Raw genomic sequence first — 93,207 nt, 5'->3', positions numbered from 1 at the left:
GGCAGCGTCGCCCGTCCGCTTCGGCCGGCTCCCGTGGCCGCCGATGGCACGCTGATCCCGCGCGAGCAAGGCATGGCGCCGGCCTATGCGACGTCCCTGCGCTCGGGCGACCTCGTGCGCGCGTCGCCGATGGCGGCCTACGAGCCCACCCCTCCGCGCACCCGTATGGCGGCCCTGCCGCAGGGCCTGCCGGAGGACGCCGCCGGGATCGGCCGTGCGCTCGACGGACGCTATCGGCGCCAGATCGTTCCCTATGCGGGCGGCCAGAAGCCCGGGACCGTGGTGATCGATACCACCTCGCGCTTCCTCTATCTGGTGCAGCCCGGCGGTCAGGCGATCCGGTACGGCATCGGCGTCGGGCGTCCCGGCTTCACCTGGGCCGGCATCAAGACCATCACGCAGAAGCGCGAGTGGCCCGACTGGACGCCGCCGCCCGAGATGCTGCGCCGGCGCCCCGACCTGCCCCGCCACATGGAGGGCGGGCCCGCCAACCCGCTGGGTGCGCGTGCGCTCTATCTCGGCTCCTCGCTCTACCGCATCCACGGCACCAACGAGCCGCACACGATCGGGCAATCCGTGTCGTCGGGCTGTATCCGCATGATGAACGAGGACGTGATCGACCTCTACGAGCGGGTTCCGGTCGGCGCCACCGTCATCGTCAGCTAGAGCATTTTCCGACGAAGTGGATGCCGGTTCGTCGCAGACAATGCGACAGACCCGAAAGAGCGAGAGCAGAAGCCGTTCCACCGTGAACGGATCCTGCTCTAAGATGCGAAACCCCCGCCGCGTCGCCGCAGCGGGGGTTCTGGACGTTCGGTCAGGGTTCCGGCGTCAGACCCAATCGTCCCCGCCGCCCGAATCCCCGTCCCCGTCATCGAACGAGGCGTCCTGGAAGTCGGCGCCGCCGCCGAGCGGAGCGCCGAAATCCTCGCCGCCCGCATTCTGCGCGCCAGCCGCGCCGCCGAGGTCGGCCGCGCCCAGGCTGCCGAGCTGCGAATGCCCGCCGCTGAAGGCATTCGCCAGCGCGCTGCCGAGCAGCATGCCGCCCGCGGCGCCCGCCGCCATCGGCAGGGCCGAAGCCAGAAAGCCGCTCCGCTGAGGCGCGGGCTGGCCGCCCCACGGGCCGCCCTGCTGGGGCGCGTAGCCCGGCTGCCCGTATCCGGGCTGTCCGTAGCCGCCCTGCTGCGGATAGCCGCCGGGCCCGTAGCCGGGCGGTTGCTGCCCGTAGCCGGGCTGACCGCCCCACGCGCTCTGCCGCGGCGGCTCCTGTCGCGATCCGCCGCCGAAGATGCTGGAGAAGAAGCCGCCGCCCGACCCCTGTCCGGCGCCCTGACCCTGCTGCAGCTCGGCGCGAGCCTGTTCGAGTTGCTGGTTGAGGCTCTTGATCGCCTCTTCCTGGACATAGATCAGCTGCGCCATCGCGTAGGGTGCGTAGGGCTGCGCCCGGAGCTTGTCGGCGATGAAGCGCTCCGCGTCGGCATCGCGGGGCTGCTGCGCGGCCTGCTCGAGACGCTGGAAAATGCCGTTGATGACGTCGCGTTCTTCGCTGTTCATGGAGTCGTACTCCTCTCGGCACCGGGCGGCGAACCTCCCGGCGACCTCCAGATGGGAGGGGCATTGCTGTTTGTCACGGGGGCCGATAGCCAAACCTCGACGTTTTGCCGCCCCGATTGCATTACGTTTTGGTCACGTTCGATCATCCCGCCGCGCGGGCAAAGCCATGCTCCACTCACCCTGACAGTTCGCGAGAATTGAAATGGTTCCGCGCGCCGGGCGCGGGCGTGGAGCGCCGAGGTGCCTATCTGGCCCCGGATTCGCCTGTTAAGGACGGCGCGCGCGGCACGCGTGACGGGCTTGCCGCCGGGAGGACGATGATGGATCGACAGACGGTCAGCGGGTTGAAGGTGGCGCGGGTGCTCCACGATTTCGTGGTCCGCGAGGCGCTGCCGGGCACGGGCGTATCGCCGGAGGTCTTTTGGGGCGGGCTCGCCGCCATCCTGCGCGATCTCACGCCGAAGAACCGCGCGCTGCTCGCCAAGCGCGACGCCCTGCAGGACCGCATCGACGCGTGGCACCGTGAGCGGGTCGGCCGGCCGATCGACGCCGCCGAATATGAGCGCTTCCTGCGCGAGATCGGCTACCTGCTGCCCGATCCCGGCCCCGTGAAGGCCCGGACCGAGAATGTGGACGACGAGATCGCCACAATTGCGGGTCCGCAGCTCGTGGTGCCGGTCTCGAACGCCCGCTACGCGCTCAACGCCGCCAATGCCCGCTGGGGATCGCTCTACGACGCCTTCTACGGCACGGACGCGATTTCCGAGGAGGGCGGCGCGACGCGCGGCCCGGGCTACAACCGCACCCGCGGCGCCCGCGTCGTCACCCGCGCCCGCGCCTTTCTCGACCGCACCGTTCCGCTCGCCGGCGGGCGCCACGCAGACGTGGTGACCTACGCGGTCGAGAATGGCGGCCTCGTCGGCAACATGAATACCGGCGAGACCATCCCCCTGGCGCGGCCCGAGGCCTTCGTGGGCTATCGCGGCCGGGCCAGCATGCCCTCGGCCCTGCTTCTGCGCCACAACGGCCTGCATATCGAGATCGTCCTCGACCGCACGCACCGGATCGGCCGCTTCGACGCCTCGGGCGTCGCCGACATCCTGATCGAATCGGCGATCTCGACCATCATGGACCTGGAGGATTCGGTCGCCGCGGTGGATGCCGACGACAAGGTCGAGGTCTATCGCAACTGGCTCGGCCTGATGAACGGCACCCTCTCGGCGCGGTTCGAGAAGGACGGGCGCGTGATGGAGCGCCGCCTCAATCCCGACCGCCACTACACCGCGCCGAACGGCGGCGAAGTGACGGTGCCCGGCCGCAGCCTGATGCTGGTGCGCAATGTCGGCCACCACATGGTCACGGACGCGGTCCTCGACGCCGAGGGCAACGAGGTGCCGGAGGGCATCCTCGACGCCGCCGTGACGGCGATGATCGCGATCCACGACCTGCGCAACGAGTCGGGCTTACGCAACAGCCGCAAGGGCTCCGTCTACATCGTCAAGCCGAAGATGCATGGCCCCGAGGAGGTCGCCTTCGCGGTCGAGCTCTTCGGCCGGGTCGAGGCGATGCTCGGGCTCGAGCGCAACACGCTCAAGATGGGCATCATGGACGAGGAGCGCCGCACCACGGTGAACCTCGCCGCCTGCATCAAGGCCGCCGACGAGCGGGTGGTGTTCATCAACACCGGCTTCCTCGACCGCACCGGCGACGAGATCCACACCGCGATGGAGGCGGGTCCGGTCATCCGCAAGAACGACATGAAGGCGACGCCCTGGATCAAGGGCTATGAGGAGAACAACGTCGATGTCGGCCTCGCCTGCGGCCTGCTCGGCCGGGCGCAGATCGGCAAGGGCATGTGGGCGGCACCCGACGCCATGGCCGACATGCTGATGCAGAAGGGCGCGCACCCGAAGGCCGGTGCCAGCACGGCCTGGGTTCCCTCGCCGACGGCCGCCACCCTGCACGCGCTGCACTATCACGAGACGGACGTGCACGCCCGCCAGGAGGAGCTGGCGCGCCGGCCCCGCTCGGCCCTGGCCGAGATCCTGCAGATCCCGCTCGCGCGCTCGAACTTCGCGCCCGACGACGTGCAGCAGGAGATCGACAACAACGCCCAGAGCATCCTCGGCTACGTGGTGCGCTGGATCGACCAGGGCGTCGGCTGTTCCAAGGTGCCGGATATCCACGATGTCGGCCTGATGGAGGATCGGGCGACCCTGCGCATCTCCTCGCAGCACATCGCCAACTGGCTCCACCACGGCGTCGTCAGCGAGGAGCAGGTCGTGGAGACGCTCAAGCGCATGGCGAAGGTGGTGGACCGGCAGAATGCCGGCGATCCGCTCTATCGGCCGATGGCTCCCGCCTTCGACGGCCCGGCCTTCCGGGCTGCCTGCGACCTCGTCTTCAAGGGCCGCGTCCAGCCGAACGGCTACACCGAATGGATTCTGCACGCCCGGCGCCGCGAGGCCAAGGCCGCCGGAGCGCCGACCGAAAAGGCCCGCGAGGGCGCGACGGCCTAGGGTAGGGCAGGGCCGGGGCTCAGGCTGCCGGCCCGCCGCCCTCGAGGCCGGCGCCGAGCCAGGGCTGCCCGTTCACCATGCCGATTCGCCAGCCGGACCCGTCCGGGCTGTCGTAATGGTCGAGGCGGGTGAGCGAGCAGTTCTCGATCGCGAAGGCGAGGCCCCCCTGCGGGGGCAGCGCGAGCGCGAGGGCGATCGCCGCCCGGATCGTGCCGCCATGCGCCACCGCGACGATGTCGCGGCCACGATGCTCGTCGGTGAGATCCGCGATGGCCGCATGGACCCGGCCGCACATCTCCGCGAAGCTCTCGCCGTTCGGCGGGCGCTCCTCGGCGGGGGCGAACCAGTAGCTCTCCGCCATCGGCTGACGCTCGGCGAAGAAGCGGGCACGGTCCTGCCCCTGCCAGTCGCCGAGATTCTGCTCGGCGAGCGCCGGCAGGGCCGTCAGGGCCGGGGCCGCCCCGTCGACCGAGAAGTCGCCGGCCTGCCACAGGGCCTCGGCGGTCTGGCGGGTGCGCCCGAGATGGCTCGACACCCAGATGGCGCCCCGCGGCAGCACTGGGGCCAGTCCCGCGAAGACATGCGCGTCCCCGCAGTCGCAGGGAATGTCGGAGCCGCCGTAGATGCGGCCGCCGTCGCCCCGCACGGGGGCGTGGCGCACCCACCACCAGCGGGTGCGGACGAAGGAATGGGAGGTGGATCGGCTCATGGCCCGACCTATAGCGGGAATTGCCGGGACGGCGAACTCTCCATACCGTTCTTTCGAAGATGCGGAGCGAGGCCATGGATGAAGGGCAGGGCGGGACGATCTTTGGAGCGGAGATTCCGTTCGCGCGGCTCTGCGGGGTCGAAGCCCTGCGCTTCGAGAACGGGCGCACGCATCTGCGCCTGGTTCTGGGGCCCGAGCACGCCAACAATCTGGGCATCGCCCATGGCGGCGTGCTCTGCACGCTTCTCGACATCGCCATGGGCACGGTGGCGCGGCTCACCGCCGGGCGGCCCGTGGTGACGCTCGACATGCAGACGCGCTTCCTGTCGCCGGGGCGTGGCGTGCTCCTGGCCGAGGGGCGGGTCGTGCGCGCTGGCCAATCGATCCTGTTCTGCGATGCGGAGGTTCGTGGCGAGGCCGGAACGCTGGTGGCGAGCGCGAGCGGCGTGTTCAAGCCGACCGGGCTGCGGGAGCCGGCGTCGCGCCGGCCGGGCGAGTCATGAGCATCGACGCGGTGGGCGGCCGGCGCGTCAGGTTCGACTTCCGTGCCTCATCGGACATCCGGTTGCTTGCTGCGCCATGCGGATGGCAGCTTCGCTCAGGTGGGACAGTTCTCCGCCCCTTCCCGGATTCTCCGCTCTTCCGGCTCCCTCTTGCATGTTTGACGGGCCGACCAGCGCACCAAGCTGTGAGGTGCGTCGCGGCCGGTGGCCACCGGCCGCGACGCGGGCGGCCGGGATCGATCTCCCTCTAGGATTGGCACCGTGGGAAAGCAGGATCCGGCCGCCCTCTGGCTCTTGTCCTGAACAGATGCTGGGGAGCAAGTCCCGTATGCAAGGCAAGGAAGTGTCCAAACAAGAGACCGCGGGCAAGTCTAGCGTGGGGATCGACGTCAGCAAGAGCTGGCTCGACGTCCACGTCCTCCCCTCCGGCCAAGCCCAGCGGTTCGCCAATACCGAGGTCGGCATCCGGCAGCTCAAGCGCTGGCTTGGGCGCTTTGCTCTGGGGCTGGTCGTGGTCGAGGCCACCGGCAAGTGGCACCGCCAGACCCGCCGCAGCCTGCATGCCTCGGGCCTGCCGGTCGCCGTCGTCGATCCGTTTCGGGTGCGCATGTTCGCCAAGGCGCAAGGCATCTGGGCCAAGACCGATCGGCTCGATGCCCGCGTGCTGGCGCAGTTTGCCGCGGTGATGGCCCCCCGCAGCGCCCGCCGGCCTCGGACGCGCTCGAAGCGCTCCAGGAACTGGTCGCGGCCCGCGACAGCGCCGTGGCCGAACAAACCGCCCTCAAGAACCAGCTGGCCGCGGCCGCAAGCCCGTTCCTGATCCGCCAGCTCCAGGACCGTCTGGCCAGGATCGCCGCGGACATCGAGGCCCTTGCCGGCGAGATCCGCCGGCTCATCGCGGCCGATCCCGGACTGGCCCGGCGGCATGCCATCCTGGTCTCGATCCCCTCGATCGGGGACACGATCGCGGCCACCCTGGTGGCCAGCCTGGCCGAGCTGGGCACCTGCAGCAGCCGGCAGATCGGCCTGCTGGCGGGCCTGGCGCCGGTCGCCGACGATTCCGGCGCGCGCCAGGGCGTGCGGGTCATCTGGGGCGGCCGCCCGCCCGTGCGCCGCGTCCTCTACCTCGCGGCGCTCTCGGCCGCCCGCCACAACGCCGGCCTGAAAGCCTTCCACGAACGCCTGATCGCCAACGGCAAGAAGCCAAAGTGCGCCATCATCGCCGTGGCCCGCAAGCTCGCCGTGCTGGCCAACAGCCTCATCGCTCAGGACCGCCTCTGGACGCCAAATCAGCCCCAACAGGCTTGACGCCAAACACAGATGCTTTCCCGGACGACTGCAGCGATAGCGGAAGGAGATCCGGGAACCAGCACAGTGAGTTGCCGCGCCGCCTTGGTGATCCGGTCGCCGGACCGAGCGTCCGGAGACGGATCAGGCCGCCGCGAGCACCCGACCGTCATGCCCCGTGATGGCAACAGCGCGCAAAGTCCCGGGCGCGACGCCATCCGGCAGCCGGACGGGCAGGAACCCTTCGGTGCGGCCGATGCCGCCGCGCTCGGCCAGCACCGCCCGCACCTGCCCGACCTCCCGGTCGAGGCGGCGGCCGAGCGCCGCTTCCCCGGCCGCGCGCAGGCGCGCGGCCCGGTCGCGGATGATCTCTGCGGGAAGCTGCGGCATCCGGGCGGCCGGGGTTTCGGGCCGGGGGGAGTAGGGGAAGACGTGGAGATGCGCGAGCCCGCATTCCTCCACGAGCGCGACCGAGCGGCCGAACTGCGCTTCGGTCTCGGTCGGAAAGCCGGCGATCAGGTCGGCGCCGAACACGATCTCCGGCCGCAGGCGCCGCACGGTCTCGCAGAAGGCGATGGCATCTGCGCGCGCGTGACGGCGCTTCATCCGCTTGAGGATGAGATCGTCGCCTGCCTGCAGCGAGAGGTGCAGATGCGGCATCAGTCGCCTCTCGCTCGCGAGGGCGTCGAGAAGATCCGCATCTGCCTCGACCGAATCGATGGAGGAGAGCCGCAGGCGGTCGAGGTCCGGCAGGGCGCGCAGGATCGCCTTCACCAGCCCGCCGAGGCTCGGGGCTTCCGGCAGGTCCCGCCCGTAGGCGGTGAGGTCGACGCCGGTGAGAACCACCTCCCGGGCGCCGTCCTCGACGAGCGCGCGCGCCTGTGCGATGGCCTCCTGCACCGGCAGAGAGCGCGAAGGGCCCCGCCCGAACGGAATTACGCAGAAGGTGCAGCGGTGATCGCAGCCGTTCTGCACCGGAAGGACGGCGCGGGTGCGACCGGGCATCCGGGGCGTCGGCGCCGCGGCAGCCTCCCGCACGGCCATGATGTCCTCGACGCGGACCCGCCCTCCGGCGCGATCCGCCCAGGCGGCCGGGCTGAGCTTGGCATGGTTGCCGATGATGGCGGCGACCTCGGGCATGGCCGCATAGGCCGCGGTCTCGACCTGTGCGCCGCAGCCCGTCACCACGATCCGCGCGCCGGGCGTGCGGCGCGCGGCGCCGCGAATCGCCTTGCGTGCCTGCCGCGTCGCCTCCGCGGTGACCGCGCAGGTGTTGACGACGACGAGATCCTCCCCGGGCCGTCCGGTCTCGGCCGCCCGGCGCAGGACCTCGCCCTCGGCCGTGTTGAGCCGGCAGCCGAAGCTCAGCACCTCGACGGGCATCAGGCGGCCCCGGCGAACAGGGACGGCGCGAGCGTGCCCTCCCATTCGAGTTCGGTCGGGCCGGTCATGCGGACGTGGTCGTCCTCGCCCCAGTCGATGACGAGATCGCCGCCCGGCAGCGTCACCACGGCACGGCGCCCGGTGAGGCGCAGGCGGGCGGCGGCCACCAGCGCCGCACAGGCCGCCGAGCCGCAGGCCCGGGTGAGTCCGGCGCCGCGCTCCCAGACCCGCAGGACGATGTGCTCGGGGCCCCGCACCTGCGCGACCGAGATGTTGGCGCGCTCCGGGAAGATCGGATGGGCTTCGAGCAGCGGGCCGATGCGGGCGAGATCGTAGCTCGCCGGGTCGCGGTCGACGAAGAACACCGCGTGCGGGTTGCCCATGCTGACGACCCCGGGCGAATGCAGGATCGGATCGTCGATCGGGCCGATCTGCAGCTCGATCCGCCGCGTGTCCGGAAAAGGCTCCGCAAGCGGGATCTCGTCCCAGCGCAGCCGCGGCGGCCCCATATCGACGGTGAAGTCGGTGGCCGAGACGCGCGTGACGGCGAGAAGCCCCGCCCGGCTCTGAAGGGTCAGGCGCTCGGCCGGGCGCCCCATCACGGGGTCCTCCAGCATCGCCCAGGCGACGCAGCGCGTGCCGTTGCCGCAGGCGCCGGATTCCGAGCCGTCCGTGTTGTAGATGCGCAACGCCGCGTCGGTCCCGGCCGTGACGGGATCGTGCAGCACCATCAACTGGTCGAAGCGCGAGCGCGGATCGGCCGCGATCGCCCGCGCCTCCTGCGGCTGCACGATGTGGGGCGTGCCGCGCAGGTCGAGCACCACGATCTCGTTGCCGAGGCCGTTCATCTTCAGGAACCGGCGATGCGCGAGAGGGGACATGGCAGGGGCTTCGGCAGATTTCGGTTCAGGTCGGCTGCTATATGGCGCCAAAAGGCCGTGCATGCGAGCACCGGCCTCGCGGGGGCGCCGAAACCGCATTACGGTCGGGCGCGTTCGCGAGCGCCGCGATTCGTGGGCCCGAACCTGATCCCGACCGGAGCGCCTCGCCCGTGACTGTTTCCCGTCTCCCGCTGACCGCGCTCGGCCTCGTCCTCGCCCTTGCGGCTGGGCCCGGCGCGCCGCGTGCCCAGCAGCCGCCCGCGCAGGCCAATCCGCTGCCGACGACCACCGATCCGGGACAGGGCTCCCGGCCCGGCGAGGCCCCGCAGCCGCCGCTGCCCGAGAAGGCGGTGCCGCCCGCTCCGCCGCCCGCCGGGGCGCGCCAGACCCTCGTCCAGGCACCGGGCGACCCCTCCGACGTCGACGAGGTCACGCTGCCGGCCAAGCCCGTGGCGATCGTCTCGGGCAATGCCAAGTGGGATGCGGCGGTGCCGACCCTGCGCGACAGCTTCGCCCGCATCGAGTCCGACCTCGCCAAGGCGGGCATCAAGGCGGTCGGGCGGCCGGTCGCGGTCTTCACCCGCACGGATGACGACGGCTTCCAGTACGAGGCGATGATCCCGATCGAGCAGGTGCCCGATCCGAAGCCGGCCGGCCTTCCGGCCGAGCTGCGCTTCGGCAGCACGCCGAGCGGCAAGGCTCTGCGCTTCGTGCACAAGGGCGCCTACGACGAGATCGACCAGACCTACGAGACCGTGACCGCCTATCTCGACGCCAAGGGCATCATCGTCCAGGACGCCTTCGTGGAGGAATATCTGACGGACCTGAAGAGCGCGTCCGATACCGGGCTGGAGGTCAACATCTACGCGCTGCCGAAATAGGGCATTGCCCGCTCTCCCTTTCCCGGATGACTGCAGCGGCAGCGGAAGGAGATCCGGGACCCATATGTGGACGGCCCGTTCTCGCAAGCGGACAATCCCGGTCCGGCTCTGCCGTTGCATCCATATGTTCGGCCTTCGGGTGCGGCTCTGCCGACCGCGGCCCAGGTGGTGGTGCGCGACACGCCGCCCAATCAGCACAGTGACCTCGAACGGCCCTTGGATCCCCCGGAGTGAGGCATGTCACGACAGCCGAGCTGACCAACCATCTCCCGCTTGCAAGCTCATGGGCGCCTCACCGGCCCCCGGTTCCCTCCTGATCGCGCCACCGGCCCGGTCAGGCCCGGGCCGGCTCCGCCCCTCCCATCGGCGGGCCGGCCCGGGCCGGGTCGTAGCTCGCCCCGCTCACCAACAGCCGCCAGGCGATCCGCGCCAGCTTGTTGGCCAGCGCCACCGCCACCAGCCGCCGCGCCTTGCGCGCCACCAGCCGCGTCAGCCAGCCCGCCAGCCCCGCGCTCTCCGGCTTGAGCTGGCGCAGCACCGCCATCGCGCCGGCCACCAGCACGCTGCGCAGTTGCTCGTCGCCCGCCCGCGTGATCCCGCCCAGCCGCGGCTTGCCCGCGGTCGCGTGATCCTTGGGCGTCAGCCCCAGCCAGGCCGCAAAGTCCCGCCCGCTGCGGAACGCCTGGGGGGCCGGCGTCTTCAGCACCAGCAGCGCCGCGCCCACCGGACCGATCCCCGGCACGGCGCTCAGCCGCCGGCAGCTGGCGTTGCCCCGCTGCCACACTTTGAGCTGGCGGTCGGCCTCCTGCACCCGGGCCTCGATCTCCTGGTACTCGGCCCACAGCGCCGCAAACAGCGGGCGGGCCAGAGCCGGCACGCGCGGGTCCTCGGCCAGGCGCGCGACCAGTTCCGCGAGACGGGCCAGCCCCTGAGGCGCCGCCAGCCCGAACTCGGCCGCATACCCGCGCAGGCTGTTGCTGACCTGGGTGCGCCGCTTGAGCCATTGCTCGCGCAGGCCCGTGAGCATCAGCGCCGCCTGCTGCTCGGCGGTCTTGACCGGCACGAAGCGCATCTGCGGCCGGCTGACCGCCTCGCACAGGCCCGCCGCATCGGCCGCGTCGGTCTTGGAGCCGGGCACGTAGGGCTTGACGTGCTGGGGCGCGATCAGGCGCACCGTGTGGCCCAGCCCGGCCAGGGTGCGGGCCCAGTGATGCGAGGCCCCGCAGGCTTCCAGCGCCACCAGGCAGGGCGGCTGCTGGGCGAAGAAGGCCAGCATCTTGCTGCGCGACAGCTTCAGCTTCAGCACCGGCCGCTCGGCCGCATCGACCCCGTGCAGCTGGAAAACAGACTTGGACGTATCCAGCCCAATGCGGATAATCTCGCTCATGGACGGCCTCCTCGGATGAGATCCTGACGACCTCATTCTGGCACACACTGATGCCGTGGGGGGCCGTCCACACCATCAGCATAAGAACTCACCGCGAAGCGGCTCAGCCTTTCAAGAACGCTGTTGGACAGCGGTCGCTGCGCGAAGTCTTGTGCGGATTCCCGGGTCGCATTCCGCTGTCGCTGCATGCGCCCGGGAAAGGGAAGCGGAGAGGCAGGGATGGGCAGCCGGCCCTCACTTCGCGGCCGCGCGCACCTTCTCCAGGAAGCCCGCATAGTTCTCGGGTGTGAGGATCCCGACAAGCTTGTCGCGGATGCGACCGTCCGGGCCGATCACGAAGGTTTCCGGCACGCCGTAGACGCCGAAATCGATGCCCGTCCGCCCGCTCTCGTCCATGCCGACCGCGCGGAAGGGGTTGCCGTGCCGCCCGAGGAAGCGGCGGCCGTTCTCCGGCGCGTCCTTGTAGTCGATGCCGACGAGGTTCACGCCGTCCTGAGAGAGGCGCATCAGCATCGGATGCTCGGCTTGGCAGGGCGTGCACCACGAGGCCCAGACGTTGAGGACCGTGACCTTGCCCTTGAGATCGTCGCTCGACAGGCCCGGCACCGGCTGCCCGTCGGCGGTCAGGCCCGTCAGCGCCGGCAGGCTGAAGGCCGGGACCGGCTTGCCGATCAGGGCGGACGGCACCGCGGAGGGATCGTAGCCAGTGGTCAGGAGCCGGCCGAGGAAGAGGCCCGCGAGCGCCGCGAAGACGAGAAGCGGGAGCAGGAACAGCAGCCCCCGCCGGGGCGAGGCGCCCTCGCTCTCCTCTGTCGCGCTCACGCGCCTCTCCCGCCCTGAAGCCGGTCGAGGGCGCGCCGCTGGGCGCGATGATCGAGGATCGCGTGCAGGATCATCGCTCCGACGACGAGAGCCGTGAAGCCGTAGGCTCCGATGATGAAAGTGGCGTGCGGTCCGAAATCCACGGGATGTCCGTTCGTGGCGTGAGGGGGTCAGGCCGCCTGGGGCGCCGGCAGGCCGTCGAGGCGCTCGGCCTCCAGGATCGCGAGCGTGCGCACCCGCCGGCGCAGGATCTCGGTGCGCATCGCGGCGAGATGCAGCGCGATGCCGAGCACCGAGAAGGCGGCGATCATCACCAGCAGCGGGTAGAGCATGGTGGGATGAATGGTCGGGCCGCCCATCCGCAGGATCGAGGCCGGCTGGTGCAGCGTCGACCACCAGTTCACCGAGAACTTGATGATCGGCAGGTTCACGGCGCCGACCAGGGTGAGGATGGCGACGGCGCGGGCCGCCCGGCCCGGATCCTCGATCGTCCGCCACAGGGCGAGGAGCCCGCAATAGATCAGGAGCAGCACCAGCATCGAGGTCAGGCGCGCGTCCCACACCCAGTAGGTGCCCCACATCGGCTTGCCCCAGAGCGAGCCGGTGACGAGGCAGATCAGCGTGAAGGCGGCGCCCACGGGCGCGGCGGCGCGCTGCGCCACGTCGGCCAGGGGGTGGCGCCAGACGAGCGTGCCCAGGGCCGACACCGCCATGGCACCGTAGAAGAACACCCCCAGCCACGCCGCCGGGACGTGGATGAACATGATCCGCACCGTCTCGCCCTGCTGATAATCCGCGGGCGCGACGAAGACGGAGAGATAGAGGCCGGCGGCCAGAAGCAGGGCCGCGAGCCCGGAGATCCAGGGCAGGGCGGCGCCCGACCAGCGCAGGAAGTGGCTCGGCTGGGCCAGCCGGGTGAAGAGGCCTTGTGCCATGGCGGCGGTCTACCCCGCGGCCGATGGGTCCGGCAATGCGGACGATGGGCGCAGCGCCGGAACGCAGGCGGCCGCGCTTCGTTAAGGTGCGGGTTCAAGGTCAAGGTTCGCCGACATGCTGAAATGGGCCCTCATCTTCTTCGTGATCTCGCTCGTCGCGGGCGCGCTCGGCTTCACCAACGTGGCGGCGGGCGCCCGCGGCATCGCCCGCCTGCTGTTCGGCCTCTTCCTCGCCATCGCGGTCGTGATCGTGATCTTCGCCTTCGCGGTCGGGCAGGCGGTGTTCTGAGCCTCCGGATCACTCGCTCCAGCGCAGGGCTGCCGCGGCGCCGAGCGTCCCCACGACGCCGGCGACGAGGCTGAGCGCGCCCAGGATCCCGAGCGGCGTCGCGAAGGGCACGGTGCCGCCGGTGGCGGAATCCGCCGCCGAGACCCCGAAGATCAGGGTCGGGATCATCAGGGGCAGCACCACCACGGCGAGGATCAGCCCGCCGCGGCGGATCGACGCCGTGAGCGCTGCGCCGACCGCTCCGATGAAGGTGAGCGCGGGCGTGCCGACGAGGAGCGTCAGGCTCGTCGCCGCCATCGCGCTCGGCGTGAGGGCGACGAGGAGCCCGAAGAGCGGGGCGGCGAGCGCGAGCGGCAGGCCCGTGGTCAGCCAATGGGCGAGGGCCTTGGCCAGGACCACGAGTTCGAGCGGCACGGGGGCCCCGGTGAGGAGGTCGAGGGAGCCGTCCTCCTCGTCGGCCTGGAACAGGCGGTCGAGCCCGATCAGGGTGGCGAGCACGGCGGCGAGCCAGAGGATCGCCGGGCCGATCCGCGACAGGAGGTTGAGGTCGGGCCCGAGGGCGAAAGGCACCAGCACCACGATCATCAGGAAGAAGACGAGCGAGAGCGCGCCCGAGCCGCCGATGCGGCCGGCCAGCCGCAGGTCGCGCAGGAGCACCGCCAGGAAGGGACGGATCATCGGGCGGTCTCGGCGAAGGGGTCGGTGTGCGCCGCTGCGGCGGGACGGAAAGCCTCGATCGACAGTTCCCGGGCCGTCGTGAGGCCGAGCGCCTGGTGGGTCGCGGCGACCACGAGCCCGCCCTCGGCCAGGTGATCGCGCATCAATCCGGCGAGGACGGCCTGCGAGGCGGCGTCGAGGGCGGCGGTCGGCTCGTCGAGGAGCCAGAGCGGGCGGCGGCAGACGAGGAGCCGCGCGAGCGCGACCCGTCGCCGCTGGCCGGCCGACAGATAAGCGACCGGCAGGCCCGCCGCATGGGCGAGGCCCATCCGGGCGAGCGCCTCCCGGGGCGCGAGCGTCGCGGCGCCGAGGAGATCGCGGGCGAAGGCGAGGTTCTCCTCCGCGGTGAGCGCGCTCTTCAGCCCGTCGCGGTGACCGACGCCGTGCAGGCATTCGGGAATGGTGCGCTCGCCGACATCCTCCGCCCGCAGCGATCCGGCCTCCGGCGACAGGCGGCCGGACAGGATGGCGAGCAGCGAGGATTTGCCGGCTCCGTTGCGGCCGGTGACGATCAGCGCCTCGCCCGGATCCAGGGTGAAGGAGAGGCCGGAGAAGATGCGCCGTCCCGAGCGGCGGCAGGCGAGCCCCTTGGCGATCAGGCGCATGGCAAGGACATCCCGGCGCGGGCCATGTGAGGCGCAGTGGACCCCTGAGGCGCGGGGAACCCCTCTCCCGTGCGGGAGAGGGGCAGGGGTGAGGGTCCCGGACCCTTCCGCAGTATGGCTGAAACGGCAGTGCTGGCAGCGGGACGGTTCAGGATACTTGCTGAACCACCTGGGCCCTCACGCGCGATCTTCGATCGCCTGCCCCTCTCCCGCACGGGAGAGGGGTTCCCGCGCTTCCCGCGGTTCCCGCGCCCAACTCCACCAGACCGTCTCACGTCCACCCCTCGTTTCCCCACGCCGCACCCGTAGCGGGCAGTTTCGAAGTGTTCTATACGCATCCCTGGCTGCGCCGCGCGACCTTAGAGGCGTCCAAACCGTCTCTCGCGCAATCCAGTCCGGGCACCCCCGGGGCGGCGCGCGCACCGTGGCATTCGCGGACCTGTCTCCAGGATGCCGCACGGGAAGCGGAGTTGTGCCCGCATACGGGGCCGGCGCCGCTCGCGCATCCGGCCGAACACTGTAGTCTGGCGCAAGCTCATGCCTGCGCCGTGTTCGACAACCCCTCGCGAGGACCACGCCGTGGCATCCATCGACAGCTTCAAGTCCCGTCAGACCCTGCAGGTCGGCTCGAAGAGCTACACCTATTACTCGATCGCCGAGGCCGAGAAGAACGGCCTTCCGGATGCCAGCCGGCTGCCCTTCTCGATGAAGGTGCTGCTGGAGAACCTCTTGCGCTTCGAGGACGACCGCTCGGTCAAGAAGGCCGATATCGAGGCCGTGACCGCCTGGCTCGGTAATCGCGGCGAGGTCGAAACCGAGATCGCGTTCCGGCCCTCGCGCGTGCTGATGCAGGACTTCACCGGCGTGCCGGCGGTGGTCGACCTCGCGGCGATGCGCGACGCCATGGTGGCGCTCGGCGGCGACCCGAAGAAGATCAACCCGCTCGTGCCGGTCGACCTCGTCATCGACCACTCGGTCATCGTCGACGAGTTCGGCACACCGAAGGCGCTGGCCGACAACGTCGCGCTCGAATACCAGCGCAATGGCGAGCGCTATACCTTCCTGAAATGGGGCCAGGCGGCGTTCGACAATTTTTCGGTGGTGCCGCCCGGCACCGGCATCTGCCATCAGGTCAACCTCGAATACCTCGCCCAGACGGTGTGGACCAAGGCGTTCGAGAACGGGCAGGAACTCGCCTATCCGGACAGTCTGGTCGGCACCGACTCGCACACCACGATGGTGAACGGCCTTGCGGTGCTCGGCTGGGGCGTCGGCGGCATCGAGGCCGAGGCGGCCATGCTCGGCCAGCCCCTGTCGATGCTGATCCCGGAGGTGGTCGGCTTCAAGCTCTCGGGCAAGCTGCCGGAGGGCACCACCGCCACCGACCTCGTGCTCACCGTCACGCAGATGCTGCGCAAGAAGGGCGTGGTCGGCAAGTTCGTGGAGTTCTACGGCCCGGGCCTCGACGACATGGCCGTCGCCGACCGCGCCACGATCTCCAACATGGCGCCCGAATACGGCGCCACCTGCGGCTTCTTCCCGGTCGATACCCGGACCCTCGACTACCTGCGCGTCACCGGCCGCTCCGACGAGCGCATCGCGCTGGTCGAGGCCTACGCCAAGGCGCAGGGGATGTGGCGGGACGCGGCGACCCCGGACCCGGTCTTCACCGACACGCTCGAACTCGACCTCGGCGACGTGAAGCCCTCCCTCGCCGGGCCGAAGCGCCCGCAGGACCGCGTCCTCCTCGATTCCGCCAAGCCGGGCTTTGCCGCCTCGATGGAGACCGAGTTCCGCAAGGCCGCCGACCTCGCCAAGCGCTATCCGGTCGAGGGCGCGAATTTCGACCTCGGTCACGGCGACGTGGTGATCGCGGCAATCACCTCCTGCACCAACACCTCGAACCCGAGCGTGATGATCGGCGCGGGGCTGCTCGCCCGCAACGCGATCGCCAAGGGCCTTCGCTCGAAGCCCTGGGTGAAGACCTCGCTCGCGCCCGGCTCGCAGGTGGTCGCGGAGTACCTGGAGAAGGCCGGCCTGCAGAAGAGCCTCGACGCGCTCGGCTTCAACCTCGTCGGCTTCGGCTGCACCACCTGCATCGGCAATTCCGGCCCGCTGCCGGCGCCGATCTCGAAGGCCATCAACGACAACGACATCGTTGCGGCGGCGGTGCTCTCAGGCAACCGCAACTTCGAGGGCCGGGTGAACCCGGACGTGCGGGCGAACTATCTCGCCTCGCCGCCCCTGGTGGTCGCCTACGCGCTCGCCGGCTCGCTGCAGGTCGACCTGACCAGGGACCCGATCGGCACCGGTTCGGACGGGCAGCCCGTCTACCTGAAGGACATCTGGCCCTCCTCGGCCGAGGTGAACGCCTTCATCGAGCAGACCATCACGTCGAGCCTGTTCAAGTCGCGCTACGCCGACGTCTTCGGCGGCGACGCCAACTGGAAGGCGGTCGAGGTCACGCCGGCCCAGACCTTCTCGTGGAACTCAGGCTCGACCTACGTGCAGAACCCGCCCTATTTCGTGGGCATGCAGAAGACCCCGGCGCCGGTCACCGACATCGTCGGCGCGCGCATCCTCGGCCTCTTCCTCGACTCGATCACCACCGACCACATCTCGCCCGCCGGCAACATCCGGGCGGCCTCGCCGGCCGGCAAGTACCTGCAGGAGCATCAGGTCCGCGTGCAGGACTTCAACCAGTACGGCACGCGGCGCGGCAATCACGAGGTCATGATGCGAGGCACCTTCGCCAATATCCGCATCAAGAACCAGATGGTCCGCGATGAATCCGGCAATGTGGTGGAGGGCGGCTGGACCCTCTACCAGCCGGGGGGCGAGAAGATGTTCATCTACGATGCGGCAATGCGCTACCAGGCCGAGGGCACGCCGCTCGTGGTCTTCGCCGGCAAGGAATACGGCACGGGCTCCTCGCGCGACTGGGCGGCCAAGGGCACGAAGTTGCTCGGTGTGCGCGCGGTCATTGCGGAGAGCTTCGAGCGCATCCACCGCTCGAATCTCGTCGGCATGGGCGTAGTGCCGCTGGTCTTCCAGGGCGACACGACCTGGGATTCGCTCGGCCTCAAGGGCGACGAGACCGTCACCATCCGGGGCCTCGCGGGCGACCTGAAGCCGCGCCAGACGCTCACCGCCGAGATCACGGCGGCGGACGGCACGACGAAGCAGGTGCCGCTCACCTGCCGGATCGATACCCTCGACGAGCTGGAGTATTTCCGCAACGGCGGCATCCTGCCCTACGTGCTGCGCCAGCTCGCCGCGTGACTGCGGCCGGGTGAAGCCCGGCACCGACACCTCGAACAGGGCCCTTTCGCCACGAGAAGGGGCCCTTTTTCATGCCGCGACGATTGTCGGAAACGGCTCATCGTGATCGGGAGAGAACCGCCATGACCTCGGACGACAAGATCAACGGCCTCACCGTGCTGTCGGCGAACCACGGCGAGATGATCGCCCGGCTCTCGGAGGCGCAGGCCGATGTCGCGGCCAAGCAGGTGGCGTTGCAGATGGCGATCGGGTTCCTGGCACGGATCCTGCGCTCGATCGATTCCGATCACTACCGGCATGAGCTCGCCGGCTATCTCGGCATGCTGGAGGATGCGCTGACGCGCGACGACCCGGATTCCGACCTTGCCCGGCGGGTTCTCGAAACCGTGCGGGCGACCCTGGAGACCGGGGAGGGAGACGAGGACTAAAAGCCCCCGGGAGTGGCCTCATGTCAGCCGCGGTTTCATCCATCAAGGTCGCCTCGGCCAGTGGTGAAATCATGCCGATCGGTCCAGGAGTGACCAAAGTGGAGTGACCATGCGTCACGCATGAGCGGATTCCATGTCGCGCCGGTGCCGTTCGGGACGCGTGCCCGTTCCTCCCCCGTTCATGTGCCGCGGCTACGCTTGCCGTGTCCTGCGAGGCTCCGCACGCATGCGCTCGATCCTGACCGCGCCATCCATCGGACGATGGCTGCCCGTCCTGGCTCTGGCCGCCGGACTGTCCGCGGCGCCAGCCGGCGCCGCGACGCTGGAGGCGACCTACCGCGTCACGCTCGCCGGATTGTCCGTCGGGAAAGCCGCCCTGCGGATGGAGATCACCGACAGGCGGCGTTACGAGCTGCATCTCGATGCCGCCCTGAACGGGTTGGCGCGCATGCTCTGGGGCGGCCAAGGATCGGCCCAGTCCCGGGGCGTGCTCGACGGGGCGGCCGTCCGCCCGCGGGCCTTTCAGCTCGATGCCCTCTACGGCGGCACGCCGATCAGCGAGCGGATCATGCTCGATGACGGCCGGATCACCTCCGTCAGCATGTCCCCCGACGCGCGGGTGCGACCGGACCGGGTGCCGCCGCGTCCGGGCGACGACCGCAACGTGGTCGATCCGCTCTCGGCCCTGATCGGCCCGCAGCTCAGCCCTCCGGGCGCGCCGACCCCGCGCGACTGCGAGCGCACCCTGCCGGTGCATGACGGTACGGCGCGCTTCGACATTCCCCTCGGCGAGGGGGAGGCGCAGACCTTTGGCGGCACGGGCTATGCGGGACCCGTGGTGCTGTGCCGGGCGCGCTACGTTCCCCTCTCGGGCCATCGGCCGAAGCGTTGGGTCGTGCAGTACATGCGCGAGAACCGCGACCTGCGGGTCTGGCTCGCTCCGGTCGGGCATTCCCGCGTCCTCGCTCCCGTACGGATCGAGGTCGGCACCACCTTCGGCACCGCCATGGCCGAGGTGACCCGCTGGCGGATCGAGGAAGCCGCCTCCCGCTGACGCAGGTGCTGCGGGCCCCGCCCAAGATCTCGGACCGAAGAAGCGCGCGTCCCTGGCCCGACCCGTGTCCTGCGCCCGCCCGAGCGCCTGCGCCGCCTGAAGAGGCCTAAAATCTCCGAAATATGCGCGCGGCATCTGCATGGCGGCCGTCGTTCGGCCGTGCAGGGCCGTCTTCGTCAACCACGCTCCGATTGTCCCGCTTCTGTTCTTGATCGATCCGGATCCAGGAGGCCGCCTCCAACGTCAACACGGCGGCGGCGGCTCCGCTGGCCCGGCGCAGCCTCATCCGGTGCGGTTCTTCGAACGAAAACTCGGAACCAATCTCATCCTCTTGTCGTTGCGGGCACGTTTCAAATCGATCCGGAGCAGGGCTGCTGCCTCGCTGACAGGAGGATACGCAGATGAACAAGCTCGTTCGTGGAACCTTGACTGCCAGTATTCTGGTTCTTGGCGCCGCAACGGCCTTCGCGCAAGGTGGCCCGGGCGGCGGTGCCGGCGCAGGCGGCGGCGGCGCTGGCGGCGCGGGTGTCGGCGGGGGAGCCGGCGGCGGCGCCGGTGGTGGCGGGGGCGCCGGCGCCCCCGGAACGGGGGGCGGTGGCGGAGCCGGCGGTGCGCGCGGGGCGCAGGGCGGCCCGGGCGGTGCGGGCGGCGCCACCACGGGGAGCGAACGCGGCACGGCGCAGCAGCCGGGCGGCACTGCCGGCCGGGCGGGCGAGGCGCCGGGGCGCGCAGGCGGCACGGCGGACCAGGGCACCCAGCGCGGAGGGGCCGAGCGCACGGGTGAGCGCGGCGAGCGCGGCGCCGAACGCGGCGAGCACAGAGGCGAACGCACGGAACGCGGCGAGCGCACAGGTGCGATCAGCGAGGCGCGCGGCGCCTCCTCGCGCCTCGACACGCACCAGCGCACCGAGTTCCGCCAGACCATCGTGAAGTCCGGCGTCCGGCCGATGCACGGGGTCAATTTCTCGCTGTCGGTGGGCACGGCGGTGCCGCGCTCGGTGACCCTGCATGCGTTGCCGCCCACGATCGTCTCGCTGGTGCCGGCCTATCGCGGCCTGCGCTACGTGCTGGTCGACGACGAGATCGTCATCATCGATCCGGACACCTACGAGATCGTCGACGTGATCCGCGGCTGATCGGTCGGTCGAGAGACCCTCTTCCGCCCGGGAGAGGGTCTTTTCGTGACGACCCCGTTCGGCCGGGGACGTCGCTTAAGCGACGTCGAGGCCCAGATCGATGATCGGCGCGCTGTGCGTGATCCAGCCCGTGGAGATCAGGTCCACCCCCGAGGCCGCGACGGCACCGACCGAGTCGCGCGTGATCCGTCCCGATGCCTCGCTGATCGCCCGCCCGTCGATCATCGCGACCGCACGGCGCAACTCGTCGGGCGTCATGTTGTCGAGGAGCACCGCATCGGCGCCCAAAGCCAGGGCCTCTTCGAGCTGGGCCAGGGTATCGACCTCCACCTCGATCCTGACCAGATGCCCCACGCCCGCGCGGGCACGGCGGATGGCCGGGCCGACGCCGCCCGCCACCGCCAGATGGTTGTCCTTGATCAGCACCGCATCGTCGAGGCCGAAGCGGTGGTTCGATCCGCCGCCGGCCCGCACCGCATGCTTCTCCAGGGTCCGCAGACCCGGCGTCGTCTTGCGCGTGCAGACGATGCGCGCGCGCCCGTGCGGGCGGGCGGCCTCGACGAGGGACGCGGTGGCGGTGGCGATGCCCGAGAGCCGGCAGAGCAGGTTGAGCGCCACCCGCTCGGCGGAGAGGATGGCCCGGGCCGGCCCGTCGAGGGTGATCACCGCCTCGCCGGGCGCGACCGCGCTGCCGTCCGGCCGCGCGACCGACACCGACACCGCAGGGTCGAGGAGCGCGAAGGCGAGCGCGGCCGCGTCCGTGCCCGCGACCACGCCAGTCTGGCGGGCGACGATGGCGCCGGAGAACCGGGCCTCGGCCGGGACGATGCTGTCGGTGGTGAGATCGCCCGCCCGGCCGAGATCTTCGCAGAGCGCCGCCCGCACGATCGGCTCGACGAGCAGGCGGGGCAGGGGGCTGAGGGGGAGAGCGTCGGTCATGGGACCTCCAGAGGGGCAAGCGAGGCGGAGAGGCGGCGCGCCTGCGCCAGGGTGATCTCGGCGTGGCGGGGCTCCTGCTGCCCCGGATGATCTTCCCGCCAATGGGCGCCGCGGCTCTCGCGGCGGGACAGGGCGGAGGCCGCGACGAGGAGGCCGATTGCGGCTTCGGGCGAGCCGGCCTCCGCAAGGGCGCCGAGGCGGGCGACCGCCCGGGCCAGCCCGGCCTCATTGCGCACCAGCCCGACCTCGGCCTCCATGATCCGGCGGATCTCCGGCAGGGCGGCGGGCCGGGGCACCGGCGCGTCCTCGGCGGCGGCGCGGCCGGCACTGGAGGACAGGCCCCGGATGTCCGCCGCGATGAAGGCCGCGAAGGCCATCGCTTCGAGCAGCGAATTGCTGGCGAGCCGGTTCGCCCCGTGCAGCCCGGTCGAGGCCACCTCGCCGCAGGCCCACAGGCCGGGCAGGGAGGTCCGTCCGCTTCCATCCACCCGGATGCCGCCCATGTGGTAATGGGCGGCGGGGCTCACCGGGATCGGCGTCGCGGCCGGATCGATTCCGGCCTTGCGGCAGAGGGCCGCCACGGTCGGGAAGCGGCGCGCGACGTCGAGGCGGCGCGCGTCGAGGAAGACGGCCTCGCCGCGGCTCGTCCGGGAGAAAATCGCCCGGGCGACGACATCCCGCGGCGCGAGCTCGGCCCCGGCAATGCCGGCCATCACCCGCTCTCCCGCCGCGTTCACCAGGATGGCGCCCTCACCGCGCAGGGCCTCGGTCGCCAGCGGCAGGGGGCCGGCATCCCCGGTCGCGATCGCGGTCGGATGGAACTGCACGAACTCGACGTCCCGCAGCACCGCGCCGGCCCGCGCCGCGAGCGCAAGGCCGGAGCCGAGCGCGCCCGCCGGATTGGTGGTGGCGCGATAGAGCCCGCCGAGGCCGCCCGTCGCCAGCACGACCGCGCGCCCCGGGAGATCGACGCTCGCCCCGTTCACGCAGGCGCGCAGGCCCGCGACGCGGCCGTTCGCATCCTGCGCCAGCGCCGTCGCCTGCCCGACCACGACGGAGATCGAGGGGCTCGCGGCGGACGCGCGGGCGAGGGTCTGCAGCACCGCCCGGCCGGTGGCGTCGCCCCCCGCCTTCACGATGCGGCGGCGGCCATGCGCGGCTTCGAGGCCGAGCGCGAGCGCCCCGTCCGGCCCGCGGTCGAAGGCAAGGCCAAGGGCGGAGAGCCAGGCGACGAGACCGGGACCGGCCTCGGCGACCCGCTGCGCGACATCCGGATCGGTCAGGCCCGCGCCGGCCGCCCGCGTGTCGGCGGCGTGGAGGGCGGGGTCGTCGTCCGGGCCGATCGCCGCCGCGATGCCGCCCTGCGCCCAGGCGGTCGCCGTTCCTTCGCCAAGCGGGGCGCCCGTCAGCAGCGTGACCGGGAGCGGCGCCAGCCGCAGGGCCGTGGCGAGGCCGGCCACGCCGGCCCCGACCACGAGGGTGCGGTCCGCGCTCACGGCCGCACCGCCAGCATCCGTTCGACCGCCCGGCGCGCGGGGGCGATCAGGTCGGAGGGCACCGTGACCTCGTGGGTCATGGTTTCGAGCGCCCGCCGGATCTTGGACAGCGAGATGCGCTTCATATGCGGGCAGAGATTGCAGGGCTTGACGAATGCCACCTCCGGATTGCGGACCGCGAGATTGTCGGCCATTGAGCATTCGGTGATCATCACCACCTGCGCCGGGCGGCGGGTCTCGACGAAATCCTGCATCGCCGCCGTCGATCCGGCGAAATCCGCTTCGGCCACCACCTCGGGCGGGCATTCGGGGTGGGCCAGCACCGTCACGCCCGGATAGGCTTCGCGCACCTCGCGGATGTCTGCGGGCGAGAAGCGCTCGTGCACCTCGCAATGGCCGGCCCAGGACAGAATCTCGACCTGCGGCAGCTCGGCCTGCACGTTGCGGGCGAGGTACTCGTCCGGGATCATCAGCACGCGCGGTACGCCGAGGGACTCGACCACTGCCTTCGCGTTGCCGGAGGTGCAGCAGAGATCGGACTCGGCCTTCACCGCCGCCGAGGTGTTGACGTAGGTGACGATCGGCACGCCCGGATGGCTGCGGCGGAGCGCCCGCACATCCGCCGCCGTGATCGAATCCGCAAGGGAGCAGCCGGCCGCCTGATCGGGAATCAGCACGGTTTTCTCCGGGTTCAGCAGCTTCGCGGTCTCGGCCATGAAGTGCACGCCCGCGAGCACGATCACGTCCGCGTCGGTGCGCGCGGCCTCGCGGGCGAGCGCGAGGCTGTCGCCGACGATGTCCGCCACCGTGTGGAAGATCTCGGGCGCCTGATAATTGTGGGCGAGCACCACGGCATTGCGCTGCCGCTTCAGCATCTGGATCGCCGCCACGTCCTCGGCGAGGGCCGGCCATTCGATCGCCGGAACATGGCCCTTCACCCGGGCATAGAGATCCGGCAGGGGCAGCGCCTCCTGCACCGCTTGGGTCACCGCAGCCATTCTCGTCTCCACCCTTTATGCTCAAAATGAGCATTTATCCGGCTAGGGTAATCTGCGTCGGCGTTCCTGTCCAGATATGCTGGGATTGAGCATAAGCCCGAGGGCGCACCGCCTCGGGCCGGCCTGATCCGGTTTCCGGATGGTTGGTTCGGAGATCGCGTCACCAAGCCTGCGCGGCACCTGAAGCCGACATCCGCATGGTGCAGCAAGTAACCGGAAGCCGGATGAGGGCTTTCGTCCAGCCGGATTCGCCTCCGGCGAACACAGCGCTCTTCGGCTTCGATTGAGACCGTATCAGTTCACCACCGGCCCGGGCTGACCCTGACGGATGAAACCGCGGCTGAATGAGCGCTCCCGTTCATGGCAGCGAACTCCGGCCCTCATGCTGCGGCTGCACCGCAGCATGAGGAGCGGGGCGGCTTCCACTACGCCAGTTTCTATTTAGCCCAGGCGAGGATGTCCGCCTGACGCGTCCAGCAACGATCAAGGATCGTCTCGCCCGGCCTGCTGTCGCCCGCTCTCCCTCTCCTGGGCGCATGCAGCGGCAGCGGAATGCGACCCGGGATCCAGCACAAGACGTCGCGCAGCGCCCGCTTGTCACCCGCGGCGCTGGAAGTCGGAGCCGCTTCGCGGCAATTCACCGTGCTGGATCGTGGATCTCCTTCCGCTGACGCTGCAGTCGTGCAGGCCCGAACGGGCCCGGAAAGAGGGAGCGGAAAGGGGCGGAGGCCGGATCACCGCGCCCCCTTAAGCGAAGCCGAGATCCGCAGGGCGAAGCCAGCAACTGGGATCGGATCAGAGGCGACGCCCGGGCGGCAGGCGCACTCCGGGCGCCGGGCGTTCGAGCAACACCTCGCGGCGGAAGCGCATCAGCCGGGCGGGGCGCCCGCCGGTCTCGGCGCTGATCGCATCGGTCTCCTCGACCAGGCCCTGCTGGGCGACGAGGCGGCGGAAATTTTGCTTGTGCAGGAGCACGCCCGAGAGCGCCTCGACCACCCGCTGGAGCTGGCCGAGGGTGAAGGTCGGCGGCATCAGCTCGAACACGACCGGCCGGTACTTGATCTTGCCCCGCAGGCGGCCGAGGGCGGTCGCGAGCATGCGGCGATGGTCGAGCGCCATGGGCTGGCCCGCGAGGGGATCCGGCGCGCCCGCCTCCGGCACGAGCCCGGCCTCGAACAGGAGTTCGTAGCGCTCCAGCACGCGCTCCTCGTTCCAGCCGCCGCCCGCGACGCCGAAGGTGAGGCCGATCCGGTCGAGCCGGCGGCGGCGCTCGCCCGAATCGGGCGCGGCGCGCGCCCAGGCATCGAGCCGGGCCGCGATGGCGTCGAGGGAACCCGGGCGTCCGGTCCGCCAGTCCTCGTAGGGGAAGTAGCGGTACCAGTTCTGCCAGGCCGAATCGGCGGTGGGGCGCGCTTCCCGCGCCAGGGCCAGATAGGCGACGGAGAGCGCGTGCTGCCCGTCGCCGCCGGGGCGGCGGTTGCGGTCGCCGAAGGTGTAGAGCTGCTCGACATAGCCGAGCGTCTGTCCGGTCTGGCGCTCGACCCAGGCGCGCAGGCCCCGCTCCAGGGTGGGATGGGCCGGCTCCAAGGGGCCGGAGGGGAGGCCCTCGCCGCGGCCGGGCGGCTGGTCCGGGACCGGCACCGTGAGGACGCGCGGCTCGTCCTGCGTCGCCGCGAGGATCACGGCGGCAAGGCCGACCGAAGGCGCCGACGAGACCGTCATCGGCTCCAGCCGCGCCCGCTCCGCCTCCGCCATCCTGCACGCTCCTTCGGGTCCGCACGAGGCCTTATCACGCGGCCGCCACCCGTCGCCATGGCGGCTGTCGGACGAACCGCTTGTCTTCCAAACTCTTAAACCTGCCGAACGGGCGCCCCGGCGCCAGCCGGCCGGCCTTCACGGGTGCGGATGCGCAGCGCCCGATCACGCCGTTGCGCGGACGCGGGCCATCATCCGGGATAAGGAGCGGAGGCTCGGAAAGGCCGGCTGCTCAGCCGACGGCAACAGGGCGAAGCGAGCGGATGCCGGATCACTCCTCGCCCTGCCGGTACGGGGTGCTGGCCTCGTACTCGCACAGGGCCTGCCGCACATAGCCGGCCTCGCGGCGGAGATAGTCGGCGATGGCCGCGCGCAGCCCCGGATCGGCGATGTCGTGGGCGGAATGCGTCACCACCGGCCGGTAGCCGCGCGCGAGCTTGTGCTCGCCCTGCGCGCCGGCTTCCACGCGGGCCAAGCCGCGGGCGATGGCGAAGTCGATCGCCTGATAATAGCAGACCTCGAAATGCAGGAAGGGATGGTCCTCGATGCAGCCCCAGTTGCGCCCGTAGAGCGCCGTGTCGCCGATCAGGTTGAGCGCCCCCGCCACATAGCGGCCCTGCCGCCGCGCCATCACCAGAAGCACGCGCTCCGGCATGCGCTCGCCGAGGAGCGAGAAGAAGCGCCGGTTGAGATAGGGCCGGCCCCATTTGCGCGAGCCGGTATCCATGTAGAAGCGGAAGAAGGCGTCCCAATGCGCCTCCGTCAGGTCGGAGCCGGTCACCCATTCCACCGTGACGCCGCTCGCGAGCGCGTCGCGCCGCTCCCGCTTCACGGCCTTGCGCTTGCGGGAGGCCAGCGCGCCGAGGAACGCCTCGAAGCTCCCGTAGCCCTGGTTGTCCCAATGGAATTGCTGGTCGACGCGCTGCAGGAAGCCGAGCCGGCCGGCCGCCGCCCATTGCGCCTCCGGCATGAAGGTGACGTGGATCGAGGAGGCCTTGGTCTCCCGGCGCAGGGCCCGAAGACCGGCGATGAGCGCCGCAATGGCCTCCTCGGCGGGCTCGCCGGGCGCGAGGAGGAGGCGCGGCCCCGTCACCGGCGTGAACGGCACGCTGACCTGGAGCTTCGGGTAGTAATCGCCCCCGGCCCGGGCATAGGCGTCGGCCCAGCCGTGGTCGAAGACGTATTCGCCCCGCGAATGGGACTTCAGGTAGCAGGGGGCCACGCCGACGAGGCGGCCGGCGCGCTCGACCGCCAGGTGGAGCGGCAGCCAGCCGGCGCGGCCGGAGACGCAGCCCGCCTCCTCCAGCGCCGACAGGAAGGCATGCGTGACGAAGGGATTATGGCTCTCGCCGGTGCCCGCGAGCGATTCCCGAGAGAGGGCGCAGCGGTCCCACTCCGCCGCCGGGATCTCGGCGATCCGCGGCACGACGCGCACCGTCAGGGCGTCCGGCGAGGCCGGGCCGCTTGCCGCTTGTCCGCCGCTCTCCATTGCACCGCACCTAAGCCGCTCGCCCGCTTCCGGCAAGACGCTGCGACCCCGGAGCCGATCGGCCGGCACCGCGTTGGTGCCTGCCACAAGGAGGTGCCTTTGAACCCGACCGCCGAAGCCTGGGATGCCCGCGTCGACCGTCTGACCGAGCGGCTGCCGGAGCGCGGGCAGCGCTGGCTCGCATGGCTGCGCGCGCCCTCGCGGCGCTGGATCCGCATCCCGGCGGCCTTCCTGCTGGTCCTCGGCGGCTTCCTGTCGATCCTGCCGGTTCTCGGCCTGTGGATGCTGCCGCTCGGCCTCGCGCTCCTGAGCGAGGATTGGCCGGTCCTCAAGGTGCCCCTCGAGCACGCCGCCCGCGGGATCGAACGCCTCTGGCGGAAGGTTTTTCCCGATCGCACAGCGTGACCGTATTGCAACGCCGCGCCGCAGACAGGCTTTGCGCCGCGCCAGACAGCCATCGTTCAGACTTGATCCACTACTATGTGACGATTCTCACAGAACCGGACGCCGGCTTGCCGGATGCTGGCACCAGGTTCGAAAGCGGATCGAGTCATGACCCACCTGTATTTTCACTGCGGTCACTCCGGCGAGCTGCTCCTCGACTACCGCGGGGCGGATGTGACCGACCTCAAGGAGGCCCGGGACCGCGCTCTTGCGGTCGCTCGCTCCGTCATGGAGACGGCTTACGGCCACCAGGATTTTTCGGACTGGTTCGTCTGCGTTGGCGACGAGGACGATGAGGAACTGATGCGCGTGCCCTTTACCTCGGCACTGCCCACGCTTCACTGACACGCCACCTGCGCCGCGCACCGGCCTGGACGGCGCGGCGGATCGCACCACCTCCCCGTACAAGGGCCGTGCGCCCCGGCGGCGAGAGGTCTTCGTGCAGCACCCGCGAATGTCCTGCCCGCGAATGTCTTGGACCCGGGCGGGAGGGCACCCGTGACCGGGGCCATCTCTCTCGGCCGGCTCCTCGCCGAACTGGGCACGCTGCGAGCGGTCGATGCGTCCGGCCGCATGCGGCGCGTGCTGCGCCAGCAGGAGGATGCGGGCCTCGCCTTCGCGTTCCGGGCCCGGCAGGCCGCCATCCTGGTGGTGTCGCTCTGGCTCCTCTTCCTCGTTCCGACGCCGCGCGACCTCTATTATCTCGCCTTCGCGGCCCTGTTCTTCGGCCTCGGCTGGATCCCGTTCCGGCTGCGCCGCCACCGGCGCGCGCTCGCGATCAAGCTCGGCTTCATCCTGCTCGACGCCGTGCTGGTCACGCTCGTCGTGGTGCTGCCGCCGCCCGCCGAGCTCGGCGTCGACTGGCCGATCCAGACCCGCCTGCGCGCGGTGGAATACCTCTACCTCCTGCTGCTGCTCGGCGAGGCGAGCCTGTCCTATTCGCCGCTCGCGGTCGTCTGGACCGGATTCTCGATCATGGGGGCGTGGTCGGTCGCCGTCGTGGCGGTCTATTGTCGGCCCGACACGGTGCGCTACCGCGACGTCGTCGCGCAGCTCGGCCCGCTCTCGGACGAGATGGCGCTCAAGACGGTGTTCGATCCGCGCTATGTCGGGCTCACCCCTTGGTGGACCCAGATGGTGCTGACGGCCCTGCTCACCAGTCTCCTGGCCTGTGCGGTGGCGCGGGCCCGGGCGACGCTGCTGGCGCGGGTGCGGGGCGAGGTGGCGCGCGCGGATCTCGCCCGGTACGTGTCACCGGACGTGGCCGATGCGCTCACCGCCACGGCGCATTCCGGCTTCGGTGCGCCGCGCGAGCGGGTGGTCGCGGTGCTCTTTGCCGACCTCGTGGGCTTCACCACGCTGGCGGAGCGGCTCCAGCCGGAGACGGTCCTGGCGCTGCTCAAGGCGTTCCGCGAGCGGAGCTGCCGCATCGTCTTCGCGCATGGCGGCACCCTCGACAAGTTCCTGGGCGACGGCTTCATGGCGACCTTCGGCTGCCTTGAGGACGAACCGGACGCGCCGCATACGGCGCTCGCCTGCGCGCTGGCGCTGCAGGAGGAGATGGCGCGCTGGAATGCCGAGCGCGAGGCGGCGGGCCAGCCCTGCGTCGCCCTCTCGATCGGCCTGCATTGCGGGCCGGTCGTCGTCGGGACGATCGGTGCGCAGCAGCGCGTCGAGTTCACCGTGGTGGGCGATGTCGTGAACGTGGCGAGCCGGCTTCAGCAGGCGACCCGCGACCTCGGCGGCGGCATCGTGGCCTCGGAAGGATGCCTCGCGGCAGCCATCGATGCCGGCCTCGCCCTCGACGGCTTCGGCGACAGCCGCGAACTCACCCTGCGCGGGCGCAGCCAGCCGATCCGGGTTCGGGTCTGGACCGGGCATCCGCCGACGGTTCCCCGGCCGGCGTGATCGGGGCCGTGGTGGCGTGCGGCCGGTACCCGTCCCGTGCTAGGGTGGCGACGAACAGGCCGGGGGAGATGCCGCCATGGCGGCGGGCACGATGTCGAGGGTCGGGGGGGGCGACGGATCAGGGGCCGGCTTCCGCTACGCCGCCATCGCGCCCATCACCGACTTCCAGCGCGTCCTCGACGAGTCCGTCTACCGGCCGGTGCCGGATGCATGGTGGGTCGCCATGACGGATGTGGTCGAGTCGACCGCCGCCATCGCGGCCGGCCGCTACAAGGCGGTCAACTTCGCCGGGGCCGCCGCCATCGCGGCTTTGCGCAACGCCCTCCGGGGCCGCGACATTCCCTTCGTGTTCGGCGGCGACGGGGCGAGCCTCCTTCTCGCGCCGGACGAGGTCGAGACCGCCCGCGCGGCGCTCGCCGCCACCGTGGCCTGGGTCCGGGCCGAGATGGGCCTGACCCTCCGGGCCGCTCTGGTCCCGGTCTCGGCGATCCGGGAGGCCGGTTGCGATCTGCAGGTGGCCCGCTACGCCCCGTCGCCGCACGTGGCCTACGCGATGATGACCGGCGGGGGACTGGCCTTCGCGGAGCGCGCCCTGAAACGGGGGCTCTACGCGGTGCCGCCGGCGGACGGGGCCCGCCCGGACCTGACCGGCCTCTCCTGCCGCTTCTCGCCGGCCCGCGCCCGCCACGGGATGGTCCTCTCGGTCATCGTCGTCGGGGCAGAGGGGGCCGATCCGGGCGCCACGCGGGCCGTGATTGCGGAGGTGCTCCGGCTCGTCGCCGCGGCCCCCGCCATGGGACGCCCGCTGCCCGAGGGCGGGCCGCCCCTGCGCTGGCCGCCGGAGGGCCTTGCCCACGAGGTGCGGGCGGGCGGGGCGCCGCGGGGCCTGCGCCGGATCGCGCTCCTGCTGCGCACCCTGGCCGCGCTTCTCATCTTCCGCCTGCACGTCCCGGTCGGCCGCTTCTCGCCCGACCGCTACCTGTGCGAACTCGTCGCTAATGCGGATTTCCAGAAATACGACGATGGCCTGCGCATGACGCTCGACTGCGACGCGGCGACGGCGGACGCGATCGAAGCGCGGCTCAGGGCGGCCGAGGCGGCCGGGCTCGTCCGCTACGGCCTCCACCGGCAGGCGGCGGCGCTCACGACCTGCATCACGCCGGTGCCGAGCGAGAGCAACCACGTGCATTTCATCGACGGGGAGGATGGCGGCTACACCCGCGCGGCGCGGATGCTGAAGGCCAAGGCCGCCGCGTAGACCGGACGCCGCCGGGGCGCCCCGGTTGCGCCGGGGGAGGGCGCGCATGGATATCGTGGACGGGGCGACACATCCGGAGATCCCGTTCCTTGCCCCGCTCGACCTCGCGACGGCCGCCGCCGTGCGCGAGCGGCTCGAACCGATCGCGGTCGCGGGCGGGCAGATCCTGTTCGAGCAGGATGCTCCCGCCGATGCGCTCTACGCGCTCGTCTCCGGCGCGATCGGGATTTCGGCCCGCGACCCGGCGAGCGGCGAGATGCGCCCCGTCGCCCGGGTGCGCCCGCCGGAAACCGTGGGCGAGATGGCCCTCCTCTCCGGCGAGCCGCGCTCGGCCACCGCGACGGTGCTGCGCGATTCCTACCTCCTGCGCCTGTCGAAGTCGGCCTTCGACGATCTCGTGGAGTGCCATCCGGCGACCATGCTGTATTTCGCCCGGCTCCTGGCGGCCAGGCTGCGCAGCGTCTCCTCGCAGCAGCCGCTCGCCACCGCGCCGATGACCTTCGCGGTGATCGGCGTGACCGAGGGCGTCGAGGCCGCGGGCTTTGCCAGCGCCTTCGCGGCGGCGCTGCCCGGCCGCTCCACCGCGCTCGCCACCTGGCCCGAGGAGGCGGACGAGACCTGGTTCCACGCCCTCGAGACCGCGCATGATCAGGTCGTCTACGCGGCCGAGGCGCCGGGCTCCGGCTGGGCGAATCTCTGCCTGCGCCGGGCCGATCACGTCCTGCTGCTCGCCGCACCGCGCCATCCGCCGCGGGGAGCGCTCGCCGGCCGCATCGTCATGCCGGTGCCGGGCTGGACGCGACAGGATCTCGTCGTCCTCAACGCGCAGGGCGCGACGCGCCCAGGCCCGCTCGATCCGGCCGTGACGGCCCTGCCGGTCGCCCTGCGGCTCCAGGCGCGCGCGGGCAACGCGCAGGATCTGGCCCGGATCGCGCGGCTCGCCGGCGGGCGCGCGCGCGGCCTCGTGCTCGGCGGCGGGGGCGCGCGCGGCTTCGCGCATCTCGGGGTGATGCGTGCGCTGGCGGAGGCCGGGCTCGCCGTCGACCTCGTTGCCGGCACCAGCATGGGCGCCGTCACGGGTGCGAGCCTCGCGATGGGATGGGACCTGGAGGAGATCGTGGCCCATACGGTCGCGGCCTTTGTCGAGAGCTCGCCCCTCAACGACTACACGCTGCCGATCACCGCGCTCACCCGCGGCGCCAAGGTCGACCGCAGGCTCGCGCTGCATTTCGGCGATGCCCGGATCGAGGATCTCTGGCTGCCCTTCTTCTGCGTGTCGTCGAACCTGACCACCGGCGCGGCGATGGTCCATCGCGAGGGTCCGCTCGTCCCGGCCCTGCGCGCCAGCATCGCGATCCCGGGGCTGCTGCCGCCGGTGCTCGATGCCGAGGGGGTGCTCGTCGATGGCGGGGTCATGAACAACCTGCCGGCCGACCTGATGGCGGCGCTGGGCCGCGGCACGGTGCTCGCCGTGGACGTCGCGAGCGATCTCGCCCTCGACACCATGCCCCGGCGCAGCCTGCGCTCGCGGGTGCTGCGCCGGGCGCTGGGCGTGCCCTTCGCGATGCCGAGCATCGCCCAGATCCTGCTGCGCGCGGCCACGGTGTCGAGCGACGCCTCGGCCGCCATGGCCCGGGACCGGGCGACCGCGGTGCTGCGTCCGCCCCTCGCCGGCATCGACCTGCGGGCGTGGCGCAGCTACGCGGCGGTGGCCGAGATCGGCTACCGCGACGCCCGCGCGCGGCTGGCGGAAGGGGCGCTCGACGCCTGGGCCGCCGGGATGGCGGCCGTCCGGTAGCATGTCATCCGATATCCGGTTGCTGGCATCGTCCTGCGGAGGTCAAAGACGTCGCGAAGCGCCCGTTCGGCAGCAGCGCTGCTGAAAGGCGGAGCCGCTGCGCGGCAAGCTCTCGTGCTGGGTCCCGGGTCGCATTCCGCTGTCGCTGCATGCGCCCGGGACAGGGGGCGGGGGACGGGACGCCGACCACGAATCCATGCACGTCAGGCGACCCCCTCGATGGCGAGCCGCAGATGCTGCGGCCCGCGCAAGGAAGCGCCGGGCCGGTAGGGCGGAGGATCCTCGATCAGACGGGGGTTGCGCAGCCGTTGCGCCAGGGCGACGAGCGCCGCCTCGGCCTCCATGCGTGCGAGCGGCGCGCCGACGCAGAAATGCAGGCTGCCGCCGAAGCCGAAATGCTGGTTGTCCTCGCGATCGGGGTCGAAGCGGTCGGGGTCGGGAAACCGGGCCGGATCGCGGCTGCCAGAGGCGAAGAGCAGCACGATGGGGGCGCCTTGCGGGATCGTCACCCCCTCCATGCGGATGTCGGCCAGCGCCTTGCGGGTGCGGAAATGGACCGGCGGCTCGTAGCGCAGAAGCTCCTCGATCAGCCGGGGCGCGATCTCCGGATCCGCCCGCAGCCGCTCCAGATGCTCGGGGAAGCGCAGGAGCGTCAGCATGCCGTTGGTGATCAGGTTCACCGTGGTCTCGTGGCCCGCGATGAGGAGGAGGATCGCCGTCGCGATCAGGTCGTAGTCGCCCATCCGGCCGACCTTCGGGTCCTCGTAGGTCGCGAGCCCGGTCAGGAGGTCGTCCTGCGGATGCCGCCGCTTCTCCCTGATGAGATCCTGCATGTAGGCGGCGATCACGTCGAAGGTCTCGATGTTGCGGCCCTTGGTCTCTTCGTCCTCGCGGGCATCGGGCTCGAGGGCGGTCGCGAGCTGCGTCGCCCAGCCGTGGAAGCGCGGCTCGTCCTCGTGCGGTACGCCCAGGAGTTCGCAGATCACCATGACGGGGAGCGGATAGGAGAAGTGGTCCACGAGGTCGATCGTGCGGGCATCGCGGCAGCGGTCGAGCAGGTCGGCGACGAGGGCATCGACCCGCCCGTGCATCGTCCGCAGCCGCTCGGGCGTGAACTGGCGCGTCACGTGGCGGCGCAGCACGTCGTGGTCGGGCGGGTCGCGGAAGATGAAGGGCCGGTGCTTGGTCCGCACGTAGTCCTTGATCGGGTTGACGATCCAGTCCTTGAAGGGATTGCCGGTGCGCGGATGAGAGATGGGCGGCAGATCCTCGGAGCTGAGGCGGGGGTCGAAGACGAGGGCGCGCAAAGCCGCGTGGGTCGTCACCACGTAGCTGCCGTCGTGCTGGAGCGCGACCGGCGTCTCGCGCAGGCGCGCGTAGAGCGGATAGGGATTCGGGCGGTTGGCCGGGTCCTTGACCGCGGCGAACAGGTTCGGATCGGGCATGGCTCTCAGGCTCGCGCCGGACGGGACGGGAAACCGGGATCGGCGGGGGCGACGCGGCCCTGGTCCGTCGCGCCGAGGATCGGGGGAAAGGCGTCGCGGGCCTCGATGCGGGCCGCATAGGCCGGGAGCCAGCGGGTCGAATCGAAAGAGATTGCCGCCACCGTGCGTCCGGCCCGGCCGTAGACCGCCACGAAGCGGCGCTCGGCGAGGCTGCCCTGCGTGACCGCAACGCTGTCGGCGCCGTTCGTCAGGCCGACCGACTTGATGTTCACGTCGAACTGGGTCGACCAGAAGGCCGGAAGCTCGGCATAGGGCCGGTCGTGACGGCCGAGCAGCGTGCGGGCCGCATGCGCGGCCTGGGCGACCGCATGGCCCCAATGCTCGAAGGCGACGGGTCCGTTCTCGATGAGCGGGTGGGGGAAGCGCGCGACGTCGCCCGCCGCGACCACGCCGTCGACCGGCTGGCCCGCCCGGTCGAGAACGCGGCAGAAGCCGTCGCAGGAGACGCCGCCGGGATCCGCCGCGATGCCGGATCCGGTGAGCCACTCGGTGTTGCGCACCGCCCCGAGGGCCACGATGACGATGTCGGCCTCGATCGCGCCGCCGCCGACGAAGCGGGCCGCGCGGACCCGGCCCTCCGCATCCGCCTCCAGCGCCTCCACGCGCGTGGACGGACGGTAATCGACACCCGCTCGGCCCAGCATCCCGGCGACGACGCTACCGATCCGCGTGCCGAGCACCGAGGCGAGCGGCGTCGGATTGGGATCGATCACCGTCACGGGCAGGCCGATCGCGCGGCAGGCGGAGGCCGACTCGCAGCCGATGAAGCCCGCCCCGATGATCAGCACCCGCCGCGGCGAGGCGGCGAGGGCCCGGCGCAGGCGCTCGGCATCGTCCCGGTGGCGGATCGCGTGGACGCCCTTGAGGGCGGCTTCCTCCGGCTTCGGCCAGGGCCGCGCCCGGGTGCCGGTGGCAATCAGCAGCGTGTCGAAGGCGATCCGGTCACCCGTCGCCAGCGCCACCTCGCGGGCCGTGAGATCGAGCCCGACGGCGGCGGCGCCGAGCCGCCAACTAAGATCGAGGCCCGGGCGCGACGGCAGGGTGATCTGGTCGGGGCGCTCCTCCCCGGTGAGCACGCGCTTCGACAGGGGTGGCCGGTCATAGGGGAGGTAGGGCTCGTCGCCCACCAGGGTGATCGGACCGCGATGGCCCCCGTGCCGCAGGGCCTCCGCGGCGCGAAGCCCCGCCAGCGAGGCGCCGACGATCACGGTCCGCCCGGGCTCGGTCATCCCGGGCTCAGTCATGGCGCTCGGCCTCCGGCTCGACCTCCAGCATGATCGCCCGCACGGGGCAGGCCTGGACCGCCCGCTCGATCTCCCGGCGTCGCTCCGGCGGCGGAGCCGGATCGTAGACCAGCACCTCGATGCCATGCAGCGCGAAGCTGTCGGGCGCCGCAAAGCAGCACTGGGCATAGGCTTGGCAGCGGTTCAGGTCGACGACGACGCGCATGGCATTCCTCCACGTCCGGGCGCTGCGTTGCAGGGCGCAACTGCGCTGCAGCGCGCCTGCGCACCGCAGTGCAGCATCGGCAAAGCCGACAACGCCGCAGGGGCGCCGTCCGGTTCTTGCACGGGCGGATTCGTCGCGCCGCCGCAAAGGTTACGATCGGCCACCAAGTCGCCGTCAGGGCACCAATTCGCCGTCAGGCCGCGAAGCGCCCAGCTCGCCCGTGCGGCGCGTCGTAGTCGAGGATGGGCCCCAGCGGCACGATCCCGGTCGGGTTGATGGTCGAGTGGCTCTCGTAATAGTGGCGCTTGATGTGCGTCAGGTTCACGGTCCGGGCGATGCCCGGATGTTGGTAGAGGTCGCGCAGATAGCCCGAAAGGTTCGGATAATCGGCGATCCGGCGCAGGTTGCACTTGAAGTGCCCGACATAGACCGGATCGAAGCGGACCAGCGTGGTGAACAGGCGGATATCCGCCTCGGTCAGGCGGGGCCCGAACAGATAGCGTCCGCGATCGAGGCGGGACTCGAGGCGATCGAGTTCCTCGAACAAGGCCGTCACCGCCTCCGCATAGGCGTCCTGGGTCGTCGCGAAGCCCGCTTTGTAGACGCCGTTATTGACCCGGTCGTAGACCTGCGCGTTGAGGGCGTCGATCTCCTCGCGCAGATCGGCGGGGTAGAGGTCCGGGCCGGTGGCGCCGAGGGCGCCGAAGGCCCCGTTGAGCATCCGGATGATCTCGGCGGATTCGTTCGAGACGATCGTGCCGCGCGCCTTGTCCCAGAGCACCGGCACGGTGACGCGGCCCGTATAGCCGGGATCGGCCTTGAGATAGATCTCGGAGAGGCGCCTCGCGCCGTTCAGGGTATCGGGGCCGGCGCCGGGCGTGTCGCCGAACACCCAGCCCTCGGCGCCCATATGCGGATCGACCACCGCGACCGAGACCGCCTCCTCCAGACCTTTCAGCGCACGCACGATCAGCGTGCGGTGAGCCCACGGGCAGGCGAGCGAGACGTAGAGGTGGTAGCGGCCCACCTCCGCCGGAAAGCCGCCTTTGCCGGTGGGGCCGGGCGCCCCGTCCGCGGTCACCCAGTTGCGGAACGCGGATTCCTTGCGCACGAAGCGTCCGCCGGTCTCCCTGGTGTCGTACCAGCTTTCCTGCCAGACGCCGTTGACGAGCAGCCCCATGCGGTCCTCCCGAGGTCCCGCATGACATGGATCGGGCGGCCGGCTTTGCCAGCGTTCAGCGGCGCTCGCGGTCGAGCTTCTGGCGCGCGACGGCCTCGCTGTCGAACCGGTCGTCGGGGAGGCGGGCCAGGAAGCGCTCGGCCATCTCGACGAGGAGCAGGTGCGGGCGCAGCCGCGCCACGTAGGACCAGTCGAGGCTCGCCGACCACAGGAAATGCACCTCGCGAAAACTCTCGGCGAGGAGGGCGGTGAGGAAGAACGACCCGAAATGCGCGCAGGAATCGCCGAACAGGACGAGCCGGCGCGGATCGGCCTGCGGGCTGTCGTTGCGGAACACCGCCCGGGCGCCGACATGGAGTTCCATCGCGCGGCCCTGCGTCTCGAAGGTTTCGAGGAGTGCATTCGCCTCGACGCGGCGCGCGTCGCGCAGGTAATGGACCATCCGCACCGTCTCGACCGGGTGGGACGGCAGCTTCCGGCCGAGGTCGAGCACGGCCTGGATGTCCTGGTAGGGCCGCTCGGCGAGATCCGGGCGCGGCTTTGCCCCGAGCCCCCGCATGATCTCCGCATGGGCGAGCTGGCAGCCCCGCTCGGTCCAATGCGTGTCCGTGCGCAGGTAGAGCGGCCGGCCCTCGTCCCGCGCGGCGCGCATCGGCCCGACGAGGTCGATCCAGCTGCCCGCGGCCGGCGAGCGCGCCATGCGCTGCCCGAGGCGGCGGGCCGGGGACAGGGCGGGATCGATCGCGACGCCGTCCAGCCGATCCTCGTAGATGCTGATCTTCTCCGGCACCACGACCTGATGGAAGCGCAGGCCGAGCGCCGCCGCGCGCGCCGCGCGCCGCTCGATCAGACGCTGCCAGCGCCACAGGCGCCAAGCCGCCCAGGGCGTCGCCCGGTATTGACGGAGCACCTGATTGGTGCCGCCGACGAGGAAGAGCCAGCCGTCCCGCCCGATGTGAACCGCGTTGCCGTCATGGGTCATGCCGGCGCTGTAGCGGCCCCGGGCGCGCCTGAACAGCGGCCGCGCCGCCTCGTGTCGCCGCGACGCGGGAGCCGGATGGACAAGGCCGGCCCTGTGCGCCATCTCGCAGCAACGATGCCGCACGCTCCCCCGATCCTCACCCTTGAGAGGGACGAGGCCGCCCTCGCGCCGTTCCGCTCCGCCGGGGAGGCCGGCCGATGAGCCGGCTCGCGCGCCTGCCGATCCGGAGCCAGGCCACCGCCCTGTGGCGCCGCCTGCGCCTCAACGAGGTCGGCCCGCTCGCCTCGCTCCTGGCCGTGAGCCTGTTCGGGTTCGGCTTCTTCAAGGTGGCGGGCGAGGTCGCCGAGGGCGACACCAAGGGCCTCGACGAGAAGCTGCTCCTGGCGCTGCGCCGGCCCGACGATCTCGCCCGGCCGATCGGGCCGGGCTGGCTGCCGGAGACGATGCGGGACATCACGGCCTTCGGCAGCGTCTTCGGCATCGTCTACGTCACCGCGTGCGTGGTCCTCTATCTCGCGGGCACGCGGCGCTGGCGGGCGGCGATCCTCGTCGCCGCCTCGGTCGGGGGCGGCGAGATCCTCTCGACGGGGCTCAAGCTGTTCTTCCAGCGGCCGAGGCCCGATCTCGTGCCCCACGGCATGGAGACCTTCACGGCAAGCTTCCCGAGCGGCCACGCCATGCTGTCGGCGGTGGCCTATCTCACCCTGGCGATCCTGCTCGCCCGCATCTCGCGGGGGCGGCGCGTGAAGGCCTTCGTGCTCGCGCTCGGAGTGGTGACGACGCTCCTCGTCGGCATCAGCCGGGTCTATCTCGGGGTGCACTGGCCGAGCGACGTGCTCGCCGGCTGGTGCATCGGCGCCGCCTGGGCGTCGCTCTGCTGGTTCGTCGCCCTCCAGCTCCAGCGCCAGCAGGTGGTCGAGGCGCCCGATCCGCCGCCGCCCGCGTGAGCCTTGCGGTGCCCGCCCGGGCTCTTCTTTGGTGAAAATCCGAGAGCGAAACCAACGATCATGTCCAATGACCATTGGTTTCGGTTGCCACCGGCCTTTGCCGACCCTGAGGGATGAAGCCGGCTGACTGAGCGCTCCCGCTCATGGCAGTCAACCCCGCTCCTCATGCTGAGGTGCTGGCGATCGCACATCGCACTGGCGATCGCAGATCGCACGGAGCCTCTGGCCGGCATCAGCCGGCACGCACGCCTGACCGCTGGTCCGAGGCTGTGGTGGCTGGGAGCACCGGTTCGGCGTGCTTCGAGGCTGCTACGCAGCACCTCAGCATGAGGAGCGGGGCGGCTTCCACCCACGTCAGTTTCTATTTAGACGATTCTCCGGCCGGGGGCGGGGGCGAAGCGGGAGGCGCATGGTGGAATACGAGAACATCCGGGTCGAGACGCGCGGGCGGGTGGCCCTCATCACCCTGCACCGGCCGGCGCAGCTCAATGCGCTGTGCGGGCCGCTCATCGCCGAGCTCAACGCGGCGCTCGACGGTTTCGAGCGCGACGAAGGCATCGGCTGCATCATCCTCACCGGCTCCGAGAAGGCCTTCGCGGCAGGTGCCGACATTCCGGAAATGCGCGACCGCACCCACCCGGAGTTCTTCGTCGCCGACCCCTTCGGGGAATGGGACCGGGTCGGCCGGCGGCGCAAGCCGATGATCGCCGCCGTCGCGGGCTACGCGCTCGGCGGCGGCTGCGAACTCGCCATGATGTGCGACTTCATCCTGGCCGCCGACACCGCCAAGTTCGGCCAGCCGGAGATCAAGCTCGGGGTGATCCCGGGGGCCGGCGGCACCCAGCGCCTGACCCGGGCCGTCGGCAAGGCCAAGGCGATGGAGCTGTGCCTCACCGGGCGCCTGATGGCTGCCGCCGAGGCCGAGCGCGCCGGCCTCGTGGCCCGGATCGTGCCGGCCGCCGACCTCCTGGCCGAGGCGTGGCAGACCGCCGAGACCATCGCGTCGATGTCGCTGCCGGCTGTGATGGTGGCGAAGGACTGCGTCGACCGGGCTTTCGAGACCACGCTGGCCGAGGGCGTGCGCTACGAGCGCGGCCTGTTCTACGGCCTCTTCGCCACCGCCGACCAGAAGGAGGGCATGGCGGCCTTCCTGGAGAAGCGCAAGCCCAACTTCGAGCACCGCTGATGACGATCACCTATGCGGATGTGGAGGCGGCGGCTCGCCGCCTCGCCGGGGTCGCGCATCGCACCCCCGTGCTCACCTCCCGCACGGCCGATGCCCGCACGGGCGCGAAGCTCTACTTCAAGGCCGAGCCGCTGCAGCGCGCGGGCGCCTTCAAGTTCCGGGGCGCCTACAATGCCATCGCGGCGCTCGGCGAGGCCGAGCGGCGGCGCGGCGTCCTCGCCTTCTCGTCGGGCAACCACGCGCAGGCCATCGCCTATGCGGGCGCGCTCCAGGGGGCGCCGACCGTCATCGTGATGCCGCACGACGCGCCCGCCATCAAGGTCGCGGCGACGGAAGGATACGGGGCCGAGGTGGTGCGCTACGACCGCTACACCGAGGACCGCGAGGCGGTGAGCCGGCGCCTCGCGGAGGAGCGCGGCCTGACCGTGATCCCGCCCTACGACCATCCGGACGTGATCGCCGGCCAGGGAACGGCCGTGAAGGAGCTCATCGAGGAGACCGGCCCCCTCGACGTGATCCTGGTCTGCCTCGGCGGGGGCGGGCTGCTCGCGGGCTCGCTGCTCTCGGCCCGCGCGCTTGCGCCCGAGGCCGCGATCTACGGGGTCGAGCCGGAGGCCGGCAATGACGGGCAGATGTCGCTCGCCAGGGGCGAGATCGTGCGCATCCCGGTCCCGGTCTCGATCGCCGATGGCGCGCTCACCACCCATCTCGGGCAGCACACCTTCCCGATCATTCGCCGCGAGGTGACCGGCATCGTCACCGTCTCGGACGCCCAGCTCGTTGCGGCGATGCGCTTCTTCGTCGAGCGGATGAAGCTCGTGGTCGAGCCGACCGGCTGCCTCGCCGCGGCGGCGGCCTTCGAGGGCATCGTGCCGGTTGCGGGCAAGCGCGTCGGCGTGATCCTGTCCGGCGGCAACGTCGATCCGGCCGCGCTCGCCCGTTTTCTCGCCGCATGAGCCCGGTCACCCCTGAGGATCTCCTCGCGTATCTCGCCGATCTCGGCATCCCGGTGCGCACCGTCGCGCACCGGCCGGTCCACACGGTGGCCGAGTCGCGCGATCTGAAGGCCGGCCTGCCGGGCGGCCACTCGAAGAACCTCTTCCTGAAGGACAGGCGCGGCCAGCTGTTCCTGGTTGTGGCCGAGGCCGAGGCCCGCATCGATCTCAAGCGCCTGCATGGGGCGATCGGCGCCAGCGGCCGTCTGTCCTTCGGCTCGGCCGAGCAGCTTCACGCCGTGCTCGGCGTCCGGCCGGGCTCGGTGACGCCCTTCGGCCTGCTCAACGACCGGGACGGCCTCGTGAGCGTGATCCTCGACGCCGCCCTGATGGCGCACGATCCGGTCAACTTCCACCCGCTCCACAATGCGGCCACCACCGCGATCGCGCCGGGCGACCTGATCCGCTTCCTGCAGGCGACCGGCCACGCGCCGCGCGTGATGACCCTTCCGGAGCCCCAGCCGGAGCCGGAGGAGGGCAGGGCGGAGATCTCCGTCCACAGCTGATGCGGGAACCTCAGATCACCACCGGCCGGGCCGACCCTGATGGATGAAACCGCGGCTGGATGAGCGGCTTCCACGCACCTCAGTTTCTATTTAGCGCCGCAGAAGCGCCGCGCGGACCGGACCCCGTTCCGCGCTGAGGCGCCGGCCCGCCGGGGCGATCACCACGAGGCTGCCGCAGGGCGGCGTCGAGGTGATGACGGCGCTCGCCACGCCCCAGAGCCGCACGCCGCCACCGCCGCCGGTGACGACCGGGCCGCCGGAATCGCCGAGGCAGACGAGGGCGCCCTCCGCCCGCGCGAAGGTGAGGCCGCTCTCTGTGACGGCGAGCGGCGTCAGGCGCGCGGTCTTGAGCGTACCGGGCGCGCCGCCCGACAGGCCGACGCCGGCGATCAGCAGATGGCCGGGCAAGCGGCGAACGGCGCGGCCCACGGGCAACGGGGCCCGGTCGCGCACCGGGGCGGCGAGCCGCAGCACGGCGATGTCGAGGGACAGGGCCGTGAGGTTGATGCCGAGGTCGCCCGCCTCCGCCCCGTCGCGGGCGACCGCGAAGCGCGAGACCGCGGCGGCCCGATAGGCCGGGCCGACCGGCTTGCTCCCGCGATAGAACACCACGACCGCGCCGAGCGGGCTCTCTCCGACGCAATGGGCGGCCGTCAGGACGAGATCCCGCCTGATCAGCACGCCCGAGCAGCGTGTGATCTGGATGTTGTCCCCGGACTGGTTGAGCGTGCCGAGCGCCACCGTCGCACGGGCGAGCGCGTCCCGCGCGCTCGCGGGCACACCGCCTTCAATGGCCTGCGCGGGCAGGCTCGCGGCGAGACCGCCCGCGATCAGGAGCGACCGGGCCACAGCGAGGCGGCGCGCCGCTGCGGCGACGATGCACGTCATGCGTCCCATGCGCGTGGCAATCCCCAGGAGCGGTGCGGCAGCCTCGCATGTCTGACCTAGGCCGTCACGCCCCCCGATCAACCCGGCGCGCGGACTTGGCGGAGCCGCGCCAACAGGACGGCCTGCGCGGCCAGCAAAAAGGGCGGCCCGGATGCCCGAGCCGCCCTTCGCATGCCTGAACCGGGATCGGTCCGTCAGCGCTTCGAGAACTGGAAGCTGCGACGGGCCTTCTTGCGGCCGTACTTCTTGCGCTCCACGACGCGCGGGTCGCGGGTGAGGAAGCCCTCGCGCTTCAGGGGCGAGCGCAGCTCCGGCTCGTAGTAGGTCAGCGCCCTGGCGAGGCCGTGGCGCACCGCGCCGGCCTGGCCCGAGAGGCCGCCGCCCGTCACCGTCACGACGATGTCGTACTGGTCGACGCGGTTCGCGACGTGGAGCGGCTGCTGCAGGATCATCCGCAGCACCGGACGGGCGAAGTAGGTGTCCACCGGGCGGTCGTTGACCGTGATGGTGCCGGCGCCGGGCTTGATCCAGACACGGGCGACCGCGTCCTTGCGCTTGCCGGTGGCATAGGCACGGCCCTGCGCGTCCAGCTTCTGGACGTGGACCGGGGCCTCGGTGTCGGCCGTGGCGAGAGCCGCCTTGTTGGCCTGGCCGAGATCGGCGAGGGACTGAAGGGTCGCCATCTTACGCGCTCACGTTCTTGCGGTTGAGAGCGGCGACGTCGAGCGTCTCCGGCTGCTGGGCGGCGTGGGGGTGCTCCGAGCCCTTGTAGACCCGCAGATTGCCGAGGATCTTCCGGAACAGCGGCCCGCGCGGCAGCATGCGCTCCACCGCCTTCTCGACCACGCGCTCCGGGAACCGGCCTTCGAGGATGAACTTCGCCGAGCGCTCCTTGATGCCGCCCGGATAGCCGGTGTGGTGGTAGTACACCTTCTGATCGTATTTGCGGCCGGTGAACTTCACCTTGTCCGCATTGATCACGATGACGTTGTCGCCGCAATCGACGTGGGGCGTATACTGAGGCTTGTGCTTGCCCCGCAGACGCATCGCGACGATCGACGCGAGACGGCCCACCACGAGGCCCTCAGCGTCGATGATCACCCACTTCTTCTCGACGTCGGCGGGCTTCAGCGAAAAGGTCTTCATCGCGCTGGAATCCCGAGAGCTTTCTTCAGAAACAGGACGCCGCCGCGCTAAGGTGCGCAGCGGCGATGGCGGCTGTCTACGCGACGCCGGGGGCGCCGTCAATCGGTTTCAGGGTGAGGAAGCCCGGAAAAAAGCAAGCGGGTCGAGGGGGTTCGCCGTTGAGGTAATATGATACCGCTAACTTTTGCGCGGCGGGATCGCGTAGGTGCCGGTGGCGTGGCAGACGAGAGCGGTCTCTCCCTCGCTGCGGATCAGCACCTCGCCGACCGCGAGCTGCCGGCCGAGCTTCATCAGCCGCGCCTCGCCGATCAGGTCGCGGGGGGCCGGCTTGCGCATGAAGTTGAACGAGAGATTGGTGGTCACCGCGAGCGCCACCGGGCCGATATTCGCGAGGATCGCCGCATAGAGCGCGAGGTCGGCGAGCGCCATCATGGCGGGGCCCGAGATCGTGCCGCCCGGCCGCAGATGCCGCTTATGATAGGGCAGGCGCAAGGTAGCCGAGAGCGGCCCCACCGCCTCGATGACCGGACCCGGGCCGCCATGGTGGATCTGCGGGAAGACCTCGTCGAGGAAGGCGATCACCGCCTCGCGGCTCATCAGGCTGTCTGTCGGCATGGGCTCCGGGTCCGTGTCAGGCGCGCTCACGCGCGCTTACGCACGGCCGCCTTGCAGCACGGCGCCGGCCGCCCGACAATGGCCGACCTGCTCCGGAGCCCGCGCCTACGATGGACGAGACCGCCCCCCTGCTCACCCGCCGCGACCATGACAGCATCGCGACCCTGACCCTGAACCGCCCGCGGGCACGCAACGCCCTGTCGGCGGCGTTGCTGACGGTTTTGCGCGAGGAATTCGCCCGCCTCGCCGAGGACACGACGATCCGGGTGGTGGTGCTCGCCGCCGAGGGGCCGGCCTTCTGTGCGGGCCACGACCTCAAGGAGATGACGTCCTACCGGACCGAGCCGGACCGCGGGGCGGCGCGCTTTGCCGCCCTATTCGACCTCTGCTCGCAGGTGATGATGGCGATCCCGGCCCTGCCGCAGCCGGTGATCGCGGCGGTGGAGGGCGTGGCGACGGCGGCCGGCTGCCAGCTCGTGGCGAGCTGCGACCTCGCGGTGGCCGGCGAGGAGGCCCGGTTCGCGACGCCGGGGGTGCAGATCGGGCTGTTCTGCTCGACGCCGATGGTGGCGCTCTCGCGCAACCTGTCGCGCAAGGCCGCGATGGCGATGCTGCTCACCGCCGAGATGGTGGAGGCGGCGGAGGCGAAGGATCTCGGCCTCGTCAACCGGGTGGTCCCTGCCGGCACGGCCCTCGCGGAGGCGCAGGCGCTCGCCGCCGGGATCGCGGCCCGCAGTTCCTACACGGTGCGGGTCGGCAAGCGCGCCTTCTACGAGCAGGTCGAGATGCCGCTCGCCGAAGCCTATGCCCATGCGGGCCGGGTCATGACCGAGAACATGCTGGCGCGCGCGGCGGAGGAGGGGATCGCCGCCTTCCTGAACCGGAAGGGGTAGCCGGGACGGGCGCGGCCGGGACCCGGAGCAGAATCCGATTCAACCGAGCCGGATTTTGCTCTAGCAGGCCCTCTTGAGCAGGCCCTCTTGCCGCCCCGCGTTTCGGATCCGCCATGCCCGACGTCTCCAATGCCGCCCGTCACGATGACTACGACACCGAGCACCTGCGGGGCCTTCTGCGGTCGGTGCGCTCCATCGCGCTGGTGGGGGCTTCGGCGAACCCGGCCCGGCCGAGCTGGATCGTCACCAAGTACCTGCTGGAGCGCGGCTACGACGTGATCCCGGTCAATCCGGGCCTCGCCGGCCAGGAGCTGCTCGGGCGTCGCGTGGTCGGGCGCCTGTCGGAGCTCGGCCGCCCGGTCGACATGGTCGAGATCTTCCGCAATTCGGAGGCGGCCGGTCCCCTCGTCGACGAGGCGCTGGCGCTCGATCCGCTGCCTAAGGTGATCTGGATGCAGCTCGGGGTGCGCAACGACGCGGCGGCGGCGAAGGCGGAGGCCCGTGGCATCACCGTCGTGATGAACCGCTGCCCGAAGATCGAGTACGGACGTCTCTCGGGCGAGATCGGCTGGACCGGCGTGAACTCCCGGATCCTGAGCGCCAAGCGGCCGAAGCTCGCCGCCAGGGGCTTTCAGAAGCTCACCATCGAGAAGCGCTGACCGCCCCACACGAGCATGGAGATGCGGTCTCCGAACGATCGTCCGGAAACCGGATCGGCTCCACTACCGGCCTTGCCGACCCTGACGGATGAACCCGGCAGAAGAGCGCTCCCGGCTGTGGCAGCCAACCCCGGCCCTCATGCTGAGGTGCTGGCGATCGAAGATCGCGCAGGCTGCCTCGAAGCACCCCGGATCGGTGCTCCCGGCCACCCGGATCTTGGACGCGCGGTCAGGTGTGCTTCGAGGCGCGTTTCACGCGCACCTCAGCATGAGGAGCGGGGCGGCTTCCACCCACGTTAGGTTAGGTTCGATTGGTTCGATTTAGGCCACCGTGTGCAACCGCTCGATCTCGTCGAGCGCCCGGTCGCGGCTGGCGCGGACCGCCGCCAGCAGGTCCCCGGAGGCGCCGGACTGGCAGGCCTCCTCCAGCTGCTTGCACAGCCCGGACAGTTCCGAGAAGCCGAGCGTGCCCGCCGAGGCCACGAGGCTGTGGGCGTCGCGGGCGAGGCGCTGCGGATCGTCCGCGGCGAGCCGGGCATCGCTCAGGCGGTCGCGGATCTCGCGGGCGAGCTCGTCGAGGAAATGGGCGAGGCGGTCCGGGCCGAGCAGGTCCACGACGTCGTCGTAGACGCGGCGGTCCACCGCCGCCGCAGCCCCGGCGCCAGGGTGCGGAGCCACGGTTCCCTCGCCGATCCAGCGGTCGATCACCGCCTGCAGCTCGTCGCGCCGGAACGGCTTGCCCAGGTGATCGTTCATGCCGGCCGCACGGAACTCGCTGACCTGCGCCGGCAGGACATTCGCCGTCATGGCGATGATCGGGATGAGCGAGACCCGCTGGGGAAGCGCCCGGATATGCCGCGTGGCCGTCACCCCGTCCATGCCGGGCATCTGTACGTCCATCAGCACGAGGTCGTAGTCCTTGGCCTGCACGGCCGCGATCGCCTCCAGGCCGTCATTGGCGACATCGACCATGTGGCCGGCCCGCTCCAGAACCGCGCGGGCAAGGTCCTGATTGACGATCAGGTCCTCGACCAGGAGGATCCGCGCCGGCCGCACCGGGCGGGCCAGCGGCGCCTCGGCCGGGGCGGGCGCGGCGCTCGCCTCGGGCAGCACCACCTCGAACCAGAAGGTCGATCCCTCGCCGGGGGCGCTCACCACGCCGATCGCCCCGCCCATGAGCTCGATGAGCTTCTTGGAGATGGCGAGGCCGAGCCCGGTGCCGCCGAATTCGCGCCGGATCGACCCGTCCACCTGAGTGAACCGCTTGAACAGCCGGGCCTGCTGCTCGGGTGCGATGCCGATGCCCGTATCCGTGACCGAGACCCGGATCGGCCAGCCGCGATCGGTGCTGCCCGCCGTCGCGACCGCGAGCACGACCCGGCCGCGCCGCGTGAACTTGAGGGCGTTGTTGAGGAAGTTGAGCAGGATCTGCCGCAGGCGGTTCTGGTCGCCGACCAGGGTCTGGGGCAGGGCCGGATCGATGTCGACCCGGATCTCCAGCCCCTTGCGCTCCGCGAGCTGGCGCACGATGGCGACCGCATTCTCGATCAGGCCATGAAGCGCGAAGGGCATCAGGTCGAGATCGACCTGACCGGCCTCGATCTTCGAGAAATCGAGGATGTCGTCCACCACCGTCAGCAGGGCCGAGCCGGCCGAGCGGATCCGGGAAGCCTGCAGGCGCTGGCCCTCGGTCAGATCCGGATCGTCGAGGAGCAGCTCCGTGTAGCCGATCACGCTGCTCAGCGGCGTGCGGATCTCGTGGCTCATCGAGGCCAGGAAGTCGGTCTTCGCCTGGCTCGCGAGCTCCGCATGGACGCGCGCGGCCTCGGCCTGCTCGCGGGCGGCGGCGAGTTCCGCGTCAACGGCTTTGCGGGCGGTGACGTCGCGGGCGACGTCGACGAATCCGAGAGGGACGCCGGTGGCCTCGTCGTAGAGCACCGTCGGGTTCACCTCGAGCCAGACGTCGTGGCCGTGCCGGTGACGCACCCGGTACTCGAACTTCGCGCGCGCCCCCGGCCCTGCGGCGACGAGGGCGGCGTAGCGGTGGAGCACGGTCCGGCGATCCTGCGGGTGCACGTGGGCCATGGCGGAGCGGCCGAGCAGCGCGTCGGCCGCGTAGCCCGTCACCGGCTCCACGGACGGCGACAGGTAGCGCAGCGTGCCGTCGAGGTCGGCGCGGGCGATGACGTCGCCCGTCCGCTCCGCCAGGAGGCGGTGGCGCGCCTCGCTCTCGCGCAGCGCGTCGTCGGCGGCCCGCCGGGCCGTGACGTCGCGCGAGGCGATGATCAGGGCCTCGTCCGGCGTGCCGGGCTTGGTGAGGAGGAGCGTCGACTCGACCCAGACGTAGTGGCCGGACTTGTGCCGCAAGCGGTACTCGCTCGTCCGCCGCGGCGCATCCGGGGTGAGGCTGGCGGCCTCGCGCTTCACGCGCGCGAGGTCGTCGGGATGGAGCTGCTGCGCGAGCGTGAGCTGCGCGAACTCCTCGGGCTCCCAGCCGACGACGGCGCGCGCAGAGGGCGAGACGTAGGTCTTCGTGCCGCCCCGGATCGACTGCAGGGAGATCAGGTCCGTGGCGTTCTCGGCCAGGAGGCGATAGCGGTCCTCCGCACTGCGCCGCTCGGTGATGTCGGTCAGCGTCTGGATCAGGCCGCCATCCTCGGTGCGGACCGTGCGGATCTCCAGCACGGTGCCCTCGGCATTGCGCCGCTCGGCGACCGTATGCGTCGCGGCCGGATCGTCCTCCGAGAGCTGCAGGGGCGTATCCGCGACGAGCGATCCCCAGTGCGGGCTGCGCCGGGCCAGTGCCCGGACCTCGCGGTAGCTCGGCCGGCTGGCGATGAAGGCTTCGGACAGGCCGAGCCACTCGCGCGCGCGCCGGTTGGCGACCTGCACGGTGCGGTCCGGGCCCACGAGGATCACGCCCTGATCCATGCAGTCGAGGGTCTTGCCGAGGAGGGCGGCGGTGCGGGCGGCATCGACGCGGCTTTCCGGTCCGGAGGCCGCTGCCGCCGCGGCCGGTGGCCCCGTGCCGACCCGCGCACCGGCCCCCGAGGCCCGCTGCGCGCGGCCGCGCCAAAGGACGATCGCGGCGGCCGCGGCAGCACCCGCCGCGGCAGCGGCCGCCACGGCGGCCGCGAGGCCGATCCCCAGGGCCGGCCCGAACCAGCCCGCCGGCAGCGCGGATGACTCGCCGGCCACTGCCGCACCAGCCCAGCCCGTGAGCCCGCTCACGCCGATCAGAAGGGTCGCGCACGCGCTGCGCCGCGTGCCGGGCGTCCGGGTCGATGGGCGCAACCGGTCGATCCGATCGAGGGGAGTCTCGGTCGACGCCTTCATCCCGGCGCGCGCCATTCCATCATCCAACCCATTCACCTCCCGCTGCGCTGGCGCGGCGTTGCGCCGATTCGGGACTCGTCGCGGCTGGCGTCGGGTCTGCCCCCTGACCCGGTGGTCGCGGTAATATCAAGGATTTCGATTGCGCACAATCTAAATGAAGGCATATCAAGCGCTCTGCCGCGACAGTCTAGCTTCGAACTCCCGACCGCGGAACTGCAGCCCGGGATGAACAGACCCGCGGGAAACGCCGCTGCGCCGCAGGGCCCGGCGGCATTCGGCCACGATCCGGTGGAGACGTCCTAATCGACGGCAGGCACCGGGTCAGGGGACTGCGGGACTCGGCGGCTCAGCCGTCCCGAATGCCGCGATCGCCGCGATGACCGCGGAGGGGCGGTAGGGCTTGGTGAAGAAGAGGCTGCCCGGTGCCAGCCGCGGGGCGTCGCCGGCGAAGCCCGTCGCATAGATCACCTTCAGGCCGGGCCGCAGCTTCAGGGCGGCCTCGGCGAGGGTCCAGCCGTCCATCGGGCCGGGAAGGCGGATATCCGTGAACAGGAGATCGACGGGAGTATCGGTGGCCAGCATCCCGAGCGCGGCATTGGCGTTGTCGGCCTGGAGGACGGTGAGCCCGGCATCTTCCAGTTCCGCCGTCACGAGATCGAGGAGAAGCACTTCGTCCTCGACGACCAGCACGTTCTCCACCCGTCCGCCGCCCATCTCACGCCAGCCTCGCACTGATGAGCGGTGATCCTATCGGCTCTGCCGGACTCCCGGAAGAGACGGCCGTTCCGGCTCCGCAGCCCGCCGTTCGGCGGAACCTCGTCCGGCGCCATGCATTGGCCCACCGCGCCCCAACGGCAGCGCTGTTTCGGCCCGGGCATCGCACGGTCGCCGGAGGATTGCGTGCGGGCGCCCTCTGGTTTGGAACGGGACGGGGTGTGACGGCATGTGCGGAATCTGCGGCGAAATCCGGCTGGACGGCGCCCCGCCGGACGCGGCGGCGGTGGCGGCGATGGCCGTGCCGCTCCGGGCGCGGGGCCCCGATGCCGGCGGCAGCTTTGCGCAGGGCGGCATCGCCTTCGGGCACCGGCGCCTCAGCATCCTCGACCTCAGCCCGGCCTCGCAGCAGCCGATGGTCGATCCGGGGCTCGGCCTCGCCATCGTCTTCAATGGCTGCATCTACAATTTCCGCAGCCTGCGCGAGGAGTTGCGCGCGAAAGGATACGCGTTCTTCTCGGAGGGCGACACGGAGGTGATCCTCAAGGCCTATCACGCCTGGGGGCCGCGCTGCGTCGAGCGCTTCTACGGCATGTTCGCCTTCGTGCTGTGGGAGCGCGACAGCGGACGCGTCGTCATCGCGCGCGACCGGCTCGGGATCAAGCCTCTCTACTATGCGGAATCGGGCTCTCGCCTGCGCTTCGCGTCGAGCCTGCCGGCGCTTCTCGCCGCCGGCGACCTCGACCGCTCGATCGATCCCGCGGCGCTCCACCACTACATGAGCTTCCATGCGGTGGTGCCTGCGCCCCTCACCATCCTGAAGGGCGTGCGCAAGGTGCCGCCGGCGACGATCATCACGATCGAGCCGGACGGACGGCGCCGGCAGGAGACCTACTGGGAGGCCGTCGTGACTGAGCGGCCGGACGACCGCCACATGACGGAAAGCGATTGGTGCGAGGCGGTCCTCGCCACCCTGCGCAAGGCGGTGGAGCGCCGGCTCGTCTCCGACGTGCCGGTCGGCGTGCTGCTCTCGGGCGGCCTCGACAGCTCGATCGTGGTGGCGCTGCTGGCGGAGGCCGGGCAGCGGGGCCTCAAGACCTTCTCGATCGGCTTCGAGAGCGTCGGCGGCGAGGCGGGCGACGAGTTCACCTATTCCGACATCATCGCCGAGCGCTTCGCCACCGACCACCACCGCATCCGCATCGACTCGGCGCGCGCCCTGCCGGCGCTGCACGGGGCCGTCGCGGCCATGTCCGAGCCGATGGTCAGCCACGATGCGGTCGGCTTCTATCTCCTCTCCGAGGAGGTCTCGAAGCACGTCAAGGTCGTGCAGAGCGGGCAGGGGGCCGACGAGATTTTTGGCGGCTATCACTGGTATCCGCCGATGATGCAATCGACCGACGCGGTGGCGGATTACGCGCGCGTCTTCTTCGACCGCGACCACGCCGAGATGCGGGAGGCGCTGTCGCCGAGCCTGGTCGACGGCGATGTCAGCCGCGCCTTCGTGGAGGCGCATTTCGCACGGGCCGGCGCGCCGCGGCCGATCGACAAGGCGCTGCGCATCGACACCGAGATCATGCTGGTGGACGACCCCGTGAAGCGGGTCGACAACATGACCATGGCCTGGGGGCTCGAAGCCCGCGTGCCCTTCCTCGACCACGATCTCGTCGAACTCGCAGGGAGGGTGCCCGCCGATCTCAAGATCCGGGACGGGGGCAAGTTCATCCTCAAGCAGGCGGGCCGCCGGGTCGTGCCCTCGGAGGTGATCGACCGCCCGAAGGGCTACTTCCCGGTGCCGGCGCTCAAGTATCTGCGCGGGCCCTTCCTCGATCTCGTGCGCGACGTCCTGAACGAGCCGGTCGCCCGCGAGCGCGGCCTGTTCAACCGGGCCTATGTCGACCGGCTGCTGGCCGAGCCCGAGGCCCACATGACCCCGCTGCGCGGCTCCAAGCTCTGGCAGGTCGCGCTGCTCGAATTCTGGCTCCAGACCCACGCGATCTGAACTATGGCGAATCCCATCCCGATGCCGTCCTCTGCCGAACAATCCGCCCCCGCGGCGGCCAACGTCGCCGTCGAGTGCGGCTGGGGACGGCTGATCTTCGGCCAGACCTTCCGCGATCCGGCGGACCTCGTCGACCTTCTGCTCCAGGAGCAGCCGGGCCGGCGCGACGTGGCCTTCTACGTCGCCGAGCCGCATGTGGTGCTGGCGCTCGCCCCGACCGAGCTGTTCCTCGACCCGTCGCACGCCTACCGGCTCGACCTGCGCGGCTTCGACGCGGCGGCCGGAGCGCCGCAGGGATTCCGCGTGCGGCCGGTGACGGGATCGGCCGACATCGCGGAGATCAACCGCATCTGCCGCGCCCGCCACATGGTGCAGATCGACCCGGCCTTCGCGTGGCCGCCCCGGGAGGACGGGGTCCTGACCTACCTCGTCGCGGAGGATTCCCAGACCGGCGCGATCCTCGGCGCGGCAACGGGCATCGACCACGTGGCGGCCTTCGGCGATTCCGAGAACGCCTCCTCGCTCTGGTCCCTCGCGGTCGATCCGCAGACGCCGCATCCGGGCGTCGGCGAGGGGCTGGTGCGGGCGCTCGCCGGGCATTTTCGGGCGCGCGGGCGCGAGGTCATGGACCTGTCGGTCATGCACGACAACGCGCAGGCGATCGCTCTCTACGAGAAGCTCGGCTTCGTCCGGCTGCCGGTCTTCACCATCAAGACCAAGAATTCCTTCAACGAGAAGCTCTATATCGGGCCCTCGCCGGATGGGGCCCTGAACCCCTACGCCCAGATCATCACCAACGAGGCGCGCCGGCGTGGGATCACCGTCGAGGTGGTGGACGAGCCGACCTCGCTGTTCCGCCTCTCCCATGGCGGGCGCAGCTTCGTCTGCCGCGAGAGCCTTTCCTCGGCGACCTCGGCCGCCGCGATGACGATCTGCGACGACAAGGCCCTGACCCGGCGCCTTCTCGCCGGAGCGGGCCTGCGCGTGCCCGACCAGGGCGTCGCCACCGACGAGGCGGCGGCCCGCGCCTTCCTCAAGAAACACGGCGCCGTGGTGGTGAAACCGGCCCGCGGCGAGCAGGGCCGCGGCATCGCCGTGAATCTCACCACGCCCGAGGAGGTGAGCGCGGCGGTGGCGGAGGCGAAGCGCGTCTGCGACACGGTCCTGCTCGAGGAATTCGTGGAGGGCGAGGACCTGCGCGTCATCGTCATCGACTTCAAGGTGGTGGCGGCGGCGATCCGCCGGCCCGCGCAGGTGGTCGGCACCGGGCGGCACAGCGTGCGCGAGCTGATCGAGCGGCAGAGCCGGCGGCGGGCCGCCGCGACGGGCGGCGAGTCGCGGATCCCGCTCGACGACGAGACCAGGCGCTGCGTCGAGCGGGCCGGTCACAGCCTCGACGACGTGCCGGCGGCCGGCGCCACGCTCCTGGTGCGGCGCACCGCCAATCTCCATACCGGCGGCACCATCCACGACGTCACCGACGCGATTCACCCGGAGCTCGTGGCGGCCTCCGTCAAGGCCGCACGGGTGATCGACATTCCGGTGGTCGGGCTCGACCTGATGGTCCCGGACATCCGCGGGCCCGAACACTGGTTCATCGAGGCCAACGAGCGGCCCGGGCTCGCCAACCACGAGCCCCAGCCGACGGCCGAGCGCTTCGTCGACATGCTGTTTCCCCAGACGATCGCCGCCGCGCGGGTCCGGAGGCATTGATCGTGAACAAGCCCTTCGCGGCCGCGTCCGCGGCGATCGCATCCGCGCCGATGCGGATCGACGTCGACTACATGCTCGACTTCCTCAAGCGCCTGATCGAGATCCCGTCCCCGACGGGCTACACCGATCAGGCGGTGCATTTCTGCGGGCGCGAGCTGGAGCGGCTCGGCGTGCCCTTCGAGCTGACGCGGCGCGGAGCCATCCGGGCGACCCTCAAGGGCGCCGGGCCGGGGCCGGCGCGGGCCATGGTCTCGCACCTCGACACGCTCGGGGCGATGGTCAAGCAGCTCAAGGACAACGGCCGTCTCGCGCTCGTGCCGATCGGGACCTGGTCGGCCCGCTTCGCGGAGGGCGCCCGCTGCACGATCTTCACCGATCAGGGCAGCTACCGCGGCACCATCCTGCCGCTGAAGGCCTCCGGCCATACCTTCAACGAGGAGGTCGATACCCAGCCGGTCGACTGGACCAACGTGGAGATGCGGGTCGACGCCTTCTCCTATCGGGTGGAGGACCTGCGCCGGCTCGGCTTCAACGTCGGCGATTTCGTCGCCGTGGATCCGAATCCGGAATTCTCGCCGCGCGGCTACCTCAATTCGCGCCATCTCGACGACAAGGCGGGCGTCGCCGTGATGATCGCGGCCATGAAGGCCATGGCGGATGCCGGCCGCAAGCCGACGGTCGATACCTTCATGCTGTTCACCATCGCCGAGGAGATCGGCGTCGGGGCATCCTCCGTGCTGCATGGGGACATCGCCGAGATGGTGACGATCGACAACGGCACCGTGGCGCCCGGCCAGGCGAGCCGCGAATCCGGCGTCACGATCTGCATGGCGGATTCGGCCGGCCCGTTCGACTATCACCTGACGCGCCGGCTGATCGAGCTCTGCGAGGCCAACGACATCCGCTACGAGCGGGACGCCTTCCGGTACTACCGCAGCGACAGTGCCTCGGCGCTGGAGGCCGGCAACGATCTGCGCACCGCGCTGATCTGCTTCGGCGTGGATTCCTCGCACGGCTACGAGCGCACGCATGTGAATGCCCTGCGCTCGCTCGCGGAGCTCTCCTGCCTGTACCTGCAGAGCGACGTTCTGTTCGGCCGCGACGTGAAGCCTCTCGGACCGCTCGCCGGCTTCCCGCGCCAGGAGAGCGAGAGCGCCGATCCGGCAAGCGAGATGGTCGAGGACACGATCCTCCCCGGCTGAGCCGGGCCGGGTCGGGGCGCGGCCGCCGAGATCCGGCCGTCGGGTCCGGTATCGGCAAAAATTCCTGATCCGTCCGCTGGCGGTGAGCCAATCTTTACCGTGGGCGCGCAGCCTTGCCCGCAGGCTCCTCCGAACCGCAGCACCCGCCATGCCGTCCGCCCCGCGCCTCGCCCTGGCCCTTGCGGCCTGTCTGTTCGCACGCCCAAGCCTCGCTGCCGAGCTCGCCGTCGTCGGGACCGGGGACGGGATCGATCTGCTGCGGGCCCTCGGGACCAGCGCGCACGAGGCCGATGCGAGCCTTGAGATCGCCGTGCCGCCCAGCATCGGGTCGGACGGGGGAATCGCGGCGGTCGGCTCGGGGAAGTCGCCGCTCGCCCGCGTGGCGCGGCGGCTCACCGAGGCGGAGACCGCCCGCGGTCTCGTCTACACGCCGATCGCCCGGCTTCCCTCCGCGATCTTCGTCCACCCGAGCGCGAGGGTCGCGGGGCTGACTGCGGACCAGCTCCTGGCCATCTATGCCGGCCGGGTGACGAACTGGAAGGAGGTGGGCGGCGCCGACCTGCGCATCCGCGTGGTGCGCCGGGAGGAGGCCGACAGCACGCTGCGGATCCTGCGCGCCAGCATGCCGGGCTGGGCCGATCTCGTCATCACCGAACGCTCCAAGACCGCGGTCTCGACCCAGGAGGCGATCGAGACGGTGCGTCTGGTCGAGGGGGCGATCGGCTTCGGCCCCTACAGCCGCACGCTCGAGGTGGGAACCCGGGTTCTCGCCATCGACGGGCGGCTCCCGACCGATCCCGGCTATCCGAGCGCGGGCGAACTCGCCTTCGTCCACATGAACGGGCAGCTGCCGCCCGCCGCTTCCCGCTTCGTCAGCTTCGCGCAACAGGCCGCCACGGCGCACGAGGTCATCCGCAGCTTCGGCGCGGTGCCGATCGAGCGCTAAGCGTCATTCGCCGAAGTGGTCACCGGTTCGGCGGAGAAAATGATGCAAAAACAAGAGCCTAAGCAGAATTGTCTTAGGCAATTCTGCTTAGTGCACTGTCGATCTCTACCGGCTGACGCCGCTGGTCTGCGCGAGACGTGCCTTCGCGGCGGCAACGAGGAAGCCCGAGCGGGTCTCGCCCGCCGTCTCGGCGGCGCGGTCGATGCGGCGTAGGATGCTCTCCTCAATGGAGATGTTCACGCGCACCGCCTTGCCGGGCAGCTCGACCTCCACGAGGCCGATGATTGCGCCCTCGGCATCTTCCCGGAAGACAGGGTCCTCCCGGAGCTCCTGCAGGGTGCGCGGGACCGGGATCTCGTCCCCGTCCTCGACCATGCCCTCGACGTGGAAGGCCAGCATCTCGGCGGCCTTGGTGTAGAGCGTGTCCAGATCTCCCGCGACGGTCGTCGCGCCGGGGAAGTCAGGAAAGGAGGCGCCGTAGACGCCCCCTTCCTCGTGAATCAGCATAACGATACGGGCCATACCCTTGCCCCTGGCTCTGCCCATTCCGGGCGGTCGCAGGCGGCACAGAGGAGATTACCACTCCCAGCCGGCCTGCCTGTAGATGTTACGAAGCGTCCCTGTGGGGATTTCCGGCTCGCCGTTGTCAACAGTAACCTTGCCGAGCTTATTCTGATGCTTGAATTGAATATGATCGCCCGGGCCTTTGCGATATAATTCCCAATCGTCTTTGAACAGGGCGGCAATTACATCGCGTGTCTTCCGACTACGTTTGCGACCCGACATCGTCGGCTCCCCATACGATTCCTAACCATCGACTCGGGCCTCCAAGGGCGGCTAATGCCCTCTGATGTGTATAGATACACAACGCGCTCTGAATTACAAGCTCCGTGTGTAGCCGTGGGTAAAAGGTTGATGGCGACGTTCGGGCGAGCGGACGCTCGCACCCTGCCGACGCCGCCGCAGTGATTCCGCTTCCGCGAAGCCCGACGGGCTTCTGCTCTAACGGCGAGGGAAGGTCTCGCCCTCAGGCCGCGCTCCGGGGTGCCGCCGGGACCGGAACCTCCGGATCGGCGGAGGGACGGCGCGCGAAGAGCAGATCGAACAGCTTGTGGCGGAGCGAGCGCTTGCGCGCGGAGGCCACGAAGGGATCGGCGTAGCAGGTGGCGTTCACGCTCGCCGCGAGCAGGCGGATTGCCGCGACGAGCGCCGGGGAGCCGGCGACATGCACCACGTCGCTCTCGCGCAGGTGCGGGAGATGGGCCGTGGGGCGCCCCGCCAGCTGCCCGGGCTTGGGCTCGCCGCCGCTCGCGGTGGCGACCACCTGCCCGACGCCGCTGCGGCTCAGCCAGTCGAGCGCCTCGCCCATGTGGAGGTTGTGGGGATCGCGGGCACCCGCGATGACCACCATCTCGCGGTCGGGCTCGCGGAAGCGCGCGGCGCGGGCGATGCTCCAGATCGGCGCCCAGCCGGTTCCCGCGCCGATCAGCACGAGTCGGCCCGATCCGAGCCGATGGAAGGCGCTGCCGAAGGGCCCGCGCACCCGCACCTCATGGCCGACGCGGATGCGCCGGCCGAGCTCGGACGAGACGATCCCGTCGGGGATGCGCCGGATGTGGAAGATCAGCTCGTTCAGCTCGCCCGATCCGTCGCTGCGCAGGGTCGGGCTGTAGTCCCGCGCCGGAAAGCCCGCGAAGCTGCAGGCGACGTATTGTCCGGGACGGTGGCCGAGCCCCTTGCCCAACGCGACCGTCACCTCGACGATCTCGGGCGAGAGCGCGACGAGACCGGTGACCGTGCCCTTGCGCTTCACCACGGCCGGGACCGCGTCGAACTCGATCACCGCGTCGCCCGAGACCCTGGCCTGGCAGGCGAGCACCGTGCTCCCCTGCCGGGTGCCGCACGCATCCACCTCGCCCGCATAGATACGCACCCGGCAGGTGTCGCACTGGCCCGTGCCGCAATCGTGCGGGATGACGATCTTGCCCGCCAGTGCAGCCTCCACGAGGGTATCCCCCCGCGCGGCCCGGATGGCCTTGCCGTTGATGACGAGCGAGCAGGTCGAGGACATGGCGGGGCCGCCGGGCAGGATCAGCGCAGGTCGATGCGGACGGGGCGGACATGCCGCGTGTGTCGGGTCTGGGTGTGATCGAAGACTGCGACCCAGAGGTAGAGCGGTTCGCCCTTCACGAAATCGACGTCGTAGCGGCTGCCGGTCCTCAGGGCGCGGGACACTTCGAGAGTCCAGAACCCGTCCTTCCAGCGGGCGCCGCCGCGCAGATCCGCCCGGTCGCCCTCGTAGCGGCCGATATTGAGCACGCCGGGTATCACCGTGCCGACCGGAATGCGGGCATCGTCCTCCTCGCTGTAGGGACGGGAATCCGCCTCGGTGAGCCACCAGCGGCTGCCCTCGTCGTAGGACGCGTCGGGGTTGGCGAGGTCGAACCGGCCGAGCGCCGCCATGGTGGCCGCCGCGTCGACCGGCAGCCGCTTCGGCTTCACCGGCCCCGCATAGCCGCCCGGCCCCTCGAACGGGAAATTGTAGCTGTAGATCGTCGTGCCGGGATCATTCCAGTAGCCGCCCTGGTAGCGGGCGCGCTGGGCCGCCTCGTCCGGCGTCGGCTCGCGGGGCGGGCCCATATACTGGTCGTCCACATGGCCGAGAAGGCCGCCGCGGGAGGCCTTCCACTGCCACATGTCCACGATGGAGCCGTCGGTGGTGTAGTGCAGGCCGCGCCGGTTGAGGGAGGAGGGTTTGTCGGCGAGAGGCTTCTGCCCGAGATGGGTGACGCCGGCGGCCCCGAATCCGTCCGCATGCGAGAAGATCGCCGCGAACTTGTCCTCGTAGAAGTCGACGACGTCGGCCTCGCCGGCGCCCTTGCCGTGGACATGCCAGCCATCCGCCTGCTTGACCATCGGCAGCCGCGCGAGGGAGCGGGTCGGATCCTGCCAGCGGAAGGCGAAATGGATCCGGCTGCCGTCCTGCACGGCGCGGATCTCGACGGTGGATTCGCCGCTGCCGCCGAGATTGGCACCCTGCTGGGTCCGCACCCGCACCGGGCGGGCGGCCCGCCAAGCGGCGTCGTCGAGCACGCCGTCGAGAACCGGGGGCGTCTCGACCCGCTCCACCGTGAGCGTGCCGCGGCTGCCGAGATCGAGCGCGACGGCGCCCGCGACCGCCGGGACCGTGACGAGGCCCGCCACCAGCATCGGCCGGCGGCTGCGCTGGGCCGGGCTCGGCACGAGCGCGGCCGGCCGGAAGATCCGCAGCCATTGCCGCCAGCCGCCATAGCCGAAATGCCCGACGAGGTGGGCCAGCGTATAGGCGAGGGTGCCGTAGGCCGCCGCCTCATGCACCGTCACGACCCAGCCGCCATGGCCGAGATAGAGCAGGATGCCGGTCGCGGCGAGCACGGTGACGAGCCCGAACAGCAGCCAGTGCAGGAGGACGTTGACGCCCATCCAGCGCAGCGACGCGGTCTGGGCGTACTGGAGCGCCCGCATCTTGCGCAGCGTGATCCGGTTCGCGAGGCCGCTGCGCGCCATGTAGACGACATAGGCCACTGACACCGCGAAGAGCAGCAGACCGGCAAAGATGTGAACGGTCCAGACCTCGCCCTGCGGCAGCACCGGCGATATCCAGCGCGACACCACCGCATCGAGCGCATCGGCCGAGATGCGTAAGCCCGTCACGAGGCTTGCCACCATGGCGACCGCGCTCGACCAGTGCAGGATCACGGTGCCGACATCGCTCGTCGGCAGGCGATCGCCCTTCGGTCGAGCGCCGACCGCCTGCGGCCGCACAGCCGCGAGCCGATCCTTCGACACCATCTCGTTCATGGAGGGCCCCCGGAGGCTCGCCGCCGATCTTCAGGAATCTTTGCTTGGGAGATTAAGGAATTCTTATCCAAGAAAATCGCCGTTGCAATGTGCTAGACTGAAAGAACAGGATTTTTCGTCATTATGGTAAATGGAGTTGATGCCATCGCGGCCATGCGCCGGCGAGCGGGCCGGTGGGGCCTCCACGAGCGCAGGAACGGGCGGCCTCGGCTTCGTTCGTCACTGGCTGCGCCGCCCCTGACGGATAACGCTTCTGGATGCGCCATGGATAGGGCCGCGTCCCAAGATGGTGAGTCTTCGATTGGGACGGCCGGCAACGGAACCGGAACGATGAGCGGGTGGGAACTTCGACCCGGACGGCGCGATACGGGCTGTGCCGGGCATGATCGGACATCCCCGGAGGAGGCCCGCGCATGCTCGTCTACGGGGACACGGCCCGGACCGGCGATCCGCCGCAATGGCTCGCCCGGGTCGCCGCGCTCTGCCGGCAGGCCGCGGCGCTCCCGCCGGGGATCGAGCGCCACGGGCGGCTCGTCGCAGCCCTGATCGAGGTCGGCGAACTGGGCCAGGGCATCGCCGACGCAATCTTCGTACAGCACGGCGCCGATACGCCCTCGGCCGGGTCGGAGGCCGTGACGGCCCTGCTGATGGCGCTTGCCCGCGCCGTCCGGCGCTCCTGGAGCAGCGGCTTCACCTCCTGCGAGGCGATACCGCCCGGGCTGCTTGAGGCGGTGGAGCGGACGCTGCTTCCGACGAGCATCACGGGAAAGCGCGCCGAGGGCTTCGCCTTCTACGCCCTGTATCCGGAAGCCTATGCGGCGGCGGCCGAGACCTCCGGATTGGGGGGCGACACCCGCGTCGTCGGGATCCGCAGCATCGGCCTGCCGCTCGCCGCCATGACGGCCTCGGCCCTTGGCGCCTCGCCGCCCCTGACGATTCGACCCGTCGGCCATCCGTTCGAGAGGCGGCTCTCGCTGAGCCGCGCGATGGACGACGCGCTGTGCGGGGATCTCCGCGGCGACATCGCCATCGTCGACGAGGGGCCGGGCCTGTCCGGCAGTTCCTTCGGCGCGGTCGCCGATCACCTGGAGGCGCGCGGCGTCGCGCCGGCCCGGCTCGTCTTCTTCCCCGGGCACACCGGCGAGCCGGGGCCGATGGCCCGGGCGCGCCACCGCGCCCGCTGGGCGACGACCCGCCGGATCGCGATCGGCTTCGACGAACTCGTCCTGGATGCGCGCGAACCTGTGCACCGGCTCGACAGCTGGGTCGCATCCCTGATCGGACCCCTCGACGGGCCGCTCGACGACATCTCGGGTGGCGCCTGGCGGAGCCTTCAGGCCGCGCCGTTCGATGCATGGCCTCCGGTCCATGCGCAGCAGGAGCGGCGCAAGTTCCTGGCGCGGGCGGATGGAGCGACCTGGCTCGTCAAGTTCGCCGGGCTGGGCGCTGCCGGGGACGAGGCCCTGGCCCTCGCGCGGCAGCTGCAGGCGGCCGGCTTCACGCCGCCCGTGGCGGGCCTCGTGCATGGCTTCCTGGTGGAGCGCTGGCTCGCCGAGGCGCGTCCGCTCACCTCAGGCGCGATCGATCCTCTACGGCTCGCCGAGGCGGTCGGGCACTACCTCGCCTTCCGGGCCCGCACTCTTCCGGCGGAGCCCGGGCGCGGCGCCGCCCTGTCCGACCTCGTCGCGATGGCCCGCCACAACACCGCCGAGGCGCTCGGACACGATACCGCACGACTTTTCGATCCTTGGGACGAGCGGCGGGTCGCCGGCCTCGCCGAGCGGGTCCGGCCCGTCCTGATCGACGGGCGTCTCCAGCCCTGGGAATGGCTCCTGCTGCCGGACGGGAGCCTGCGCAAGGCGGATGCCCTCGAGCATCATGCCGGCCACGACCTCGTCGGCTGCCAGGACATCGCCTGGGACGTGGCCGGGGCCGCCATCGAACTCGATCTGCCGCCGGACGCGCAGGAGTGCCTGGCCAGCACAATGGTTCGGGAGGGCGCCCGATGGCCCGATCCCGACCTCCTCGCCCTCCTGGCCCTGTGCTACCTCGCCTTCCGGCTCGGCGCGTCGAGCCTCGCCGCGGAGAGCGGAGCCGCCCCCGATGAGGCGCAGCGGCTCCGGCGCGCGGCTTCGGCCTACGGCGCCCGCCTCGGCCGACTTCTGAGGGATGGTGGATGATCCTTCTCCGGCACGGACAGAGCGTGTTCAACCTGCATTACGGCGCCACCGGCGAGGATCCGGACATCCCGGACGCGCCGCTCACGCCCCTGGGGCACCGGCAGGCCGAGGCCGCCGCGGAGGCTCTCGCCGGCGAGGGAATCCGACGGATCCTCTGCTCGCCCTATACGCGCGCCCTGCAGACGGCGGCGCCCGTGGCGGCGCGGCTCGGCCTCCCGGTCCTGGTGACGTGTGCGGTGCGCGAGCGGTTCGCGGCGAGCTGCGACATCGGCACGGGACGGACCGCCCTCGCTTCGGCGTGGCCGCAGCTCGATTTCGGCGCCGTCGCGGAGGTCTGGTGGCCGGACGCGGAGGAGCCGCACGATCTCTTCCATGCGCGCACGACGGCATTCCGCAGCGAGATGGCGGCCGATCCCGACTGGGCCCACACCCTCGTCGTCTGCCATTGGGGGGTCATCATGGCCCTCACGGGCCGGAGTCTCGACAACGGAGCCTGGATCCGCCTGGAGCGCGACGAGAGGATCACGCTCGGGGAGTGACTCGGGGAGCGAGCGACGCGCTCGGAAACGACGAGCCCCTCTCTCCGGGCGAGAGAGGGGCCTTTGCGACAGCCGATCGGGGAGGTGGGCCGGGGAGGCGTGCCGTCACTCCGCCGGCTGCAGGATGGCGGGGACGTCCTCCGCCAGCGGCAGCGGGTTGCCGTTGAGGGCTGCGGCGAGGCGGGCCTCGTCGACCTCGCCCTCCCAGCGGGCGACGACGATGCAGGCCACCGCGTTGCCGATGAAGTTGGTGAGCGCCCGGCACTCGGACATGAAGCGGTCGATGCCGAGGATCAGCGCCATGCCGACGACCGGCACCGAGGGGACCACCGCCAGCGTCGCCGCGAGCGTGATGAAGCCCGACCCGGTCACGCCCGCCGCGCCCTTCGAGGACAGCATCGCCACGAGGAGGAGCAGAGCCTGCTCGCCGAGCGACAGCGGCGTGTCGGTCGCCTGGGCGATGAACAGGGCCGCCATGGTCATGTAGATGTTGGTGCCGTCGAGGTTGAAGGAATAGCCGGTCGGCACCACGAGGCCGACCACCGGCCGCGAGCAGCCCGCCCGCTCCATCTTGTCGATGAGCGTGGGCAGCGCCGATTCCGACGAGGAGGTGCCGAGCACCAGGAGGAGTTCCTCCTTGATGTAGCGCACCAGCTTGATCACCGAGAAGCCGTTGTAGCGGGCGACGGGCCCGAGCACGACGAGGACGAAGATCGCCGAGGTGAGATAGAAGGCGAAGACCAGATAGGCGAGGTTGGCGAGCGACGAGACGCCGTACTTGCCGATGGTGAAGGCCATCGCGCCGAAGGCGCCGATCGGGGCCACCTTCATGATGATGTGGACGACGCCGAAGATCGCCTCGGCCGTGACCTTGATGAGATCGAGTACCGGCTTGCCGCGGTCACCCATGAAGGCGAGGCCGAAGCCGAACAGCACCGAGAAGAACAGCACCTGAAGGATCTCGCCCCCCGCGAAGGCGCCGACCGCCGTCGAGGGGATGATGTGCATCAGGAACTCGACGATGCTCTGCTCCTTGGCCTTGCCCGCATAGGTGGCGACGGCCTTGGGGTCGAGGGATTTGGGGTCGATGTGCAGGCCGTGGCCCGGCTGCAGCACATTGGCCACCACCAGCCCGACGATCAGCGCCAGCGTCGAGAAGGTGATGAAGTAGATCAGCGCCTTGGCGCCCACGCGCCCGACCTTCTCCAGATTCGTCATGCCGGCGATGCCGGAGACGACCGTGAGGAAGATCACCGGCGCGATGATCATCTTGACGAGCTTGATGAAGGCGTCGCCGAGCGGCTTCATCTCGGCGCCGAGCTGCGGGTAGAAGTGACCGAGCAGGATGCCGATCGCAACCGCGACGAGAACCTGGAAGTAGAGGGTCTTGTAGAGGGGCTTGGGCGCCGGCGGCGCCTGCGGAGCAGTCAGGGGCGATGGGACGGTCACGGCCATGGGGCGTTCTCCCGGCTTTCAGGGTTGCGGACAGGGCCGGTCGACGCGCCGGGCATGAGGCGCCCGACCGATTCCGGCTCTTGCTCTTGACCTTTCGGTGTGCAGCCTCTGCCGACGGAAAAGGCCGCGATCGGCTGGCGTGATGGCAACCGGCGTGCCAGCGCGTCGGGCCGGCAAATAATTTGTTAAGATGTTGTGAAAGGGAGGGAATTTCCGATGCCGGAGGAGACGCGGCCCGGCCCCGTTCCGGCCTCCCGCACGACGCTGCGGGGCCGCGTGCGGAAATCCGCAACGCCGACGGAGCCCCGCCGGCGGCAGGCCCTGGCCTGGGCTGCGGCCCTGGCGATCGTCGTGCTGGCGGCCTGGAGCGGCGGGCGCATTGCGGAGCGGGCGGCGCTGGCGGATCTGCGTCGCTCGGCCTTGTCCGGTCTCACCCTCCAGGTGGCCGCGCTGCGGGCCGAGATGCAGAAACAGGCGTCGCTCCCGCTCGCGCTCGCCGCCGATCCGGAGATCGCGCGGGTCGTCGCGGCGCAGGCGGAGCCGGGCCTCGCGGACAGGGTGAGCTTCCGTCTCTCCGAGATCGCCGGCGCGACGGGGGCCGCGGTCATCTACGTGATCCGGGCGGATGGCCTGACGGCCGCCGCGAGCAATGCGGGCACGGCGACGAGCTTCGTCGGCAACGACTATACCTTCCGGCCCTATTTCCGGGAGGCGCTGGCGGAGGGCGCCGGATCGCAGTTCGCCCTCGGCACGGTGAGCGGGCGCCCCGGCCTCTATCTGTCGCGACGGATCGCGGGCGGGAGCGGCGTCGTGGTGGTCAAGGTCGAGTTCGACGGCGTGGAGGCCGCGTGGCGGGGCAGCGGCGCGCAGGTCTTCGCCACCGACCCCCGCGGCATCGTCCTGGTGTCGAGCGAGCCGGCATGGCGGTTCCGCGCCCTCGGCCCGGTCGAGGCCGCCGAGCGCCAGCGGATCCGCGAGCGCCTCGACTTCGGCAATGCGGATCTGAGCCCGCTGCCCCTGCATCCCGTTGGAGAGAGCGGCCTGATGCGGCTCGGCGGGGCTGCGACGCCCGCGCGCCTCGTCCTGCCCCTCGACGCTGCGGTGCCGGACACCACCTGGCGGCTCCATACATTGACCCCGGTCGGCGCGGCGGTGCGGCGCGAGCGTCTCCAGACCCAGGTGCTCGCGGGCGTGGTGGCAGGAGCGGCCTGTGCGGGAATCGCCGTGCATCTGGGCCGCCGCCGCCGCATCCGCTCGCGCCTCGCCGAGGAGGCGAGCCGGCGCGAGGAGCTGGAGCGCCGTGTCCAGGAACGCACCCGCGCCCTCACCGACGCGAATGCGCAGCTCAGGGCCGAGATGGCGGAGCGCCAGCGGGCTGAGGCCGAGCGCGAGCGGCTCGGCCGCGAGCTCGCCCAGGCCGGCCGCCTCGCGGCGCTCGGCCAGTTCGCCGCCAGCATGGCGCACGAGATCAACCAGCCGCTCGCCGCCATCCGCTCCTACGCGGACAATGCCGCGATCCTGATCCGCCGCGGCCGCATCGAGGATGCGAGCGAGAATTTTTCCGCCATCGGCCGCCTCACCGAGCGCATCGCCGGCCTCACGCGCCAGCTCAAGGGCTTCGCCCGGCGGGCCTCGGGCCGGCGCGAGCCGGTGTCGCTGGCCGGCGTCCTGCGCAACGCCCTTGAGGTGGTGGAGGCCCGCGCCGCGACGGGCGGCGTCACCCTCGCGGTCGACCGGCCCGAGCCGGACCTGATCGTGCTCGGGGATGGGGCGCGCCTGGAACAGGTGGTGGTGAACCTTTTGCAGAACGCGCTCGATGCCGTGGCGGGCCGGCCCGACCCGCGCGTGACGGTGCGGGCGGCCGCCCTCGGCGACCGGGCGCTGCTGGAGGTCGGCGACAACGGGCCGGGGATCCCGGATTCCGTGCGGGCGCAGGTCTTCGACCCGTTCTTCACCACGAAGGCCGAGGGGCTGGGGCTCGGCCTCGCCATCTCGCGGGGCATCGTCGAGGAATGCGGCGGCACGCTCGCGGTCGCCACGGGCGAGGCGGGCGGCGCTGTGTTCCGCGTCGACCTCGCCCGCACGCAAGCGGCGGAGGAAGCGGCATGAGCGGACAGGCCGACAGGATCGTCTTCGTCGACGACGAGGAGGATGTGCGCCGGGCGAACCGGCAGAGCCTCGAACTCGACGGGTTTGCCGTCGAGGTCTTCCCGGCCGCCGAACCGGCCCTGCGGGCGATCCTCGCCGATCCGCCGGGGGTCGTCGTGACGGATGTGCGCCTGCCCGGCCTCGACGGGCTCGGCCTGTTCCGGGCGGTGGCCGAGGCGGATCCCGACCTGCCGGTGATCCTCATCACCGGGCACGGCGACATCACCATGGCGGTGCGCGCCATGCGCGAGGGTGCCTACGACTTCCTCGCCAAGCCCTATCCGGCCGAGCAGCTGATCGGCTCCGTGCGGCGCGCCCTGGAGCGGCGGCGCCTCGTGGTCGAGAACCGCTCCCTGCGCGAGCGCCTCGATGCAGCGGTGGCGGAGGATCCGGCCTTCCTCGGTGTCTCGCCGGAGATCACGCGGCTGCGCCGGTTCGTCCGCGACGTGGCGGAGGCGGATGTGGACGTGCTCATCTTAGGGGAAACCGGCTCCGGCAAGGAGGTGGTCGCCAACGCCCTCCACCGCTGGAGCCGGCGCAGGCGCGGCAACTTCGTGGCGATGAATTGCGGCGCGCTGCCCGACAGCGTGGTGGAGAGCGAGCTGTTCGGCCACGAGGCGGGCGCCTTCACGGGCGCCGTCAAGCGGCGCGTCGGGCGCATCGAGCATGCGAGCGGCGGCACGCTGTTCCTCGATGAGATCGAGAGCATGCCGCTCGCCCTGCAGGTGAAGCTGCTGCGGGTGATCCAGGAGCGGGCGGTCGAGCCGCTCGGCACCAACGAGGTGCGGCCGGTGGACATGCGTATCGTCGCCGCCACCAAGATCGACCTCGGGCAGGCCGCCCGCCCAGGGCACCTTCCGGGACGACCTCTATTACCGGCTCAACGTCGTCACGGTGGCGATCCCGCCGCTGCGCGAGCGCCGCGAGGACGTGGCGCTGCTCTTCGAGCATTTCTTCACCCGGGCCGCCGCCCGGATCAACCGCGCTCCGCCGCCGGTGACGCCGGCGATCCGCGACGTGCTCAACCGGCATTCCTGGCCCGGCAACGTGCGCGAGCTCAGCCATTTCGCGGAGCGCTGCGCCCTCGGCCTCGGACCCGCGGCGCCGGAGGAGCCCAGCGCCGCGAAACCGCTCACGCTGGCCGAGGAGGTCGATCGCTTCGAGCGGGGCCGGATCCGGGACGAGCTGATCATGGCGGGCGGCGACGTGCGGCTCGCCGCCGAGGCGCTCGGCACGCCGCGCAAGACCCTCTACGACAAGCTCGCCCGCCACGGGCTCGATCCGAACGCCTTCCGCTGATGCATGAGCCCACCACCGGCCGGACCGACCCGGGGAATGATCCGGCATCCGGTTGATCTGTTCGGAAACGAGAGGGCGCGGGAACCGCGGGAACCCCTCTCCCGCTGTACGGACCGGAGACAAGGGTTACAGGTGTTCGGAGACATGGGTGACAGGTTGCACCCTGAGTGTTGGCTGTGTCAGGTCGATCTGCCCCACCCTGTGGGTGATGAACACAAGGTCGACCCGACCATCGGTCTGAGTGGGCCGCAGGGCCAGCGGCTGGCCGACGAACGCCTTGGGCACTCGCACGAGCTGGCCGCGCACGCTGATCCAGCCGTCCCGCTGCACGCGCCGCACCTGATCGGTCGGATCGTACTCGATCGCCGGCAGCTCGGCCGGATAAGCGCGCCGGCTGATCTGGTAGCGGCTGGCCGGCACCGCCAAGCCTAAGGCCTCGTGCGGGCGCTCGCTGTTGTAGATCAGCCGGAAGCGATCGAACGCCCGCTGGCAGGCCGCCAGGCTGGCGTAGAACGCGCCATGCAGCACGTCGCGCTTGAGGGTGCGATGGAAGCGCTCGTCCTTGCCGTTGGTCTGCGGATGGTAGGGCCGGCTGTGGCTGATGTGGATGCCCAGCCGCAGCAGCCACACGGTGAGAGGCGTGTAGCGCTGGCCCGGTCCGTTGCCCCAGGGGCTGCCGTTGTCCAGGTTGATCCGCTCGGGCAGGCCGTAGCGCCGGAACGTGGCACTCAGCTGCCCCTGCACGGTCGCGGTGACCTCGTCGGCACAGGCCGCCAGGCAGAGCGCGTAGCGGCTGTGGTCGTCCAGCACGGTGAGAGGGTGGCAGCGGCCGCCGGCATGGGCGAAGTGGCCCTTGAAGTCCATCTGCCAGAGAGCGTTGGGCCGGGGGTGCTCGAAGCGGGTGAACGGGATGCTGGGGGCATCGGGTTGGCCCAGCCGGGCGTGGCGCGCCAGCACGGCGGTGATCGTCGAGGCGGCCGGGACCACCTCCTGGCCCTGATCCTGCAGCCGTCGGCGCAGCTTGCGCCCACCCCAACTCGGATGAGCCGTGCGCAGTTCCAGCACCGCCTCCTCCATCTCGGGGGACGTGCGGGCCGGGCTGGCGTGCGGGCGCCGCGAGCGGTCGTCCAAGCCCGCGCCACTCCGCGCCCGGCCCAGCCACTTGTAGCCAGTCTTGCGGCTGATCCCGAAGCGGCGGCACAGCGCCGCCACGTTCGCCGCCTCCTGCTGGGCCAGACCCACGAACTCGGCGCGGTTGTCTATGACTGACACCTCTTGCCAAGGCACGACACGCTCCCGCATCGATTGCTCTTGGCCATTGTGTCACCCATGTCTCCGAACACCTGTAACCCTTGTCTCCGGTCTATACAGCGGGAGAGGGGCAGGGGTGAGGGTCCCGGACGGATCCGCAACAATCCTGAAGCCGTGGTGCTGGCAGCGGCACGGTTCAGTCGTCTTGCTGAACCACCTGGGCCCTCACGTGGGATCTTCGATCCGTATACCCCTCTCCCGCACGGGAGAGGGGTTCCCGCGGTTCCCGCGCCCTCTTGTCTCCGAACAGATCAACCGGAAGCCGGATCAGTTGACACCAGAGTTGCCGACCCTGGCGAATGAAACTTTTGCGTGCCCTTGCCGAGTTTCGCACATACAAGGACAGCGAGTTTCTATTTAGTTTCGATCGGGACGCTAGGTCAGAACGTGAGACCGACCCGCAGCCGCAGCTGGTGGCGGTCGAAATTCGTCAGGTCGAGGGGCCGCGGATCCGCCGCCGCGCCGCCGGCCACCTGCACGCCCCAGGTGAACGACATCCAGGCACCCTCGGAGAGCGCGGCGTAGAGCGTCGGGCCGAGATAGAGGGCCGCGCCCGCGAAACGGTCGAGGCCGAGCCCCTCATAGGCGCGCGCGTAGCGCAGCTCGCCGCCGAGGAAGAGCCACGGCCGCACCCGGTAGGCGAGGGCGCCGGACACTTCGAGGCCGGAGCTGCGCACCGTCTCGCCGCCGCCGAACTCTGCACGGGCCAGGCCCAGGTTGAGATTGAGTGCGCCGACGAGCAGGCCCGGGATGATCTCGCGATCGGCGAGAAGGGCCGCCTCCACCCCGTAGGCGCGGGCCGCAAGACCGGATCCGCCGTCGATCGTCCCGATGCTCGGAACGACGCTCAGCGTCAGGCCGATGGGCGCCGTGCGCCGGTCCAGCAGGCGCAGACGGGTCTCCACGAAGCCGCCATTGAATCCGCTTTCCCCGCGCACGGGCAGGCCCGGCGTCGCGGCCAGGTCGAAATGCGAGAAGGACAGCCCGGGCGCGATCCGGAAATCCGAACTGAGCGGCAGCTTCAGCGCGAGCGTCGGGTCGATGGCGCGGACCACGCCCGCCCGCAACCGCCCGATCCGGGCGGTGGTCTCCTGCTCCAGCTCGCGCTCGCCCGGCACGCCAATATCCGACCCTTCCGTGAACCCGAACAGATGCTCGCTGTCGATCTCCGCTTCGGCCTGCCCGGCCTCATGGGCGATCGCCGCTACCGGCCCGGCGAGGAGACAGGACATCAGGAATCCGCCTGCGACGGCGCGAGTGCGGGAATAGCCTGAGGGTATCATGATCCCTTGTCCTACACGATATAGCAAAGGCTATAACATCCGGCCGAAACTGCCAAGGTCCGTGCCTCTCGCCAGGAGAAGGGGGTTGACTCCACCAAACCGGATTTGAATTCTAGGATCATGGATGAACCGCGATCCGATCTCGATGCAAGGCTTGCCGCAAGGCTCCGGGGCTTGCGCACTGCCCAGGGTCTGACCCTGGAGGCGCTCGCGCAGCGCTGTGGGGTGAGCCGATCGATGATCTCGCTGGTGGAGCGCGCGGAGAGCAGCCCGACCGCGACTGTGCTCGAACGGCTGTCGGCGGGGCTCGGGGTATCGCTCGCGGCCCTGTTCTCGCCCGAGCACCGGGAGGATGCCTCCCCGCTGAGCCGGCGCGCGGATCAGCGCTGCTGGCGCGATCCGGGGACGGGCTATCGGCGCCGCAACCTCTCGCCGCCGGGCTTTTCCTCGCCCCTCGAACTCGTGGAGGTGGAGCTGCCTCCGGGTTCGACGGTCGCCTACGACAGCATCCGCGTCCCGCCCCTGGAGCAGCAGGTCTGGGTGCTCGACGGCACGGTCGTGGTGACGCTGGGAGAGGCGGTTCATCGGCTCGCGGCCGGCGACTGCCTCGCCATGCGCGTCGACCGGCCGGTCGCCTTCCACAATCCCGCCGATCACCCTGCCCGCACCCTCGTGGCCGTCTCCACGGGCGCGCGGGCCTGACCGATGAGAGGTCCCGTGACCGATCCGATGATCCGCGCGCTCTCCGGTGAGGAGGCTCTGGCGCGCAGCGAGGCGCTTGCGGCGATTCTGGTCGACTGCGTCGCGGGCGGAGCCTCGGTGAGCTTCATGGCGCCCCTGCCGCAGGCCAGGGCCGTCGCCTATTGGCGGGACGTGGCCGAGAGCGTCGGGCGCGGGGAGCGCAGCCTGATCGTGGCCGAGGAATCTGACGGCACGCCGGTCGGCACCGTCCAGATCGTCCTGGCGCAGCCCGAGAACCAGCCGCACCGGGCCGACCTGTCGAAGGTGCTGGTGCTGAGGCGGGCGCGCCGCCGCGGGATCGGCGCCGGCCTGATGCGGGCTGCCGAGGATGCCGCGCGCCGTGCTGGCAAGACGCTCCTCGTGCTCGACACCGCCAGCCCCGAGGCGGAGCGGCTCTACGAGCGGGCGGGCTGGAGCCGGGTCGGCGTCATCCCCGGCTACGCGCTCCTGCCCGACGGGCGCCCCTGCGATACGGTCTATTTCTTCAAGGCCCTGGCGTAGAGGGGTCGGACGCCTCTCGAAAGCCATCTTGGCCTGCGAGGGCTCCGCCCCGTCATGCCTTTCGAAAGCCCGATGATGTCGACCGATTCCCCGTCCCCTGGCACCGTCGTCGCGGTCGGCGATGTGCGCTTCGGCAATCATCTGCCGCTGAGCCTGATCGCCGGACCCTGCGCGCTGGAGAGCCGCGCCCATGCCCTGGAAGTGGCTGCGGCGCTCAAGGAGATGACCGCACCCCTCGGCCTCGGCCTCGTGTTCAAGTCATCCTTCGACAAGGCCAACCGCACCTCGGCCGGATCGGCCCGCGGCCTCGGCCTCGCCGAGGCCCTGCCGATCTTCGCCGAGATCCGCGAGCGCCTGCGGCTTCCCGTGCTCACGGATGTGCACGAGGCCGGCCAATGCGCGGTCGCGGCGGAGGCCGTCGACATCCTGCAGATCCCGGCCTTCCTGTGCCGCCAGACCGACCTGCTGCTCGCCGCCGCCGCGACCGGGCGGGCCGTGAACGTCAAGAAGGGGCAGTTCCTGGCGCCCTGGGACATGGCGCATGTCGCCGCCAAGGTCACGGCCGCGGGCAACCCCAATGTGATCGTCACCGAGCGCGGCGCGTCCTTCGGCTACAACACCCTCGTCTCGGACATGCGGGCCCTGCCAATCATGGCGCGGGTGACGAACGGGGCTCCGGTGGTGTTCGACGCCACGCACTCGGTCCAGCAGCCGGGCGGGCAGGGCGCCACGTCGGGCGGGCAGCGGGAATTCGTTCCGGTGCTGGCGCGGGCGGCGGTGGCGGTGGGTGTGGCGGGCGTCTTCATCGAGACGCATCCCGATCCGGACCGCGCGCCGTCGGACGGACCCAACATGGTGCCGCTGCGGGCCATGCCGGCGCTGCTCGGCGACCTCGTCGCCTTCGACCGCCTCGCGAAGGCGCTCTGAAAGAAGTTCGTCCCCGTTCCAGGAAGCCGGCATGGTCGTGCCGGCCTCGCCGCCGCCGCGGCCCGTCGGCTTTCAGCGAATGGCTGCAATGGATCGATAATCGCGCGACGCATCGACCATCCTTCCGGCCGCTGTCGTGATCAGATCATTCCTCGGCACAGTGTATCGCGCGCTGCCGATCGAAGACGGACCCCTCGGATCTTGTCGCCCCCTTGCGTGAGACCATCGGATCAAGCGCAGTGTCGCGCGTTGCTGCCGGGCAGGATCGAATCAACATCGCCGTGATCGTCGGCATCGAATCGAACAACATCGGAAGAGCTGAGTTCAGTTAAGCTCATCCGCACGCAAATTCCTGTACATTCCACGTCGGCAAGCTGCGCCTTGACCATAGGACCGCATGGATCGGGGGGTCGGCGGAGACCGGACCGCGCCGGATCGACACTGCTCGACGAAATTTCATGCACTTCCCCGACCAGGGATTGACATCGTCGACGCCGCGGGTACGCAGTGATGTACGAAAATCATCGGCTAAGTACAGGCTGACACGGGCCATGGCCTCCGACCTCACGTTGATCACGGCCGATATCGTGTCCCTCTACATCATGAACAATAGTATTGGGGCTGATGATCTCCCGAATCTGATTAGATCGGTTCATTCGGCGCTCGAAGACATCGACCGGGTGGAGAAACCGCAGCCTGCGACGCTCGAACCGCCGGTGCCGATCGAGCAGACCGTGACGCCCGACTACATCGTCAGCCTGGAAGACGGAAAACCCTATAAGACCCTGGGCCGTCATCTGCACACGAAGGGTCTCACGCCCGATCAATACAGGCGGAAGTGGGGTCTGCCGCCCGATTATCCGATGATCGCGCCGTCCTATGCGGCGCACCGGGCCGAACTGGCCAAGCGCGGAAGCCTCGGCCGGAAGCTCGGCTCCCGCGCCGAAGGCGACGACGCCGAGTGATCCCAACGGCCCAGGATGCCGACGCATCGGGCCGTTGGGATCATTCGCCACCGGCTGCGCCGACCCTGACGGATGAACCCGGCTACAAGGCCCCCGATGGCAGCCCCAACGGCCCTCATGCTGAGGTGGCCGGCGCGAGCCGGCCCTCGAAGCACCCCGGATCGGTGCTCCCGGCCACCCGGATCTTGGATGCGCGGTCAGGTGTGTTTCGAGGCCGCCCGCGCGATCTTCGATCGCCTGCACCTCAGCATGAGGAACGGGGCGGCTTCCACGCAGGTGGGTTTCGATCTAGGCGGCGAGCAGCGCTTCGAGGGCGAGATCGTAGGAGAGGGGCCCGAATCCCGCGATCACGCCGCGCGCCACCGGCGCGATATAGGAGTGGTGCCGGAAGCTCTCGCGGGCATGGACGTTCGAGAGGTGGACCTCGATGACCTCCGCCTTGGCACCCGATATGGCGTCGCGCAGCGCCACCGACGTATGCGTGTAGGCGCCTGCGTTCAGGATCACGCCCGCCCCCGCGGCGCCCGCCTCGTGCACCCAGGTGACGAGATCGCCCTCGTGGTTCGACTGGCGGAAGGTGAGAGCGGCGCGCGCGCCGGCCCGGTCGCGCAGGCGCCGCTCGATATCGGCCAGGGTGAGCGCGCCGTAGATGCCGGGCTCCCGGATGCCGAGGAGGTTCAGGTTCGGGCCGTTGAGGACGTGGATGTCGCGCATGATCGTGTCCTTAAGTCGGATGGCTAACGGGTGGGGAGCGCCGGATGTGGCGCGAGATGGGTCTGCGCCGCAAGACGGATCGGCGCGTTGATGGCCCCGTAGCCGCGATAGTCACGCCGTTCGACGATCTCGAAGAAGAACCCGCCCTCGAGCACGCTGCGCGTATAGACCTGGAAGAACTCGGCCTGTCCGTCGCGGTCGTAGAGGATGTTGCCGGCGCGCAGCCGCGCGATCGTCTCCGCGCTCAGGTCGGTCCGGACTTCGAGATCGTCGTAGTAGTTCTCCGGGATCGGCAGGAGGTCGACACCGTTCGCCCGCAGCGCCTCGACGGTCGCGAAGATGTCGTCGGTGGCGAGCGCCACATGCTGCACGCCTCCGCCGAAGGCTTCCGAGAGGAAGCGCGACGACAGCGTCTGGCGGCTCTGCGAGGCGTTGAGGACGAGGCGCAACGCCCCGCCGGGCGCCTCGACGGCCTGGCTCTGCACCACGCCGCCGGGATCCACCACGTCCTGCACCGGCTGCTGCGCGAGGTCGAACAGCCCGGTGTAGAACAGGAGCCAGGTCAGCATCTCCTCGTGGCGCATGCTCTGCGAGAGGTGATCGACCGCGATGAGGCCCGCATCCCCGGTCGGTTCCGTTGCGACCGGCTCGAAATCGACGTTCCACAGCCGGTCGAGGCCGCTGCGGCGGTCGACGAAGTAGAGGAGGCTGCCCCCGACCCCACGCACCGCCGGGATGTCGAGCTCGCCCGGTGCGACCGCCTGCCGGAACGGCTCGTCGAGGAGCGCGACGGCCCGCTCCACCGCCGCCTGCGCATCGTCGACCTTCAGGGCGACGGCGCAGACCGAGGCGCCATGCGTGACCTGGAAGGAATGAGCGAATCCCTCCTTCTCAGTGTTGACCACGAGGTTGATGCCGCCCTGGCTCCAGCGCGTCACGGATTTCGAGCGGTGGCGGGCGGTCCGGGCGAAGCCGAGCCCGCCGAGCATGCGCTCGAAGGAGGCGGCGGCCTCATCGTCCATCGCGAACTCGATGAACTCGACGCCCTCGCAAGCCGCGCGCGGCGGCAGCACCGGGAGATTCGGCACGGATGAGCGGCGGCGCAGGTCGTCGAGCATGACGAGGAGGGACCGGCGGCCGTCGACCGCGACGCTGCGCGCCGAGCCGGCCCGGAACCGGTCGCTGAAGATCTCGAGCGACATCAGGCCGTCGAAGCCCGTCGCCCCCAGCGCGTCCGCGAAGGCGGTGATCGGCAGCTCTCCCTGGCCGGGGAAGCAGCGGTAGTGGCGGCTCCAGGACAGGTAATCCATGGCGAGCTTCGGCGCGTCGGCCATCTGCACCAGGACGATCTTCTCCTTCGGGATCGACCGGATGGCACTCAGATCGGTGCCGCGGGCGAGCACGTGGAAGCTGTCGAGCACGAAGCCGACCGCCGGATGGTCGGCCCGGCGCACGATCTCCCAGGCATCGCGGTAATCATTGACGTGCCGCCCCCAGGCCAAGGCCTCGTAGCCCACGCGGAAGCCGCGCGCCTGCGCCCGCTCGCCGAGCTCCCGGAAATCCGCGGCCGCCCGGTCGATGCCGCCGAGGCTGTCGGGCGAGACGTTGGAGCAGACCATCAAAAGGTCGCAGCCGAGCTCCTGCATGGTGTCGAACTTGCGCTCGGCGCGGGCGAAGACCTTGGCCCGCTGCGGCTCGGGCATGCCCTCGAAATCGCGGAACGGCTGGTAGACGGCGACCGAGAGGCCGAGGTCTTCGGCCATGCGGCGCACGTCGCGAGGCGTGCCGCTGAAGGACAGAAGGTCGTTCTCGAAGATCTCGACCTGCGTGAAGCCGGCGGCGGCGATCGCCTCCAGCTTCTCGCCGAGCGTGCCGCTCAGGCAGACGGTCGCGATGGCAAGCCTCATTCCCGTGTCTCCTTCGAGGCGGTGCCCGACCGCCGTCACAAATCGGCATCGCGGTTCTCGCGCGACCGCGATGCCCGTCCCCGTGGCAGGCCGCGCGCCGTCACGCTCCGGCAAGCCGTCCGCCCGATGCGAGTTCCTCCCGCAGCCGATCGTATTCCGTCTTGCCGACCGGAACGGCACCCGGCTGTCCGAGGTCGCTCATCCGGATGCGGTAGGTCTCCCGGGCCGAAAGGGCGGCGAGCGCGGCAAGCACGGTGATCGCCAGGGTGATCGCCCCGACCGTCAGCGGGATGTTGGCCGAGCCGGGGGGCGCCACCGCGGCGAACAGGGCCGGCAGCATGGCGGTGATCGCCGTTCCGAGGTTCTGCGAGATCGCCATCGCCGAGACCCGGGTCCGAGTGGGGAACAGTTCGGGGTAGAAGCTCGGATAGACGGCATTATAGCCCTGATACACCACGCCCCACATCAGCAGCGACATCGCGATCGCCAGCGGCACGTTGTGAATGCTGATGGCGTAGAGATAGCCGAACGAGAGCAGCCCGGAGCCGATCGCCCCGATGATGATCGGCGGTCGGCGGCCGATCCGGTCCGACAGGTTGCCGACATACGGGATGACGAGGACCGCAACGATGTTTCCGAGCACCGGGATCCACAGATAGACGTCCTTCTCGAACCCGATGCCGTAGGCGGCCTGGACGGCGTAGGCGGCGCCGAAGATGGTGGCGACGACCGGGATGACGTTCATCAGCGCCATGCAGACGACCCGCAGCATGTCCGCCCAGCTCGTCCGGAAGGCTTCGACGACCGGCGAGCGCGGGATCTCGCCATGCGCCCCCTCCTCGGCGAAGGCCGGCGTCTCCTCGACCTCCCGGCGGATGATGAAGCCCGCGATGATCACCACGACGCTGAGCAGGAACGGGATGCGCCAGCCCCAGGTGTTGAACGCCTCGGCCGGCATGTAGTGGGCGAGGGGAAGGAACACGGCGGCGGCAAGGATCTGGCCGGCCTGGACGCCCTGCAGCGTGAAGCTCGCGTAGAAGCCGCGCCGCCCGAACGGGGCGTGCTCCAGGATCATCGAGCTCGCGCCCGAGATCTCGCCGGCCACCGCGAAGCCCTGGATCAGCCGCAGGACCACGAGCAGGATCGGCGCGAGGATCCCGACCTGCTCGTAGGTCGGCAGCAGGCCGACCGCGATGGTCGAGAAGCCCATCAGGAACATGCACAGGATCAGCACGTACTTGCGGCCATGGGTGTCGCCCCAGTGCCCCAGGACGAAGGCGCCGATCGGCCGGCTGACATAGCCGACGCCGTAGGTCGCCAGCGACGCCACGATGGCCACCATGGGATTGGCCGCCGGAAAGAAGATTTGCGGGAAAATTAGCGAGGCTGCCGTCGCGTAGATGAAGAAATCGTAGTATTCGAGCGCAGATCCGATCCAGCCGCTCGCTGCAGCCTTCTTGGATTGCTGCCGTCTGTGTGAATCTGGATGCGTTTCTGCGTTGCTCATGGTCGTTTCCTCTCCTGTGCTCTGCCGAGCGGTTTTTTCGTTCGATCGGGCATCGGCCTGCCCGTTTCTGGAGCTGCGGCGCGCTCTTCAGGCCGGACGCCGATGCCGGACCGGCCGCCGTCCGGCCCGTCGCGCCGCGATGCTCATCCGTCGCTCCGCGGCGGCGGGGGGCTGCCTTCCTCCGCATGGGCCGCAATCGCGGCGTCGAAGGCCTGCGCCATCGCGGTCTCGGGTGCGTCCACGCCCGTGAACAGCCGGAACGCGTCGACCGCCTGGTGGATGGCGAGATCGCGTCCGGTCATGGTCGGGGCGCCCAGGCGCGCCGCCTCCCGGAGGAGCGGCGTCCACAGCGGCGAATACACCGCGTCCGCGACCCAGATCTCGGGCCGGAGGAGGTGCGGCGGAACCGGACTGCCGCGGTTCGGCAGCATCCCGACCGGCGTCCCGTTGACGAGGCCGCCCGCACCGTCGAGCGCCTGCTCGACCGTTCCGCAGACGCGCAAAGCCGCGCGGGGTGCGAGCGCGGCGGCGAGGGAGGCGGCCTTGGCCGGATCGCGATCGACGAGGCGGATCTCAAGCCCGGGGAACCCGCTGAGCGCCACCGCGATGGCCTTCCCGACGCCGCCGGCGCCGATCAGCGCGACGGGGCCGCGCGGAGCCGGTCCGAACCTCTGCGTCAGGGCGCGGGCAAAGCCGCTGGCATCGGTGTTGTGGCCGACGAGACGGCCGTCCTCGACCACGATCGTGTTCACGGCGCCCACCGCCCGCGCGCCCTCGGACAGATCGTCGAGGAGCGGAACCACCGCCTCCTTGTAGGGAAAGGTGACGTTCGCGCCCGCGAACCCGATCAGGCGCAGCCCGTCGAGGAGCGTGCGGAGCAGCGCCGGGCCCGCTCCGGCGACGTCGATGAGCTGGTAATGCGCCCGCATGCCGAGGGCGCGCGCCGCCGCCTCGTGCATCGCCGGCGAGGCCGAATGCTTGATCGGTGACCCGATCAATCCGAGCAGGAAGCGCTGCTGCTGTACCGGGGCCATGAGACGGGCGCCTTGGGCAAGGTGACGTCGGATTGCGGCACGCTCGCGTCGGACGAGCCCCGCGACCATGATTCCTAGCGCTCCTGACCCCGTTGTCCGAATACCAATTCCGGCGTCGAACGTAACATCATGTTATGATTTGTCCGGAAATGCGCTCAGCCCGCCGGGCCACCGCCCTGGGGGACATATCGGCCTGCCGCGTCATCTCCTGCCGAAGGTCCTTGACGAAGCTCTCGGCAAACAGGCTGAGCGTGCTGCCGGCCTTGCGGGCGATCCAGGTCTGGAAGCGGGTCGGCTCCTCGATGCGCAGGACGCGAATGCCCGGAAAGGCGCCGTCGGCGATGGTGAACTGATCGATGACGGCGATGCCGAGGCCGGCCTTCACGAGAGAGCAGACGGTCGAGCCGAACCGCGCCCGGATGGTGATCTCGTAGGCGAGATCGCGCGCGCGGAAGATGTCCGACATGATGCGCCCATACGGATCATTCGGGTCGATTCCGATGAGCGGATGCTTCACGATCTCGCGCGCCGAGATCGACTCATGGGCCGCGAGCGCGTGATGTTCCGGCACGATGCAGTACAGGTTGCCGCTCGCGAGTGGCTCGAAGATCAGGGCCGGGTGTTCGAGGCGATAGCTCATCGCGACAACCTCGCCCTTGCCGAGGAGGAGATAGTCGATGGCCTCCTCGATCTTCAGGATGTTGATGTCGATGAGGAGCTGCGGATACTTGGCGCGAACGCGCTCGATCGCCCGCGGCACCATGACGTGGGAGATCGATGGCACCGAGCCGATCAGGAGTTCCTGAGCGGCGCCGCTCCGCGTGCGCTCCACGACGTAGCGGAGATCCTCGACCTTGTCGAAGACCGCATTGATCTGTTCGAACACGGCCCGCGCCTGCTCGGATGGCACCATGCGGCCGCCACGGCGGTCGAACAGCCGAATGCCGAGGGAGGTCTCGGTATATTTCATGAGGCGGCTGATGCCCGGCGCCGAGACGTTGAGGAGCCGGGCGGCTCCCGCCAGCGTTCCCGTCACCATCACGGCCCGGGCCACCTCGATTTGGCGTAGCGTCAGCATGGGATGCCTCTAGAGCAATTTCCGACGAAGTGGATGCCGGTTCGTCGCAGAAAATGCGGCAAAATCAAAAACCTAGAGCAGGATCCATTCCACCGCGGACCCTGCTCCAGGGCTCCTCGGCCGGGTGGGATCATCCATCCGCGTCGCAACCGATGACATGGTGACGGTCCGGGCCAGGGGCAGCGGTCTTCTCCAGCACGACGGTCCTGCACGGTCCGGACGTGATGAGAGGGGGGCGGCTCCGGCGTTCCGGGACGGGATTGACGTGAACGTACCAGTTCGTTAATTTCGAGGACAAGCAAGGGGCGAGCCGCCCGATTCGAGGAAACGCCGAGGTCGCCATGACGCATCAAGGGTCGAGAACCGTCCGGCCGTGCCGGGCCACGCTGACGGGAGGGCGGCCGTGAGCGCTCCGTCCCGCATCCTCCTCGGCCTCATCGGCACCGGCATCCAGGCCTCCCGCACTCCCCCGATGCACGAGCACGAGGGCGATGCCCAGGGCCTGCGCGTCCTCTATCAGACGATCGATCTGGAGCGGCTCGGCCTCGGCCCGGAGGCGCTGCCGGAGCTGCTCACCGCCGCCGAGCGCATGGGCTTTGCCGGCCTCAACATCACGCATCCCTGCAAGCAGGCGGTGATCCCCCATCTCGACGCGCTCTCGCCCGACGCGGCGGCCCTCGGGGCTGTCAACACGGTGGTGCTGCGGGAGGGCAGGCGGGTCGGCCACAACACCGATTGGTGGGGCTTCGCCGAGAGCTTCCGGCGCAACCTGCCGGGCGCCGCGCTCGGCCGCGTCGTCCAGCTCGGAGCGGGCGGGGCCGGGGCCGCGGTCGCGCACGCGCTGCTGACGCTCGGCGTTCAGGATCTCGCCATTGCGGACGTGGATCCCACCCGGGCGGAGCAGGTCGCCGAGGGGCTGTGCGGACGCTTCGGCGCGGGACGCGCCCGGGCCTCGACCGACCTCGCCGCCGACATGGCGCAGGCCGACGGCCTCGCCCATTGCACGCCGACCGGCATGGCGGCCCATCCGGGGCTGCCGCTGCCCGCCGAGCTGCTGCGCCCCGCGCTCTGGGTCGCCGAGATCGTCTATTTCCCCATCGAGACCGAGCTGCTGCGCGTCGCGCGCGGCCTCGGCTGCCGCACTCTCGATGGCGGCGGCATGGCGGTGTTCCAGGCCGTCGAGGCCTTCCGGCTCTTCACTGGGCGCGAGCCCGATCCGGCGCGGATGCTGCGCCACTTCGCCGAACTCGGCGACAAGGCCGCGAAGACGGCCGCCTGACAAGACGCCCCCCACGCTTGAGAGGAAACTTCATGTCCGTCCACGCCGTTGAGGCCGGTGCCATCGCACCCGCCATCCCCCCTGCCGCCACCGCGGCGCCGCGCAAGGCCGCGCTCGCGAGCTGGATCGGCAGCGCCGTCGAGTACTACGACTTCTTCATCTACGGGGCGGCCGCCTCGCTGATCTTCCCAAAACTGTTCTTCTCGCCGGACAATCCGCAGGCGGCCCTGATGCTGTCCTTCGCGACTTTCGGCGTCGCCTATATCGCGCGGCCCTTCGGGGCGATCGGCCTCGGCCATATCGGCGACCGGTTCGGCCGCAAGCGGGTGCTCACCTTCACGCTCCTGCTGATGGGCTTCTCCACCTTCATCATCGGCTGCCTGCCGACCTATGCGCAGGCCGGGCTGCTCGCGCCGACGCTCCTCGTCCTCGCCCGCTTCATGCAGGGCATCTCGGCGGCGGGCGAGCAGGCCGGCGCCAACTCGATGACGCTCGAACACGCGCCCGCGGATCAGCGCGCCTTCTTTACGAGCTTCACGCTCAGCGGCACCCAGGCCGGCCTGATCCTCGCCAATCTCGTATTCCTTCCCATCACCGCCCTGCCGGAGGAGCAGCTGCTGTCCTGGGGCTGGCGCATTCCCTTCTTCCTCAGCGCCCTCGTGGTCGCGGTGGGCTTCTGGGTGCGCCGCAGCCTGCCGGAGACGCCTGTCTTCGAGGAGGAGAAGGCGCAGCACAAGGAGGCCGCGCTGCCGGTGGTGACCCTGTTCCGCACGCAATCGGCGGATCTGCTGCGGGTCATCTTCGCGGCGCTCGTCTCGGTGGTCAGCACGATCGGCGCGAACTACGTGCTCGCCTATGCGGTGCGTGAGGTGAAGATCTCGCAGCCCACGACCCTGCTCGTCCTCATCCTGGCGAATGTGGTGGCGCTCGCGGCGATCCCGCTCTGGGCGAAGCTCGCCGACCGCATCGGCCGCAGGCCCGTCTTCATCGCCGGCTCCCTCGGCTCGGCCGTGACCGTGTGGCCGCTGTTCTGGGCGGTCTCGACCGGCAACGTGCCGCTGATGTTCGTGTTCGGGGTCCTGCTGTCGGGCGTGGTCTACAGCGCCGCCAACGGCGTCTGGCCCTCGCTCTACGGCGAGATGTTCGACACTCGCGTCCGGCTCTCGGGCATGGCGATCGGCACGCAGATCGGCTTCGCGCTCGGCGGCTTCGCGCCCACCATCGCGGCTGCGATCCAGGGCAGCGGGCCGACGGGCTGGTACCCGGTGGCGGCTTTCGTGACGGTGACCTGCCTGATTTCCGCCTTCTCGGTCTATACGGCGCGGGAAACCTACCGGACGCCCCTGCACGCGCTCGGCCGCCGCTGAGGCGGCGCCCGGCGGAATGCCGGGGCCGGCATCGAGACGACACGAATGTGCAACGGCCCCGGGGCAACCCGGGGCCGTTGGCTTGAGGGATGATACGGCTTCCGGTTGATCCGTTCGGAGACAAGCGGGCGCGGGAACCGCGGGATCCCCTCTCCTGTGCGGGAGAGGGGTATGGGGATCGAAGATCCCACGTGAGGGTCCCCGGACCGTTCCGCAATGATTCTGAAGCCGTGGTGCTGGCAGCGGCCCGGTTCAGGCTTCTTGCTGAACCACCTGGACCCTCACGCGCGATCTTCGATCGCCTGCCCCTCTCCCGCACGGGAGAGGGGTTCCCGCGCGGACTCGCTTGCGGGACTTAAGGAGGGCGCTTGGGCGGGCGCGGTTCCCGCCCTCAGGTAGGCGCGAGCGCCCGCACGACCGCATCCGCGATCAGCTGCCGATGTTTCGCCCGCCGCTCCGGCGCGAAAAGATCGACATCGAAGATCGCCCCGAAGGTGTGCCGGTTCGCCACCCGAAAGAAGCACAGCGCGCTGATCATCATGTGGACGTCAACGGCATCGACGTCGGTCCGGAAGCGGCCGTCGGCGCGCCCGCGGGCCAGAAGGTCGTCGATCAGGGCGATGACCCGCCGATTGATCTGACGGATCGACTCCATCCCGGCGAGATGCTTGGCCTTGTGGATGTTCTCGATGGTGACGAGGCGGATAAAGGCGGCATGCGCCTCGTCCGAATCGAAGGTCTGGCCGATCAGGCGGCGCAGGCCCTCGACGGGATCGCAGCGCTCCAGGTCGAGCCCCGCCTCGAGAGCCCGGATCTCCGCATAGGCGCGCTCCAGAACCGCAAGGTAGAGCCCCTCCTTGCTGCCGAAATAGTAGTAGATCATGCGCTTGGAGGTGCGCGTGCGCTCCGCGATGGCGTCGACGCGGGCTCCGCTCAGGCCGTTCTCGGCGAATTCCTCCGTCGCCACCGTGACGATATCGGCCTTGGTGCGCTCCGGATCGTGACCGCGCATCCCCTCTGCGCGCTCCGCGCGCGACGATCCCGCCATATCCGCCGCCCATCGCCCCTCTGGCATCCCCCGGACAGGTACCGGGGCCGGAGCGGCGCGTCCATGCGGCACGGGCGGAATCCCCGCGCTTGGCCGCCCGCCATCCTCACCCGAGACGGGCCAGCCCGTGCAGGCCGATGTCGAAACGCGTCTCCCCGGTCGTGGCGAGATCGGCCAGGATCTCGCCGATCACGCTGCAGAACTTGTAGCCGTGGCCCGAGCAGGGCGAGGCGACGACCACCTGGGATAAGTCCGGCAGGGTGTCGAGGACGAAATGCTCGTCGGGCGTGTTGGTGAACAGGCAGGTGCGCAGCGCCATGGTCGGGCCGTCGGCCTGCGGGAAGTAGCGCCGCAGCGCCTGCCGCAGCAGCGCCTCGTCGCGGGGATGCACCTCCCGGTCGATGGTCTCGGCCGGCCCGGTTTCGCGCAGATGATGGTAGAGACCGATCTTGAAGCCCGGCAGCCCCCAGACCGGGAAGCCGTAGAAATGCCCCTCGTCGAACAGGGCATTGAAGACCGGAAACCGGCCGAGCGCAAAGGCGGCGGGCTGCGTCGGCTGGAACCAGCCGAGAACCTGCCGCTCCGGCACGGCGCGCCCGGCGAGCGCCGGGACGAAATCCTGCATCCAGGCCCCCGCCGCGAGGACGAGCCGTCCGGCCTCGTAGGTGCCGCGCTCCGTGCGCACCCGAACCCCGCCGGCGGCGGTCGGCTCCCAGCCGAGCGCCCGCTCCCGCGCGCGGATCTCCGCCCCCGCGCCCTGCGCCAGGGCGACATGGGCCACGATCGCGCGCTCGGAGGCGACGAAGCCGCCCTCCGGCTGCAGGAGGGCGAGGTGCCCCTCCGGCAGCGCATAGCCGGGGAAACGCGCGTTCAGCTCCCGCGCCGGGAGGAGCTCGTGCGGGAGATCGTGCAGCCGGCACGCGTCGACGGCGCCCGCGACGACGCGGCTCTGCGCGGGGCCGGCATCGACCGAGCCGGTGATGAAGAGCAACGGCTCGCCGAACAGCACCTCCGCCTCGCGCCAGTTGGCATAGGCGCGGCGCAGCAGCGGCACGTAGGACGGATGCTCGAAATAGGCGAGGCGGATGATGCGGTTCACCCCGTGGGACGAGCCCATGGCGTGGGGGATGTCGAACCGCTCCAGCCCCAGCACCCGCTGGCCGCGACGGGCGAGGTGCCAGCAGGTGGCAGAGCCCATCCCGCCGACACCGAGCACGATCACGTCGAAGACTTGCGACACCGGATCATCCGCGCCCCCGCGGACCGGCCGCGAAGCCGGTCCGCTCACCCGATCATTCCGAGGGAGTGTCCGCCGGAGCCTTGGGCGGGAAGAGATCGCTTCCGCCCTCAGCGCCTTCCTGGGTCTCGTAGCGCGTGCGGCGCCGACGCCGCGGACGCGCCGGCGGCTCCGCGGCCTCGGCGGGCGGCGCGACCGGTGCGTGCTCCTCGACGGGGGCCGGGACCGGCGCCGGAGCCGGGGCGGGCCGGACCGGATTGGTCAGAAAGGCCGGCAGGCCGGGCTCCTCGGCGGCGGGCAGTTCGGGCCGCGACTCCTCGCGGCGCGGCCGCTCCGGGCGCTCGCGGCGAAACTCGCCGCGGCCGCCGCCCTCGCGGTAGCCGTCCTGACGGGGCTGCTCGCCGCGGAAATCCTGGCGCGGCTCGCCCTGGCGCTCCGGCCGGTCCTGCTGGCGATCTTGCTGGCGGTCCTGGCGCTGGGGCCGGTCGCGGTTCTGGAAGCGGTCCCGCCGATCCTGCTGCCGGTCGAAGCGGGCCGGACGGTCGTCGCGCTCGCCGCGGGTCTCGTAGGGCTGGGGCTGCTGCGAGGGATCGACGTAATCCTCCGCCTGGCCGTAGCCGTTCGGGGTGTAGCCGTTGCCGCCGCGATTCTCCGGGCCGGCCGCGTAGCCGTTGGTCTGCGGGGCCTCGTCCTCGCCCTCCTCGTCCTCCTCGAAGGACGGGCGGAAGCCACCGAACTGCTGCCGGTACTGCTCGTTGGCGGCGGCGATGATGCGCTGGTAGTGCTCGCCGTGCTGGAAATAGTTCTCCGCCATCACCGGATCGCCGTTCGCCTGGGCGTCGCGCGCGAGCTGGGCGTATTTCTCGGCGATGTGCTGGGCCGTGCCGCGGATCTTGACGTCGGGACCGTTCGATTCATAGGCCCTGGTGAGCGGATTCGGGCCCTTGTTGCGGTTGCGGCCACGCATACGCCGGTTCTGGTTTGGTCTCATCGGTCTCGACTGACCCTCGTTCGACTTAACTCAAGGGGATACTACCGGGCGAACGGCCCCTCTCGTGGCGCCTCGACCGGCCGACGGTCCCGTCCGCCTGCCCGCGACGATGTCCGTCATGCACTGCACAACCGCGGGCTCTCGCAGGTCCGGGCCGCCCGGCGCTTGTCAGATGCGAACCGCCGAACCCGACCGCTTCGTACCTCAGGGTCTGCCCGGTGGTGGAAGATCGTCCAAGTTTCGCGCCTGGAGGAGCGCTCGGAAACTTAGCCAGGCTGTCTACCGGACCGTTCACGATCTACGGCGGGACGTTAGCGGGTTCAGCTTGCAGAGCCAAGCGAAATCGCACGCAACGGCATCAGAAACCTGAGGAATCCGGGTTGCGGCCCGGCTCCCGGGCCATCACCACGGCACGCGGATGCCCCGCCAGGTCGCGGCGCACAACCACAACCTGAAGCCTCGCCGCCTCGGCGAGATGACGCAGCGCCTCCTCTTGATCATACCCGATCTCGACAATCAGCCGCCCCCCGGGCGCCAGCAGAACGGCGGCTTGCCCGAGGATGACGCGGTAGGCATCGAGTCCATCGGAGCCGCCATCGAGGGCCATCCTGGGATCGTGGACACGGACTTCGTCGGCGAGCCCGTCGATCATCCTGCTCGCGATATAGGGCGGATTCGCGACAATTACATCGAAGGGCCCGCGCAGCGACCCGGCCCAATCGCCTTGCACCCATAACGCGCGGGCGCCGACGCCGTTCTGGTCCGCATTGTCGCGGGCGGTGACGAGCGCCTCGCGCGCGCGGTCGATGCCGAGGCCCGTGGCGCATGGCCACTCGCTCAGCAGCGCGACGAGGAGGCAACCCGAGCCCGTGCCGAGATCGAGCAGGCGGATCGGCGCGGTCCGCTCCAGGCCGAGGGCGAGGGCGGCCTCGACGACGGTCTCGGTGTCCGGGCGGGGCACCAGCGTCGCGGGGGAGAGGCGGAAGGGCAGGCCCCAGAATTCCCAGGCTCCGAGGATCCTGGCGACGGGTTCTCCTTCCGCGCGGCGCAGGAGCGCCGCCGAGAGGCGGGCGGCCTCCCGCGCCTCCAGCTCCCGGTCGCCGGCGAGGACGAGATCGATGCTCCGCAGGTTCAGCGTCTCGATGAGGAGCAGCCGGGCATCGCGCATGGCCGTCGCGATGCCCCGCCCGGCGAGGAACGCGGCGGCGTGAGACTGCGCCGCGGCCCGGCTGAGGCCGGCCCGGACAGGCTCGCTCACCCGAGTCCCTCGGCGGCGAGCAGGGCCGCCTGATGCTCGGTAACCAGCGCGTCGACGAGCTCGTCGAGGGCGGTCCCGGCCAGAACCTCCTCCAGCTTGTACAGGGTCAGGTTGATCCGGTGGTCGGTGACGCGCCCCTGCGGGAAGTTGTAGGTGCGGATGCGCTCGGAGCGGTCGCCGCTGCCGACCTGGGCGCGGCGGTCGGCGGCGCGGGCCGCGTCCTTCTGGCTGCGCTCCTGCTCGTAGAGGCGGGCACGCAGCACCGCCATGGCGCGGGCGCGGTTCTTGTGCTGGGAGCGCTCCTCCTGGACGAAGACCACGATGCCGCTCGGCATATGGGTGATGCGGATGGCCGATTCCGTCTTGTTGACGTGCTGGCCGCCGGCGCCCTGAGCCCGCATGGTGTCGATCTTGAGATCGGCCTCGTTGACGTGGATGTCCACCTCCTCGGCCTCCGGCAGCACCGCCACGGTCGCCGCCGAGGTGTGGATGCGCCCCTGCGTCTCGGTCTCGGGCACGCGCTGGACCCGGTGGGCGCCGCTCTCGAATTTCAGCCGCGCGAAGACGCCGCGGCCCTTCACCTCCGCCACCACTTCCCGGTAGCCGCCCATGGTGCCGGGGCTCTCCGAGACCACCTCGACCTTCCAGCCCTTCAGGTCGGCGTAGCGGGCATACATGCGGAACAGGTCGCCCGCGAAGAGCGCCGCCTCGTCGCCGCCGGTGCCGGCCCGGATCTCCAGGATGGCGCTCTTCTCGTCGGCGGAATCCTTCGGCAGGAGCAGGATCTGGAGCGCCTTGGCGGCGGCGTCGCGGGCGGCCTCGACCTCGGGCTTCTCCTCGGCCGCGAGCGCCCGCATCTCGGGATCGCCCTCCTCCAGCATCGCCTCGACGCCGCGCAGCTCCGCATCGGCGGCCCGGTAGGCGCGGATCGCCGCCACGACGTCGTCGAGGTCGGAGAGTTCGCGCGAGAGCTGGACGAAGCTCTCGGAATCGGCCTCGCCCGCGCTGAGAGTCGCGGTCACGATGTCGTGCCGCGCCAGGATGGCATCGAGTCGGTCGGAGGGTATGGCGATCATCGATGAGGATATGGGCTTGATCCGGGCCGGATACAGCGGGCTTGCGGCCGCGCGCGCCTCACGCCGGGAACGACCGCGTATAGCAGGTCTGCGCCGCGTGACGAGACGGCCAAGGGGCGAATGGCCTTGCGCTCGGCGCGGGGATGGGACGCAAGCGGCCACCGGAGGCTCCAAGGGCGCGGCCTGGGGGCGAACCGTCAGACCGGGATGCCATGGGCCTCCGCATAAGCGGCCAGGGCCGGCCGCAGGGACGCGCCGTCACTCGTCTTGGCGAGCTCATCCCGCAGGAAGGCGCCGATCTTCGCCGCGTCGAGGCTCAACACCATGGCCTTGACCGGCCCGATCGAGGCCGGGGACATGGAGAGCGCCCGGTAGCCGAGGCCGATGAGCGCCATGGCCTCGAGCGGGCGCCCGCCGATCTCGCCGCAGACCGTGACGGGCGTGCCCGCCGCCTGCGCCCGCTCGGCGATCAGCCCGAAGGCGCGAAGCGCAGCGGCGCAGAGCGGATCGAAGCGGTTGGCGACCTGCCGGTTCTCGCGGTCGACCGCGAACAGGAACTGCATCAGGTCGTTCGAACCGACCGAGAGGAAATCCGCCGCCGCCGCGATCTCGTCCATCTGGAACAGCAGCGAGGGCACCTCGACCATCACGCCGAGGCGGCAATCCGAGGGGAGGGGACGGCCGTGGCGGGCGAGATGCGCCTTCTCCCGGTCGACGATCGCCTTGGCGCGGATGAACTCATCCACGGTCGCGACCATCGGGAACATGATCTTGAGCGGGCGCCCGCCCGCCGCCTTGAGGAGGGCACGCAGCTGCATGCGCAGCAGGCCCGGCCGGTCGAGGCCGATGCGGATCGCCCGCCAGCCGAGCGCCGGGTTCTCCTCCTCCAGCGCCTTCATGTAGGGCAGGATCTTGTCGCCCCCGATGTCGAGGGTGCGGATCGTCACCGGCAGGTCGCCCGCGGCCGCGAAGACCGCCTCGTAGAGACTCTGCTGCTCGGCCGCCGAGGGCATGCGCTCGGCGACCATGAACTGGAGCTCGGTGCGGAACAGCCCGACGCCCTCGGCGCCGGTCTCGTTCAGGTGCGAGAGGTCGACGAGGAGGCCCGCATTGAGCTGGAGCGCGATTCCCACCCCGTCGCGGGTGACGGAGGGCAGGTCGCGCAGGGCCCGGTACTGCTCCTGGCGCCGGGCGCGCAGGCGCGCCTTCTCGGCATAGGCAGCCTCGACCTCCGGGCCCGGTCGGATCTGCACCTCGCCCGCGCCGCCATCCACAATGATGGCGTCGCCCGATTCGACGAGCGCGGTCGCGTTCGCCACCTCGCCCACGGCCGGGATGCCGAGCGCACGGGCCACGATGGCGATGTGGCTCGTCGGGCCGCCTTCCTCCAGCACGACGCCGCGCAGCCGCGCGCGGTCGTAGTCGAGGAGTGCGGCCGGCCCCATGGAGCGCGCGACCAGGATGGCGTTCTCGGGCATCGTGCCCGGGATCATTCCTTGCGCGCCCACGAGCTGGCGCAGGAGACGGTTGGCGAGATCGTCGAGATCGTGCAGGCGCTCCCGCAGATAGGGATCGCTCTGGCGCAGCATGCGGGCGCGGTTGTCCGACTGCACCCGCTCGACTGCCGCCTCGGCCGTCAGCCCCGACAGGACCGCCTCGCGCATCCGGCGCAGCCAGCCCTGGTCGTGGGCGAACATGCGCACGGTCTCCAGCACCTCGCGGTGCTCGCCCGCGCCGGCCACGTCGCCGCGCTCGACGAGATCGTCGATCGCGGAGCGCACCTCCGCGATGGCGGTCTCGAGCCGCCCCACCTCCCGCTCGACATTCTCGGCGATGAGGTTCTTCACCACGATGCGCGGCTCGTGCAGCACCACATGCCCGAGCCCGACACCCTCGGCGAGCGCGACTCCGCTCTGGGACAGGGATCGGCGCGTGGCGTTGACCGTCCCGGGCGAGAGCGCCTGCAGGTCGCCCGAGGCGATCATCTCCGCCAGCACCATGGCGGTGGTCTGGAGCGCCTCGATCTCCTCCTCGGAATAGACCCGGTAGGTCCGGTTCTGGACGACGAGGACGCCCATCGTGTTGCCGGCCCGCAGAAGCGGCACGCCCAGGAAGGCGTGGTAGATCTCCTCGCCGGTTTCCGGCCGGTACGAGAAGGCCGGGTGGGACTGCGCGTCGGAGAGCGAGAGGGGCTCGGCGCTGGCCGCGATCAGGCCGACGAGGCCCTCGCCGGCGCGCATGGTGGTGAGATGGACCGCCTCGCGGTTGAGGCCCTCGGTCGCGAAGAGCTCCAGCATCCCGTCGTCCCGCAGGACGTAGACGGAACACACCTCCGCGACCATGTTGGCCGCGATGATGACGACGATGCGGTCGAGACGCGCCTGCGCGCTGACCGGCTCCGCCATGGCTTCACGGAGGCGGCGCAGAAGCAGGCGCGGACCTCCAGGCGCAGCGGGCATCGTGTCGACTTCCACCCTAAAAGCGAACCTGGCCCGGTGCAGCGCAACCGGAAGATGCCGGCGCGAGCGGTGCGACCGGACCGGTCCCGTCAGGGCCGTATAGCGAGTCCAGCGCCCGGCGGGCAAGCGCCGTCTCCCCGGGAGGGCCCGGGGTCGGGCGAAAGTTCTAATATCAGGCCCTGTCGAGCCCGTAGAGCGAGTGCAGGGTGCGCACGGCGAGTTCCGTATAGGCCGCGTCGATCAGCACGGAGAACTTGATCTCCGAGGTGGTGATCGCCCGGATGTTGATGCCCTTATCGGCAAGCGCCCGGAAGGCCTTGGCGGCAACGCCCGCGTGGCTGCGCATGCCGACGCCGATCGCCGAGATCTTCACCACGTCGGTGGCGCCCTCGATGCGCTCGAACTCGACCTTGCCGGACTGGGCGTCCAGGATCGTGCGGGCGCGCTCGTAATCGCTCGCCGGCACCGTGAAGGTCATGTCGGTGGTCACGCCGTCGCCCGACACGACCTGGATGATCATATCGACGTTGATGTTGGCGTCGGCGAGCGGGCCGAAGATGGCGGCGGCGACGCCGGGCCTGTCCTTCACCCGGCGGAGCGTGATCTGGGCTTCGTCCTTCGAGAAGGCGATGCCCGTGATGATCTGCTGTTCCACGATGTCGTCCTCGTCGCAGATGAGGGTGCCGGGCCGGGCGTCGTCGGGGTCGTCGAAGGAGGAGCGCACGGTGGTCGGCACCCGGTGCACCATGGCGAGTTCGACCGAGCGCACCTGCAGCACCTTGGCGCCGAGCGAGGCCATCTCCAGCATCTCCTCGAAGGCGACGCGCTCCAGCCGCCGCGCCTTCGGCACCACCCGCGGATCGGTGGTGTAGACGCCGTCGACGTCGGTGTAGATGTCGCAGCGCTCCGCGCCGATCGCCGCCGCGACTGCGACCGCGCTGGTATCCGACCCGCCGCGCCCGAGCGTCGTGAGGCGGCCCGTCTCCGCGTGGATGCCCTGGAAGCCGGCGATCACCGCGACCTCGCCGTGCCGGAAGCCGGCATCAAGGCGCGACCCGTCGATCCTGGCGATGCGCGCCGAGCCATGCTGGTCCGAGGTCTCGATCGGGATCTGCCAGCCCTGCCAGGAGCGGGCCTTGATGCCCATCTCGGCGAGCACGATGGCGAGGAGCCCGGAGGTGACCTGCTCGCCCGACGCCACGACCGCGTCGTATTCCGACTGCGCGTAGAGCGGCGAGGCGTCCTTGCACCAGGCCACGAGTTCGTTGGTCTTGCCGGCCATGGCCGAGACCACGACCGCGACCTCGTAGCCGGCCCGCACCTCGCGGGCGACATGGCGGGCGACGTTGCGGATGCGGTCGACCGTGGCGACGGACGTGCCGCCGAACTTCATCACCAGGCGAGGCATGGGACCAAGGAGGGTTTGCCGATGCGGGCAGCTCCCGGCCGCCGCGCGATGCCGGGCGGGTACAAGCGGGGGGACTCCGTGTCAATGGATCAGGCGGCGGCGCGGCGGGCCTCGCCCGGCCGGACCCGCATTGGCCCCCCGCGCAGGATGCGCTACCTGACGCAGGGCGACAGCATGCGGAGAGCGCGCGGATGAGCGAGACCACCGGCCCCTCGATCGACCGCGACGAGGTCGCCCGCTTCGAGCGCATTGCGGCCACCTGGTGGGACGAGGCGGGGCCGATGCGGGTGCTCCACCGCTTCAATCCTGTCCGCATCACCTATATCCGCGACACGGTCTGCCGGCATTTCGGCCGCGACCCGCGCCGGCCGCTCCCCCTCGAAGCCTTGAGCCTCATCGATATCGGCTGCGGCGGCGGCATCCTGTCGGAGCCGCTGGCGCGCCTCGGCGCCACCGTCACCGGCCTCGACCCGGCCCCGACCAACATCCGGGTGGCGCAGGCCCATGCGGCGGAGGCCGGCGTGCCGGTGGATTACCGCGGCCAGACCATCGAGGCGGTGGTGGAGGCGGGGGAGCGCTTCGACGTGGTGCTCGCCATGGAGGTGGTGGAGCACGTCGTCGACATGCCCGCCTTCGTGCGGACGGCCTGCGCGGCCGTGAAGCCCGGGGGCCTGTTCTTCGCGGCCACGCTCAACCGCACCATGCGCTCCTTCGCCCTCGCCATCGTCGGCGCCGAATACGTGCTCGGCTGGCTGCCGAGGGGGACGCACGACTGGGAGAAGTTCGTCACGCCGGCCGAGCTCACCGGGGCGGTGGAGAGCGCGGGGCTCACCGTCATCGACACGACTGGGGTCGTCTACAATCCGCTCGGCGGTCGCTGGGCCATGTCCCGCGACACGGGGGTGAACTACATGATCGCGGCGGAGCGGCCGGTCGCCTGAGGGCGCGCGAGCACGGGGCCAGAGGGGGGCATGCGGTTCGGGCGGGAGCTGGTCTTCCTGATCGGGGCGGTGCTCCTCGCCGGCGCCGCCGGCCTTGCGAGCTACTTCACGCGGGCGACGACGCTCACCATCGCGGTCGCGCCGAGCGGCGGCACGGAACCGGCGCTGATCCGCGCCTTCGCGGACGCGCTCGCAAGCCAGCACAAGAGCCTGCGTCTCACCATCCTGCCCTTCGACGGGGTGCGCGAAAGCGCCGCGGCCCTGCAGGACGGGCGGGCGGATCTCGCGATCGTCCGGCCCGACATCCTGCTGCCCGCGAACGGCCTGACGCTCGCGATCCTGCGCGAGCAGGCGATGATCATCGCCGCCCCCGAGCCGTCCGGCATCAAGGAGATGCCGGACCTGTCGCGCAAGCGCCTGGCCTTCCTCGCCGAGCGCACCACGGACCAGGCCGTCCTGCAGCGCGTCCTCGGGCATTACGGGCTCGCGCTCACGACCGATCCGCCGCCCGGCCCCTTGGCGCCGCGCAGCGTGGCGCTGGTGCCGTTGGAGGAGCCGGATCTCGCGACCGCCTTCGCGGAGAAGCGCATCGACGCGCTCGCGATCCTCACCACGCCCACGACCCCGACCGCCAGGCGGGTGATGCGCATCGTCCAGAATGCGAGCCGCACCCGGAAGCTGCGCTTGGCCGGCGTGGCGGAGAGCAGCGCCCTCATCGAGCGGTTTCCCCGCCTCCAGGCGGTGACCGTCGCCGAAGGGCTGTTCGCCGGCCATCCGAAGACGCCCGAGGAGGCGGTGTCGACGATCGGAACCTCCTACCGGCTGATGGCCCGCTCGACGCTGTCGCGCGTCGCCGCCGCGGAGGTCACCCAGTACCTCTTCGAGATGCGCAGCCTGCTCGCCGAGACAGTGCCGTCCGCGAACGCCATCACCGCGCCGGCCTACGAGACGAATGCGGAGGCGACGAGCGCCCGGCTGCCCATCCATCCGGGCGCCATCGACTATTACGAGCGCGAGCAGCAGAGCTTCATCGAGCGCTACGAGACCTGGATCTATCTCGTCGCCTTCCTGGGCGGCGGCGTCGGCTCGGCCGTCGCATGGCTGCGCCAGCGCCTCTCCCGGCTGCGGCGCGAGCGGATCGAGGTGGCGACGCGCCGCCTGCTCCAGATCCGGTCCGAGGCGCGCCGCACCACCGACCGGACGGCCCTCGAGGAGATGGCCGGCGAGATCGACGATCTCGCCGGCAACATCGCCCGCTACGCGCTCAACCGCCCGACCGAGGCCCACACCATGACGGCGGCCACCATCGCGATCGACGCGGCCCGCTCGACCGTGCAGCGTGCCCTCGCGCAGAGCGGGCCGCCGAAGCCCACCTTGCGGGCGGTGGAGTGAT

At 70.7% G+C, this 93,207-nt stretch carries 80 protein-coding genes and 2 pseudogenes (1 of these 82 running past the window's edge); 37 read left to right on the top strand and 45 right to left on the bottom strand.

Annotated elements, in window-relative coordinates; genetic code table 11:
* A protein-coding gene (locus tag MNOD_RS00900; protein ID WP_015926948.1) for a L,D-transpeptidase crosses the window boundary here: on the top strand, positions 1-666 show its 3' portion. Its footprint begins 126 nt before the window's first position; the window shows 666 of its 792 coding nt (coding positions 127-792); its start codon lies off the left edge, out of view; it ends in the stop codon at positions 664-666.
* Between the two features lie 165 nt (positions 667-831).
* On the opposite strand, the gene MNOD_RS00895 is transcribed toward MNOD_RS00900, so the two are convergent.
* A complete protein-coding gene (locus MNOD_RS00895) occupies positions 832-1,554 on the bottom strand; it encodes a DUF2076 domain-containing protein (protein ID WP_015926947.1) in 723 nt (240 codons plus the stop codon).
* 320 nt (positions 1,555-1,874) lie between these two features.
* Between MNOD_RS00895 and MNOD_RS00890 the strand changes: the two genes are divergently transcribed.
* Entirely contained in the window at positions 1,875-4,073 is a 2,199-nt protein-coding gene (locus MNOD_RS00890) for a malate synthase G (protein ID WP_015926946.1), read from the top strand.
* A 19-nt stretch (positions 4,074-4,092) separates the two neighbouring features.
* On the opposite strand, the gene MNOD_RS00885 is transcribed toward MNOD_RS00890, so the two are convergent.
* Positions 4,093-4,782: a histidine phosphatase family protein gene (locus MNOD_RS00885; protein WP_015926945.1), complete on the bottom strand. Its 690-nt coding sequence runs from the start codon at positions 4,780-4,782 to the stop codon at positions 4,093-4,095.
* A gap of 74 nt (positions 4,783-4,856) precedes the next feature.
* Between MNOD_RS00885 and MNOD_RS00880 the strand changes: the two genes are divergently transcribed.
* The gene (locus MNOD_RS00880) at positions 4,857-5,285 is read left to right on the top strand and encodes a PaaI family thioesterase (protein WP_015926944.1); all 429 of its coding nucleotides are present in this window, start codon (positions 4,857-4,859) and stop codon (positions 5,283-5,285) included.
* Between the two features lie 328 nt (positions 5,286-5,613).
* Positions 5,614-6,593: pseudogene (locus MNOD_RS00875) on the top strand (IS110-like element ISMno29 family transposase).
* 123 nt (positions 6,594-6,716) lie between these two features.
* On the opposite strand, the gene mtaB reads toward MNOD_RS00875, so the two are convergent.
* Together mtaB and dapF are read right to left on the bottom strand one after the other, a co-directional pair.
* Positions 6,717-7,955 (bottom strand): tRNA (N(6)-L-threonylcarbamoyladenosine(37)-C(2))-methylthiotransferase MtaB, encoded by a 1,239-nt coding sequence (gene mtaB, locus MNOD_RS00870; RefSeq protein WP_015926943.1) that lies wholly within the window; start codon positions 7,953-7,955, stop codon positions 6,717-6,719.
* A complete protein-coding gene (dapF, locus tag MNOD_RS00865) occupies positions 7,955-8,836 on the bottom strand; it encodes a diaminopimelate epimerase (RefSeq protein ID WP_015926942.1) in 882 nt (293 codons plus the stop codon). The genes mtaB and dapF overlap by 1 nt, the downstream gene beginning before the upstream one ends.
* A 170-nt stretch (positions 8,837-9,006) precedes the next feature.
* On the opposite strand from dapF, the gene MNOD_RS00860 reads away from it, so the two are divergent.
* Positions 9,007-9,717 (top strand): GyrI-like domain-containing protein, encoded by a 711-nt coding sequence (locus MNOD_RS00860; RefSeq protein ID WP_015926941.1) that lies wholly within the window; start codon positions 9,007-9,009, stop codon positions 9,715-9,717.
* 334 nt (positions 9,718-10,051) lie between these two features.
* Here the strand turns inward: MNOD_RS00860 and MNOD_RS00855 are convergent, their stop codons facing one another.
* The 4 genes from MNOD_RS00855 to MNOD_RS00840 form a co-directional block, all read right to left on the bottom strand.
* The gene (locus MNOD_RS00855; RefSeq protein WP_015926940.1) at positions 10,052-11,104 is read right to left on the bottom strand and encodes an IS110-like element ISMno16 family transposase; all 1,053 of its coding nucleotides are present in this window, start codon (positions 11,102-11,104) and stop codon (positions 10,052-10,054) included.
* A 234-nt stretch (positions 11,105-11,338) separates the two neighbouring features.
* Positions 11,339-11,926, bottom strand: a complete 588-nt coding sequence (locus MNOD_RS00850; protein ID WP_015926939.1) for a DsbE family thiol:disulfide interchange protein — start codon at positions 11,924-11,926, stop codon at positions 11,339-11,341.
* Positions 11,923-12,069, bottom strand: a complete 147-nt coding sequence (ccmD, locus tag MNOD_RS00845; RefSeq protein ID WP_015926938.1) for a heme exporter protein CcmD — start codon at positions 12,067-12,069, stop codon at positions 11,923-11,925. Before ccmD ends, MNOD_RS00850 begins: the two co-directional genes overlap by 4 nt.
* A 27-nt stretch (positions 12,070-12,096) precedes the next feature.
* Positions 12,097-12,861, bottom strand: coding sequence for a heme ABC transporter permease (locus MNOD_RS00840; protein WP_015926937.1), 765 nt, complete (start codon positions 12,859-12,861; stop codon positions 12,097-12,099).
* A 115-nt stretch (positions 12,862-12,976) separates the two neighbouring features.
* On the opposite strand from MNOD_RS00840, the gene MNOD_RS42540 reads away from it, so the two are divergent.
* Entirely contained in the window at positions 12,977-13,150 is a 174-nt protein-coding gene (locus tag MNOD_RS42540) for a DUF1328 domain-containing protein (RefSeq protein ID WP_015926936.1), read from the top strand.
* Between the two features lie 9 nt (positions 13,151-13,159).
* Here the strand turns inward: MNOD_RS42540 and ccmB are convergent, their stop codons facing one another.
* Both ccmB and ccmA read right to left on the bottom strand, forming a co-directional pair.
* Positions 13,160-13,828: a heme exporter protein CcmB gene (gene ccmB, locus MNOD_RS00830; RefSeq protein ID WP_015926935.1), complete on the bottom strand. Its 669-nt coding sequence runs from the start codon at positions 13,826-13,828 to the stop codon at positions 13,160-13,162.
* On the bottom strand, positions 13,825-14,472 hold the full coding sequence (ccmA, locus tag MNOD_RS00825; RefSeq protein ID WP_015926934.1) for a heme ABC exporter ATP-binding protein CcmA: 648 nt from the start codon (positions 14,470-14,472) through the stop codon (positions 13,825-13,827). The genes ccmB and ccmA overlap by 4 nt, the downstream gene beginning before the upstream one ends.
* A gap of 579 nt (positions 14,473-15,051) precedes the next feature.
* Here ccmA and acnA point away from each other — a divergent pair.
* From acnA to MNOD_RS00805, 4 genes are all read left to right on the top strand, one after another.
* A complete protein-coding gene (gene acnA / locus MNOD_RS00820; RefSeq protein ID WP_015926933.1) occupies positions 15,052-17,754 on the top strand; it encodes an aconitate hydratase AcnA in 2,703 nt (900 codons plus the stop codon).
* Between the two features lie 122 nt (positions 17,755-17,876).
* The gene (locus MNOD_RS00815) at positions 17,877-18,182 is read left to right on the top strand and encodes a hypothetical protein (RefSeq protein WP_015926932.1); all 306 of its coding nucleotides are present in this window, start codon (positions 17,877-17,879) and stop codon (positions 18,180-18,182) included.
* 226 nt (positions 18,183-18,408) lie between these two features.
* Entirely contained in the window at positions 18,409-19,236 is an 828-nt protein-coding gene (locus MNOD_RS00810) for a DUF3108 domain-containing protein (protein WP_015926931.1), read from the top strand.
* Between the two features lie 401 nt (positions 19,237-19,637).
* A complete protein-coding gene (locus MNOD_RS00805) occupies positions 19,638-20,372 on the top strand; it encodes a DUF1236 domain-containing protein (protein WP_015926930.1) in 735 nt (244 codons plus the stop codon).
* 75 nt (positions 20,373-20,447) lie between these two features.
* Here the strand turns inward: MNOD_RS00805 and nadC are convergent, their stop codons facing one another.
* From nadC to MNOD_RS00780, 5 genes are all read right to left on the bottom strand, one after another.
* The gene (gene nadC, locus MNOD_RS00800; protein ID WP_015926929.1) at positions 20,448-21,311 is read right to left on the bottom strand and encodes a carboxylating nicotinate-nucleotide diphosphorylase; all 864 of its coding nucleotides are present in this window, start codon (positions 21,309-21,311) and stop codon (positions 20,448-20,450) included.
* On the bottom strand, positions 21,308-22,807 hold the full coding sequence (locus MNOD_RS00795) for an L-aspartate oxidase (protein WP_015926928.1): 1,500 nt from the start codon (positions 22,805-22,807) through the stop codon (positions 21,308-21,310). The genes nadC and MNOD_RS00795 overlap by 4 nt, the downstream gene beginning before the upstream one ends.
* Entirely contained in the window at positions 22,804-23,805 is a 1,002-nt protein-coding gene (gene nadA, locus MNOD_RS00790; RefSeq protein ID WP_015926927.1) for a quinolinate synthase NadA, read from the bottom strand. The genes MNOD_RS00795 and nadA overlap by 4 nt, the downstream gene beginning before the upstream one ends.
* Positions 23,806-24,600: 795 nt before the next feature.
* Positions 24,601-25,560, bottom strand: coding sequence for an NUDIX hydrolase (locus MNOD_RS00785; RefSeq protein WP_015926926.1), 960 nt, complete (start codon positions 25,558-25,560; stop codon positions 24,601-24,603).
* Between the two features lie 271 nt (positions 25,561-25,831).
* On the bottom strand, positions 25,832-27,049 hold the full coding sequence (locus MNOD_RS00780; protein WP_015926925.1) for a GNAT family N-acetyltransferase: 1,218 nt from the start codon (positions 27,047-27,049) through the stop codon (positions 25,832-25,834).
* Between the two features lie 99 nt (positions 27,050-27,148).
* Between MNOD_RS00780 and MNOD_RS00775 the strand changes: the two genes are divergently transcribed.
* The 5 genes from MNOD_RS00775 to MNOD_RS00755 all read left to right on the top strand — a co-directional run bounded on the left by MNOD_RS00775 (position 27,149) and on the right by MNOD_RS00755 (position 32,457).
* The gene (locus MNOD_RS00775; RefSeq protein ID WP_015926924.1) at positions 27,149-27,454 is read left to right on the top strand and encodes a hypothetical protein; all 306 of its coding nucleotides are present in this window, start codon (positions 27,149-27,151) and stop codon (positions 27,452-27,454) included.
* Positions 27,455-27,601: 147 nt separating this feature from the next.
* Positions 27,602-27,838: a DUF6894 family protein gene (locus MNOD_RS00770; protein WP_015926923.1), complete on the top strand. Its 237-nt coding sequence runs from the start codon at positions 27,602-27,604 to the stop codon at positions 27,836-27,838.
* Positions 27,839-27,991: 153 nt separating this feature from the next.
* On the top strand, positions 27,992-29,401 hold the full coding sequence (locus tag MNOD_RS00765; RefSeq protein WP_015926922.1) for an adenylate/guanylate cyclase domain-containing protein: 1,410 nt from the start codon (positions 27,992-27,994) through the stop codon (positions 29,399-29,401).
* A gap of 76 nt (positions 29,402-29,477) precedes the next feature.
* On the top strand, positions 29,478-30,659 hold the full coding sequence (locus MNOD_RS00760; protein ID WP_015926921.1) for a DUF3095 domain-containing protein: 1,182 nt from the start codon (positions 29,478-29,480) through the stop codon (positions 30,657-30,659).
* A gap of 46 nt (positions 30,660-30,705) precedes the next feature.
* A complete protein-coding gene (locus tag MNOD_RS00755) occupies positions 30,706-32,457 on the top strand; it encodes a patatin-like phospholipase family protein (RefSeq protein WP_015926920.1) in 1,752 nt (583 codons plus the stop codon).
* A gap of 203 nt (positions 32,458-32,660) precedes the next feature.
* On the opposite strand, the gene MNOD_RS00750 is transcribed toward MNOD_RS00755, so the two are convergent.
* The 5 genes from MNOD_RS00750 to MNOD_RS00730 all read right to left on the bottom strand — a co-directional run bounded on the left by MNOD_RS00750 (position 32,661) and on the right by MNOD_RS00730 (position 37,573).
* Positions 32,661-33,902 carry a cytochrome P450 gene (locus MNOD_RS00750; RefSeq protein WP_015926919.1) on the bottom strand — a complete coding sequence of 414 codons (1,242 nt, stop codon included), beginning with the start codon at positions 33,900-33,902 and terminating at the stop codon, positions 32,661-32,663.
* A 5-nt stretch (positions 33,903-33,907) separates the two neighbouring features.
* Complete coding sequence (locus MNOD_RS00745) at positions 33,908-35,206, bottom strand: NAD(P)/FAD-dependent oxidoreductase (protein ID WP_015926918.1); 1,299 nt, start codon at positions 35,204-35,206, stop codon at positions 33,908-33,910.
* Entirely contained in the window at positions 35,199-35,411 is a 213-nt protein-coding gene (locus tag MNOD_RS00740; RefSeq protein WP_015926917.1) for a ferredoxin, read from the bottom strand. Before MNOD_RS00740 ends, MNOD_RS00745 begins: the two co-directional genes overlap by 8 nt.
* Positions 35,412-35,604: 193 nt before the next feature.
* Positions 35,605-36,591 (bottom strand): glutathione S-transferase family protein, encoded by a 987-nt coding sequence (locus tag MNOD_RS00735; RefSeq protein ID WP_015926916.1) that lies wholly within the window; start codon positions 36,589-36,591, stop codon positions 35,605-35,607.
* Positions 36,592-36,646: 55 nt separating this feature from the next.
* On the bottom strand, positions 36,647-37,573 hold the full coding sequence (locus MNOD_RS00730) for an alginate O-acetyltransferase AlgX-related protein (protein ID WP_015926915.1): 927 nt from the start codon (positions 37,571-37,573) through the stop codon (positions 36,647-36,649).
* A 197-nt stretch (positions 37,574-37,770) separates the two neighbouring features.
* Here MNOD_RS00730 and MNOD_RS00725 point away from each other — a divergent pair, with 197 nt between their 5' ends.
* From MNOD_RS00725 to MNOD_RS00710, 4 genes are all read left to right on the top strand, one after another.
* A complete protein-coding gene (locus tag MNOD_RS00725; protein WP_015926913.1) occupies positions 37,771-38,520 on the top strand; it encodes a phosphatase PAP2 family protein in 750 nt (249 codons plus the stop codon).
* Between the two features lie 412 nt (positions 38,521-38,932).
* Positions 38,933-39,706 (top strand): enoyl-CoA hydratase, encoded by a 774-nt coding sequence (locus MNOD_RS00720; RefSeq protein ID WP_015926912.1) that lies wholly within the window; start codon positions 38,933-38,935, stop codon positions 39,704-39,706.
* Positions 39,706-40,662 carry a threo-3-hydroxy-L-aspartate ammonia-lyase gene (locus tag MNOD_RS00715; RefSeq protein WP_015926911.1) on the top strand — a complete coding sequence of 319 codons (957 nt, stop codon included), beginning with the start codon at positions 39,706-39,708 and terminating at the stop codon, positions 40,660-40,662. Before MNOD_RS00720 ends, MNOD_RS00715 begins: the two co-directional genes overlap by 1 nt.
* On the top strand, positions 40,659-41,207 hold the full coding sequence (locus MNOD_RS00710) for a prolyl-tRNA synthetase associated domain-containing protein (protein WP_015926910.1): 549 nt from the start codon (positions 40,659-40,661) through the stop codon (positions 41,205-41,207). The genes MNOD_RS00715 and MNOD_RS00710 overlap by 4 nt, the downstream gene beginning before the upstream one ends.
* Positions 41,208-41,297: 90 nt before the next feature.
* Here MNOD_RS00710 and MNOD_RS00705 read toward each other — a convergent pair whose 3' ends face one another.
* The 4 genes from MNOD_RS00705 to MNOD_RS00690 all read right to left on the bottom strand — a co-directional run bounded on the left by MNOD_RS00705 (position 41,298) and on the right by MNOD_RS00690 (position 43,856).
* A complete protein-coding gene (locus MNOD_RS00705; protein ID WP_015926909.1) occupies positions 41,298-42,104 on the bottom strand; it encodes a trypsin-like serine protease in 807 nt (268 codons plus the stop codon).
* Positions 42,105-42,289: 185 nt separating this feature from the next.
* A complete protein-coding gene (rpsI, locus tag MNOD_RS00700) occupies positions 42,290-42,778 on the bottom strand; it encodes a 30S ribosomal protein S9 (RefSeq protein WP_015926908.1) in 489 nt (162 codons plus the stop codon).
* Between the two features lies 1 nt (position 42,779).
* The gene (gene rplM / locus MNOD_RS00695) at positions 42,780-43,241 is read right to left on the bottom strand and encodes a 50S ribosomal protein L13 (RefSeq protein ID WP_015926907.1); all 462 of its coding nucleotides are present in this window, start codon (positions 43,239-43,241) and stop codon (positions 42,780-42,782) included.
* A gap of 177 nt (positions 43,242-43,418) precedes the next feature.
* Positions 43,419-43,856 (bottom strand): PaaI family thioesterase, encoded by a 438-nt coding sequence (locus MNOD_RS00690; protein WP_015926906.1) that lies wholly within the window; start codon positions 43,854-43,856, stop codon positions 43,419-43,421.
* 110 nt (positions 43,857-43,966) lie between these two features.
* Between MNOD_RS00690 and MNOD_RS00685 the strand changes: the two genes are divergently transcribed.
* On the top strand, positions 43,967-44,749 hold the full coding sequence (locus tag MNOD_RS00685) for an enoyl-CoA hydratase (protein WP_015926905.1): 783 nt from the start codon (positions 43,967-43,969) through the stop codon (positions 44,747-44,749).
* Between the two features lie 113 nt (positions 44,750-44,862).
* On the top strand, positions 44,863-45,408 hold the full coding sequence (locus MNOD_RS00680; protein WP_015926904.1) for a CoA-binding protein: 546 nt from the start codon (positions 44,863-44,865) through the stop codon (positions 45,406-45,408).
* A gap of 321 nt (positions 45,409-45,729) precedes the next feature.
* Here the strand turns inward: MNOD_RS00680 and MNOD_RS00675 are convergent, their stop codons facing one another.
* Together MNOD_RS00675 and MNOD_RS00670 are read right to left on the bottom strand one after the other, a co-directional pair.
* Complete coding sequence (locus tag MNOD_RS00675) at positions 45,730-48,759, bottom strand: PAS domain S-box protein (protein WP_015926903.1); 3,030 nt, start codon at positions 48,757-48,759, stop codon at positions 45,730-45,732.
* Positions 48,760-49,065: 306 nt separating this feature from the next.
* Entirely contained in the window at positions 49,066-49,476 is a 411-nt protein-coding gene (locus MNOD_RS00670) for a response regulator (RefSeq protein ID WP_244424635.1), read from the bottom strand.
* 211 nt (positions 49,477-49,687) lie between these two features.
* On the opposite strand from MNOD_RS00670, the gene MNOD_RS00665 reads away from it, so the two are divergent.
* From MNOD_RS00665 to MNOD_RS00650, 4 genes are all read left to right on the top strand, one after another.
* A complete protein-coding gene (locus MNOD_RS00665; RefSeq protein WP_015926901.1) occupies positions 49,688-51,460 on the top strand; it encodes an N-acetylglutaminylglutamine amidotransferase in 1,773 nt (590 codons plus the stop codon).
* Positions 51,461-51,463: 3 nt separating this feature from the next.
* On the top strand, positions 51,464-53,173 hold the full coding sequence (gene ngg / locus MNOD_RS00660) for an N-acetylglutaminylglutamine synthetase (RefSeq protein WP_015926900.1): 1,710 nt from the start codon (positions 51,464-51,466) through the stop codon (positions 53,171-53,173).
* Positions 53,174-53,175: 2 nt separating this feature from the next.
* Positions 53,176-54,375, top strand: a complete 1,200-nt coding sequence (locus MNOD_RS00655) for an osmoprotectant NAGGN system M42 family peptidase (RefSeq protein ID WP_015926899.1) — start codon at positions 53,176-53,178, stop codon at positions 54,373-54,375.
* Between the two features lie 148 nt (positions 54,376-54,523).
* Positions 54,524-55,321: a substrate-binding domain-containing protein gene (locus tag MNOD_RS00650; RefSeq protein ID WP_015926898.1), complete on the top strand. Its 798-nt coding sequence runs from the start codon at positions 54,524-54,526 to the stop codon at positions 55,319-55,321.
* Positions 55,322-55,426: 105 nt separating this feature from the next.
* On the opposite strand, the gene MNOD_RS00645 is transcribed toward MNOD_RS00650, so the two are convergent.
* The 4 genes from MNOD_RS00645 to MNOD_RS00635 all read right to left on the bottom strand — a co-directional run bounded on the left by MNOD_RS00645 (position 55,427) and on the right by MNOD_RS00635 (position 59,161).
* Positions 55,427-55,843, bottom strand: coding sequence for a type II toxin-antitoxin system HicB family antitoxin (locus MNOD_RS00645; RefSeq protein ID WP_015926897.1), 417 nt, complete (start codon positions 55,841-55,843; stop codon positions 55,427-55,429).
* Positions 55,844-55,897: 54 nt separating this feature from the next.
* Entirely contained in the window at positions 55,898-56,107 is a 210-nt protein-coding gene (locus tag MNOD_RS42535; protein ID WP_015926896.1) for a type II toxin-antitoxin system HicA family toxin, read from the bottom strand.
* Between the two features lie 241 nt (positions 56,108-56,348).
* Positions 56,349-57,392, bottom strand: coding sequence for a 2Fe-2S iron-sulfur cluster-binding protein (locus MNOD_RS00640; protein WP_015926895.1), 1,044 nt, complete (start codon positions 57,390-57,392; stop codon positions 56,349-56,351).
* 20 nt (positions 57,393-57,412) lie between these two features.
* The gene (locus tag MNOD_RS00635; protein ID WP_015926894.1) at positions 57,413-59,161 is read right to left on the bottom strand and encodes an ethylbenzene dehydrogenase-related protein; all 1,749 of its coding nucleotides are present in this window, start codon (positions 59,159-59,161) and stop codon (positions 57,413-57,415) included.
* A gap of 413 nt (positions 59,162-59,574) precedes the next feature.
* On the opposite strand from MNOD_RS00635, the gene MNOD_RS00630 reads away from it, so the two are divergent.
* Together MNOD_RS00630 and MNOD_RS00625 are read left to right on the top strand one after the other, a co-directional pair.
* A complete protein-coding gene (locus MNOD_RS00630; protein WP_015926893.1) occupies positions 59,575-61,341 on the top strand; it encodes a phosphoribosyltransferase in 1,767 nt (588 codons plus the stop codon).
* Entirely contained in the window at positions 61,338-61,880 is a 543-nt protein-coding gene (locus MNOD_RS00625) for a histidine phosphatase family protein (RefSeq protein WP_015926892.1), read from the top strand. Before MNOD_RS00630 ends, MNOD_RS00625 begins: the two co-directional genes overlap by 4 nt.
* Positions 61,881-61,985: 105 nt before the next feature.
* Here the strand turns inward: MNOD_RS00625 and MNOD_RS00620 are convergent, their stop codons facing one another.
* Entirely contained in the window at positions 61,986-63,335 is a 1,350-nt protein-coding gene (locus MNOD_RS00620; RefSeq protein ID WP_015926891.1) for a dicarboxylate/amino acid:cation symporter, read from the bottom strand.
* Positions 63,336-63,551: 216 nt separating this feature from the next.
* Between MNOD_RS00620 and MNOD_RS00615 the strand changes: the two genes are divergently transcribed.
* Both MNOD_RS00615 and MNOD_RS00610 read left to right on the top strand, forming a co-directional pair.
* Complete coding sequence (locus MNOD_RS00615; RefSeq protein WP_015926890.1) at positions 63,552-65,444, top strand: sensor histidine kinase; 1,893 nt, start codon at positions 63,552-63,554, stop codon at positions 65,442-65,444.
* A pseudogene (locus MNOD_RS00610) lies at positions 65,441-66,782 on the top strand (sigma-54-dependent transcriptional regulator). Before MNOD_RS00615 ends, MNOD_RS00610 begins: the two are co-directional and overlap by 4 nt.
* 126 nt (positions 66,783-66,908) lie before the next feature.
* Here MNOD_RS00610 and MNOD_RS00605 read toward each other — a convergent pair.
* Positions 66,909-68,069, bottom strand: coding sequence for an IS481 family transposase (locus MNOD_RS00605; RefSeq protein WP_043750061.1), 1,161 nt, complete (start codon positions 68,067-68,069; stop codon positions 66,909-66,911).
* 404 nt (positions 68,070-68,473) lie between these two features.
* Positions 68,474-69,325: a hypothetical protein gene (locus MNOD_RS00600; RefSeq protein ID WP_244424633.1), complete on the bottom strand. Its 852-nt coding sequence runs from the start codon at positions 69,323-69,325 to the stop codon at positions 68,474-68,476.
* A gap of 225 nt (positions 69,326-69,550) precedes the next feature.
* Here MNOD_RS00600 and MNOD_RS00595 point away from each other — a divergent pair, with 225 nt between their 5' ends.
* The 4 genes from MNOD_RS00595 to MNOD_RS00580 all read left to right on the top strand — a co-directional run bounded on the left by MNOD_RS00595 (position 69,551) and on the right by MNOD_RS00580 (position 72,510).
* Positions 69,551-70,078 carry a helix-turn-helix domain-containing protein gene (locus MNOD_RS00595; RefSeq protein ID WP_425277493.1) on the top strand — a complete coding sequence of 176 codons (528 nt, stop codon included), beginning with the start codon at positions 69,551-69,553 and terminating at the stop codon, positions 70,076-70,078.
* 3 nt (positions 70,079-70,081) lie between these two features.
* Entirely contained in the window at positions 70,082-70,618 is a 537-nt protein-coding gene (locus MNOD_RS00590; protein ID WP_015926886.1) for a GNAT family N-acetyltransferase, read from the top strand.
* A gap of 75 nt (positions 70,619-70,693) precedes the next feature.
* Positions 70,694-71,545 (top strand): 3-deoxy-8-phosphooctulonate synthase, encoded by an 852-nt coding sequence (gene kdsA, locus MNOD_RS00585; protein WP_043750058.1) that lies wholly within the window; start codon positions 70,694-70,696, stop codon positions 71,543-71,545.
* A 551-nt stretch (positions 71,546-72,096) separates the two neighbouring features.
* Positions 72,097-72,510 (top strand): Ros/MucR family transcriptional regulator, encoded by a 414-nt coding sequence (locus MNOD_RS00580; protein ID WP_015926884.1) that lies wholly within the window; start codon positions 72,097-72,099, stop codon positions 72,508-72,510.
* A gap of 288 nt (positions 72,511-72,798) precedes the next feature.
* Here the strand turns inward: MNOD_RS00580 and aroQ are convergent, their stop codons facing one another.
* From aroQ to MNOD_RS00555, 5 genes are all read right to left on the bottom strand, one after another.
* Complete coding sequence (gene aroQ / locus MNOD_RS00575) at positions 72,799-73,224, bottom strand: type II 3-dehydroquinate dehydratase (protein ID WP_015926883.1); 426 nt, start codon at positions 73,222-73,224, stop codon at positions 72,799-72,801.
* A gap of 23 nt (positions 73,225-73,247) precedes the next feature.
* Positions 73,248-75,131: a bifunctional sugar phosphate isomerase/epimerase/4-hydroxyphenylpyruvate dioxygenase family protein gene (locus tag MNOD_RS00570; protein WP_015926882.1), complete on the bottom strand. Its 1,884-nt coding sequence runs from the start codon at positions 75,129-75,131 to the stop codon at positions 73,248-73,250.
* Positions 75,132-75,231: 100 nt separating this feature from the next.
* Positions 75,232-76,638 carry an MFS transporter gene (locus MNOD_RS00565; protein ID WP_015926881.1) on the bottom strand — a complete coding sequence of 469 codons (1,407 nt, stop codon included), beginning with the start codon at positions 76,636-76,638 and terminating at the stop codon, positions 75,232-75,234.
* A gap of 143 nt (positions 76,639-76,781) precedes the next feature.
* On the bottom strand, positions 76,782-77,672 hold the full coding sequence (locus MNOD_RS00560; protein ID WP_015926880.1) for a shikimate dehydrogenase: 891 nt from the start codon (positions 77,670-77,672) through the stop codon (positions 76,782-76,784).
* A gap of 127 nt (positions 77,673-77,799) precedes the next feature.
* On the bottom strand, positions 77,800-78,750 hold the full coding sequence (locus MNOD_RS00555; RefSeq protein WP_015926879.1) for a LysR family transcriptional regulator: 951 nt from the start codon (positions 78,748-78,750) through the stop codon (positions 77,800-77,802).
* A gap of 403 nt (positions 78,751-79,153) precedes the next feature.
* Between MNOD_RS00555 and MNOD_RS00550 the strand changes: the two genes are divergently transcribed.
* Together MNOD_RS00550 and MNOD_RS00545 are read left to right on the top strand one after the other, a co-directional pair.
* Complete coding sequence (locus MNOD_RS00550; RefSeq protein ID WP_015926878.1) at positions 79,154-80,029, top strand: shikimate dehydrogenase; 876 nt, start codon at positions 79,154-79,156, stop codon at positions 80,027-80,029.
* A gap of 32 nt (positions 80,030-80,061) precedes the next feature.
* On the top strand, positions 80,062-81,396 hold the full coding sequence (locus tag MNOD_RS00545; protein ID WP_012634403.1) for an MFS transporter: 1,335 nt from the start codon (positions 80,062-80,064) through the stop codon (positions 81,394-81,396).
* Positions 81,397-81,787: 391 nt separating this feature from the next.
* Here the strand turns inward: MNOD_RS00545 and MNOD_RS00540 are convergent, their stop codons facing one another.
* The 7 genes from MNOD_RS00540 to MNOD_RS00510 form a co-directional block, all read right to left on the bottom strand.
* Positions 81,788-82,444 (bottom strand): TetR/AcrR family transcriptional regulator, encoded by a 657-nt coding sequence (locus MNOD_RS00540; RefSeq protein ID WP_012634402.1) that lies wholly within the window; start codon positions 82,442-82,444, stop codon positions 81,788-81,790.
* A gap of 106 nt (positions 82,445-82,550) precedes the next feature.
* Complete coding sequence (gene solA / locus MNOD_RS00535; RefSeq protein WP_012634401.1) at positions 82,551-83,684, bottom strand: N-methyl-L-tryptophan oxidase; 1,134 nt, start codon at positions 83,682-83,684, stop codon at positions 82,551-82,553.
* A gap of 52 nt (positions 83,685-83,736) precedes the next feature.
* Positions 83,737-84,648: a DUF4167 domain-containing protein gene (locus MNOD_RS00530; RefSeq protein WP_043747775.1), complete on the bottom strand. Its 912-nt coding sequence runs from the start codon at positions 84,646-84,648 to the stop codon at positions 83,737-83,739.
* Between the two features lie 382 nt (positions 84,649-85,030).
* The gene (gene prmC / locus MNOD_RS00525; protein ID WP_012634399.1) at positions 85,031-85,930 is read right to left on the bottom strand and encodes a peptide chain release factor N(5)-glutamine methyltransferase; all 900 of its coding nucleotides are present in this window, start codon (positions 85,928-85,930) and stop codon (positions 85,031-85,033) included.
* Complete coding sequence (gene prfA, locus MNOD_RS00520; RefSeq protein WP_012634398.1) at positions 85,927-87,006, bottom strand: peptide chain release factor 1; 1,080 nt, start codon at positions 87,004-87,006, stop codon at positions 85,927-85,929. Before prfA ends, prmC begins: the two co-directional genes overlap by 4 nt.
* Positions 87,007-87,203: 197 nt before the next feature.
* Positions 87,204-89,465, bottom strand: coding sequence for a phosphoenolpyruvate--protein phosphotransferase (gene ptsP, locus MNOD_RS00515; RefSeq protein WP_012634397.1), 2,262 nt, complete (start codon positions 89,463-89,465; stop codon positions 87,204-87,206).
* Between the two features lie 172 nt (positions 89,466-89,637).
* Positions 89,638-90,873, bottom strand: a complete 1,236-nt coding sequence (locus MNOD_RS00510) for an aspartate kinase (protein WP_012634396.1) — start codon at positions 90,871-90,873, stop codon at positions 89,638-89,640.
* Between the two features lie 191 nt (positions 90,874-91,064).
* On the opposite strand from MNOD_RS00510, the gene ubiG reads away from it, so the two are divergent.
* Both ubiG and MNOD_RS00500 read left to right on the top strand, forming a co-directional pair.
* Entirely contained in the window at positions 91,065-91,814 is a 750-nt protein-coding gene (ubiG, locus tag MNOD_RS00505) for a bifunctional 2-polyprenyl-6-hydroxyphenol methylase/3-demethylubiquinol 3-O-methyltransferase UbiG (RefSeq protein WP_012634394.1), read from the top strand.
* A gap of 30 nt (positions 91,815-91,844) precedes the next feature.
* Positions 91,845-93,206, top strand: coding sequence for a TAXI family TRAP transporter solute-binding subunit (locus MNOD_RS00500; RefSeq protein ID WP_012634393.1), 1,362 nt, complete (start codon positions 91,845-91,847; stop codon positions 93,204-93,206).
* Position 93,207: the final 1 nt, after the last annotated feature.

Origin of the sequence: Methylobacterium nodulans ORS 2060 (assembly GCF_000022085.1) — a bacterium.
Taxonomy (GTDB): domain Bacteria; phylum Pseudomonadota; class Alphaproteobacteria; order Rhizobiales; family Beijerinckiaceae; genus Methylobacterium; species Methylobacterium nodulans.
Note: the sequence above shows the minus strand (reverse complement) of the source record. Positions and strands in the feature narration are given on the sequence as shown.

Excerpts from the sequence above, each read along its gene's own strand:
- MNOD_RS00840 (WP_015926937.1), bottom strand. The coding sequence starts at position 12,861 with ATGGCACAAGGCCTCTTCACCCGGCTGGCCCAGCCGAGCCACTTCCTG.
- MNOD_RS00755 (WP_015926920.1), top strand. The coding sequence starts at position 30,706 with ATGGATATCGTGGACGGGGCGACACATCCGGAGATCCCGTTCCTTGCC.
- mtaB (WP_015926943.1), bottom strand. The coding sequence starts at position 7,955 with ATGCCCGTCGAGGTGCTGAGCTTCGGCTGCCGGCTCAACACGGCCGAG.
- MNOD_RS00785 (WP_015926926.1), bottom strand. The coding sequence starts at position 25,560 with ATGGCGGAGGCGGAGCGGGCGCGGCTGGAGCCGATGACGGTCTCGTCG.
- ubiG (WP_012634394.1), top strand. The coding sequence starts at position 91,065 with ATGAGCGAGACCACCGGCCCCTCGATCGACCGCGACGAGGTCGCCCGC.
- MNOD_RS00565 (WP_015926881.1), bottom strand. The coding sequence starts at position 76,638 with ATGAGCAACGCAGAAACGCATCCAGATTCACACAGACGGCAGCAATCC.
- rpsI (WP_015926908.1), bottom strand. The coding sequence starts at position 42,778 with ATGGCGACCCTTCAGTCCCTCGCCGATCTCGGCCAGGCCAACAAGGCG.
- MNOD_RS00880 (WP_015926944.1), top strand. The coding sequence starts at position 4,857 with ATGGATGAAGGGCAGGGCGGGACGATCTTTGGAGCGGAGATTCCGTTC.
- MNOD_RS42540 (WP_015926936.1), top strand. The coding sequence starts at position 12,977 with ATGCTGAAATGGGCCCTCATCTTCTTCGTGATCTCGCTCGTCGCGGGC.
- MNOD_RS00680 (WP_015926904.1), top strand. The coding sequence starts at position 44,863 with ATGCCCGACGTCTCCAATGCCGCCCGTCACGATGACTACGACACCGAG.
- MNOD_RS00705 (WP_015926909.1), bottom strand. The coding sequence starts at position 42,104 with ATGGGACGCATGACGTGCATCGTCGCCGCAGCGGCGCGCCGCCTCGCT.
- MNOD_RS00725 (WP_015926913.1), top strand. The coding sequence starts at position 37,771 with ATGAGCCGGCTCGCGCGCCTGCCGATCCGGAGCCAGGCCACCGCCCTG.
- MNOD_RS00735 (WP_015926916.1), bottom strand. The coding sequence starts at position 36,591 with ATGGGGCTGCTCGTCAACGGCGTCTGGCAGGAAAGCTGGTACGACACC.
- MNOD_RS00530 (WP_043747775.1), bottom strand. The coding sequence starts at position 84,648 with ATGCGTGGCCGCAACCGCAACAAGGGCCCGAATCCGCTCACCAGGGCC.
- ptsP (WP_012634397.1), bottom strand. The coding sequence starts at position 89,465 with ATGCCCGCTGCGCCTGGAGGTCCGCGCCTGCTTCTGCGCCGCCTCCGT.
- nadC (WP_015926929.1), bottom strand. The coding sequence starts at position 21,311 with ATGACCGACGCTCTCCCCCTCAGCCCCCTGCCCCGCCTGCTCGTCGAG.
- MNOD_RS00640 (WP_015926895.1), bottom strand. The coding sequence starts at position 57,392 with ATGTCCTCGACCTGCTCGCTCGTCATCAACGGCAAGGCCATCCGGGCC.
- MNOD_RS00740 (WP_015926917.1), bottom strand. The coding sequence starts at position 35,411 with ATGCGCGTCGTCGTCGACCTGAACCGCTGCCAAGCCTATGCCCAGTGC.
- MNOD_RS00855 (WP_015926940.1), bottom strand. The coding sequence starts at position 11,104 with ATGAGCGAGATTATCCGCATTGGGCTGGATACGTCCAAGTCTGTTTTC.
- kdsA (WP_043750058.1), top strand. The coding sequence starts at position 70,694 with ATGTCGACCGATTCCCCGTCCCCTGGCACCGTCGTCGCGGTCGGCGAT.
- prfA (WP_012634398.1), bottom strand. The coding sequence starts at position 87,006 with ATGATCGCCATACCCTCCGACCGACTCGATGCCATCCTGGCGCGGCAC.
- MNOD_RS00780 (WP_015926925.1), bottom strand. The coding sequence starts at position 27,049 with ATGGAGAGCGGCGGACAAGCGGCAAGCGGCCCGGCCTCGCCGGACGCC.
- MNOD_RS00615 (WP_015926890.1), top strand. The coding sequence starts at position 63,552 with ATGCCGGAGGAGACGCGGCCCGGCCCCGTTCCGGCCTCCCGCACGACG.
- MNOD_RS00760 (WP_015926921.1), top strand. The coding sequence starts at position 29,478 with ATGGCGGCGGGCACGATGTCGAGGGTCGGGGGGGGCGACGGATCAGGG.
- MNOD_RS00570 (WP_015926882.1), bottom strand. The coding sequence starts at position 75,131 with ATGAGGCTTGCCATCGCGACCGTCTGCCTGAGCGGCACGCTCGGCGAG.
- MNOD_RS00510 (WP_012634396.1), bottom strand. The coding sequence starts at position 90,873 with ATGCCTCGCCTGGTGATGAAGTTCGGCGGCACGTCCGTCGCCACGGTC.
- MNOD_RS00500 (WP_012634393.1), top strand. The coding sequence starts at position 91,845 with ATGCGGTTCGGGCGGGAGCTGGTCTTCCTGATCGGGGCGGTGCTCCTC.
- MNOD_RS00745 (WP_015926918.1), bottom strand. The coding sequence starts at position 35,206 with ATGACTGAGCCCGGGATGACCGAGCCCGGGCGGACCGTGATCGTCGGC.
- aroQ (WP_015926883.1), bottom strand. The coding sequence starts at position 73,224 with ATGCGCGACATCCACGTCCTCAACGGCCCGAACCTGAACCTCCTCGGC.
- ccmA (WP_015926934.1), bottom strand. The coding sequence starts at position 14,472 with ATGCGCCTGATCGCCAAGGGGCTCGCCTGCCGCCGCTCGGGACGGCGC.
- MNOD_RS00890 (WP_015926946.1), top strand. The coding sequence starts at position 1,875 with ATGGATCGACAGACGGTCAGCGGGTTGAAGGTGGCGCGGGTGCTCCAC.
- MNOD_RS00685 (WP_015926905.1), top strand. The coding sequence starts at position 43,967 with ATGGACGAGACCGCCCCCCTGCTCACCCGCCGCGACCATGACAGCATC.
- MNOD_RS00810 (WP_015926931.1), top strand. The coding sequence starts at position 18,409 with ATGCGCTCGATCCTGACCGCGCCATCCATCGGACGATGGCTGCCCGTC.
- MNOD_RS00620 (WP_015926891.1), bottom strand. The coding sequence starts at position 63,335 with ATGGCCGTGACCGTCCCATCGCCCCTGACTGCTCCGCAGGCGCCGCCG.
- nadA (WP_015926927.1), bottom strand. The coding sequence starts at position 23,805 with ATGGCTGCGGTGACCCAAGCGGTGCAGGAGGCGCTGCCCCTGCCGGAT.
- MNOD_RS00770 (WP_015926923.1), top strand. The coding sequence starts at position 27,602 with ATGACCCACCTGTATTTTCACTGCGGTCACTCCGGCGAGCTGCTCCTC.
- MNOD_RS00590 (WP_015926886.1), top strand. The coding sequence starts at position 70,082 with ATGAGAGGTCCCGTGACCGATCCGATGATCCGCGCGCTCTCCGGTGAG.
- MNOD_RS00630 (WP_015926893.1), top strand. The coding sequence starts at position 59,575 with ATGCTCGTCTACGGGGACACGGCCCGGACCGGCGATCCGCCGCAATGG.
- rplM (WP_015926907.1), bottom strand. The coding sequence starts at position 43,241 with ATGAAGACCTTTTCGCTGAAGCCCGCCGACGTCGAGAAGAAGTGGGTG.
- MNOD_RS00645 (WP_015926897.1), bottom strand. The coding sequence starts at position 55,843 with ATGGCCCGTATCGTTATGCTGATTCACGAGGAAGGGGGCGTCTACGGC.
- MNOD_RS00675 (WP_015926903.1), bottom strand. The coding sequence starts at position 48,759 with ATGGCGCGCGCCGGGATGAAGGCGTCGACCGAGACTCCCCTCGATCGG.
- MNOD_RS00625 (WP_015926892.1), top strand. The coding sequence starts at position 61,338 with ATGATCCTTCTCCGGCACGGACAGAGCGTGTTCAACCTGCATTACGGC.
- MNOD_RS00730 (WP_015926915.1), bottom strand. The coding sequence starts at position 37,573 with ATGACCCATGACGGCAACGCGGTTCACATCGGGCGGGACGGCTGGCTC.
- MNOD_RS00690 (WP_015926906.1), bottom strand. The coding sequence starts at position 43,856 with ATGCCGACAGACAGCCTGATGAGCCGCGAGGCGGTGATCGCCTTCCTC.
- MNOD_RS00545 (WP_012634403.1), top strand. The coding sequence starts at position 80,062 with ATGTCCGTCCACGCCGTTGAGGCCGGTGCCATCGCACCCGCCATCCCC.
- MNOD_RS00815 (WP_015926932.1), top strand. The coding sequence starts at position 17,877 with ATGACCTCGGACGACAAGATCAACGGCCTCACCGTGCTGTCGGCGAAC.
- MNOD_RS00580 (WP_015926884.1), top strand. The coding sequence starts at position 72,097 with ATGGCCTCCGACCTCACGTTGATCACGGCCGATATCGTGTCCCTCTAC.
- MNOD_RS00555 (WP_015926879.1), bottom strand. The coding sequence starts at position 78,750 with ATGCTGACGCTACGCCAAATCGAGGTGGCCCGGGCCGTGATGGTGACG.
- MNOD_RS00895 (WP_015926947.1), bottom strand. The coding sequence starts at position 1,554 with ATGAACAGCGAAGAACGCGACGTCATCAACGGCATTTTCCAGCGTCTC.
- MNOD_RS00665 (WP_015926901.1), top strand. The coding sequence starts at position 49,688 with ATGTGCGGAATCTGCGGCGAAATCCGGCTGGACGGCGCCCCGCCGGAC.
- MNOD_RS00540 (WP_012634402.1), bottom strand. The coding sequence starts at position 82,444 with ATGGCGGGATCGTCGCGCGCGGAGCGCGCAGAGGGGATGCGCGGTCAC.
- dapF (WP_015926942.1), bottom strand. The coding sequence starts at position 8,836 with ATGTCCCCTCTCGCGCATCGCCGGTTCCTGAAGATGAACGGCCTCGGC.
- MNOD_RS00710 (WP_015926910.1), top strand. The coding sequence starts at position 40,659 with ATGAGCCCGGTCACCCCTGAGGATCTCCTCGCGTATCTCGCCGATCTC.
- MNOD_RS00715 (WP_015926911.1), top strand. The coding sequence starts at position 39,706 with ATGACGATCACCTATGCGGATGTGGAGGCGGCGGCTCGCCGCCTCGCC.
- ngg (WP_015926900.1), top strand. The coding sequence starts at position 51,464 with ATGGCGAATCCCATCCCGATGCCGTCCTCTGCCGAACAATCCGCCCCC.
- MNOD_RS42535 (WP_015926896.1), bottom strand. The coding sequence starts at position 56,107 with ATGTCGGGTCGCAAACGTAGTCGGAAGACACGCGATGTAATTGCCGCC.
- MNOD_RS00805 (WP_015926930.1), top strand. The coding sequence starts at position 19,638 with ATGAACAAGCTCGTTCGTGGAACCTTGACTGCCAGTATTCTGGTTCTT.
- ccmB (WP_015926935.1), bottom strand. The coding sequence starts at position 13,828 with ATGATCCGTCCCTTCCTGGCGGTGCTCCTGCGCGACCTGCGGCTGGCC.
- MNOD_RS00750 (WP_015926919.1), bottom strand. The coding sequence starts at position 33,902 with ATGCCCGATCCGAACCTGTTCGCCGCGGTCAAGGACCCGGCCAACCGC.
- MNOD_RS00600 (WP_244424633.1), bottom strand. The coding sequence starts at position 69,325 with ATGTCCTGTCTCCTCGCCGGGCCGGTAGCGGCGATCGCCCATGAGGCC.
- MNOD_RS00885 (WP_015926945.1), bottom strand. The coding sequence starts at position 4,782 with ATGAGCCGATCCACCTCCCATTCCTTCGTCCGCACCCGCTGGTGGTGG.
- MNOD_RS00560 (WP_015926880.1), bottom strand. The coding sequence starts at position 77,672 with ATGGCCCCGGTACAGCAGCAGCGCTTCCTGCTCGGATTGATCGGGTCA.
- MNOD_RS00650 (WP_015926898.1), top strand. The coding sequence starts at position 54,524 with ATGCCGTCCGCCCCGCGCCTCGCCCTGGCCCTTGCGGCCTGTCTGTTC.
- MNOD_RS00635 (WP_015926894.1), bottom strand. The coding sequence starts at position 59,161 with ATGAACGAGATGGTGTCGAAGGATCGGCTCGCGGCTGTGCGGCCGCAG.